The sequence below is a fragment of the Nocardia mangyaensis genome (assembly GCF_001886715.1).
Classification (GTDB): domain Bacteria; phylum Actinomycetota; class Actinomycetes; order Mycobacteriales; family Mycobacteriaceae; genus Nocardia; species Nocardia mangyaensis.
The window spans coordinates 1,149,059-1,263,317 of the sequence record NZ_CP018082.1 but is presented as its reverse complement, the minus strand read 5'-3'; the positions used below and the strand labels follow the sequence as shown (position 1 = coordinate 1,263,317).

Below are 114,259 nucleotides of genomic sequence, written 5' to 3'. Positions count from 1 at the left end.
CTCAGTGGCTCAAAGACCGATCCGGCAAACCAGGAGGTTCGACTCCGGTCGACCGGTGAGGCCGGGGCCGTCCCGGTCAGCAGTGACGGCGTTCCGGGCGATCCAGTCTCACCACCGCGGCGCCGTCGGCGAGGTCGACCCGCACGCCGCTCACGCGGTCTGCAATTCGAGGACCAGGTCCCTGATGTGCGCGGTGTCGACGGCGTAGCCCGGGAAGTAGCAGCAGATCCGGTCGGCGACCGCGCCGAAGCGCGCCACGATGGCCGCGGCGCATTCTTCCGGTGTGCCGTGGACGGCGATCGTCTCGAGCATCCGCTGATCGATCAGCTCGGTCATGGCGGTGACCTGGCCGCGTTTGGACAGCGCGTTCAGTTCCGGTTGCAGATCACCCCAGCCCTCGACGTCGAGGACCGGCCGGTAGGCGGGCGTCGATCCGTAGAAGGCGAGCAACCGCCGAGCGCCGACGGCGGCAGCCTCCAGTTCACTCGGGGTCCGGCCCATCGCGACGATCACCTGCGGATAGATCGCCAACTGCGCGGCATCGCGACCGGCGCGGGCGAGTCCTTCCTCGATGGCGGGCCGGGTGCGCTCGGCGAAATGCCGGGCACTGTTGAACGGCATGACCAGCAGCCCGTCGGCGACCTCGGCCGCGGTCCTGGTCATGATCGGACCCAGTGCGCCGAGGCAGACTTCCGGCACCCCATAGGGATTGGGGCCGGGAACGAAGGTCGGCGGCATCAGGGTGTGTCGGGTGAATTCGCCCTCGAAGCGCAGCGGGGTGCCGGTCTGCCAGGACCCGAGGACCGCCTTGACCGCCAGCACCACTTCCCGCATCCGCGCCGCGGGCCGCGACCACGCACCGCCGTAGCGCTTCTCGATGTGCACACGGGTCTGCGAACCGAGCCCCAGCCGGAACCGGCCACGGCTGAGCAGGTGCAGATCGTAGGCCGCGTGCGCGAGGTGCATCGGACTGCGGGGCAGGGCGATGGCGACATTGGTCATCAGGTCGACGGGTTCGGCACCGGTCGACACCACGGTCAGCGGCGTGAAGACATCATGGGGGCCCTCGAAGGTGAACAGGCCGTCGGCGCCGCAGGCGATCAATTCGGCTGCGCGCGAAGCGGCTTCGTCGGGGCGGCCGTCGAGCTGGAGGTCGACCTTCATCGATCCGCTCCCGCCGAGACGAGGACGTGCAGCGCGTCCGCCAGGTTCGAGACGAACCACTCGGGTTCCTCGCCACCACGCGAGAGGGCGTGGAATGTCGTTGTCCCCGCGAGAATTTCGAAGACGACCTCGGGATCGGCACCCGGCGGGATCCGGCCGTCGTCGACCGCGCCCCCGAGCAGCTCGGCGAACGCCTTGCGGATCGGCGCCCCGATCGCGAGCAGTCGCCGACGCGCCTCCTCGGTCTGCGAATCGGCCAGCAGTCCGGGCACCCCGGCCCGCGCCGCGGGACTGTCCGCACGCGCGAGGAAGATGCGCACCCAGGTCGCCAGGTCGGCGCGGAGGTCGCCGGTCGGCTCCGGGGGCGCGTACGCGCCGGGGCCGTGGATGGCCTCCTCCAGCAGCGCTTGCCGGGTGGGCCAGCGGCGATAGATCGCCGGCGAGTTCACCCCGGCGCGCTTGGCGATCGCCACGATCGTGGTCTGCGGGTATCCCACTTCGGCCAGCAATTGCCGTGCCGCGATGAGCACGGCGAGGTCCTTGTCGGCATCACGCGGCCGACCGGGGCGCGGCGACGTCTCCGAGGTCATCATTACATAGTAGTCTGTAATGTTATTCGGTCGCGACCCCCACCGCCGTGGTTCTCGCGGTCGCGGCGCGGATTCGAGCGGGACCAGTGCTGATCATGACGCGGAGACACGGTGTCGGCGGCGGGCGAAGTAGATCGCCGCACCGATCAGGACGACGGCTGATCCGGCGAGCACCGACGTCATCGGGAGCGTGCAGGCGAGGACGAGGCATCCGAACAGCCCGAAGGCCGGGATTACCCGTGCGGGTCGACCTTCGGCCGGGGTGAGAGTCCAGGCGGAGGCGTTGGCGACGGCGTAATAGAGCAGCACGCCGAAGGAGGAGAATCCGATCGCGGCCCGGAGGTCGGCGACCGCGGCGGCAACGGCGACGATGACGCCAACCGTGATCTCGGCACGGTGCGGTACCGCGAATCGGGGGTGGACCGCCGCCAGGGCATGGGGTAAATGGCGGTCGCGGGCCATCGCCAAGGTCGTGCGGGAGACACCGAGAATCAAGGCCAGCAGCGAGCCCACGGCGGCCACGACGGCACCGACGCGCACCGCCGGTTCCAGCCACCCGACACCCGCCGCACGGACAACCTCCGTCAGCGGAGCAGTCGCCTCCGACAATCCCCGCGCCCCGAGCACCATCAGCGCCGCGATCACGACCGCCGCGTACACCAGCACGGTGATGCCGAGCGCCATCGGAATCGCCCGGCGGATGGTGCGCGCCGGGTCGCGCACTTCCTCACCGAGGGTGGCGATGCGCGCGTAACCGGCGAAGGCGAAGAACAACAACCCGGCAGCCTGCAACACACCGGTCACCGTGACATCGGAACCGAACTCCAGTCGAGCGACATCGGCGGTTCCGGAGGTGACCGCCGCGACGACCACCCCGGTGAGCACAGCCAGCACCGTCGCGACGATGACCCGGGTCAGCAACGCCGACTTCTGGATCCCGCGATAGTTCACCGCCGTCAGCGCGACCACCACGGCCACCGCGACCGCGCGGGAATACTCGGGCCACGCGTAAGCGCCGACGGTCAACGCCATCGCCGCGCACGACGCGGTCTTGCCGATCACGAAGCACCATCCCGCCAGATACCCCCAGAACTCGCCGAGGCGTTCTCTGCCGTACACGTACGTGCCGCCCGACGCGGGATACCGGGCGGCCAACCGCGCCGACGACGTGGCATTGCAGTAGGCCACGACGGCCGCCACGGCGAGCCCGATCGACAGTCCCGACCCCGCCGCCTGTGCCGCAGGAGCCAGGGCCGCGAAGATCCCCGCCCCGATCATCGCACCGAGCCCGATCACGACCGCATCGGTGAGCCCCAAGCTTCGACGCAGTTCATCGGGTGTCCCCGGCGGCCGATTCGAGTTCACGTTCGTCTTTCGTTCCACGGGATTCAGGTCATTCCGTCCTGCGGGCCAAGGGTACGACGTTGGGCCGCAGTCGCTGCCCCGGCGACGGTCAGGACCACGGGCCAGGCGATCAACAGCACAGTCACGTCGGGTGCGCTGAGCCAGGCGAGGGGCAGTGCGGATGCTCGTCCGCCGACCAGCAGGAGTGCCGATATGAGCGCTGCTACGCCGAGTACCGGTCCGGTCAGGATGAGCGACAGTGCGAGGGTGCGGCTCGGTGGTCGTCGGGTTCGGGTGCGACGGCGGTAGGACAGGACTGTCCACGCGATCGTGACGATCAGCGCGGCGGCCAGCGCGATGACGAGCGCGGTGGCCACCGTATAGGCGCTGCTCGGCCGGGGCTGACCACCCGCGAGCGCCGGCCGAGCCGCGCTGATCGGGGTGTCGACCATCGACACCGCGCCATTGCGTGCCATCGTCACGACGATCGCGTGGCCGAGATCGGGATAGAGGGCGATGTCGGTGCGATAGCCGAAGTTGTCGCCCTCGTGGTGGAGGACGAGGTGGGACTCGGATTCGCCGGTGTACCAACCCATCGCATAGCCGGTCGAGCCAGGATCGGGATCTCCGGGCAGACGGATTCCGGGCTCGTGCAGGGCTGCCATGGACTCCGGTGACAGGACTCCCCGACCGTCGCTCAGATGGAATTTCGCGTACGTCAGCAGGTCTCGGGCTGTCGAGATGATGTAGCCGTCGGCCAGGGCGCCGGGAAATTCGCTCTCCGGTCGTGGCATCGCGAAGCCGAAGAACGGGACGGTGCCGGGAATCAGATCGCGTGCGGTCTCGGCGTCGAGGATCGTGCGCGAAAGGCCGAGGGGAATGACCACTTCCTCACGGAGGTAGTCGGCGAAGGTCTTTCCCGAGACCTGCTCGAGCAGCAATCCGAGGATCGCGTAGTTGATGTTGGAGTACTGGAATCTCTCCCCCGGCGGTGCCGTCGGTGCGAAGTCGCGGGCCAGCGCGACCCGCTGGGCGAGGGTTCGCTCCGGCTCGAGCAGGTCTCTGATTCCGTCCGCGGTGCTCAGGCCGCTGGTGTGATGCAGCAGCTGGGCGACGGTGATCTCGGAGCTCGAGGCGGTGGTGAACTCGGGCAGGTACGTCGTGACCGGCCCGTCCAGATCGACGAGTCCGGCGTCCACAGCGCGCATCACCCCCACCGCGGTGAACGACTTGCTCAGCGAACCGATGACGAAAGGCGTGTCCTGATCGGCGTCACCCGATGCGCCGGTGACGACCGTGTCGCCGTCGAGCACCGCATAGGCGGCGGCCGGACTTCCGATCCGGTGCAGTTGCGCTCGCAAGGCCGCCACGGCCGCGCGTGCCGGGTCGTCGGCGTCGGCGTTCGCGACAGCGGCAGGCGCGCCCCAGCACAGCAGGACTACCACGACCACTCCGAGGGCTCGGAGAACACCCCTCCCGTCAGCTCTCGCCATCATTTCTCCCTCGCCGTGACCACATCGGACTCGAAGTCTGCGGGTGACCCCTGCCCGCTGTCATCACCCCAAGGAGTGAACCGCATCTGCACAGACCGACAACACACAGTTGCGGATCCACGGAAAAGCGGTCGGACCGAACTACTTTTTCCCCATGAGGCTTTCACGAATCCGCAGACCTGCGGTGTGGGCCGCCGTTTCCCTCGCCCTGACCGTGGGCGCCGCGACCGGCACGGTGCTCGGTGCCGGAACCGCGTCCGCGGCGGGATGCGCCGATGTCCAGGTGGTTTCGGCTCGCGGTACCGACGAACCCGACGGTTGGCTGGGCGGACGCAACCTCGGCGCCCTCGTCGGGAACCCGGTGTACGCGGTGCTCGACGCGGTGCTGCCGGGGCCGACGGACGCGTACCGGGTGAACTATCCCGCGAGCCGGAACCAGCCCGCGTCGGTACAGGCGGGTAACCGAGACCTGGTCGAACACCTCGTGCGCCAAGCGCAGGCCTGCCCGCACCAGCGCTTCGTCCTGGTCGGGTACTCCCAGGGCGCCAACGTGGTGGCCAATGCCCTCGGCGTCAGCAGCGAGGGCGCCCGGGTCGGCGGACCGATCACCGCGACACTGCCGGCACACCTGCAGCCGCGGATCACCGCGGTGTTGTTGTTCGGCAACCCGATTCGCGGCATCGGCAAGACGATCACCGGCCCCTATGCCGATCGCACCTACGATGTCTGCAACACCAACGATCCCGTGTGCGACCCCGGTGGCACCGACTGGAACGTCCACCTCCACTACGCCTGGCACGCCGTCGCCGCGGCCCAGTTCGTCGCCGGTCGACTCTGACTTCCCTGCTCGGAAGGGGGGAGCGATCCGGCCAGTTCGACGAGCCGGCGACCCCCGCGGCGACGCCACCCGCTGACGACGAAAGGCTGCCTTCTTCATGGACGACCACATCGAGCGACTCCTCGCCCAGCTGGATCTGGACGGCAAGCTGCGGCTGATCTCCGGCGCGAGCCTGTTCCGGATGGCCGGTGACCCCGGGATCGGGCTCGCCGAGATGCCGGTCTCGGACGGCCCCTCCGGCGTGCGTGGCGAGAACTGGGACGAGCGCGATCCGTCGGTGAGCCTGCCCTCGGGCACCGCGGTCGCCGCGACCTGGAACCCGGAACTGCTCACCGAGATCGGCGCGCTGATCGCCGCCGAGGCCCGCCGCAAGGACGTCTACGCGGTGCTCGGCCCGACGATCAACCTGCACCGATCCCCACTCGGCGGCAGGCATTTCGAGTGCTTCTCCGAGGATCCGCTGCTCACCGCCGAAATGGCCGATGCTTACGTGCGGGCCGTGCAGGCGCACGGGGTCAGCGCGTGCCCGAAGCACTACGTGGCCAATGATTCCGAGACCGACCGCTTCACCGTCGACGTCCGCGTGGACGAGCGCGCGTTGCGCGAGCTCTACCTCTACCCGTTCGAACGGACCGTCGAGGCGGGCGCCTGGATGATCATGGATGCCTACAACGCGGTCAACGGCACCACCATGACCGAGAACCCGCTGCTCGACGAACCGCTCAAGGGCACTTGGGGATTCGACGGCGTCGTGGTCTCGGACTGGACCGCCGTGCGGACCACCGCGAGCGCGGCCGAGGGCACCGACCTGTGCATGCCCGGTCCGCCGTATCTGTGGGGTGAGCCGCTGGCCACCGCCATCCGCGCGGGCGAGATCCCCGAGTCGGCCATCGACGACAAGGTGCGCCGGATCCTGCGCTTCGCCCAGCGCGTCGGCGCGCTGGACGGCAAGCCCCAGCCCACCCCGACTTTCAGCGATGAGCAGGCTCAGGATCTGGTCCGCCGGGTCGCCGCGCAGGCGATGGTGCTCGTCCGCAACGACGGTGTCCTGCCCCTCGCGCCGGACACGACCATCGCCTTGCTCGGCCCGTCGGCGGGCGATCCCCGCTTTCTCGGCGGCGGCAGCGCGACCGTGATCCCCGGCCACACCACCACCCCGGTGGCAGGTCTGACCGGTCGGCTCCCGCTGACCCACACCGCCGGGGTCCACCTGTCCGAGGACCTGATCCCGGCCCCGCTGTCGCTCATGACCGATCCCGAGACCGGCGAACCGGGACTGTCGGCGCGGTACCTGAAAGACGACGCCGTGCTCGGCACCCAGCACCGCGCCACGAGCCGCCTCGTGCTGCTCGGCGAACCGCTTGCCGCACAGTCGAACACCATCGAGATGCACACCCGCTTGCGGGCCGACACGGCCGGTGAGTGGCAGATCGGGTTCGGCGGCGTCGGCCACATCCGCCTCGACATCGACGGCGAGAACGCCCTCGACGAGAACGTCGCCCTCGATTCCGGCGATCCGGCGGCGGCGCTGCTCAACCCGCCCCAGCGTCACGTCACCCGCACGCTCGCTGTCGGCGAGGAGGTCGACGTGCGACTGGTGACCGGCATCGGGGAGGCCATGCCCGGCCTCGGCATCATTCTCGGCGCGACCCTGGGCATCCGCCGTCCGCAACGCGACGACGACGAGGAATTCACCGCCGCGGTCGAGCTGGCGCGCGCGGCGGAGGTCGCCGTGGTCGTGGTCGGCACCACCGAGCAGATCGAGAGCGAGGGTGTCGACCGCACGTCCCTGCGCCTGCCCGGCCGTCAGGACCAGCTCGTCGCCGCGGTCGCTGCGGTGAACCCGCGCACCGTCGTGGTGGTGAATTCCGGCGCGCCGGTGGAGATGCCGTGGCGCGACGAGGTCGCCGCGGTGCTGCTGGCCTGGTTCCCCGGCCAGGAGTTCGGCGCGGCCCTGGCCGACGTGCTCACCGGCACCGCCGAACCCGGCGGCCGCCTGCCGACCACCTGGCCCAAGACCATGGCCGAGGTACCGGTCCTGAACACCACTCCGGTCGACGGCGCCCTCGACTACACCGAAGGCATCCACATCGGCTACCGCGCGTGGCTGCGGGCAGGCACCGAACCCGCCTATCCCTTCGGCCACGGCCTCGGCTACACGACCTGGTCCACCGACGATCTCGTCATCGACGACCGCGCCGCCTCGATCACGGTCACCAACACCGGCGATCGCGAAGGCAAGCAGGTCATCCAGGTCTACCTGTCCCGGCCCGACAGCGCGGTGGATCGCCCGGTCCGCTGGCTGGCTGGATTCACCACCGTCACCCTGGCCCCCGGCGACACCGCCACCGTCTCGATCCCCCTGCTCGACCGCGCCTTCCAGCACTGGGGGCCCACCGGCTGGGAAACCGAACCTGGCGAGTTCACCGTGCACGTGGGCACCTCGGTCACCGATCTCCCCCACACCGCGCACATCTCACGCTGATCGGCCCCGCTCCGCACCACCCGAGTGTGGAGCGGAGCTCGGACGGCCTACCTGGTCGGCCAGCCGCCGTTGCGGCGGCGCTGATCGATCTTGTCGTCGTCATCGCCGGCGAGGTGTTCGATGCCCAGCCGCTCGGCGAACAGGTGACGCTGGGTGATCCAGCCGAGGACCGACAGTCCGATCCAGGCCAGGGTGGCCGTGACCTGCTGCCACCCGGGTTCGGGCGAGCGCAGGAAGGTGAGGGAGTCGTTCATCCCGGCAACACCGGTGAGGACCATGCTGGCGCCGCCGATCGAGGTGAGCCACAGCAGCGCGCGGGCACGGAACTTCTGGGCGAGGAACGCGCCCGCCACGCAGACGGCGAGGGCGACGATCATGCTCAGCGCCCAGTTCTTGTCGCCGGGCTGGAGCACGGTGGCCAGTTTCGTGCCGATCATCGCGCCGGTGAGCCCGCCGATGAAGTAGGACGCGAACCGGAAGATCAGCGAGGTCACCACCCACGAGGACACCGCGCCGATCAGCGCGATCAGCAGCAGCCACCAGAACGAGGCGTTGAACAGGTCGGCGATCAGCCAGCCCAGACCGAAGCCGATCGCCAGGATCCCCAGGTGCACCGACCGCACACCGTAGAAACACAGCAGCGCCCCGACCAGGGCCACGATGATGCCGTTCATGTGCGCTCCTTTCGGCCCAGCCCGGTGAGCTGGGTGAGATCTGTCATCGGCCCTGTTGCAGCCGCGCGCCGACGGTGTGGACGATGACGACGTTCGGGTTCCACGGCACGAGGTCGTCCACCGCCCGCTGGAGCTCGTCGACCGGTGGGAGTTGTTCGGGGCCCAGGATCGAGACGGTCGCGGTATCGCTGTGCAGCGTGACGCCGACGACCTGAGCGCCCGGCGCGTCACCCAGCCAGTCGCGGGTCGCGTCGGCGATCTGTCCGGCCCACAGCGTCGACAGCGAGTTGATCACCATCGGCACGGCGACCAGCACCAGCGCCGCCCCCAGCACGAGGTAGGCCTTGCCCCGACGCCCGGACGGCGCTTCGGCGTCGACGGCGTAGCCCGCGACGACCAGCACGATCGTGGCGGTGAGGATCATCGCCACGACATTGCAGGCGAACAGGACGAACGCACCGAGCGCGAGCGCGGGCGCCTGCGAACCCAGGCACACGCCGACCACCCCCAACGGTGGCACCAGCGAGATCGCGATCGCCACGCCGGGCAGCACGTCACCGACATCGCGGCGGGTGATCGCGACCGCCGCGACCAGGCCGGTCGCCAGCGCGGCGGTCAGGTCCATCAGCTTCGGCGAGGTGCGACCGAGCACCTGCGCGTTCGACAGCACGTTGACCGGATTGGGGAGCAGCTGCGCGAAGAGGAATCCCAGCGCGACGACCACCAGGACGCTGCACCCCACCAGCAGCAGACTGCGCGCCACCAGCGCTCCCCGGCCGGTCACCACACCCAGCGCGACCCCGAGGATCGGCACCGAGAGCGGCGCCACGATCATCGCGCCGATCACCGTGGCGGTGGAGTCACCGATCACGCCGGAGATCGCGATCACGGCCGAGAGCACCAACATGATCCAGAACGCCGACCGTTTCGAGGTGACCGAACCAACCGAGAGATCCAGCTTGTCGGTGAGCTCGTCGAGCGTTCGCCGCTGGTCGGCGGGCACCAGATACGCGGTCATGGGTGCAAACTAGCCGCGAAAACGGACGGGTGGATCATCCGTTGCAGGTGAATTCGGCACGCTGTCCCTTCCCCACCGCGGCCCGCCGAAGAACTGCCCGGCCGTCCTCGCGTCCATGCCCTGCATCGGACTGACACCGGCGGCAGCCCGGAGGCGGGGCTACCGCTACGCATGCCGAACTCCTTCGCCGCGCGGCAAACCAGGACTCAGGGGGCACGATGGCGAAGTCCGGGTGCGTGTCGCTGAGTTGCGAAATACTTGGCCGCGGGTATTGACAGATCGCAAATCCGGAGAAGACTGGATGGACACCGGAACACCGAAAAAGTGCCACGCTGTCGACCGAGACGTCGATCGCCTCCCGTGACATTTCTTCAGGATCTGGCCAAGCCCCCGGCAAGCCAGTCGAATACCGGAGTACTCAGCGACGACTGAGGCTCATGGAGTCGATGGAGACTACCGGGGACTGTTCTGTGTGGGCCCTTCTTCGGCGCACCCGATGGAGCCGCGTCGGGGATCACAGGTCGAGGGTGAGTCGACCGCCCGCGCATCGTGAGACGCACGCCAGCATCGTCCCGGCCGCGTGTTCCTCGGGTGTCAGCACAGTCTCCCGGTGCTCGGGTGTCCCGTCGAGCACGCGGACCACACAGGTGCGGCAGAACCCCTGACGACACGAGTAGGGCTGGTCGGGGCGCACCGCGAGCAGTGCGTCGAGCATGGTCTGGTCGGCGTCGACGGCGATGATCTCACCGGTGCCCGCCAACGCCACCTCGAAGGCCGTGCCGTCGATGACCGGCGCGGGCGAGAACCGCTCGGAATGGAACTCGACACCGGGCATCGTGCGCACGGCCGCGGCGATGGTGGCCGTCATCGGGGTCGGCCCGCAACAGTAGATCGCCGTGTCTTGGTCGACGCCGTCGAGAAGATCTGCCGCACCGGGTATTCCGTGCTCGTCGTCGGTTCGGACGAGCACGCGTCCGGTGAGTTCGTCGAGTTCGTCGAGGAACGGCAGGGTGTCGCGGCTGCGCCCGCAATAGACCAGGGTCCAGGCGATACCGAGGCGATCGGCGGCGCGGGCCATCGCGAGAATCGGGGTGACGCCGATTCCGCCCGCGACGAAGTGCAGGCGTTTCGCCGGTGAGCCGTGTCCGGGCGGGGCGAACGGGAAGGCGTTGCGTGGTCCGCGCAACACCACTTCGGTGCCGACCGGCAGCTCGTCATGGACCTCGATGGACCCGCCGCCCCCGTGCGGGATGCGGCGCACCGCGATGCGGTACTCCGCGACCTGGGCCGGGTCCCCGCACAGCGAGTACTGCCGCAAGCGACCCGAGGGAAGTTCGATGTCGACGTGCGCGCCCGGTGCCCAGCGGGGCAACGGACGGCCATCGGGGGCGCGCAGCCCCAGGGTGATCACGGCCTGGTCCTCGGCCACCAGCGCCCGGTCGGTGACGACCACCGGGAACCGGGCATCGTCGGACCTGGTCGCGATCGGACGGCGGTTGATCAAGGTCGACCAGCGCACCCGCAGGTTGGCGACAGCGTCGAGCACCCGGGTGGTCGGGTCGTGGTCGTGCTTGCCGTACAGGTCCGGCGGGATCACCGTGGGGACCAGGTGCCTGCTCACTGCCCCGCCGCCCTGGCTGCCGGCGACTTGGCCAGGTAGGCGATCGCCTGTTCGGTCGAACCGACCCTGGCCGGGTCGTAGCGCGGGTTGAAGGTGGACAACGCACTCACCAGCAGGGCTGGGATACCCGGTAGCGCGCCACGCCACATCGCGCCCAGGATCTTGCGGATCAGCGTGGGGTAGCCCATGGTCGGCAACGCCGGGTCCTGGTTGACCAGGAATTTGGTGCCGCGCAAGATCAGGCTCACCAGAATCGGAATGACCATGAGCATCATTCCCGCGCGCCGCACATAGCCCGCACCGAAATAGACCGCCACATCATGGGCGACGCTGCGATGTTCGACCTCTTCGGCGCCGTGCCAGCGGAACAGATCGAGCACCCGTGGTTCGGCAGCGTGTCTTTCCAGATCGGCGTTGAGAATCCAGTCACCGAGCCAGGCGAAGAAGTGCTCGAGGCTGGCGATGAAGGTCAACCGTTCGACCAGGCGCGTCTGCGTTTCGCGTGGGCCCAGTTCGCGCGCACCGAGGGAGTTGCGGAAGACGTACTCCATCTGGCGGGTGTAGGGCGCGGTGTCGATGTGGTGCGCCGCCAAGACCTGGTCGAGCACCTTGGCATGGGTTTCGGCGTGCATCGATTCCTGGCCGATGAAGCCGAGCATGGCCTCGCGGACCTTCGCGTCCCGCACGTAGGGCAGGGCGTCCCGATAGGCGGCGCAGAACATCCGCTCACCTTCTGGCAGCAGGAGATTCAGCGAATTGACGACATGGGAGGCGATCGGTTCCGACGGCATCCAGTGCAGCGGCGCGTCGGTCCAGTCGAACGCCACATTGCGCGCTTGCAGGGCGACATCGGGCGCCGGGGCGACTGCCCGGCGGAACGGGCGCTTCATCGTGCCTCCCGCGCGAGGCGAGCGCGGCGGTTGCGCCCCGCGCGCAAGAACCGGCCACTCCCCCAGCGCGCCCCGACACCCGGGGTGACTTCACCGGCACCGAACACCCGGCGACCATTGACCACGGTGGCGACGACCGCCCGGTCGTTGCGGTTGACCATCCGGTCGAGCCCGAATTCCGGCAGCGGCGCTTCCCGCAGCCGGTGCACCTCGTCGTCGAGTCCGGCGGGATCGATGACCACCAGGTCGGCACGGTCCCCTTCGCGCAGGTGGCCCGCGTCGAGTTGGTACCAGTCGGCGAGTTCCCCGGTGAGGCGATGGATCGCGCGCTCGACGCTCAGGAACGGTGTGCCGGCTTCCTGCGCGCGCAGCACACGTTCGAGTAGGCGCAGCCCGAAGTTGTAGAAGGCCATGTTGCGCAGGTGCGCGCCCGCGTCCCCGAATCCCATCTGCACACCCGGGTTGGCGGCGAGCTTGTTCAGGTAGCCGGGCCGGTCGTTGGCGATGGTGGTGCGCCAGCGCAGCGCGGCGCCGTACTCGACGACCAGGTCGAGGTAGGCGTCGACGGGATGCAGGCCCCTGTCCTTGCCGACCTGCCCGATGGACTTCCCGACGACCGATTCGTCAGGGCAGGCGACGATCTCGGCATCGAAGAAATCGCGGTGCCAGATGCGCGGGGTGAACTTGTTGTCGTACTGCTTGCGGAACCAGCGGCGATAGTCCTCGCTCCGCAGCAGCTCATTGCGTTCGACCTGGTCTTTGAGGTGCAATGCCGCCGCCCCGGCGCCGAACTCCTCGAACACGACCAGATCGATGCCGTCGGCGTACACGGTGAACGGCACCGGCAGATGCTGCCAGCGGAAATCGGTGCGGGCGAACCGATTCAGCAGCGGGGCGGCGTAGAGCATGAACCACACCAGGGGCGGGTACGCCTTGGAGTCGGCGGCCGACAGCAGCGACGTGCGCAGTGCGCGACGGCCGATCCCGGAGCTGGCGAGGAAGAATTTGGCGATGTTGGGCCGCAGGCTCACCGTCGGCGCGCTCTGCAGAATGCGGCCCCGCCTGCGCAGCACTCGGTTGAGCGCGCGCACTTCCTTGCCGCGGGTGTAGGTCGAGGGCAGTGAGCGCGACCGGTATTCGGTGCCATCGATCTTGTCGAGCGGGTTCGACATCGACGACAGCCCGAGGAAGCCCTCGTCGATCGCCTCGTCGAGCAGCGTGGTCATCTGCGTGATCTCGGCCGCGGTCGGTGTGGTGTCGCGGGTGACCGCGCGCCCGAGCCCCAGGACATGGGTCCGCAGATCGGAGTGGCCGAGGAAGGCGGCGACATTGGGGCCCAGCGGCAACGCGTCGAGCGCCTTGGCGTACTCGCCGGGGCTCGACCAGGTGCGTCGTGCGTCGAGGGCATCGTGCACCGCCGCACGGGGCACGGCTTCGACCCGGCTGAACAGATCAGCGCAATCGGCGTTGGAGGCCAGGACCGTCGACAGGGAGCAGTTGCCGACGACGACCGTGGTCACGCCGTGGCGCAGCGACTCGGAGAGCTCCGGTTTGACCAGCAGCTCGGCGTCGTAGTGGGTGTGCACGTCGACGAAGCCGGGCAGCACCCATTTGCCCGCCGCGTCGATCACCTCGGTGTCGGGACCGATGGGCAGTGCGGCGGTGGTGACGGCTTCGACGATGCCGTCACGAATCCCGATATGGCGTTGGGCGGGTGCGGCGCCGGTGCCGTCGAACCAGGTGCCGCCGGTGACGACGAGGTCGAAGTCGAGCATGGGTTCGTCTCTCATTCTTCGTTACTTCGGCTGGGCCTGGATGAACGCGTCGGCGTGCTCGGCGATCGCGGCGGGATCGGAGTAGGGCAGCCAGTGCCCGCGTGGCAGGTCGTGGCGCACGACCCGCTCGGCCCACCGCGCGGTGTCGTCGTAACCGGCCGGGCGCACGGCGATGTCCCGGGTGTTGACCAGCAACTGCACCGGCACGGTGGTGAACCGTTCCCGAGGGCCGAACATGCGCGCGAGGATGTTGGCCTTGTAGAAGCGCAGCCCCGAGATCATGTCCTGTTTGATGGTGGGCGCCAGCGAGATCTGCTCGGCGGGAATGCCCTCGACCAGTCGCAGGAACAGTTTCCACACCCGTTCAGTGCCGACGAGGCGGAAGAACAGGCCGGGCAGGACCGGCAGCATGAAAAAGGTGGTGTAGGCCGAGGACAGGCACTGGCTGAGCGTCCCCCACAGCCCGCGCGGGGTCCCCGACCGCACGCCGCGGCGCATCCAGGTGCTCAGGTGGTCCAGATTCGGGCCCGAGATCGAGGTGAACGACGCGACGTACTGGCTCGCACCGGGTTCACACACCGCTTCCCAGACCTGGACCGACCCCCAGTCGTGGGCCACGACGTGTACGGGTTCGGTGGGGCTGACGGCCTCGACCACGGCGAAGAAGTCGGTCGCGAGGCGGCTGAGCTGGTAGGCCGACACCGGAGTCGGCGCGCTGGATTCTCCGTACCCGCGGGTGTCGTAGGCGATCACCCGGTACCGATCCGAGAGCAGCGGGACGACGCCGTCCCAGAGGTGGTGGGTGTCGGGCCAGCCGTGCACCAGTACCACCGGTACACCGTCTTCGGGACCGAATTCGTATACCGCGAGCGAGATATCGCCGTTGTGCACCCGGTGCGTTCGGTCAGGCACTGACCGAGGGGCGACCTGACCGGTTTCGCGCGTCATCGAGATTCCTTCCAGCACGGCGCGCCGATGCGCCGTCCACCTTCGACAGTACCGGCAGTACTATTTACTGATACCGGTAGTACTGCGAATATCTTCGTGATCGACCGCACCGCTGTCAACCACGCAGGCCCGATTCCTCGACGCCCTCCGGCACACGCCCGCCGGGCCTGCGCGCGGCGCCGTTATCCTGGCTCTACGCGCCATCGCGGGATCAGGGAGAACAGTGACCACATCGTCTGGGCGGACCCGCCGGTCCCCCGCGCGCACGCTGACTCGCGAACAGGTCGTCGCGGGCGCGGTGCGATGCATCGACCGCGACGGACCGCAGATGAGCATGGGCGCGGTGGCCGGTGAGATGGGCGTGGCCAAGCCACGCCTGTACCGCATGTTCACCGACAAATCCGACCTCGACGGTGCCGTGTCGGACTGGCTGGTGGCGCAGATCTACACCGCGGTCGCGCCGGACCTGTCGCTGATCATGCAGCCGCCGCAGGCGACCATTCACCGGTTCCTCAGCGCCTACGCCGAGGTGATCGCCGCGCATCCGAACGTATTCCGGTTTCTCGTGCTCACCCAGAGCTCATCGGGTGCGGACCCCTCGGCCCGGCCCCTCGACATCGGCCGACGCCTCTCGCACGACCTCGCCGAGCGCAGTCGCAGCGTCCTGTCCTCGGTCGCCATCGATACCGACGGTATCGATCACCTGCTCCGCGGCATCGTCGGTTTCGTCGTCGCCGTCACCGACCTGTGGCTCGACACCGACCCCGTGCCCCGACCGCAGCCGACGAAGATCTTCGTCGACCGCACGACGAATGCCGTCTGCCAGCTGGTCGACGGCTTCCTGCGCGAGAAGGGCGTCGTCACCAAGCCCGACATGTCCGTGGCCGCGACCCTCGCCACCATCACCGCCGCGTCCACGACCCACGAGTAGCGGGCCGGCGCACGGGTCGGTCCGCTCAGATTCAGGGCCTCGCCGCGGTGATCTGGGTCAGCAGGCATTGCCATCGGCCGTCGATCCGGGTGAAGGCGTCGGTGGTCCATTCGTCGGCGTCGAAGCGAGTGCCCTGGTAGTGGGCGGTGTTGGTGGCCCGCGTGGTCAGCAGGACGACTTCGCCGTGTCGGCGGATTCTGGGGTCGCCGACCCGTTGCATGTCCGAGTGGGTGAGGTCGCCCGAGCGGACGAATCCAAGGAATCGCTCGGCGGTGGTGAGGCCGTTCTCGGAGACCATGACCCACTCGTCGGCCATGAACGCGCCGATCCGGTCGGCGTCGTTGGCGACGATCGCGGCCATCCACTCGTCGAGCACCGTCACGAGCTGGTCGTCGACCGATCGATCGGCAGTGGGGCGTGTTGTCATGAATCCGACGGTAGGCCGGATCGAGCCGTCTGGTCTTGGACGAATGGAACGGCGGCCGGACACGCGCGTGTCCGGCCGCCGTCCACTCGGCTCACTCGGAACGGTCTCGGATCGCGGTGATGATCGCGGAGAAATCCTTGCCCGTATCGGTCTGGTTGAACTGCTGGTAGATCGCCGCGGCGAGTTCGCCGAGCCGGCCGTCGATACCGTTGGCACGCAGGGCGTTCGCGGCCAGGGTCAGGTCCTTCGACATCAGCGCGGTGGCGAAACCGGGCTGATAGTCGTTGTTGGCCGGGCTGGCGGGGACCGGTCCGGGAACCGGGCAGTAGCTGGTCAGCGCCCAGCTCTGGCCCGAGGCGGTGGAAACCACGTCGAAGAACGACTGGTGACTCAACCCGAGTCGTTCACCGAGCACCAGCGCTTCCGACAGGCCGATCATCGAGATGCCGAGCAGCATGTTGTTGCAGATCTTGGCGGCCTGTCCCACACCGGCACCACCGCAGTGGACGACCTTGCCGCCCAAAACGTTCAGGATCTCCGCGGCATCGGCGAAGTCGTCTTCGGCACCACCGACCATGAAGGTGAGGGTGCCCGCCGTGGCTCCGGCGACACCACCGGAGACCGGCGCGTCCAACGGGCGATGACCGGCTGAGACCGCCAGTGCGGCAGCGGCTTTGGCATCGGCGACGTCGATGGTGGAACTGTCGATGAACAGCGTGCCCGGCGCCGCCGCGGGCAGCAGCTCGGCGTAGACGTCGAGCACGAGTTTGCCGTTGGGCAGCATCGTGATCACCACGTCGCGGCCGACGGCGGCCTCGGCCGCGGTGGCCACCACGGTCGCACCGTCGGCCCGCGCCTGCTCTTGCGCGGCGGGCACGGGATCGAAGGCGAGCACGTCATAGCCCGCCTCGACCAGGTTGGCCGCCATGGGTGCGCCCATGTGACCCAGACCGAGGAAACCGATCTTCTTCGTCATCGCCGTACCTCCGGTGTGGTCGAACCCAGTTCCTTCGCGCCCAGCTCGGTGAAGTACGCCGCGACCTGCTCGTCGGTGACCTCGGCGAGGGTGGCGGGCCGCCACTGGGGATTGCGGTCCTTGTCGATCACCTGGGCGCGGATACCCTCGACCAGGTCGTGCGAGGCCAGGGTGGCGATCGAGACCCGGTACTCCTGATCGAGCACCGCCGCCAGACTCGGCAGCTCACGCGCGGCGCGCAGCGCCCGCAGGGTGACCTTCAGCGAGACAGGCGATTTCGCGAGCAGGTCACCGGCGGCGTCGGCGGCCTTCGAAGCGCTGTCGGCCTGCAGCCGGGCGGCGATCTCCTCGACGGTGTCCGCGCTGTAGCAGGCGTCGATCCAGCTCTGCTGGGCGAGCAGGTCCGAGGCGGGTGCGGCCTGGGCGAACTTCGCGATGGCCTCGTCTACGTCGGCGGTGCGCAATGCGTCGAGCAACTCGGGAATGGCGTCGCTGGGCACGTAGTAGTCGGCGAAGCCTGCGGCGATGGCGTCGCCCGCGCTCATCCGCGCGGTGGTCAGCGCGACGTGGGTGCCGAGTTCACCCGGCGCGCGCGAGAGCAGATACGTGCCACCGACATCGGGCACGAATCCGATACCGACCTCGGGCATTCCGATCTTGGACCGCTCGGTCACGATGCGATGGCTGCCGTGCGCGGACAGCCCGACTCCGCCGCCCATCACGATGCCGTCCATGATCACCACATACGGCTTCGGGTAGTTCCCGATCAGCGCGTTGAGCAGGTACTCGTCCCGCCAGAACCGTCCGGTCGGCGAATCAGCGCCCGCGGTGCCGGTTTTCGCGTCGGCGTGGATGGCCACGATGTCTCCACCAGCGCACAGCCCCCGCTCCCCCGCGCCGGCGACCACCACGGCGCGTACCGCATCGTCCTCGGCCCAGGACCGCAGCGCGTCGGTGATGGCCAGTGTCATCGAATGATTCAGCGCGTTGATCGCCTTGGGCCGATTCAAGGTGATCGAGCCCAGCCCGTCGCGCAGCTCGATCAACACCTCGGGTTCGTCGGTCATGCCGCTCCTGTCAGCGCGCGGGCGACAACCACCCGCATGATTTCATTGGTGCCCTCGAGAATCTGGTGCACCCGTAGATCACGCACGATCTTCTCCAGACCGTACTCGTGCAGATAGCCGTAACCACCGTGCAATTGCAGTGCCTTGTTGGCCACCTCGAAACCCACGTCGGTGGCGAATCGCTTGGCCATCGCGCACAAGGCCACCTTGTCCGGCGCCCCCTCGTCCAGCGCCGCGGCGGCCCGCCACAGCAGTGTCCTGGCCGCTTCCAGTTCGGTGGCCATGTCCGCGAGGTCGAACCGCAGCGCGTCGTTGCGGATCAAGGATTGACCGAAAGCGTGGCGTTCGGAGAGGTAGGCGACCGTCTTCTCCAGAGCCGCCTGCGCACCGCCGATCGAGCACGCCGCGATGTTGAGACGGCCACTGTTGAGGCCGTTCATCGCGATCGAGAAGCCGTCGCCCTCCGCACCGAGGCGGTTGGCCACCGGGACGCGCGCGTCCTCCAGGATCACCTGACGGGTCGGCTGCGCGTTCCAGCCCATCTTCTTCTCGTTCGGCCCCACCGACAGACCCGGTGTGTCGGCCGGCACGATCAGCGCCGAAATGCCGCGTGGCCCTTCGCCACCGGTGCGCACCATCATCACGTAGAGGTCGTTGGCACCCGCACCGGAGATGAACTGCTTGGCACCGGTCAGCACGTAGTCGTCGCCGTCGCGCACGGCCTTGGTGGTCAAGGCCGCCGCATCCGAACCGACGCCGGGCTCGGTGAGCGCGTAACTGCCGAGCAGTTCCATCGACGCCATCCCGGGCACCCACCGACGGCGTTGCCATTCGGTGCCGTACTCGTCGATCATCCACGTCGCCATGTTGTGGATGGAGATGTAGGCCGCGACCGAGGGGCAGCCCGTGGCGAGCTGCTCGAAGATCCGGACCGCGTCGAGTCTGCGCAGGTCGGAGCCGCCGACATCGTCACCGACGCAGATACCGCCGAACCCGACCGGTCCCGCCTTGCGCAGGACGTCGACCGGAAAGTGTTTGCGCTCATCCCATTCCAACGCGTTCGGCGCGAGGAATTCGTCGGCGAACTGGCGCGCGGTCGCACCGATCGCGCGCTCGTCGTCGTTGAGGGTGAACATCGGGTCAGTCCATCGTCGGGATGACGAAGGCGTTGGTCTCCTTCAGCCCCGCGGGCCAACGCTGCGTCACCGTCTTGGTCTTGGTGTAGAAGCGAATCGAATCCGGGCCGTGCTGATTGAGATCGCCGAAGCCCGAACGCTTCCACCCACCGAAGGTGTAGTAGGCGATCGGCACCGGGATCGGGACATTGATGCCGACCATGCCGACCTGCACCCTGGCCGCGAAATCGCGCGCGGTGTCACCGTCGCGGGTGAAGATGGCGACACCATTGCCGTACTCGTGTTCATCGGCCAACCGCAGCGCCGCTTCGTAATCGGCGGCGCGGACCACGGTCACCACGGGGCCGAAGATCTCTTCCTTGTAGACGCGCATGTCGGCGGTGACCCGGTCGAACAAGGTCGCACCGACGAAGTAGCCGTCCTCGGCACCATCGACGGTCAATCCGCGACCGTCGACAACCAGTTCGGCGCCCTCATCGATACCGATCTGGACGTAGTCGGTAACCCGGTCCACGCCATCACGCCCGACCAGCGGACCGAAGTCGGCGCCGGGATCATCGGAACGACCCACATTGAGCTTGTGGACGCGTTCGGTCAGCTTGGCGACCAACCGATCAGCGGTCTCCTCCCCCACCGGCACCGCCACCGAGATCGCCATGCATCGCTCACCCGCGGACCCGTAGCCCGCGCCGATGAGCTGATCGGCGACATCATCGAGATCGGCGTCGGGCATCACGATCGCGTGGTTCTTCGCGCCACCGAAACACTGCGCCCGCTTACCGTTGGCGGTCGCGGTCTCATAGATGTACTGCGCGATCGGGGTCGACCCGACGAACCCGACGGCCTTGATCCGCGGATCGTGCAGGATCGCGTCCACCGCTTCCTTGCCACCGTTGACCACGTTGAACACCCCCGGCGGCAACCCCGCCTCGAGGAACAGCTCAGCCAACCGCAGCGGCACCGACGGGTCACGCTCGGAGGGCTTGAGCACGAACGCGTTGCCACACGCCAGCGCGGGGCCCGCCTTCCACAGCGGGATCATCGCCGGGAAGTTGAACGGCGTGATACCGGCGACCACGCCGAGCGGCTGGCGCATCGAGTACACGTCGATGCCGGCACCAGCGCTCTCGCTGTATTCGCCCTTGAGCAGATGCGGGATACCGATCGCGAACTCGATCACCTCGAGCCCTCGCTGAATGTCGCCCTTGGCGTCAGCGATCGTCTTGCCGTGCTCCGAGGACAGCAGGGCAGCCAGGCTGTCCATCTCGTCGTTGACCAAGCTCAGGAACTTCATCAGCACCCGAGCCCGCTTCTGCGGATTGAACGCCGCCCACACCAGCTGAGCTTCGGCCGCGTTGGCGATCACGGCCTCGACCTCGGCGGTGTTCGCCAACGGCACCCGGGCCTGGACCTGCCCGATGTTGGGATCGAAGACATCACCGAACGCGCCCGAAGCGCCCTTGACGTGCTGACCACCGATGAAGTGAGTGAGTTCGCGAACCATGCCAGTCCTACTCCGTTGCTGTCGGTACGCCGAGCGCACAGGTGACAGGGAGACCAATAGTTGGATGTCCTATCAATTGGACATCGCAGACCGCCACTTGTCAATGCCCGACCGGCGTCATAGCCGACACGTCGGCGAGCGAGGCCGATCACAAGCCGTAGCACTCGACGCGCCGGCCGCGATGAGCCGTGCGACGGACTGGACTCGGGAAGGACATCTCAGATGGCAGGACGACACAGGGCAGTGAGCAAGCGTCGCAAGGCATTGCAGGGACTTCCCGTCGCGGTGGCACTGCCCGCGGCGATCGCCTTCGGCGTGGGCCCCGGTGCCGCGCAGGCCGCGCAGGTGCAGACCGTCACGCACACGCCCGACGCGCAGGAGCCCACGGCCGCCGTGCCGGAGCACGCGCACATCGCGCCGGACCACGCGGTCATCCCGCCGGAGCGCGCGATCGCCGCGACGGCCGCTCCGATCGCTGACGACTTCACCGAAGACTCAGCCGAATACCTTGCGGCACAGCCGATCTCCAGCGCATGGCAGCCCGCCGTCACGGCGCCCGTCGCGCGGCCGGCAGCTGCGGTCGCCCCCTTGGCCGCCCAGCCGGTGGCCGCCGCGGCGCCGATCGCCAGCCCGGAGGAGAACGCCACCTACCTCGGCTCGACCGCGGGCCAGGTGATCGGCGGCATCACCGGCGTCGCCCTCGGTGTGGCGGGCGGCACCGCCCTGGCCACCCCGCTGGCCCTGCCCACCGGAGGTCTGAGCGTGCCGGTCGGCGCGGTCGCCGGTGGCGTCATCGGCGGCGTGGTCGGCACCTACGCCGGGTACTACACGGGCGCCTACCTCGGGACGCTGGTCGCCCAGCAGGCACCGCACCTCATTCCCCACGTGCTGCCCTGACCTCAGCGTTCGAACTGAGCGCGCTTGTGGTCCCCGAAGGGCTCGTCGCGCTCCCGCACCGCCTCGCGGAAACCGACCGTCGCGGCGCGCGTCTGGAAGGCGTACCCCTCGCGGGTGTGGCGCGAGACGCCGTCGAAGGCGGTGCTGATCATGGCCGAGTTGGCGACGCCCTGGGCGTTGAGCGCGGCGTTGAGCGCCAGCTTGGTCATCATCAACTGGTTCACCGGCATCCGGGCGATCCGCGCGACCAAAGCCTCGGTGCGTTCGTCGAGTTCGGCGGCCGGGCAGGACTCGACCGCCAGACCCCATTCGGCCGCCTGCGCGCCGCTGATGCAGTCGCCGGTGAACAGCAGTCGCTTGGCACGCTGATCGCCCAGTCGATGCGCCCACAGGCCCGCGGCCGGAACGCCCCAGGTCCGGGTGGGCGGGTAGCCGATCTTGGTGTCGTCGGCGCAGATGATCTGGTCGGCGTGCAGGGCGATGTCGGTGCCGCCGGCGATGGCGAAGCCGTGCAGTTTGGCGACGGTCGGCTTGTTCGCGTGCAGGAGGCTGGCGAATCCCTTGGTGAACCGGCTCATCATCGCGTAGTCGATCATCGGATCCCAGACACCGTGCGGATTGTGGTTGACCGCGTTGACGACCGGATCGAGCACCGTGCCGGCGACCTCGTCCGGCCCGTCGACACCGCCGAAACCCTGCTCGGCGAACAGGTCGAGGTCGTAGCCGCCACAGAATCCCTTGCCGCGCCCGGAGACCAGGATGACGTGCACGCGCGGATCGAGATCGGCGCGTTCGACCGCGTGCGCGAGGTCGCGCGGAGTGTGCGGGGTGATCGCGTTGCCCCGCTCCGGCCGGTTGAAGGTGATCCGGGCGATCCGACCGTCACGCTCGTAGGTCAGCGTGGAGTACTCGTGGTCGAAGTCGGGTTCCGGACGGTGCCGCCACGGCGAGTCGGGCCCTTCGGTCCAGTTCTCGTACCACGCCGCGGGGCGGTCGCCGGGGTTGCTGCTGTTCGACACGATGGGTCCCTTCGGATCGGCCGGGAATGGACCGAGCATGACGGACCGGACGATTGACAGTCAATAGTGACTGTGAAATTCTCGGCCGCACGGTCGACCAACCAGAGAGGCCGCCAGTGACATCGCGCGAAGCACAGCGGCAGGCCACCAGGGCCCGCATCCTCGACACGGCGATCGATCTGCTGATCCGCCGCGGCTACCCGGCGCTGACCACCGTCGCGGTACAGGACGCCGCCGACCTCAGCCGCGGCGCGCTGCTCCACCACTTCCCCACGGTCGCCGCCCTGACGAAAGCACTGGTCGAGACCCTCGTGCACCGCAACGAACTAGCCGCCCGCGCCGCCGCCGACCGCCTCGGCCCCGACACCGACCCGCTGGACCGCGCCCTCGCGGCCCTCTACGAATCCATGACCCGCCCCTCGGCCCAGGCCGAACTCGAACTCTGGGCCGCCGCCCGCACCGATCCCGAACTGGCCGCCGCCCTCGAACAAGCCGAACGCGCCGCGGGCCGCGACCTGTACCGCGTGGTCGACGACCTGTTCGGCCCCGACATCGTCGCCCACCCCCGCTACCCCACCATCCGCAACCTGACGATCACCGTCCTGCGCGGCACGGTCGCCTCCCGCGTCCTGCGCACCTCCGACACCTCGGTCCGCACCACCCTGCGCGAATGGGCCGACATCATCCGCCTGCTGCTCACCGAGGAATCGACGTCCAGCGGCGACGCGCCCGAATCGGCAGGGCGAACCGCGGATTCGTGAACTCACCAGCCGAACCGAGCATCGGCGGCGGGTCGCGCCCTCTCGCGCCGGACCAGCTCCGCGATCCAGGTCGGGGCGAACGGCAAAGGTTCAGTCCGGGTGGCGACGGGTCTCAGACGAGGGCGGCGCGACGGCGGACGTAGTCGATGACCTCCTCGGCGTAGGTCGATTCGTCCAGTTCCGCGAGGGCGGTGTGCAGTGCGGCGATCGCCTCGTCGAGCTGAGCGGTCGGGCCGTGGTCGGCGAGCAGGACGACGATGGCCTCCCTGGTGCCGAGAGTGGGGTTCGAGTCGGCGAGCAGTTCGTGGAGGTAGCCGTCGGGTTCGAGCAGGCGCAGCGCTCGGCGGGCGTAGGCGTGGACACGGCGGGGCAGGTCGGCGCGAATGGTGTCGACGTCGGCTTGCAGGGCGGGGTTGCCCGCACGGGTCGGGTCGACGCGGAGAGACCACGGGTCGGTGAGGTCGGCGGGCAGGGCGCGTTCGTCGATCAGGCCGGGCCCGATGGCCTGTTCGAGTGGGGTCGGTGGCAGGCCGAGCGTGGTGTTGCGCCAGGTGGCGAATTCCCACCAGGCGGTGGGGGTGGCGGCCAGACCGAGGCCGAAGCGCAGGATCTGGTGGCCGTCGGTCCAGGTGCGCACGATCCTGGTGCGCCGGACCGAGGCGACACCACCCGGCGCGACCCGCACCCACGTGGCCTCGCTGCCGTCGAATCCGTAGGGCTGCAGGAGTTTTCCCACATCACGCGTCAAGCGGCGTAGCGCCGAGTCCGGTCCGACCATGTCGACAGACTAGAGACACCTACCGACATGACTCCGCCGTCTACGTGGAACCCACTGTCTGGATCCGCCATGCGACCCGCTGACCGAGTCAGCTCGTGGCCGCCGCGGTGATGACGGTGGCGACGGCCTCGGGCTGGGAGACCAGGGAGGCGTGGGAGGCGGGGATCTCGGTGGTGGTGGCGCCGATCCGGTCGGCCATGAAGCGCTGGGATGCGGGCGGGATCACCTGGTCGGCGCCGGAGACGAGGTACCAGCTGGGCAGTCGGGTCCACGCGGCCGGACCGGAGGGCTCGATGTTGGCCGCGACGGCGATGGAGCGCTGGTGGGCGATCATGTCGGCGGCGGTGGCATCGCTGACGTCCGGCGCGAACACTTCGTGGAAGTACGCGGGGTCGACGTAGCCGTCGAGGTTCTTGCCGTCGATACCCTGCGGGTCCTCGACGACGGCCAGCTGCAGGACCGGTGGCAGCAGACGGCTACCGGGGAACCTGATCGGGTCGAGCAACAACTGGGCGGGTTCGCCCTGTTCGGGGGCGAAGCCGGCGATATAGACCAGCGCGGTCACATCGGGGTCCTCGACATTGGTGATCACCGCGCCGCCATAGGAGTGCCCGACCAGCACGATCGGCCCGTCGATCCCGGCGATCGCGCGTTCGACGGCAGCGGCGTCATTGGCCGGGCCGCGCAGTGGATTGTCCGGCACGACAACGTGATAGCCGTCCGCGCGCAGGTTCGCCGCGACGCCGTCCCAGCTGGTGGTGTCGGCGAAGGCGCCGTGCACCAGCACCACGGTAGGGGTCTCGGCGGCCGAGGCGGGCGCGGCCGCGCTCAGCGCCCCCGCGCCGAGTCCGACGGCGACGAGCACCGCCATGATCGATCGGATCCCGTTCATGTGAGTTCCTCTCCTACCGCGTGAAACGCACCGTCCGAGTCGAACGACTGCGGTGATCAGGTCGAGCCGGAGTCTGCACGATGGCGATGCCGACGACCGCCGCGTACCAGTATCGTCGGCACACGATTCGGGGTGTCAGCAGACCCCGTGTCACACTCCGCGCTCGTGTTTCGTCTCCTCGGCAGATCCTTCACCAACACCAGGAGAGTCACATGTCTGTCGAAATCAGCAACCCGGCCGAGCTGCACGATCCGACCGGATTCGGATACAGCCACCTCGCCCGGGTGTCCGGCGAGCTCGTGCTCATCGCCGGCCAGTACGACTCCGATGCCGACGGGCACACCACCACCGAGGACTTCGCGGGCCAGGTCGCGCGGGCCTTCGAGAATCTGGGCACCGCCTTGCGCTCGGCGGGACTCGGGTACGCCGATGTCGCTCAGTTGCGCACGTTCATCGTCGACCACGATCTGGACAAACTGACGGTGCTCGGCGCGAAGATCGCCGAGATCTGGGGTGACACTCCGCCGGTCCAGACCCTGCTCGGCGTCGCCTCGCTCGCCCTGCCCGGAATGCTGTTCGAGGTGGACGCGGTGGCGGTGCGCGACTGATCGGTCGAGGCGGCACCGCGAGTGTGTTCCGCGGATTCATTCGGCGGTCACCTGGCCGCTACCCGGCTCGGCCAGGATCGCCGAGTTCCCCACCTGTGGGGCGGAGTGCGTTCGCTAGGAGTTGAGTTTTGGCCGGAATGGGAAAATGGCGTCTCGGTGCGGCGGTCGCGACGGTGGCAGTGCTCGCCGTCGCCTGCGGGTCGGAGGAGTCCAACAGTGGTCCGGCAGCGGCGGCGGGGTGGGAGCGTGACGCGGCGACCAGCTATCACCGGCTCACCACCTACCCGGTCTACGAGAACCGGCCCGCCGGCGCCGACGCCGCGGCGCCGACCTCCGCGGAGATCTCGGCGGTCACCGAGGACGGCGAGACCCTGATCTACACCGACGCGATGGGTCAGCGGATCGGCTTCCTCGACCTGAGTGATCCGAAGAACCCGCAGGGCACGGGCACACTGTCGCTGGCCCAGCCCGGCCACGCCGACGACCAGCCGACCTCGGTGGCTGTCGTCGGCGAACACCTCCTGGTGGTCGTCGACAGCAGCGGCGGCGATTTCGTCGCCCCGTCCGGGCGCGTCGACGTGGTGCGGATCAGTGATCGCACCACGGTGCACAGCATCGATCTAGGCGGTCAGCCCGACTCGATCGCGGTCAGTGCCGACGGCAAGTACGCGGCCATCGCGATGGAGAACCAGCGCGACGAGTCCTTCACCCCGGCCGGCGGCGCCGAAGGCGACCTGCCGCAACCGCCGACGGGCTTCGTGCAGCTGATCGACCTGTCCGGCGCGGTGCCGCAGTGGGCCGCCACGCCGGTCCGCCTCGACGAGGCCGCCGCCCGCGCGGCCGGCCTGACCGCACCCGAAGACCTCGAGCCCGAGTACGTCAGCTTCAACTCCCGCGGTGAGGTCGCCCTCACCCTGCAGGAGAACAACGGCATCGCGATCATCGACGCCGCGACCGCCACGGTGCGCACGATCTTCTCCGCGGGCACCGCCTCCGTCGAGGGCATCGACACCGAGAAGGACGGCCTGATCGATCCGAGCGGTTCGATCGAGGATCTGCCGCGCGAGCCGGACACGATCGGCTGGATCGGTGACGACCACGTGGTGACCGCGAACGAGGGCGACTGGCGGGGCGGCACGCGCGGCTGGACCATCTTCGACGCGAAGACGGGCACGGTCGTCTGGGACGCGGGCAACTCCTTCGAACACCTCGCGCTGCGGGTCGGCCTGTTCAACGACGGTCGCGCCGACAAGAAAGGCACCGAGCCGGAGGGCCTCGCCGTGACCGAACTGGACGGCAAGCCGGTCGTGCTGGTCGGTTCCGAGCGCAGCAATTTCGTCGCGGTGTACGACGTGTCCGAGGTGACCGCGCCGGTGTTCCGCCAGGTGCTGGCGACCGGGGTCGGCCCGGAGGGCATCCTGCCGATCCCGGGGCGCGATCTGCTGGCCGTGTCCTCGGAGGCCGACGACGCCGAGGCCGGTGTGCGCGGCACCATCTCGATGTTCGGCTTCGGCGCCGACTTCGCCGAGTCCGCGACGCCGGAGTTCCCGTCGATCGTCTCCGCCGACGCCGACGGCACGCCGATCGGCTGGGGAGCGCTCGGGGCGCTCAGCGCCGACCCGGCCGATGCCGATCGGCTGTTCACCGCCTCCGACAACGCCTACGGCCCGGCCCGTATCCTCGGGCTCGATGTCTCGGTCGTTCCCGCGGTGATCGACAGCCAGATTCCGGTGACCGAGAACGGCAAGCCGGTGACCCTCGACGTCGAGGGCCTCGCCGCACGCGCCGATGGCGGCTTCTACCTCGCCGTCGAGGGCAAGGACGGCCCCGGCAACGCGCTGATCCGGGTCTCCGGTGACGGCGCGATCGAGCAGCGGATCACGCTGCCCGCCGAAATCGCCGCCGGCCTCGGCTCGCAGGGGCTGGAAGGCGTCGCGGTGCAGGGGTCCGGTGACGCCGAAGTCGTGTGGGTGGCGCTGCAACGTGAGCTGAAGGGCGATCCGAAGGGCGTCACGCGGATCGGCAGGTACGAGCCCGCGACGGGCCAGTGGCAGTGGTACGGCTATCAGCTCGAGACCACCGATGCCGCCGGTGACTGGATCGGCGTCTCCGAAATCGCGGTCCACGGTGATTCGCTGCTGCTGATCGAACGCGACAAGCGCAGCGGTCCCGACGCCGTGCTGAAATCGGTCACCAGCGTGCGGATCCCGACGGATGCGGGCGTCACCGACACCGCCGCGCCGAGCGTGCTCGCCAAGACAGAGGTCCGCGACCTGCTGCCCGAGCTGCGCGCGACCAATGGCTGGGTGCAGGAGAAGGTCGAGGGCCTGACGGTCGCGGGCAATGGTGAGCTCTACGCCGTCACCGACAACGACGGTCTCGACGACGCCACGGGTGAGACGGTGTTCTTGCGCCTCGGCACCCTGAACTGATCCCACGCGCAGTGACGGTGCGGCACAACGAGTTCCGCACCGTCACTGCCCGCTGATCGACGGGCCGGTGACGGCGCGCAACCGGGCGGTGAGGAAGTCGAGCGCGGCCCGGTCGAGGTGGTTGGTCGGCTCGTCGAGCAGCAGGAAGTCGTCCCCGGCGGCCAGCAGCACCGCCAGTCGCACCCGGTAGCGCTGCCCCACCGACAGGGTGGACAGCGGCCGGTCGCGGTCAGTGACGGCGCCGAGCGCGTCGAGGGCGATGTCGACACGACGATCGGCGTCCCAGGCGTCGAGCAGCTGGGCGAGGTCGAGCGCGTCACTGTAGTCCTGATCGGCGCCAGGGCGGCCGTCGGCGAGGGCCGCGGTGGCTTCGTCGAGCCGCCGCACCGCGGCGCGGGCGGCGGCCAGATGCACCCGGCCTGGTGAGCAACGGTCCAGGTAGGGCTAGGCGACGGCAGTGGCCGTGGTGTGGGCGCCGTAGCCGAGGTTGGTGAGGACTTCGCTGGTGGCCTTGGCGAAGTTGAGGGTGATGAAGTGCAGGCAGGGAGCGCCCTCGTCGATGAGGCGCTGGGCCATCTCGGTGGCGATCTGGATGCCTTCGGCACGGACTGCCGCGCGGTCTTCTTCCGGGGCGGTGCCCGCGGCCCGCTGGAGGCGGGCCATGACGGCGGGCGGCAGGGTGCGCCCGCAGAGTTCCTCGGCGCGCTGGACGGTGCGCAGGGAGGTGATGGGCATGAGTTCGGGGATGATCGGCTTGGCCCCCTCGACGGGATCCATGGCGACGACGCGATCCCGCAGGCGCAGGTAGTGCTCGACGTCGAAGAACATCTGGGTGATCGAATACTCCGCGCCCGCACGCAGTTTCGCGGCGAGGTGGCGGGTGTCGTGGTCGAGGTCGGGTGAGCGGTGGTGGCCCTGGGGGAACGAGGCCACGCCGACATGGAAATCGCCTAGGTCACGCACGATCCGCACCAACTCGTCCGCGTATTCGACACCACTCGGGTGCTTGTGCCACTCGCCGAGGGGGTCGCCCGGCGGGTCGCCGCGCAGGACCAGCAGGTTACGGATCCCGGAGTCGGCGTAGGAGCCGACCAGGGAACGCAGTTCGGCGATGCTGTGGCCGACCGCGGTGAGGTGGGCAACCGGGAGCAAGGTGGTCTCGGTCGCCAACTCACCGGTGATCCGGACGGTGCGGTCCTTGGTCGAGCCACCCGCGCCATAGGTCATGGACACGAACGCCGGGTGCATCCGTTCGAACTGGCGCACCGCGCGCCACAATCTGGCCTCGCCGGCCGCGTCGCGGGGCGGGTTGAATTCGACCGAGAACGGCACCTCGTGTCCCGTGCGGTCACGCAGGCTCTGCGCGACCGAGGGGGTGCGGGAGATGAACGATGTCGGCCGCCGGCCGCTCGTTTCGGGTCGTCGTTCACCGGTCATCGGCTCTCCCCCAATTCCACGAGTAGGTCGCCGCCCCCGACCTGCTGCACCTTCGCCGTGGCGACCCGTACGACGATACCGGCGCGCGGCGCGGTGATGGCCGCTTCCCTCTTCATTGCCTCGATCGTGCCCACCGCGTCACCCGCCCGGACCGAAACTCCTTCGGTGACTGCGAGAGTCACGAAAACTAGGTCACGACCACGCGCTTCGGCGAGACCTCGAACGCCATACCAGTCCCCGCGGGGGAATGGTGCCGAAGCGCATGTTCAGGAAGCGAGGGCCAGTAGGTCGGCCCGTCCGCGCCGACCGCGCTGGTCAGTCCGCCAGGGGCAGTTGATGCCTGGTGCGCCCCACCGCGTGCAACAGCTGGGCGTCGGCCACGTCGGCCGGGGTGTCGGCCGCGATGACGAGCAGGGTGAGGTGCACACCGTCGACACCGACGAGATGCATGGCATCGGGCTGCTGGCCGACATCGGGGACATGCAGGTCGACACCGTCGCCGTGGTCGATGCCGCGCTGGTGACGGCTGGTGGTGTTCCAGTCGAAGCTGATCCGCGCGGTCTTGCCGAGGCGCGGGGTGAGCGCGCTGATCAAGTCGTGCAATTCCGCGGTGAGGTTCGCGGTGCGCGGCCACCACGCGCCGTCGAACTGCTCGGCGTGACTGGCGGTGCCGCGCAACAGCAGTCGCGGCGTGCGGGTAGGCGCACCGAACGGCTGCCGGTCGTGTTCGAGCGTTTCCGTCGCCGTGCTCATCGCGAGGTGGTTGGTGATCGGCCGCAGCTCGGCGGGGGTGTCGGCGACCGACTCGGCGGCGGTCATCATGGCCGCGTGGGCGGTCGGCTCGTCGGTGTCGGCGGGGATCACCTGGAGTACGAGCATGCCCGCGTCGCGACCGAACACATACATCGTGTTCCACAGTTCGAAGTGATAGGAATCCATACGCACGGTCGCACCGCCGACGACGGTCGAGGCAGGCGCGCTCGACCAGCACCGCGGGTCGTACACGACCCGCCAGATCGGGCCGAGCCGCACCGCGAGCACAGCGAGCAGGTCGGGCAGCTCGGTGACGAGTTCGCTCGACCTCGGCCACCAGGCACCGTCGAGGTAGCTGTCGGCGGACGCACGCGACCGCAGGCGCAGGCGTGGGGTGTACAGCGGCGGGCTCGGATGACGGGCGGGCGCGCGGGGCGCGTGGTCTTCGTGAATGCGCATGATCGATCCTCTCGGCCGGGATCCGAGGAATCGGCAGCAGCTCCGGGGACCGGTGTTCCTCCAGTACACGCCCGAACGACCGTATTGTCAACGGTGTAGGTCTACACTGATCAAGTAGTCGACGCAGACGGAGGTGCCACCATGGCCGAGGGTTCGACAGACGGGGCGGGGCCGCGCACCGGCCGCCCCAGCGGACCGGTGACCAGGGAGTCGGTGCTGTCCGCCGCGCTCACGATCATCGATCGCGACGGGATCGACGCGCTGTCGATGCGCAGGCTGGCCGAGGCGGTCGGGCGCGATCCGATGGTGATCTACCGGCACCTGCCGAACAAGGCCGCCGTACTGGACGGCGTGGCCGAGCTCGTCTTCGATCAGCTGAGCGTGGACTCGGGAGATCCGGACTGGACCGCCCAGCTGCGTGAGGTCGCCCGCGCGTTTCGCGCCCTGGCGCTAGCGCACCCGAAAGTCGTTCCGCTGCTGGTGACCCGGCCGCTGTCGACCCCGCTCGGCATGCGCCCGCCCGCGGCGGTCCGCCCCCTGGAGGCCGTGCTGCGACTGCTCACCGAAGCGGGCTTCAGCGGCGCCGACGCGCTGCATGTCTATCGCGCACTGTTCGGTTTCCTCTACGGCCACGTGCTCAACGAACTCCAGGAGATCGTCGAGCGCCCGGACGAATCCGACGAGGTCCTTCGCCTCGGCCTGCACCGTCTGCCGATCGGGGAGTTCCCGCTGGTACGTGAACTGGCCCCGATCCTGGCCGACTACGACGGCGGCGCCGAACTCGAACGCGGCCTCGACATCCTGATCACCGGCCTCACGGCCACGCTGCCGGAACCGACGCACTAGTTCACGCGCAGCTCGGCGCCGCCCTCGGATTCCCAGCGCTGTTCGGCGGATTCGGTGCCGGCCGGGTCGGTGAGCAGGCACCTGCGCCGGTGGTCGCCGTCGACACCGCCGAGATCCACGGTCAGCCAGGTCTTCTCTTGATTCGCCACGATCCGATGCTCCTGTCCCGGCTCACGCCGATTCCGCCATACGGCGATTCCGCAGACGTCTATGCCGTAAGTCTACGCTGTAGACTGACGGCGTAGAAGCACGTAGGATCGGTAAGACGACCAGCTGAGGATTTGACGCATGGCCATAACCGAAGTCGCGGTATACGCGCACCTCACCGACGCCGATATCGAAGCACTCGGCGACGAACTCGACGCGATCCGCCGGGAGATCGAGGAACGTCGCGGCAGTGCCGACGCCGCCTACATCCGGCGCACGATCGCCTTCCAACGACTGCTCGACGCCGGCGCCCGGCTGGTGCTCGCAGGCACCCGGTCGCGCCTGGGCTGGCTGGCCGGGACCACCGCACTGGCCGCGGCCAAGAGCATCGAGAACATGGAAATCGGACACAACGTGTCGCACGGTCAGTGGGATTGGATGAACGATCCCGAAATCCATTCGCGCACCTGGGAATGGGACATGGCCGGGGTCTCGTCGCAATGGCGCTATTCGCACAACTATCGCCATCATGTGTTCACCAATGTGGTCGGCATGGACGACGACGTCGGGTTCGGCGTGCTGCGGGTGACCCGTGATCAGCGATGGACTCCGCGTCAGCTCATCCAGCCGTTGCAGAACCTGCTGCTCGCGGCCACCTTCGAATGGGGCATCGCCCTGCACGGCCTGTATTCCGAACAGGAGCGCGCGACGACACCGGCCGGGAAGAAGGCCCACACCAGGGCGTTGCTCCGCAAGATCGGCAGGCAGACCGCCAAGGACTATCTGTTCTTCCCGCTACTCAGCGGCCGCCGCTGGCGCCGCACGCTGACCGGCACCATCACGGCCAACACCGTGCGCAACCTGTGGGCGTACGTGGTGATCTTCTGCGGCCACTTCCCCGACGGCGCGGAGAAGTTCACCCCGGAGGCGATCGAGGACGAGACGCACGCGCAGTGGTACCTGCGCCAGATGCTCGGCACCGCGAACTTCGACGCCGGGCCGGTGCTCGGGTTCCTCAGCGGTCACCTCTCGCACCAGATCGAACATCACCTGTTCCCCGATCTGCCCAGCAATCGCTACGCCGAGATCGCGGTCCGCGTGCGCGCGCTCTGCGACAAGTACGACCTGCCGTACACCACCGGCCCGCTCCCCCGCCAATACCTGCTGACCCTGCGCACCATCCACAAGCTCGCTCTGCCCGACTCCTTTCTCACCGCCACCAGCGACGACGCGCCCGAGACTGCGTCGGAGCGCAAATTCGCCCGCGGCGCCGAATCCGGCAACCGTCGAGGTGGACTCCGCACCGCACGAGCAGCACACGACTCCGAACGAGCAGCCGGCTCCCGCAAACGGCGGTAATTGATGTCACATGTCTGTGATCGCGCACACCATCCGGTCTGATTTCGAGCGCATCCGCGCAGGTTGTCGGGTATCCTGCAGCTGAATTCACTTGTACGACCCGGACTTCCGGTCGGCAATCAACGAATTCATTGATTTCGGGGTCGTCAGACGTGGGGAGACTTGTCGTGCAATTCATGGGGCGCATTCGCGATGCCATTCACCGTTCGCGAAAAAGCGGCCGGCACGGCGGATCTCGCACGGCCGGATCGTCGGTGACGACCTCGCCGCCGCGTGGGTGAGTTCCTCGCCGCCGTCGTGTCCTTTCCGACGGCCCTGTTCAGCTTCGCCTTGCTCGTCGTCATCGGATACTGGCTGCTGGTGCTCGTGGGGGGCACCGAGGTCGACACGTTCGACGGCGGCGAATCCGGTTCGGCGGTAGGCGGTTTCGATGCGCTCGGCTTGGGCGGTGTGCCCGTCACGGTCGCGGTGACCGGACTGGTCACCCTGTCCTGGTTCGCCAGCCTGGTCGGCACCGTCGTGATCGGCGCGACCGGCCTGGCCGGCATCGCCGCGATCGCCGCCGGGTGCGCGGTGTTGCTCGTGGCCGTCCTCGCCGCCGTAGCAGGCACCCGGCTCGTGGTGATCCCGCTGCGGCGCTTCTTCCGGCACGGTCCCGCGCCCTCACTCCAAGACTTCGTCGGCCGGATGTGCGTGGTGCGCACCGGTCGCGTCGACGAGCAGTTCGGTCAGGCCGAACTCACCGCCGACGACGGCTCCTCGGCCGTCATCCAGGTCCGGCAGAGCGCCCTGCATGCCGCGACCGCTCCCCTGGCACAAGGGGATTCCGCTGTCGTCTACGACTACGACCCGGCCACCGCAACATTCTGGGTGGCCGCTCTGGAGGGGAACTGATGTCCACCATCGCCATCGGATTCGGCGTGCTCGTCGCCGTGGTCCTGCTCGCCGTACTCGCCATCCTGTTCCTGGTGAGCCGACTGTTCAAGAAGGTCAGCCAAGGTCGCGCGCTGATCATCTCGAAGATGCGCAAGGTCGATGTGACCTTCACCGGCGCCGTCGTGCTCCCGGTGCTGCACAAGGCCGAGTTCATGGACATCTCGGTGAAGACCATCGAGATCGCCCGCGTCGGCCGCGACGGGTTGATCTGCCGCGACAACATCCGCGCCGACATCAGGATCACCTTCTTCGTGCGGGTCAACAAGACCGTCGAGGACGTGATCAAGGTGGCCCAGGCCATCGGCACCGAACGCGCCAGCGACCAGAGCACGCTGCAGGAACTGTTCAACGCCAAGTTCTCCGAGGCGCTCAAGACCGTCGGCAAGCACCTGGACTTCGTTGATCTCTACACCCACCGCAACGAGTTCCGCGACCGGATCATGGCCGTCATCGGCACCGACCTCAACGGTTACAGCCTCGAAGACGCCGCCATCGACTACCTCGAGCAGACCCCGCTGATCCAGCTCGACGCTCAGAACATCCTCGACGCGCAGGGCATCCGCAAGATCACCGAGCTCACCGCCATCGAGCACGTGCGCACCAACGAGTTCCGCCGCCACGAGGAGAAGGAGATCACCCGCCAGAACGTGGAGGCCCGCGAGGCCGTGCTCGAGCTCGAGCGCCAGCAGGCCGACGCCGAGAACCGGCAGCGCCGCGAGGTCGAGACCCTGCGCGCCCGGGAGGAAGCCGAGATCCTGCGGGTGCAGGCCGAGGAGCGACTCAAGGCGCAGACCGCCTTCCTGCGCACCGAGGAAGCGCTCGGCATCCAGGCGCAGAACAAGGATCGCGAGATCGCCGTCGCGGAGAAGAACCGCGAGCGGGTGATCGCGATCGAGTCCGAGCGCATCGAGAAGGACCGGCTGCTCGAGGTGGCCGACCGGGACCGGGCGGTCTCGCTGGCGCACATGTCCAACGAGCGCGAGGTCGAGACCGAGCGCCGCACCGTGGCCGAGGTGGTACGCGAGCGGATCGCGGTCGACAAGACCGTCGCCGAGCAGGAAGAACAGATCAACCGGCTGCGCGCGACCGAGGCCGCCGAGCGCGACCGCCAGGCCATCATCATCCGCGCCGAAGCCGAGGCCCAGGAGCACCTGGTCAAGGACATCAAGGCCGCCGAGGCGGCCGAGGCGGCCTCGAAGTTCCTCGCCAAGGAGTCGATCACGCTGGCCGAGGCCGAGGTCGAGGCCGCGGAACTGAAGGCCAAGGCCAAGATCCGGCTCGCCGAGGCCACCCAGGCCGAGTCGGCCGCCGAAGGCCTCGGCCAGGCACAGGTGCGCGAACGCGAGGCCGACGCGATCGAGAAGGTCGGCCGGGCCGAGGCCGCGGTGCTGCGCGAGAAGAACCTCGCCGAAGCCGACGGCCTGCGCGACAAGCTCAAGGGCGAGGCCGAGGGCCTGACCGAGAAGGCCGCCGCCATGGCCGTGCTCGACGACGCGACCCGCGAGCACGAGGAATTCCGGCTGCGCCTGGAACTGCAGAAGGAGATCGAGCTGGCCACCGTGCAGGCCCACCGCGACGTGGCCCAGGCCCAGGCCGAGGTGCTGGCCACCGGGCTCGGCAACGCCAAGATCGACATCGTCGGCGGGGAGTCGATGTTCCTCGACCGCCTGGTCGGCTCGATCGGGCTCGGCAAGGGCCTGGACAAGCTGCTGCACTCCGACACCGGCACCGCGGCCACCGCGGTCGTCGGCTCGCTGCTGGCCCGCAACGGGTCCGCCACCGACACGACCGACAAGGCAGGCGAGGCCGCCGCGCTCGACCTGCTGCTGGACAAGTGAGCGCGCCGCGGACGCGGCACCAGGACACGACAGCCGGGGCTGACACGTCAGCCCCGGCCCCGGGTGCCGTCCTCGACGGCGGCACCTACGAGGTGCTGCGCACTCGCCTGCACGAGCAGGCGAACGAGTTGGCCGAACGCTGTGAGGATCTCAACGATCGACGAGTCGCCGACTTCGGCGGAATCGAACTCTCGCTGATCGGCACCGAACACATCCGCACCGAGCACAACTGCGTGCCCCGCGACATCGTCGCCATCGACGACGGGCGAATGCTGTTCGGCTACAACGTCTTCCTCGGCCTGAAGCCGGAGACCGAGATCGGCGACGTGTTCGCCACGCACCGGTTCCACCGCGACGGCGACGAATTCGGCTTCACCGCCGCCGAACCGACCGGACTGCTCGACGATCCGCGATTCCAGCGCGACTTCGCCGAGCTCTACCGGTACTACACCCAGACCCAGCTGCTGCAGTTGCGCAGGCTCGACGGGCGGATGCTCGCGATCTTCCAGACCGGCCGGCGCACCGACGACATCAAGGTGTTGCGCTGGGGCATCGATTCGGCGGGCGCGGTCGACTATCTCGACAGCCGCGGCGAGCGCGACCATGTGTTCCCGTCTCCACACGAGTTCGCCTGGATCGAGACCACCCGCGACGACCAGGTAGCGGGCCGTCATCCGCATCTGTCGATCCTGGGCAAGGTGTTCGTCGAGACCCTCGGCGGCACGCTCACGGTGAAGGTGGAGAACAACACCGAGACCGGGACCGGTGTCTACGCCGAACCGGTCGCCGAGCCGCTGCAGAGCCTGGCCGACGCCGATGTGCACTACGCCGAGGCGGGCGCGCTGATCCTGCTGCGCATCCGGCCCTACAACGAAACCGATTGGCGGCACCTGGTCTTCAACACCAGGACGAGAACCGTGGTGCGCATGGACGGCATCGGTCTGTCGTGCCGTCTGCTTCCCGAGGACCAGGGCATCGTCTTCCCCGGTGGCTACTACCTCGAGACGGGGGTGCACAAGACCTTCGACACCGCCGTCGACGATCTGGAATACGAGCGCACCGTGCGCGCGCCCAACGGCGAGGACGTGCTCTACGTCTTCCACGCCCGCGCCGACGGTCGCTCGCTGCTGCTGCCCTACAACATGATTCGCAAGCAGGTGGCCACGCCGATCGCCTGCCACGGGTACTCGCTGTTCGACGACGGCACGATGGTGGTGTTCCGCGCGCTGTCGGCGGAACCGACACGGGTGCACACCATGCAGGTGTGGCAGACACCCTTCGTCTCCGACACCCACGCGGCCCGGCAGCAGCTGAATACCGGACCGCTGGCGCGGATCGGCAACGCTGAACTGGTCCGCGCGCTGGCGGACTGTCTGTCGGTGACGCGCATGGTCGAGGACATGGCCGAGACCACCGACGTGTTCGAGGCGATCATCGCCGCCTGCGTGCGCGCCGCTGACCTGCACCACTGGCTCGGCGAGGCCGAATTCGGTGGACTCGCCGAGTCGCTGACGGCGGTGCGCGACACCGCCGAACAGGTCGTCGAGGAGTTCGAGAAGGTCACCGCCCGCACCGAGGAGGCGCTGGCCGCGGTCACGGCGGCGGCCGAACACATCGCCGGACTCGTCCGGGCCAGGACCACGCACACCACCGCTCGCGGCTGGGTCGAGGAACTCACCGCGCTGCACCGGGCCGCGGGCCGGGTCGAGACCCTGCGCGAGATGCGCTACACCGACGCCGACCGGCTCGACGAACTCGCGGCCACGGTCGCCGAGGCGCTGACCGACACCGGTCGCCGGTGCGTCGAATTCCTCGCCGCACCCGATGCTTTCGACGACTACCTCACCGAGATCGAGCAGGTGTTCGAGCGCGCGCAGGCGATCGCGACGGTGGCCGATGCCGAACCGATCCGCGCGAATCTCACCGCGCAGACCGACGACCTGCAGACCGTCATCGAGGTCGTCACGGGGCTCGATGTCGGCGACGCGACCCTGCGCACCGGCATCCTGGAGCGCATCGCCACCGTGCTGGCCGCGGTCAACCGCGCCCGCGCGACTCTCGAGGCCCGCCGCACCGAGCTGGCGTCCGCCGAGGGCCGCGACGAGTTCACCGCCGAATACGCCCTGCTCGGGCAGGCCGTCACCAGCGCGCTGGCGATGTCCGACACCCCGGCGGCCTGCGACGACCACGTGGCCAAGCTGCTGCTGACCGTGGAGAGCCTGGAAACCCGGTTCGGCGCGTTCGACGACTTCGCCGAGCGCATCGCCGCCACCCGCGACGACATCTACGAGGCCTTCGCCACCCGCAGGCAGACCCTGCTCGACGAACGGTCCCAACGTGCCCGGCGACTGCTCGATTCCGCGCAACGCATGCTGTCGAGCGTCGAGCGGCGCAGCAGCGCGCTGACCTCGCTCGAGGAGATCAACGCCTATTTCGCCGCCGATCCGATGGTGGTGCGGCTGCGGGCGACCGCCGCCGAGCTGCGCGCGGCGGGCGAAGTGGTCTCGGCCGAGGAACTCGACGGCCGGATCAAGGTGGTCCGCCAGGAAGCGGGCCGGGTCCTGCGCGATCGCCGCGACCTCTACGCCGACGGCGGCGAGACGATCCGGCTCGGCCGGCACCGGTTCGCGGTCACCACCGCCGAGTGGGACCTGGCGCTGGTGCCGCACGAGGGGTCGCTGGTCTACAGCATCAGCGGCACCGACTACCGGGCACCGCTACCCGCGGGCGAGTTCGACGCCGACAGCGCGGCACTGTGGTCGCAGCTGCTGGTGTCGGAGACCCCGCGGATGTACCGGGCCGAGCACCTGGCCACCTCGATCCTGGCCGACGCCGAGGCCACGGCCGGGCTGACCCGGCTGCACGAGGCCGTGGCGGCGGACGAGCTCGACGCGCAGGTGCGCGCGATCGCCCGGCAGCGCTATGACGAGGGCTATCAGCTCGGAGTGCACGACCACGACGCCACCGCGATCCTCACCGCGCTGCTGACCCTGCGCCAGGGCGCGGGCCTGCTGCGCTACCGTCCCGTCGACCGTGCGGCCGCTCAGCTGTGGTGGCATTTCGGCGCGGCAGGCCGGCAGCAACACGAGCCGACGCAGCGCGTGCGATGGACCACCCGGATCACCTCGACGGCCCGCGCCGCGAACATCTTCGGTGACCCCACCGCGCGGACGGCGGTGATCGACGAGCTCACCGCCGCGATCGACGCCTTCGCCGTCCACCTCGGACTCGCCGACGTCGATCCACAGCTCGCCGGGGCATACCTGTTCCACGAGATCGCCACCGAGCCCGCCGGTTTCACCACGGCCGCGGGCGCGCGCGCCCTGCTCGACGCGTTCCGGCGCCAACTCGACGCCGCCGATCCCGACGCCTACACCGCGTTCACCCGGGACGTCGGAGCACTCGACGCCGACCTACCCCAGCGCAACGAACTCGTCACCACCTGGCTGCGCTCCTTCGTCGACACCACCGGCGACAGCGCGCGACTGGAATACCTGCCCGAGGCCGTGGCGATCGAGCTGTGCGGCCCCGAGGCGGACCGGTACGAGTGCGCCGCGGAGCTCACCGCCGCCGTCGACGGACTGCTCGGCGAACACCAGCGGATCACCGGCGGCCAGTTGACGATCGCACTGGCCGAGACCACCGCGCGCGGGCACCGCTTCCGCACCGACGAGGTACCCGCCTTCCGCGCGCACCTGCGCCGGCGCAACGAGCTGCTCACCACCCAACGCGCGCGGTTGCGCCTGGACGACTTCAAGCCCTCGGTGATGAGCGGGTTCGTGCGCAATCGGCTGCTCGACGAGGTCTACCTGCCGCTGATCGGTGACAACCTGGCCCGCCAGCTCGGCACGCCGGGGGAATCCGACAATGCCGTCCAGTCCGGTCTGCTGTTGCTCATCTCACCGCCGGGTTACGGCAAGACGACGCTGATGGAGTACGTGGCCGCCCGGCTTGGACTGATCTTCGTCAAGGTCGACGGGCCCGCGCTGGGCAATGCCGTGCATTCGCTGGACCCGGCCGCGGCCCCGAACGCCACTGCGCGGCAAGAGGTCGAGAAGATCAACTTCGCGCTGGAACTGGGCAACAATGTGCTGCTCTATCTCGACGACATCCAGCACACCTCGCCGGAGTTGCTGCAGAAGTTCATCTCGCTGTGTGACGCCCAGCGCCGAATCGAGGGCGTCTGGGAGGAGCGTTCTCGCACATATGATTTGCGAGGCAAACGTTTCGCGGTCTGCATGGCGGGTAATCCCTACACCGAGCAAGGCAAACGCTTCCGCATTCCGGACATGCTCGCCAACCGCGCCGATGTGTGGAACCTCGGTGACGTGCTGTCCGGTCGCGAGGAGCTGTTCGGGCTCAGCTATATCGAGAACGCCCTGACCACGAACCCCGTACTCGCGCCACTGTCGGCGCGTGAGCGGGGCGACCTGGAAATATTGCTGCGCTTGGCGCGCGGTGAGGAGTCCGTCCAGTCCGATCAGCTCACCCATCCCTACTCGGCCGCCGAGTTGTCCGACATCACCGCGGTCCTGCGCATGGTGTTGCGTGTGCGCGGTGTCGTCCTCGCGGTGAACAAGGCCTACATCGCCTCGGCCGCCACGGCGGACAACTCCCGGACGAAGCCACCGTTCCAGCTCCAGGGTTCCTATCGCGACATGAACGCCCTCACCGGGCGCCTCGTGTCGGTGTTGAACGACGACGAGCTGGAAGCGTTGATCGACGATCACTATCGTGGCGAGGCGCAAACCCTCGCCGCCGGGGCGGAAGCGAACCTGCTCGCCCTCGCCGAACTACGCGACCGGCTCACCCCGGAGCAGGCCCGACGATGGGCCGACGTCAAGGCCGCCTACCTACGCGAACAAGCGCTCGGCGGCCGCGACGACGATCCACTGATTCGCGCGGTGGGCGGCCTCGGGCTGCTCGCTGATCGAGTCGGTGGCGTCGAGGCGGCGATCAGGGCCGCCGAGACGAAAGCCCTACCGAATACCGCCGAATGGACCGCGGAGTCCACCCCGTGATAGGAGAGTTGTCATGTCGTCGACACCTCCTGTATGCCGGAACTCCGGTTCACTTCCGTCCGGTGTACTCGGAGGGGCGTCGTGTCCGAGCCGTTGAACTACACGCTCCAGGATCCACCACGCACCACCCCGCTCTTCGAACGCGGACCGCGGACCGCGCCGGTCTACCGCACTGACCTCGACGGACTACGCGGACTCGCGATCGGACTCGTCGTGGTCTTCCACGTCTGGTTCGGTCGGGTGTCCGGCGGAGTCGACGTCTTCCTCGTCCTGTCCGGCTTCTTCTTCACCGGGTTGCTGTTGCGCCGGGCCGAGGGGCAGCGAACACCGTGGGCTGCGTCGGTGGGACGCCGGACGGTGCGGCGGCTGGTTCCCGCGATGGCGGTGGTCGCGGCGGCCGTGGTCGTCTGCTCGATCATCTGGCTGCCCTACACACAGTGGGGCTCGATCTCCGCGCAGACCCTGGCTTCGCTGTTCTACCTGCAGAACTGGGAACTCGCGCTGACCTGGTCGGACTATCTGGCCGCCGATCCCTCGGTGAGCCCGCTGCAGCACCTGTGGTCGATGTCGGTGCAGGGTCAGTTCTATCTGGTGGCACTGTTGGCGATCGCCGCGCTGGCCTGGCTGTGCGGCAAGACCGCGCAACCCACACTCGTGCGCCCGCTCGTCGGCGCGGTGGTGGTCGGATTCGCGGTCGTGTCGTTCCTCTACGCCGCCAACGGCACTGCGACCCAGCAGGGTTGGAACTACTACGACAGCTTCGCGCGCGGGTGGGAACTGCTGGCCGGCGCCGCACTGGCCGTCGTGGCGCCCTACCTGCGCACGCCCCGGCTGCTGCGCGCGCCGCTGGCGGCGCTCGGGATCATCGGCGTCGTCGCCTGCGGCTGGCTGATCGTCGACGGCGCCAACCTGTTTCCCGGGCCGTGGGCCCTGGTCCCCGTCTGCGCCACCGCGGCGGTGATCCTGTCGGCCACCGGGGTCTCCCCCGAGGACTGGTCGCAGCCCAACCGACTGCTCGCTCACCCGGTGATGCGCTGGCTCGGCGACATCGCCTACCCGCTGTACCTGTGGCACTGGCCCATCCTGATCTTCTTCCTCGCCGAACGCGGGAATCCGCACGCCGGCCTGGTCGGCGGCACCGCGGTGATCGCGCTCTCGCTCGTGCTGGCGTGGCTGACCCACCGCTGGATCGAGGAGCCGCTGCGGGTACGCGCCCGCACCTCCGGTGACAGCACCCGCCGCACCGCCGTGCTGCCGCGTCGCCTGGCCGGCACCACGGTGGCGCTGCTGCTGGTGTCGGTGGTCGGGGTGACCGCGGCCTGGCAGTTCGCCGTGACACGGGTGAATCCACCGCAGGCGCTCAACACCGTCGACGCCGACCGCTACCCCGGCGCCGAGGCGCTGGCCTCCGGCCTCGCCACGCCCCCCGCACCGTTGCGCCCCAGTGTCTTCGAGGCCGGCTCGGACAAACCGCCACCGACCGGGGACGGCTGTATCGCCGACTGGGACACCGCCGAGGTCATCACCTGCACCTACGGAGATGCCGAAAGCGACCGGACCCTCGCCTTGGTCGGCAGCTCACACGCCGAGCACTGGCTGCCCGCGCTCGAGGTTCTCGCCGACCAGCACTCCTTCCGCATCGAGGTGTACCTCAAGATGGGCTGCCCGCTGACGCTGGCCACCGACAGCAGGTACAAGGGCGAGTCGATCCCGGACTGCCGGGACTGGTCGGCCCAGGTGATCGAGCGGCTCGGGGTCGACCGGCCCGACTGGGTGTTCACCACCGGCACCCGCCCTCGCGACGACGGCGGCGACGAGACCCCCGACGAGTACCTCGCCGTCTGGTCGGCCCTGTCGGCGCGCGGCCTCAATGTGATCGCGATCCGGGACACCCCGTGGCTGCGGCGCGGCACGGTGCGTTACAACGCCCCGGACTGTCTGGCCGCGGGCGGCAACCGGCTCAGCTGCGGGATGCGCAGGGAGGACGCGCTGAATCCGATCAACCCGCAGCTGGAACCGGCCGCGCGATTCCCGAGCGTTTTTCCGGTCGACATGACCGACGCGGTGTGCGAGCCTTCCGTGTGTTCGGTGGCCGAGGGCAATATCCTCATTTATCACGACGAGCACCACCTCACCGCCAGCTACTCCCGCTCACTGGCCGGACCGCTCGGACGCGAGCTCCAGCCACTGCTCGGATGGTGGTGATCTCGATCACCTGAGCCGAGAGAAGGGCCGCGACGTGACCGCTCGACGACGCTGTGCGATCGTGGCCGTTCTCGTCGCCGCCATGGTGACACTCGGCGCCAGGGTCACCGATCTGGCCACCCCGGCGGAGCTGACCGCGGTGACCGACCCCTCGATCCAGGAATCGCCCCTGCGCATCCCCTACGGTGACACCTCCGACACCTTCGGCGACCTCTACCTGCCGTCCACCTCGAGTACTCGACTGCCGGTGGTCGTGCTGATCCACGGCGGTGGCTGGACACAGAGCCGCACCCTGGCCCAGTTCGACGCGCACGCGCGCGGGCTCGCGGCCGAAGGAATCGCGGTGTGGAACATCGAGTACCGCCGGGTGCACGGCCAGGGCGGCTGGCCGACGACCCTCACCGATGTCGCGGACGCCATCGACGCGCTGAGCGTGGTGGCGCCCCTGGTGGGCAATCTGCTCGACCTGCAGCGGGTGCACGTGGCAGGGCATTCGGCCGGTGGTCAGCTGGCCGCGTGGGCGGCCGGTCATCGGCCGCCGCCGGACCACCACCAGCACAGTGGGGTACGGATCCGCAGCCTCACACTCATGGCGGCCGTGCTCGATCTGGACTACGCCGTCACCAACGGGCGCGATCGGTTCGTCACCGATCTGCTCGGCGGCCGTCCCGACCAGGTGCCGGAGCGCTATCACTACGCCTCCCCGATCCACCATCTGCCGGTCGAGACCGAGATCACCGCGCTGCACGGCGACCAGGACCGGGTGGTCGCCCCGGCACAGAGCCGCCGCTACGTCGAGGCGGTGCACGCCGCGGGCGCCCCCGCCGAGCTGCGGATACTGCCCGGCACCGGACACGGCGAATTCGCCGACGCGCGATCGGCCGCCTGGCAGGCCGCCCGCGGCACCATCCTCGACCACGTCCACAGCATCAACTGATTCCGAATACCGCGATCCACAGGCACTCTCGCCACCGGTTCCGTGAATCCCGCTGTTGGGCAACACACTCCGCGCAACAGGTAGCCTGAAACGGTGATTACTCTCAAAAAGGACGACGACGCCGCCGATCTGACCGGGATCACCAAAATGAGCGTCGGGGTGAGCTGGGACCCCTCTGCCGGGGCCAGCGGCGGACTGCTGGGGATCGCGCGTCGCCAGAAGGGCGTCGACCTGGACCTGATCGCGATCCTGGTGCAGGGTGGCGATCCGGTGCGCTTCGCCGGACTGGACTCCCTCGACCCCCTCGGCAACGGCTCGGTGCTGCACACCGGCGACGAGCAAACCGGCGCGGCCACCGGCGATGACGAGACCGTCCACGTCACCTTCGCCGACGTGCCCGCCGGCATCGACTCGATCGTCTTCGTCGCCGCGGCGTTCAAGAAGGGCTCGTCGTTCATCAAGGCCAACAACGTCTCGTTCAAGATCTACGACGCCACCGGTGGTGACACCCAGCCGGTCGCCGACATCTGGCCCTCGCTGCTGGGCGCCGAGAACGCCAACGCCATCGCCAGGGCTTTCCGCAACGGCGGATCGTGGCAGCTCGAGGTGCTCGACCGCAAGGGCAAGGTCAAGCAGGGCGACATGCAGGCACTGCTGCGGTTCGCGATCCAGTAGCCCGGACGAGCCCGTGGGCGAAGTTCGTCAAGGGCACGCGATTTCGGTGTTCCCTGAATAGTTGCTGCGCTACCGTTTCCAGCATGGACGACATCGAGTTGGATTTGCCGAGCGTCGCTTCTTCCCACAACGCCGGACGGATCCTCGACATCGGCGCGGTCGGACTGCGCAACCCACTACCCGTCGACGGCGAACAGACCCACGCCTACGTCTCCTGCGTCGACGGCACCACCCTGCGGCTGCCGGATTCGCTGCAGAACTGGGCGATGCAGACCCTCGCGGCGAACTTCGACCTCCGCGCCACCGGCCTGCCCTCCCTGTTCCCCTGCCGCTTCGAATTCGGCATCCGCGACGGGGTGGCCTACGCGGTCCCGGTCACCGACCGGGACTCACATCGCACCCAGGCGGCCGGTCAACCCGCCGCCTGATCCGGATGCGCACCGTGTCCCGCCGAGGAGGAAGCGCGTCGTCAGCGCGTCACCCGATCACGGGTAGGTGCACGACCTGGCCCGCGTAGGCCAATCCCGCGCCGAAGCCGAGCAGCAGAGCGGTGTCGCCGGGCCGGGCCGCGCCAGAGCGCAGCAGCTGTTCCATCGCCATCGGGATCGAGGCGGCACTGGTGTTGCCGGTGTCGACGATGTCGCGCGCGATGGCAACCCGCTCGGGCAGATGCAGGGTGCGCACGAGCGCGTCGGTGATGCGGATGTTGGCCTGGTGCGGGACGAAGGCGTCCAGCTCGGCGGCGCTGACGCCCGCGCGATCGAGCGCGTCGCGACACGCCTTCTCCAGGAACGTGACGGCCCAACGGAAGACCTCGGTGCCGTTCATCCTGATGTAGGGGCGCACCGAGGTGCCGCCACTGGCCTCCGCGGCGGCGACCTCGGCGAAGTACTCCAGAAAGTCCTTGTCCTGCTTGATCGCCGAGGTGCGGCTGCCGTCCGAGCCCCAGGCGACCGGGCCGATCCCCTCCTGCTCGGCCGCGCCGACCACCACCGCGCCCGCGCCGTCGGCGAAGATGAACGCGCAGCTGCGGTCGCTGGTGTCGAGCAGATCCGACAGCCGCTCCACGCCGATCACCAGCACGTGCCGCGCCTGTCCCGCGCGCACCAGATTCGCCGCGTCGGCCAGCGCGTAGCAGAAGCCGGCGCAGCCCGCGGAGATGTCGTAGGCGGCGGTGTCGCGCATGCCGAGTTCGGTGGCCACCACCGCACCCGCCGACGGACCCAGCACCATCTGCGAGGACGTCGCGAGCACCACGGCGTCGACCTGCTCGGCGCCCACCGCCGCCGCGGCCAGCGCGTCGCGGGCGGCGGCCACGCTCATCGAGACGATGGTCTCGTCGGGTTCGGCCCAGTGCCGGGCCGCGATGCCCGAGCGGGTCCGGATCCACTCGTCCGAGGAGTCGATCCGGTCGACGATCTCGGCATTGGGCACGACACGACGCGGACGGTAGACACCTAGACCGAGAATTCCCGTGTGAGTGACCGGAACTGCGGTGGCGATAGGGGTGGGCATGGCATCCTCTCCACATGAACCGATCGGTTCATCCAGGAATAGGTCTAGCATGGACCGATCGGTTCAATCAAGGGTTTGGAGGAGATCGCATGGCAGCCGGACCACGCGCCCGACTGATCGAACACACCATCAGTACCGTCCAGCAGCACGGCGTGCACGCAGCCGCGCTGAGTGAACTGCTCAGACGCAGCAACACCTCACGCAATTCGCTGTACCAACACTTCCCTTCCGGCAAGGGCGAACTGGTGCAGACGGCCGCGCGAATCGTCTCGCGGCTGGTGTACTCACACGTCAGCGCCATGGCCGATTCGCTGCAGACGGCACCGTCGGTGCGACAGTGGCTCACCGACCTGCTCGCCTTCTGGCGCGTCCCGTTGGAGAAGTCCGACTACAGCGCGGGCTCGTTCATGATGGCCGCGGCGCTGGACGAGCTCGACCCCGCGGTGCAGTCGATCGCGGGTCAGGCCTTCGCCGAATGGACCGCGCGCCTGGCCGACGGGATCGTCGCGACCGGTATCGAACGGGCCACCGCCGTCTCGCTGGCGGGGTTCCTGCTCACCACCATCGAGGGCACCATCGTGCACAGCCGGGCACTCAAGTCGCCGCATCCGTTCGATCAGGCGGTCACCCAGCTGACCATCCTGCTCGACCACCACCTCTCCCAGCGCTGAGCTACAGGTGTGCGCGCAGGGTCGAGATGATCGTGCGACGGGCGGATGCGCCCTCTCGGCTCGGAGTCAGCGGGTAGACGTGGACCAGACCCGCGCGTTCTTCGTAGTCGACCTCGACGCCGGCGGCGCGCGCCTTGTCCACCAGCAGGCGGGTGTCCGGGTTGAGGATGTCGTAGGTCCCACTGAACACGGTGATCGGGCCGAGGCCGGTGAAGTCACCGAACAGCGGACTCACCATCGGGTTCTTCATGGGCAGCTCGCCGCTCCACAGCTCGCCGAAGACCAGGCCGCCCGCGCGACCGAGCCACGGGTCCAGCGGCAGCACGTCGTCGATCTGAGGGTTCTCCAGGGTGAGGTCGAGCGCTGGCGAGATCAGCACTGTGCGTGGCACTTTCAGCTGTGCGGTGTCGCGCAGGTGCAGGGCGGTCGACAGGGCGATCTGTCCGCCCGCGGAGTCACCGGCCAGGAAGGTGGTGCCATGCCGTTCGGCGCTGTCGGCGACAATCTCGGCGAAGCGCGGAATCACCTGCGCGGCAGTGCCGTTCGGCAGCAGCGGGTAGATCGGCACCGTCACCACCAGCTCCAGCTCGGCGGCCAGTCGAGCCGCCAGATGCCAGTGCTGCGAGGCGATTTCGCCCACCCAGCCGCCGCCGTGCGCGTACACCAGACCGCCGCGCGATGATCCGCTCTTCGGTGTGAGGGTGTAGATCGGCCAGCCACGCTCGTGCGTCACTGCGATCTCGACACCGCGCAGCGCGCGCGGCGGACCGTAGGGCAACGGCCGCAGGCCGCGCTCACGCACGTGCGCCCTGGCGCGGTCGGCGTCGACGTAGTTCCGGTTGCGCCGGGTGAGCCGCAGAAATCCCGGAATCACGTATCTGCTCATCACACCGGGCATCGCGACCTCCTCGACAGCGCGACCGACCGACGCTGTCGGCCGCAGGCCCAAAGGTACCCCGGTCCGGTCGCGCCGGGATCAGGCCAGCGGTTGTTCGGTGATGTCGGTGCGCAGCGAGGTGCCGTTGAGGTCGAGGTAGACCACGCCCTCGGTGATCGACAGGGTCGCGGTGTTGCGGCGGTCGATCAGGGCCGCGGCCTCGTCGATGAACGCGCGGTCGAAGCTGTAGAGCGGGATCGATGCGGCGTTGTGGATCTTCTTGCCCGCGTAGTTGGCGAGCACCTTGGCGGGGTCGCGATGGGTGTAGACCGCGGCGCGACCGGCGAGTTTGCTGCCGCGATGGATGCGGTCGGCATCGGGTGCGCCCACCTCGATCCAGGCGGTGGTGCGGCCGGTCAGATCGCGGATCTGCACGGCGGGTTCGTCGGTGGCGGAAATGCCGCCGTCACTGAACACGATGCCCTCCTCGTACTGCAGGCAGTAGGCGAGGATGCGGGTGAGCATGTATTCGAGGGTTTCGGAGGGGTGGCGAGCGACCCGCAGCTCGAGATCCTCATAGACGCCGCGGTCGACATCGGCCAACTGAACGGCGAAATGGTGCAGGGTTGCGCTGAGTGCCATAGGACTGCCGAGCCTACCGGGCAGTACCACCGCGATCTCGCGCGCACCGCTTGCGCTCCCCCGCCCGGACGGTCAGCATCTCCCCATGCGAATCACCCACGTTTCAGCTCTGGCGGCCGTCTTCCTCACCCTGGGCACGGCATCCGCTGCGGCAGAACCGAATCCGGCCGACACCCCGCGCCAGGCCATCGCCCGCGCCTACCTCGACGCCCTGGTCTCCCACGACGCCAGCGCGGTCCCCTTCGCGCCCGACGCCACCCGCGTCGAAGTCGGCTTCCAAACCGGCTACTCCGGCCCCCAGCTCACCGCCGATCTCGAACACGGCCTCCAGTACCGCGTCATCCAGGGCTACCGCGAACTCACCATGACCGAATCCGGCGACACCGTCACCACCACCTACCTCCTCGACACCGGCATCGCAGGCCACCGCCTCACCACCGTCGAGATCGTCGAGACCTTCGTCATCCCGGACAACGAGATCCAAACAATCGAGGCCACCATCACCCCGGTCCTGTAACTGACTGACAGCCAATTGATTCGACCGGCGCGCCTACTGTGCCCGCGTGGTCTACAGCCCCTCTCCCGCGCTGATCAGTCGGTCTTTTCGAGCAAGGCGCGGGGCGCGGCCAGCCGCCAGGAGTCGGTGATGATGGCCGTGAGCTCCTCCCGGTCGTCGAGCGCGGCGAGGCGGACCCGCACCCACGGATTGCCCGCCTCGTGGGTGGCGATCCAGAATTTGGCGGGTTCGGCGAGGACCAGTTCGTCGCGGTCGACGATCGGGCAGCGCACCGCCATCGAGGTCTCGTCTTCGGGCAGGGTGAGGAACAGCTTGCCCGCCACCTTGAAAACGGGCATGCCCCAGGCGAATTGCTCGGTGGTCTCCGGCAGCGAAGCGACGACGGTACGGACGTCGTCACCGGTGGCTTTCATAGCGCGGATCATGCCAAACGCCGCCGACAACTAGCTCGCGGCCTTCGCCGTCGCGGCGCGAGCGCGGGCGGTGGTGATCCGGCGGCCGATGATGCCGTGACGGGGGGCGAACAGGTAGACCAGGGTGAAGGCGACGCCCTGGGCGACCACGACCATGCCGCCCGCGGCGGTGTCGAGGTGGTAGCTGACGTAGAGACCGGTGACCGCGCACACGACCGAGATGGTGGGGGCGATCAGCAGCATGCGGGAGAAACGGTCGGTGAGCAGGTAGGCGGTGGCACCGGGAATGATCAGCATCGCCACGACCAGCACAACGCCGACCGCCTGCAGGGCGACCACCGAGGTGAGGGCGAGCAGGGCCAGCAGCGCCGTGCCGAGGACGCGGGGATTGAGGCCGATGGCGTGGGCGTGGGTGGCGTCGAAGGCGTAGAGGGTGAAGTCGCGACGCTTGAGGACGAGCGCCGCCAACACGATCGCGGCCAGGATCATGATCTGGACCATCTCACCCCGGCTCACCCCGAGCAGATTGCCGAAAACGATGTGGTTCAAGTCGGTTTGGCTCGGCGTCACCGACACCAGCACCAGACCGAACGCGAACAACGTGGTGAACACGATGCCGATCGCGGCGTCCTCCTTCACCCGGCTGGTGTCGCGAACCACCCCGATCAGCGCGACGGCGAGGAAGCCGAAGAGCACCGCCCCGACCGCGAACGGCCAGCCCACGATGTAGGCGATCACCACACCCGGCAGCACCGCGTGCGAGACGGCGTCCCCCATCAGCGACCAGCCGATCAGCACCAGCCAGCACGACAGCACCGCGCACACCACCGCCGCGGTCACCGTGGTCGCCAGCGCCCGCACCATGAATTCGTAGCGCAGCGGGTCGAGGAAGAACTCTGCGAGGCTCATCGCTGTTCGTCCACGTCGAGCCCGAAGGCCTTGGCCAGATTCTCGGGCCGCAACACCACTTCGGGGTCACCGTGCTCGAGCACCCTGCGGTTCAACAGCACGGCCTCGTCGGCCAACTGCGGCAGCGCGTGCAGATCGTGGGTGGAGACCAGGATGGTGGCACCATCGGCGGCGAGTTCGCGCAGCAGCGCGGTGATGGTGGCCTCGGAGCGCTTGTCGACCCCGGCGAACGGCTCGTCGAACAGCAGGATCGTGGCCTCCTGCGCGATGCCGCGTGCCACGAAGGCCCGCTTCTTCTGACCACCGGAGAGCTGTCCGATCTGGCGATCGGCGAGGTCGGTGAGCTCGACCCTGGCCAGCGCCGCGTCAACCGCGGCGCGGTCGGCCCTGCTGGCGCGGCGAGTGAAGCCCATCTTTCCGTAGCGCCCGGTGAGCACCACATCACGAACCGAGAGCGGGAAACTCCAGTCCACGTCCTCGGATTGGGGCACGTAGCCCAGACTGCCCGCCTTGCGCGCCGCGGTCGGGCCACGCCCGTTGATCAGCACGCGACCGCGATCGGGCGTGACCAGCCCCATGACGGTCTTGAACAGCGTCGACTTGCCCGAGCCGTTCATCCCGATCAGCCCGCACACCCGCCCCGACTTCAAGGTCAGCTCGACCTTGTCGAGCGCGAGCACCTCGCCGTAATGGACTGTCACGTCCTGGATCTCGACGACCGGCGCGGTCATCGGGAAGCTCCGGCGAGCGCGGTGGCGATGGTGGTGGCGTCGTGGCGGATCAGGTCGAGGTAGGTGGGAACGGGGCCGTCGGCCTCCGACAGCGAGTCGACATAGAGCACCCCGCCGAACCGGGCGCTGGTGGCCTCGACCACCCGCTGCATGGGCGCGTCGGAGACCGTCGATTCGCAGAACACGGCGGGCACGCCCCGCTGGCGCACGAAGTCGATGACCGAGCCGATCTGCTGCGGGGTGGCCTGCTGTTCGGCGTTGACCGGCCAGATGTACTTCTCGGTGAGCCCGGCGTCACGCGCGAGGTAGGAGAACGCGCCTTCGCAGGTCACCAGGGCGCGCTGATCGGCGGGCAGCGCGCTGACCGCCGAGACCAGGTCGTCGCGGACGGCGCCGAGCTGGGTCTTGTAGGCCTCGGCGTTGGCGCGGTACGCCTCGGCGTTGCCGGGGTCGAGGTCGCTGAACGCGCGGGCCGTGTTGTCGACGTAGATCTGCGCGTTCACCGGCGACATCCAGGCGTGCGGGTTCGGCTTGCCCCGGTAGGCGTCCTCGCCGATGTCCATCGGGGTGATGCCCTCGGACACCACGACATGCGGCACATCCAGATCGGCGACGAACTGGGCGAACCAGGCCTCCAGGTTCAACCCGTTGTCCAGGATCAGATCGGCCTTGGCGGCCTTCTTGATATCGCCCGGGGTCGGCTCGTAGCCGTGGATCTCGGCGCCGACCTTGGTGATCGATTCGACCCGTAGATGCTCGCCTGCGACATTGCGGGCCATATCGGCGAGCACGGTGAAGGTGGTGAGCACCACCTTGCGATCATCGTCGCGCGCCGCGACCCCACCGCAAGCGGTGAGCGCGAACGCCAGGACACTCAGAACACACGCCGCGAACACCCGGCGCCGACCCGACGCGGATGACCGATGGAACCCAACCTTCATCCCGGAATTATATTGTTAGGCGAGCCGAACTTACAAGTTCAGTCCCCGGAAAAAGGGGGCGAGACGGCTCAGGATGCCCAGGGCGGAACGAAAGTGGTCCCATCGGGCAGTTCGGCGACGAATCCGGCACGAACGGCGACGAGCAGGACCGCGGGCTCGGCAGCCGCGTTGGTGAGCGCGATCATCGAATCCGCCGGGGCCACTGCCGCATCGCCCGGCCGCAGGACCGCGAACTCGCCGTCGATGGTGATCGTCACTTCGCCCGAGAGCAACACGAAAGCCTCCTCCCCGCGGATGCGATGTGGCACCCCGGCCCCGGCCGTGACCTCCGTCTGCCACAAGCACAGCTGCGCGCTGCCCGTGGCCGGACGGATCAGCGAGGTGAACCGCGCGTTGTGCACCTGATGCACCTGCGCGTCGGCGGAACGGAGGCCCGCGCACGGATTCGCCTTCGTGCGCATGGCCCCCGAGGGCGCCACCATCGGCGAGATCGCCGAGCATCTGGGTGTCACCAAACAGGCGGCCAGCCAATTGGTCGACGACCTGGTCACCAGGGGCTACGCCGACCGCAATCCCCATCCACGCGACGCCCGCGCCCGCCTGATCACCCTCACTGGCCGCGGCTGGGCGTGCACGCGCGCCGCGGATGCCGCGCTGGCGGAGTTCGCGCAGCACTGGACCGACACTCTCGGCGCCGCCGCCGTCACCGAACTCGGCCGCTCCCTGGCCCAGGTCGTCGTCCCCGGTCGGGTCCGCCCGAACTGGTGACCGTAACCATTCGGTCCGGCTGCACGATGCGATGAACAGGTAGCCGTTAATCCGAAGAATCGGATTTTCAAAACCTGCGCGAGGTATCGCGGTGCACGGCATACTCGGAATCGAGCGGTGACGCGCCACCGCAGCGCCCCGGGCCCGGCCCGGTCAGCGCCCTCGTCACGCCGCCGTTCCCACGATCTCCGGAGGTCAACCACCCATGCCTTCCCTCGCCACCGTCGCCACGGTCGAGACCATCACCCGCCACAAGTACGAGCGGTTGCAGTACACCGGATCGGCCGGTGTGGTCACCTCGCTCGAGGACGCGCGCCTGGTCGACCGCTGGCAGGTCGACTTTCCCGGCTGGCGGGGCGAGCATTGGGCGTTCGAGGCCGGAACCACCAGCCCCGGACGGCTACGCCCGATCAACGTCGCGACGCGTCAGAACTGATCAGGCGGCGCCCGCGGCGGCCGGTCGGTCAACGATCCGCGGGAACGGGCTCGCCCCTTCCAGCTGGTAGGCCAGGTCGAGCAGGGTCCGTTCATCGCCCCGGCGTGCCGCGAGCTGCACCGAACCGGGCAGCCCGGCCGGCAGCAGACCGTGCGGCACCGAGATGCCCGGTCCACCGCCGACATTGTTGAGCGGCGTGAAGCCCACGTAGTCGACCAGCTTCGCGAACAGCGCGTCGAAGGGCTGGCCCGGCGCCAGTTCGCCGATGCGCGGCGCCGGATGTGAGAGCACCGGGGTCAACAGCACGTCGAACTCGGCGAAATGCTTGTCGTAGGTGGCGGTGCCGCCGCGCAGGCGCCAGGCGGCCGCGGCCGAACCGAACGGATTGCGCTTGGCCAGCCCGATCAGGCCGGTGGTGAACGGGTCGAGCTTGCGTGCGTCGAAGTGTTCGCGATGCCCCAGCCGGAACGACAGCGTCATCGCCGCGGCCATCACCGCCCAGTACAGCTTGAAATCCTCGATGAAGCGCGGGTCCACATCCAGGCGCGTCTCGATGATCTCGTGCCCGAAGCCGCCGAGCACAGTGGCGGCGGAGTCGAGGATCGCGGCATTGTCCGGATGCACCGGGCGTCCGAGGACATCGGCGGTGATCAGCCCGATCCGCAACCGCCGCGCGCTCGGTCCTTCGACCAGACCGACCGGCGCGAGCGTCGGATTCGCCCCGAATCGTTCGACGGCGGCCAGATAGTGCGCGGTGTCGCGCACCGACCGGGTGAGCACGCCCTCGGCGACCAGGTGCACCGGCAGCTTGCGCGCGCCGGGCTGATCGAGCAGGCGGTTGCGGGTGGTCTTCAGCCCGACCAGACCGTTGGCCGCGGCCGGGATCCGGATCGACCCCCCACCGTCGTTGGCGTGCGCGATCGGCACGGCACCGGCCGCGACGAGCGCCGCCGAGCCCCCCGAGGACGCACCCGCCGAGTACTCCGGATTCCACGGATTGCGGGTCGGCGGGCGATGGGTGAACTCGGTGCTCGCGGTGAGCCCGAACTCCGGCAACGTCGACTTGCCGAGCACGATCACGCCCGAGTACAGGAATTGCGCGCCGGGACCACTGGTGACGGTGGCCGCGTGCGGGGTGAACGCGGCCGAGCCGTGACAGCTGGGCAGTCCGGCGATATCGGTGTTGTCCTTGACGAACGCGGGCACCCCGGCGAACACCCCCGCGGTCTCCGGCGCCGAGGTCGCGCGGTCGAAACAGCTGAGCTGGACCGCGTCCAGACTCGGGTCGACCCGGCGGGTACGCGCGATCGCGGCCGCGAGCACCTCGGCGCGGCTCACCTCCCCCGCTCGTAGTGCGGCGGCGACGCCGACGGCGTCGAGCGTGCCGAGTGCGTCGTCGGTGAATCCATGGACCGCGGAGCTCATACCCGCAGGGTAATCCGAGCACGGGGCCCTTCGCAGCGGTAACGAACATCCACACCGACCACTAGGTCTATCGCCGAGTGGGACGAGCTCCGCTGCGGGCAAGCGAACTCGGCTAGACCGGCCCGGCCCGTCATCGATCCCGACACCGCCTATCTGCGCCACCCGCGCAATCGGCTCTGGGTCGCCGAACAGGACGGTGTGATCGTGGCGACCACCGCGATCCGGGCACAAGGACCCGCGCACCCACCGCACCCCGCCGAACTGGCCCAGCGCTATCCCGATGGCACCACCGAACAGGTGCGCTGAGGGGTGCCGCTGGCGCGGTGACGACGTACACGGCACTATCGAGTCCGTGGAACGCATGCACCTCGGACGAACCACCCGATCCGCGGGTGGCACGTCGTGACCGCGCTGGCTCCCGGCGAGAACCGGCCCGCGCCCGGCGACCAGTTGACCGTCACCGTCACCAGTTCGGTGCCGGTCGATGTGTCGGCGCTGCTGCTCAACGCCGCGGGCGTGGTCCGGTCCGACGCCGACTTCGTGTTCTTCAACCAGCCCGTCGGTCCCGGCGTCGTCTACCGGCACGGCAACGGCGGACCCGATGTGGTGCAGGTGCAGACCTCGGCCCTGCCCGCCGATGTCGACCGGGTGGCGGTCACCGCCAGCCTCGACGGCCGCGGACCGGCCACCTTCGCCGGCGTCGGCCGGCTCACCGCGTCCATCGGATCCGGTTCGGCGGCACTGACTTTCCCCATCGCCGGACTCACGACCGAGAGCGCGGTGGTCTGCGTGGAGATCTACCGCCGCGGGGCGGCCTGGAAGGTCCGCGCCATCGGCCAGGGCTACGACGACGGTCTGGCCGGCATCGCCTCGGCCTTCGGCGTGAACCTCGACGACGAACCCGACGCCGCGCCACCTCCGCCTCCACCGCCGCCGCCACCGCCGCTTCCGGCCGATACCCCCGCGCAGCACTCTTCGTTCTCTTCTCAGCAAGGAGCTCCGCCCGTGCACAGCGACCTGTTCGACCCCAAGCACGCCGAGGTCAACGGCCTCGGGATCATGAAGCAGGGCAGCAAGATGATCCGGGTCGGGCTCAACGGCGAGGTGATGGCCCGCGCGGGCTCGATGGTCGCCTACCAGGGTGAGCTGCAGTTCAAGGCCCAGGGCTCCGGCGGAATCGGCCGCGCCATCCGCCAGCAGCTCACCGGCGAGGGTGTGCCGCTGATGAAGGTGAGCGGCACCGGCGATCTGTTCCTGGCCAACAGCGCCGCCGAGGTGCACCTGATCGACCTCGACGGCACCGACGGGCTCACCATCAACGGCGCCAACGTCCTCGCCTTCGACCCGACGTTGCAGTACACCGTCGCCCGCGTCCAGGGCGCCGCCGCCTACGCCTCCAGCTCAGGCCTGTTCAACTGTGTCTTCACCGGCCGCGGCCGCATCGCCATCACCACCCACGGCGTCCCCGTCGTGCTCACCGTCGACCAGGCCACCTACGCCGACCCCAACGCCGCCGTCGCCTGGTCGTCGAGCCTGCAAACAGGCATCAAACGCAACGACTCCTTCGGCCTCGGCCGCTTGATCGGCCGCAGCACCGGCGAAGCGAGCACCCTGTCCTTCTCCGGCCGCGGCTTCGTCATCGTCCAGCCCTCCGAAATGCCCCCGGGCGGCTTCATCGGCGGCACGGGCGGCGGCCAGCAAGCAGGCCACTCCGGCGGCATCTTCGGCTGAGACGCTCAGCCTGTTCGGTCGGCCCTGGTCCGACGCCATGCGGCGATCGTCGGGCCGACCCGGTGTGGTGCGGCGGTGAAGACGTCTTCGACGACCAATCGGCCAGCCCGGCCCCGAGCGGCAGCCCGACACCGAGCGCCACACCGCGCCGCGACACCTCGTTCCCGACCCGTTCGGACCGCAACAGCCATGCCGATACCACCAGACCGACAGTGGTCACCAGCAGGAGAAGCCAGGTCACCGTGACGTCGGCGGTCTCTGCGCGGCCGCCTCGAACGACATGAACCCGATCCGTCGCAGCAGGTTGTCCAGGCGTGCACCGAACACCACCGCGACAATCGCCCCGACCGGATATCGCGAATTCCCGCGCGCCAGCACCGCCAAGACCACCACCGCGACGACAGCCGCTTCCACGACAGCGGTCGCGACCGGTTGCCCCGTCCACGTCGTCTCGACCCAGGACCCGACCCCCGCGTGAGCGAGGTACCAGCCCACCACCAACCCGGCGAACAGCCCGAGCCCGCCCACCGGCACCGAACGCGCGTTCACCGAATCTCCTCTCCCCGCGTTTCTGGGAGCACCTGGCCACCGCCTACGACGACAACTGCGCGGGACGAGTCGTCGACGTCGTCAGCGCCCCACACTGTGGACCAGTGGGTCCGCGACAGGTTGGCGCCGCCAGCGCACCAGTGCCGCACAGCCAAGGGCTGTCACCGTCGCCGCGAGGAAGGCCGACGCCGGACCGGGCGCCACGGTGTAGGCGTCGGCCTCCACCGCCGGCCAGCCGAACTCGGGGTCACCGTAGCCGGCCACCAGGACTCGGCGCTCGAACGAATGGGCGAGCACCGGCACCACCGACAGCCCGATCACGGTCGCCGACGCGGCAGGCAGGCTCGCGCCGACAACGAAACCGATCGCCGTCGGCGCGGCGAACCGGAACGCGAACTCGGCGACCGCGCCGCTGTCGAGCAGTGCGGGCGCCAGCCCACTCACCGTGACCATCGCACACAGCACGATTCCGGCCACGGGTGCTCGGTACATCGCCCCGACGAACGCGCCGAGCGCCATCAACCCGATCTGAACCGACACACCGACCCGGTCGGGCCCGTCACCGACCGAAGGGTCGACCGCGATCACCGCCGCGACGGCGAGCATCGCCAGCACGTACACCCCATCCGGCCTCGGCAGCCACCAGCCGAGTGCGGTCAGCCCCACCACCGCGACAACGGCCACCGTCACCGACGGATTGCCGGGCAACTCACCCATGGCGAGCACCAACGCACCCGCGCCCAAGGGCACGCCGGCGCCTACCGCCAGCGCACGCCGCGACGGCACCGGTTCGACCCGCTCCTGTCCGATGACGAACCCCGCCGCGAGCAACGCGAGCACAGCGGCGACGAGCAACGGCCAACTGTCCGGCAGGTCGGGAACGGTGCGCGTAGACAGGTAATCGCCGTAGCGACGCGGTATTTCGACACTCTGATCGATCCGGAACCCGTACAGCACCGCGATCATCGCCCCGACCACGAACCAGCGCTGCCCCTCCGGCCGGATCACCGCGGTCGCGATGAGCAGCCCGGCACCGACACCACCCAGGATCGATTGCACCGACGACGTCCCCGCGGCCTGCGTCGCCGCCACCGCGACGACCATCGCGAGCCCGGCGATCCCGACCGCCACCACGACCAGATACCGCGCCCGCAACCGACTGAGCACCACCACAATGGCCACCGCGACCAGCGCCGCCGCCACCGCCGACAACGCGGGCCCGGAGCCGAACCAGCTCGCCCGCCCGCCGCTGCTGACGACAGCGAAGTTCGTCCGCGTGTGCCCGATGACGTAACCACTGAGATACCCGCACAGCGCACCGACCGAAGCTACCGCGATCGCACGCCCGTTCATTCGCAGCACAATAGCCGCCGATCGGTGCTCGATGAGCACGAATCTCCCAGCTCAGCGGGGTTGTGGCCGCTCGGGGCTAGGAACCGGCGCGCTCCTTGCGGGCCTGGCGGCGCGCCTCACGCATCTCGGCGAGCTCCTGCTCGAGGCTCTCGGCGATACGGAACTGGCCGGTGTCGTAGATGTTGACCGGCTCGACGGCCTCGTAGCCGAAGTTGGCTTCGGCGAAGGCCTTTTCGACTCGCGCCTCGATGTCGGAGATGGTGCTCTTGCGCGCGGCCGGGACCGAATCGGCGGGCTTGGTCGCCTCGGCGGGCTCGGCCGGAGCCTTGGGCGCCTCGGCCGCGGGCGTGGGCGCGGGCGTCTGGACGGCGACCTTCTTGGCGGCCTTCTCCCCCGACGGCTTGCCGATGCCGAAGCGCCTGCGCTTCTCGGTCGGTCGACCGTTGCCGTTGCCGTTGGCGGCCGGTTCGGTCGGCGTCCACACGGGTTCCCTGGTCACCGGCACGGTGGGCGCGGTCTCGGCGGCAGCGGCCTCCGTGGCGGCGGCGAACGCCTCGGCTCGCGCCGCCCCCGACATCGGCGGTTGATACGTCAGCCGCACGCCCTCGACGGCCTGCCGGTTGATGATGTTCTCGGCCGGATCGGGCATGTCCCTGACCTGGCTGGTGGCACGGGTGATGGCCAGGCCGTAGCGCGCGCTCACCGCGTCGTGGATGAGCAGCGCGACACCGATCATCACCGGCGCCACCGCGTGCACCGCCGCGTCGTACCAACGGCCGTCGCGCACATAGGGATAGGTGTTGAGGGTGACAGTGAGCCCGAGCAGCGCGAGCTCGGCGAGCGCGACTTGGCGCCGGTTGTCGATGACACCCCACTCGGCGACCTTGTTGGTGCCGACCATAATGATGATCAGACACACGCTGATCATCGCCTCGAGCAGGTAGCTGAACCAGAACAGCGGATCACTCGGCCCGCCGGGCGCGATGTTCTGCTGGACGTTCACCGCCGACCAGAGCATGCCGGCGCCGACGACGCCCGCCAACGCCTTCAGCGACCACGACCGGTGCCGATAGAGCGAAGCCAGCTTCGCGTGCGGGCTCGATTCGCGCCGCTGGGCGGCCATCGCCTTTCTGGCGAGCAGCAGATCTCGCATGTCGGCCTTCTCGATTGCTTCGGTGGTCTGTCGGGACCGGTCGGAGGCCGAGGCCATCGCCTGGGTGTGCTTCCAGCGCTGTTCGCGATCCTGTTCCCGGATGCGTTCGGCCAGTTCGCGTTCAGCGCGCAGCTCGTCTTCGGACAGGGCGTCGGTGAGGGCTGGATCGAACTGGTAGGCGAGGCGCCCGCGCGCCCGTTCGACGCGCTGGGCGAGCTGACTGACGTCGTCCTCGAGCGGAGACTCGACGGTCATGCCAGACCACCGCCCCGGAATCGCGAAGGCAGACAGATGAGCACACGTGTGAACGGCACACGCCATTCTTAGTCCATACACCCGCAGGTGTGAAACCGATGCTCCGACACCGCACCCCATACACGGCGCGCCGTGGGCGACACGCGCATCCGGCACGACCCCTGCCGCGTCCACCATTCTTCCCCATCGGTGCGCAAACGTTGCCGAAACACCCACTATTGCCACCTCGCCAATAGTGGTCCACACTGTATCCGTAACCACCGGTCACGTCTGGGCCGGTGCTGTGCCGAGCCGTAAGGAGACTCGATGGCCGCCATTCGGTCCAGTTGGATGAACGAGGACCTGGACGCGCTGCGCGACCTCGCGCGCGCCTTCATGGCCAAGGAACTCGCGCCCAACATCGACAAGTACCGCGAGCAGCACCACGTCGACCGCGACCTGTGGAACAAGGCAGGCGAAGTGGGCCTGCTGTGCCTGTCGATCCCGGAGGAGTACGGCGGCGGTGGTGGCACCTTCGCCCACGAGGCCGTGCTCATGGAGGAGCAGGCCCGCGTGGTCGACACCTCCTGGGGCGTCAGCCTGCACAACGGCATCGTGGCGCACTACCTGCTCGCCTACGGCACCGAGGAGCAGAAGCAGCACTGGCTGCCCCAGATGGCCAGTGGCGAGGTCGTCGGCGCGATCGCGATGACCGAGCCCGGCACCGGCTCCGACCTGCAAGCCGTCAAGGCCAAGGCCATCCGCGACGGCGACGAGTACGTCATCAACGGCTCCAAGACCTTCATCACCAACGGTGCGCAGGCCGACCTGATCATCCTGGTCGCCAAGACCGACCCCACCCAGGGTGCCTCGGGCGTCTCGCTGGTGCTGGTCGAGGCCGATCGCGCCGGGTTCCGGCGCGGCCGGGTGCTGGACAAGATCGGTCAGAAGGGCCAGGACACCTCCGAGCTGTTCTTCGAGGACGTGCGCGTTCCGGTGACCAACCTGCTCGGCGCCACCGAGGGCCAGGGCTTCGTCCAGCTCATGCAGCAGCTCCCACAGGAGCGGCTGATCGTGTCGCTGGGCGCGGTCGCGGGTATGGAGGTCGCCCTCGACCACACCCTGCGCTACACCAAGGAACGCGAAGCATTCGGTCGCCCGGTGTTCGGTTTCCAGAACACCAAGTTCAAGCTGGCCGAGGTCGCCACCGAATCCCGCATCGCGCGCGTGTTCATCGACGACTGCGTCGAGAAGCACATCCGCGGCGAGCTCGACATCCCGACCGTCGCGATGGCCAAGTGGTGGACCACCGACCGCGCGATGCAGATCGCCGACACCTGCCTGCAGCTGTTCGGCGGCTACGGCTACATGAACGAGTACCCGATCGCGCGGATGTGGGTCGACAACCGCGTCCAGCTCATCTACGCGGGCACCAACGAGATCATGAAGGAGATCATCGCCCGCAGCCTGTGACGACCGGCGCGCCGAGACGATCTTCTCCGGCCGTGCACAGCCATCGCTCAATGCGCTGTTCACGGCCGGTTTTCGCGTCGACCCTATCCGGCGCCGCCGCCGACACGAATGCCCTTCGGAAGCGGTGGGCAACGCGGGCGACGAGGACGGTGCGGCGACAGTGGACACGGATGGCGACGCGCCATCGGGCTCCGGCCCGAACCCCGCACTACCGGCCCGCGCGCAGATGATGCAGGCGGTGTGCGGCTGCACCGGCGACGGCGACCCCGTGCTGCTGGCCGCGCACGAACTGGCCACCCTGCACGAACGGCGTGAACAGCTCCTTCCCGGCGACACCAGCGAGATCGACTGGGAGCGCGCCCGTCTGGTGTGCGAGATCGACCGATGGGTGGTCATCCGCTCGCCCCGACCAGCCACCACGGCCCCCATGCACACCGAGAGCATCGGCGCCGTCATCGACCGCATGGCCCACTTCGCCGCCCTCACCTACCGCGCCCTGGCCTGCGGCGCCGAACCCCAACTCCACGCCGCCCAGCTCCGCCTTCACGAATTGGCCTGCGGTTACGACGATCTCGTCAACGAGGTGGCCACCGGCACCCGCCGCCTCCCCGACGCCGCCGATTAGTCGGCGCGCTGGTCGCCCTCGAGTTCCCTGATCCGTTTCGCGGCCGCCGCGAGCCGCTTCTTCCGGGCCTTGGTCTCGGACTCCTTCAGCTCCTCGTACAATTCCTCGTCGGAATCACTGAACCGCAAGACCATTCGCGGAACACTCAACGTGATGATCAGGGAAGGCCACACGATCCAGGCGTAGTCCCACCCGACGATCACCTGCAACACGAGAAAACTGATCAGCGTGGTGCCGACGATGATCCAGTCGATCGATTCGATCGTATGGCCCCTGGCACGCAGCGCCGAGAGTTCAGCGGCCGCGGACGAGGTCGTCGAGTCGCCCCCCACGGCCACGGCGCCCTCCCCGAACGGCACCTTCGCCAATTGCCCGCTCACCCGTGTGAGCGGCACCCCACCCGGCAGGCCCCGAAACGGCTCATCGAGCGCCCCGACCGTCCTGGCCGCGGCAACCGCCCCCGAGCGCTCATAGAACTCCGCACTGTCCAATCGCCCATCCGCGAAATGCTTCCCGAGCGCATCCAACGCGTGCATCCGCTCGCTGTCGCTCAACAGCAGCCCGTCAGGATCAGGAGTCGCGGTCATGGGATCGACCTTTCTCACTGGCACTCGACATCGCCCCCAAGTCTAGCGAATCATCGGCGGCGACCACCCACCAAGCCGCAACCGCCCCTGGAACCGAATAACACACGGTGCGCTGCCCGATACGGCCACGGAACCCAGCGCACCGGCTCCACCGCGCCCGGTAGTCAACACCCACCCTCCCCCAGGTCCGGGCCGCGGCACACGGTCCCCGCTGATCGGGCAGCGGGGGCCGTTTCTCCGGTGCGGGTGGTCAACCCAGTCGCACCGCGACCAATCGCCAACTGTCCCTGGCTCGTTCGATCCTGCCCGCCACCGCGAAGGTCTGGGTGCCGCGCTGGTAGGAGGCGAAGATCTCGGCCGCGTGCGGCTCGGCGGCACTGACATGCACGCGCACCAGCGTCGCCGTGCCAAGACTGCGGCCGGGCGCCAGATCCTGGCTCAGCACCGTCCGCATCGCACTGAGCACCTTCGGATCGACGACGGTGCGCAGTTGACTCACCGAGCGGCGCCGGTCCACTACCTCGAGCACGAGCCGCAGGGCGTACTCGGCGAATTTCCTTGCCCCCGTGTCGGAATCCGGCCGGACCGGCGGCGTGGCCGCAACGCACGACCCGTGTACCGCCCGCCGGACACCCGCCGGTGCGCCCCCACCCGGCCTTCGATACGCCGATCCGGCGTGCCCGTCGGTTCGACGCAGCGGTGGTCGCTGCGTGCGATCTCCGCCCGTGACGGCCCGACTCTCGAGCTGCGGCTCGCAGTGCGGCGCGGGCCGCAACGTCATGTGATCCGTAGACATGGCTCGTCCCCTTCGAGTGTGCCCACCCACTCCCCAGTGGTGGCGCACAGCATGCCATGAGCCTGTGACAACCGTCCGGGGAATCGATGCAGGGGACCGCACGGTGTCCGGCTCAGAACAGAGTCATCGGTTCGTCGGGGGCGGGAGTGGGTTGAGGCGGGAGTGCGGGGAGAAGCGCCCGGACCTCGTCGTGGAAGCGGCGAGCCAAGGGCCGGGCGGCGGCATTGTCGGGGGTGTGAACGAAGACGGTGGGTGAGCGGCCTTCGCGGAGCCAATCGGCGACCGTCTCGACCCAGGGCCGCCAGCCGTCGATGGTGCGTTGTTCGTCGGCGCGGCCGTGATAGCGCACGATCGGGTACTCGGTCAGGGCGCGCGTTCGGCGGGGAACGCGGGGCTTCTTCGCGCGGGCCTCGTACTCGGAGGGGTCGCCGGGCGGGCCGTCGAACAGGACGGTGGTGTCGAAGGGCACCCACTCGCCGCCGATCCGGCCGAGCACCCGTTCCAGCTGCACCGCGGCCCGCTCGTCGGTGAAGAACGCGGGATGGCGCACCTCCACCGCACACCGCAGCCCACTCGGCAACGACCGCTGGAAACGCGCGAGCGCACCGAGCTCACCCGGCCCGAAGGAAGCGGGCAGTTGAATCCACAGCGCGTGCACCCGTGACCCGAGCGGCGCCATCACCTCGAGGAAGGCCGCGAGCTCACCCTCGGCGTCGACCAGCCTGCGCTCGTGCGTGACGGCCCTCGGCGGCTTGAGCACGAACCGGAAATCCGGCGCGGTCTGCTCGACCCACGACCGCACGGTCGACGCGGACGGCGTCGCGTAGAAGGTGGTGTTGCCCTCCACGGCACCGCAGTGCCCGGCGTAAGCCCGCAGTCGCTCGCTGGGTGCGGGCAACCGCTGCTGCCACTGCGGATGCGTCCACATGGCACACCCCATCCGCAGCTCCCGCACAGGCCGACGGTAGTACAGCAAGCGGCCGCGCCTAAAATGAGACCGGTTGCCACCATTTCGCCCCGTGAGCGTGCCCCGGTGCGCGCACCACGGAAAGGGCCTGTGATGGCGATTCTCACCACCGAGCGGCCCCGTGCCGCCCTCGGAACCCGCGCCTGGCTCGCCGTGTCCGCCGCCATGGTCGCCATCGCGTGGGGCGGCAACGAGTTCACCCCGCTGCTGGTCATGTACAAAGCCAACGGCCTGCCGCTCACCGCGGTCGACCTGCTGCTCTTCTACTACGTCCTCGGCATCGTGCCCGCGCTGCTCATCGGCGGCCCGCTCTCGGACCGCTTCGGGCGCCGCCCACTCATGCTGCCCGCCCCGCTGATCGCCGCGGCCGGCTCGCTGCTGCTGGCGGCGGGCGCGGCCTCGGTCCCGACGCTGGCCGCGGGCCGGATGCTGTGCGGCGTCGCGCTCGGACTCGCGATGGCGGTCGGTGGCAGCTGGCTCAAGGAACTGTCCCAACCTCCGTTCGCCGCGAACGTCACCATCGGGGCGGGCGCGCGCCGCTCGGCGATGAGCCTGACCGCGGGTTTCGCGCTCGGTGCCGGCGTGGCGGGGACGCTCGCCCAGTGGGGCCCGCTGCCCGATTCCACCGCCTATCTCGTCAACGCGATGCTGTGCCTCGCGACGGCGTTCTGGTTGGCCAGGACACCGGAAACGGTGACCCGTCAGCCGAAGCCGGGCCGCCTGCGCGACGACATGAAGATCCCCGCCGCGGGGCACCGCCGGTTCCTGCGCGTCGCGGTGCCGATCGCGCTGTGGCTGTTCACCGCCAACGCCACCGCCTACGCCGTGCTGCCGACCCTCATGCTCGAGCGCGTGCAACAGGCCCCGATCGCCTTCTCCGCACTGGTCACCATGGTGACGCTGGGCTGCGGTTTCACCATCCAGTCGGTGGCCCGCCGCATCGACCGGCCCGGCACCGCGCGCGCCGGGGTGATCGCCCTGGTCCTGTTGACGATCGGCATGGTGCTCGCCGCGTGGACGGCGGCCACCCTGAGCATCTGGGTGACACTGCTGACCGCCGTCGTCCTCGGCAGCGGCTACGGCATCGGTCTGGTGGCCGGCCTGCAGCAGATCGAACGCATCGCCGGTCCGGGCGATCTGGCCGGGCTCAACGCGGTGTTCTACTCGGTGAGCTACCTCGGCTTCGGTGTCCCCGCGGTGCTGTCCTCACTGCACGGCGCCTTCGGCTTCGGCTATCCCGTCATGTATCTGGTGACCGCGCTGATCGCCGCGAGCTGCCTGGCCCTGGTCGCGGCGAACTACCGTGAACGACTGTGAGTACCGACCCGGTCGACACCCTGCGCCGCTGGCAGCACTCCGGCGCGCTCTGGCGGGTGCTGTGGCGTCGCGGCGACGCGGTCACGATCGGACTGTTCGAATGCACGGGTGGTCAGGAGGTCGACCAATTCACCTCGACCGATCCGGCCCTGCTGCGATCCCTGGGCGAACGCACCAGCAGCGAGGACTGATTGTCGGGCCGAGGCTGGTTTAGGCTGGTCGACGTCATCGCTTCACACCCGTCGGCCGTCACCGGCCGATTCGCTCAGTGAGGAGAGATCATGTCGGCACCTGCCAAGGGCCTGTCCGCGGGCACCTGGGTCATCGACCCCACCCATTCCACGCTGCAGTTCTCCGTGCGACACCTGATGGTGAGCAAAGTGCGCGGTCGCTTCACCGATTTCACCGGCGCACTCGTCGTGCGCCCCGACGGCTCGGCCGATGCCGATGTGCAGATCAAGGTCGATTCGGTCACCACAGACAACGAGCAGCGCGACGGGCACTTGCGCACCGCCGACTTCTTCGACGCCGAGAACCATCCCGTCGCCACCTTCCGAGCCACCGGATTCCGCCCGCTGAGCAACGAGTTCAGCCTGACCGGCGATTTCACCATCCGCGGCAACACCTACCCGGTCACCCTCGACGTCGAATTCCTCGGTTCCGGCCCCGGCATGGATGCCCCGGTCGCCGGTTTCAGTGCCACCGCCACCATCAATCGCCGCGATTTCGGCATCACCACCGAGATCCCGATGGCCGACGGCGGCGCCGTGGTCGGCGACAAGATCACCCTCTCCCTCGAGGTCGAGGTCGGCCTGCAGAGCTGACCCGCACCCGATGCCCGGACCACAACGCGTCGGCCGGCCGATCACGCCGGACCGGCGTCGCCGCCACGGCGCGCTCCTGCGCCGTGGCGGGTTGATTCTGATCAGGATGTTGGTGGCGACGATCGCGCTGGCCGTCCTCTCGGGCACCGGTCTGGCCTGGTCTGCCATCCAGGGCTTCGATGCCGGCATCACCCACTCCACGGCGCTCGAGATCGACGCGCCGCGCTCGCGCGGTGGTGACGTCAACATCCTGTTGATCGGCCTCGACACCCGTAAGGATCTCGACGGCAACGACCTACCCGCGCACATCCTCGACCAACTACACGCGGGCGACGGCACCGAGGGCGGCTACAACGCCAATACCCTGATCCTGCTGCACATTCCGGCCGAGCTGGACAAGATCGTCGCGTTCTCCATCCCCCGCGACAACTACGTGCGGGCAGTCGGTGTCCCTGGCTACGAGCAGATCAAGATCAAAGAGGCATACGGGCTGAAGAAGGCGGCGGTGCAGGCGGCATTGATCGGCCGGGGCGAGACCGATCCGGTGGCGCTGGAACGCCGCGGCCGCGAGGCGGGGCGCGCCGCCATCGTCACCACCGTGCGCGATCTCGTCGGAGTGCCGATCGATCGGTTCGCCGAGATCTCCCTCGCCGGCTTCTACGATCTGGCGACCGCGGTCGGTGGGGTCGACGTGTGTCTCGAGAACGCGGTGGACGACAGGGAGTACTCCGGCGCCGTCTTCCCCGCAGGACCACAGCATCTCGACGGCGCCCAGGCGCTGGCCTTCGTGCGGCAACGCCACGGCCTGCGCGAAGGCGACCTCGACCGCACCCGTCGCCAGCAAGCCTTCCTCGCCTCGGTCGCCAAGTCGCTCGACGAGTCCGGCACACTCACCAACCTGAGCAAGCTCTCGGCACTGATGGACGCGGCGCATCGCAATGTGGTGCTGTCCGACGGCTGGAATCTGTTCGACTTCGTCCGCGATCTCGGCGCCGCCGGATCGGTACCGGTCGAGTTCCGCACCTTGCCGGTGGTGCGTTTCGACGTGATCGACGGCCAGGACGTCAACATCATCGATCCCGCCGCGATCCGGCAGGAAGTCCGCACGGCCTTCGGCCAGAACCTCGCGCCCACAACCGAACCCGTGATTCCGGCCGAGCAACAACCGCTCCCCGACACACGCCGGCCGCTGTCGACGTCCCTCGACAGCCCGGTCCCCTGCGTGCACTGACGAGAACGGTTCGGCCACCCCGAATAGTCGATGGCCGAACCGTTTTCACCCCACTCAGCCCTCCGGCGCGTCCGGGTAGTCCTGCTGGCGGTGGCCACCGCGCAGCGTGCCGTCCAGATACGCGGCCTTGCAGGCCCGCCGGGCGATCTTGCCGCTCGACGTGCGCGGAATGGACCCGGCGGGCACGAGCAGCAGATCGCGCACCGTGACACCGTGCCGCCGCGCGATCGCCGCCCGCACCGTGTCCACGATCGGCCCCGGCTCGAGTTTCGCCGCGCCCGTCCCCCGCTCGGCCACCACCACCAACTGCTCGGCCATGTCGTCGGTACAGCCGCTGGCCGCCAGCACCGGGGCGGGCAACTGCCCCGCCTGTACCGAGAACGCCGCGACGAACCCGGGCCGCAGCGCGGTGCTCGCCTCCTGCGCGGAGTACTCGAGATCCTGCGGGTAGTGGTTGCGTCCGTCGACGATCACCAGGTCCTTGACCCGGCCGGTGATGAACAGCTCGCCGTCGTGATAGGCGCCGAAATCGCCGGTGCGCATCCACTTCGCGTCATCGGGTGCGCCCTCGGCACGACTGCCCACCGGATTACGGGCGCTCACCCGGTTGTGGAAGGTCTCCGCGGTCTCCGCCGCGCGCCCCCAGTAACCGATGCCCATGTTGTCACCGTGTAGCCAGATCTCGCCGACCTCGCCCTCACGACGTTCGACGCCGGTCTCCGGATCGACAACGACAGCCCACTGCGAGCGCGCCACATACCCACAGGAGACCTGTGCGACCGCGTTCGCCGCGTGCTCGTCGACCTCGACCATCCGGCCCTCGTTGAGCTGCCCGCGGTCGACATAGACCACCCGCGCCTCGTCATCGCGCCTGGTCGCGGAGACGAACAGCGTCGCCTCGGCCATCCCGTAGCAGGGCTTGATCGCGGTCTTCGACAACCCGTACGGCGCGAACGCCTCGTTGAACTTGCGCATCGAGGCCACCGACACCGGCTCGCTGCCGTTGATCAGGCCGATCACATTCGACAGATCCAGCGACTCGTCCCGCTTGGGCAGCCCGCGCACCGCGGCATGCTCGAACGCGAAGTTCGGTGCCGCCGAATAGATCTCGGCGCCGTCGGCCTGCGCGGCCAGTTCCTTGATCCAGCGCGACGGCCTGCGCACGAACGCGCTCGGCGACATGATGGTGATGAACTTGCCGCCGATGGTCGGCAGGATCACCGTGAGCAGGCCCATGTCGTGGAACAGCGGCAGCCAGGTGACCCCGCGCGCGTTCTCGGTGATACCGATGGCGTCGATCATCTGCAGCAGATTGGTGCCGACGGAACGGTGGGTGATCTCCACGCCGGCCGGCACCCTGGTCGATCCCGAGGTGTACTGCAGATAGGCCACGCTGTCGACATTGATGTCGGGCCTGCGCCAGCGCGTCCCGACCGCATCCGGAATCGCTTCGACGGCAATGATTCTCGGCCGCTGCCCGGCAGGCTGCTCGCGGAAGAAGTTGCGCACACCCGCGGCCGCGCTGCCGACGGTGAGCACCGCCGCCGGATCGCAGTCGCCGAGCACCGCGTGCAGCCGGTCACTGTGGCCCTGCTCCTCCGGATCGAACAGTGGCACAGCCACATTGCCCGCATATACCGCCGCGAACAGCGCGACGACGTAGTCGAGGCCCTGGGGCGCGAGCACCGCGACCCGGTCGCCGGGCTTGGTCACCTGCTGCAGGCGCGCGGCCACCGCACGCAGCCTGACCCCGAATTCGCGCCAGGTCAGTTCCTGGTATTCCCCCTCACGTTCCCGCGAATAGTCGATGAAGCGATAGGCCAGGTCGTCGCCGTTGGCCTCGCTGTGTTTGTCGACGAAGTCGATCAAGGTCTGGTCACCGGGAATCCGGATCGCGCCCTGTTCGTCCACATAGTCGTCGAAAGTCTCGCCGATCATTCCCTATCCTTTTCAACGCACAATGCCTCGCCGAGAGGCTGATCTCGTGCAATGACCTAGTAGGCGCCGCCGAAGGCGATCGTGGTCAATACCGACCGAAGGCGATGGCCACGTTGTGCCCGCCGAATCCGAAGGAGTTGTTCACCGCGTAGTCGATCTGGCCGCGGCGAGCCTGCCCGGAGACGACATCGAGATCGATCTCGGGGTCCTGGTTTTCCAGGTTCAGGGTGGGCGGGACGATGCTGTCGCGCACGCTGAGCACCGTCAGCACCGACTCGAGCGCACCCACCGCGCCGATCGAATGCCCGAGCGCCGATTTCGGCGCGTACACCGAGGCATGCGAACCGATCGCCTTGGCGATGGCGTTGGCCTCGGCGGTGTCGCCGATCGGGGTCGCGGTGGCGTGGGCGTTGATGTGGGTGACGTCGGCACGGCTGATCCCACCGGTCTGGATCGCCCGCGTCATGGCCCGTGCCGCGCCGGTGCCCTCAGGGTCCGGTGCGACGAGGTGGAATCCATCGGAGGTGACGCCCGCGCCGAGCAGCCGCGCGTGGATCGTGGCGCCACGCGCCTTGGCGTGCTCCTCGGTCTCGATCACCATCATCGCCCCCGCCTCGCCGAAGACGAAGCCATCGCGGTCGGCGTCGAACGGCCGTGAAGCCGCCTTGGGATCGGAGTTGCGGGTGCTCATGGCACGCATCTGGGTGAACGCGGCGATCGGCACCGCCTGGATCGACCCCTCGACCCCGCCGGTCACCACCATGTCGGCATCACCCATCACGATCATCCGCCAGGCGTTGGCGATCGCCTCCGAGCCCGACGAACAGGCCGACACCGGCGTGGAAACCCCCGCGCGCGCACGCAATTCGATCCCAACGCAGGCGGCGGGACCATTGGGCATGATGGCTTGCACGGTCAGCGGCGACACCTTGCGATATCCGCCGTTGCTGAGCTTGTCGCGGGCGTAGATCAGCGATTCGGCGCCGCCGAGTCCCGTGCCGATCGAGACGCCGAGCCGGTCGCGATCGACCTCGGGACTGCCCGCGTTGCGCCAGACCTCGCGGCCGAGAGCCACGGCCATCTGCTCGACATAAGACAGCCTGCGCGCCTCTTCGCGGGTGAGCGACGCTGCCGGGGAAACCTTCAGGTGCCCACCGATCCGCACCGGCAGGTCGAAATCATCGATGAAGGAATCCTCCAGAACGTCGATCCCGCTCTCGCCGTTGAGCAGACCCTTCCAGGTCGAGTCGACGTCGCCCGCGATCGACGTGGTCGCCGCCAGGCTCGTGACCACGATGTCCGTCATAAATTTCGCTCACTCTCTCTAGCTATGCCACGACTGGATCGGGAACCGCTGATGGAGCTGAACTGGTGGAGCGTATATGCACTCGGCGCGAGACGCGCAATGCGCCGGGGCTATTGTCGGTGGGTCGCGATCGACCTGAGCACCGGCGACGACGGGCAACACTACCGGACCGACGCAACTCTCGCTTTTCACCGACAGGAAAGGGCAACGAGCGTGGCCAGGAACCTGACCCAACTGGAACTGCTCATCGAGCTCGAGGGCATCGCCGCGAGCAACGTCGATCGTCATCTGGCGATGGCCAAGGACTGGCATCCGCACGACTACATACCGTGGGAGCAGGGCCGCAATTTCGCCGCTATGGGCGGAATCGATTGGGACCCTGAGCAATCCGCACTCAGCGAACTCGCAAAGGCGGCGATGATCACCAACCTGCTCACCGAGGACAACCTGCCCTCCTATCACCGCGAGATCTCCGAGAACTTCTCCAAGGACGGCGCCTGGGGAACCTGGGTAGGCCGCTGGACCGCCGAGGAGAACCGCCATGGCATCGTCATGCGCGACTACCTCGTCGTCACCCGCGGCGTCGATCCCGTCGCGCTGGAACAGGCGCGGATGATCCACATGACCAACGGCTACTCGGCGATGGCGGTCGTGGACGAGAAATCGCGCGGCCGCGAGATCGAGATCGCCTCCGGCGCCGGTTTCCTGTTCTCCGTCGCGTATGTGACCTTCCAGGAGCTGGCCACCCGGGTCAGCCACCGCAACACCGGCCGGGTCTGCGACGACCCGATCGCCGACCGCATGCTGGCCCGCATCGCCGCCGACGAGAACCTGCACATGATCTTCTACCGCAATCTGTGCGCGGCGGCGCTCGAGCTCGCGCCCGATCAGACCATCGAGGCGATCAGCACGATCGTGCAGGGCTTCCAGATGCCCGGCGCCGGGATGCCGGGCTGGCGGCGCAACGGGGTGCTGATGGCCAAGCACGGCATCTACGACCTGCGCCAGCACCTCGAGGAAGTCCTGCTGCCGGTGCTGCGCAAGTGGAACATCTTCGAGCGCAACGACTTCACCGCGCGGGGCGAGCGGGCACGCGAGGATCTGGCGGCCTTCCTCGACCGACTCCGCGAAGACGTCCTGCGTTTCGAGGAGCAGCGCGACCGGTCACTGGCGCGCGCGGCTGCTCGCGAACACCAGCCGGTCTGAGCGCGGTTCGCGTTCCGGCCGCATCGTCACCGGGCCGGATCGCGACGCGCGTCGTTCTTCTTCCGGTACATCGCCGCGTCGGCAGCATGCACCAATTCGTCTGTGTCAGTGGGCAATTCCTCGAAGAAGGCCACCCCGATGCTCACCCCCACCGCGAGCATGTGCCCGTCCATTTCGAGCGGTGCGGTGAGCGCGGCCAGCAGCTCGTCGGCCAGGTCCACCAATTGCGTTTCCCCTGAACAGTTCTCGATCAGGACAAGGAACTCGTCCCCACCGATTCGGGCGGCCAGCGCGCCGGTGGGCCGCAACGCCTCGCGCATCCGGTCGGCGACCACCCGCAAAACCCGGTCACCGACCGAATGCCCCCACAGGTCGTTGATCTCCTTGAAACCGTCCAGATCCAGGTAGCAGACCCCGATCGGCGGCCCGGCGCACGTGAGCCGGCTGAACAGGTGCGGGCGGTTCGGCAGTCCGGTGAGCGCGTCGTGGTTGGCCTCGTGCCACAGCCGGTCGGCGAGCTGTTTGCGCTCGGTGACATCGACCGCGACGCCGATCAGGAACTGGATGCTGCCCTCGGTATCACGCACCGCCGACATCGACAGGTCGATCGCGGTGGTCCGGCCGTCGGTGCGCACATGTTCGGTCTCGGTCCGGAAGCTGTCGGACTCCCCGGCGACCATCAGCTGCAACTGCTCGAACGCGTAGTTGAGGTTGTCCGGTCCGAGAATATCGGCCACGGTACGGCCCGGCATCGTTTCCGGGGTCTGACCGAGCATCTCGGCCATGATGGCATTGCAGTTCACCACCCGGCCGGTCATGTCGACGGTGCCGATACCGACCAGTGCTCCGTCGAACACCGCTTCGAACCGAGCCTCCGACAGTGCCCGGCGGCTCTCGGCTTCGCGCGCCGCGGCGAGCGTGGCGGCCAACGTCGCCTCATGCTCGGCCAGCGCGGCCGAGCGGAGCGCAGCGGTGAAACCGGCGGCGAAGTCGGCGGCCAGCCCGACGGCTCGGCCCCTGATCTCCGGTAGCGCCGGGTCGGCCGGTCCATCGGCGGCCGCGACGACCAGATCTTCGCAGATCACCCGCACCGAGCGACTCACTGCCGCGGGGTCACGGTAGTTGACCGCCACCAGCATCCGGGCGGCCTGGCGCGCGACGTCGGGATCGTCACCGCCACGAGCGGCATCGATCAGGCCCGTGCACAGCGCGGCGAGCATCTCCTCGATCTGGGTGCGGGTGAGCGTGGGAGCTACGACGCCGTCGAGGGCTCCGGCCCACCGCTGCGCCAACTCCCACGACCCCACTGCTCATCCACCCTGTCCTCGATCGCACCGCCGTGCCGCGGCTCAGCCCTTACGACCGACCCCGGCCAGACCGAGTGAACGGCCCGGCTGCTCGTGTTGATCCCGATCGGACTCCGGCCGCCACAGCGGCAGCTCGACGACGCCGGGAGTGATCACATCCCATCCTTGGAACAACTCGACGATCGCGTCCTTGGGCCGGAACTGGATGCCGATCCTGGTCTCTTTCGCGGAGTGCGCCCCCAGCTTACCGGCGTCCTCCGGCCGCAGCTCGGAGGTCAGATGTGAAATGGCTACGAAACTGCCCGGAGCGACGGCGTCACGCAGCGCGGCCACCTTGCCGACCGGATCATCGGCATCGGCGACCAGGTGCAGCACCGCGATCAACAGCAGCCCGACCGGCTCGTCGAGATCGATCAGCCCGGTCGCGCGCACCGCATCGAGCAGATCGTCGGACTCGCGCAGATCGGCCTCGATCGCGCCTGCCCGCTCCCGACCGAGCAGGATGGTCCGGGAATGGGCAACGGCGACCGGATCGATGTCGACGTAGAGCACGCGCGCCGTCGGTTCGATCTCGTGCACGATCTCGTGCACATTGCCCGCGGTGGGGATGCCCGACCCGATGTCAAGGAACTGCCGGATTCCGGCGTCGAGCATGAAACGCACCGCCCGCCGCAGGAAGGCCCGGTTGCTCAGGGCAAGTCGCGGCAAGTCGGGGACCATCGTGATCGCCGCCTCGGCCGCCAGTCGATCGACCGCGAAATTGTGCGAGCCGCCCAGCAACGCGTCATACATCCGAGCGGGGCTCGGTTGCTCCATATCGACGCCATCCGGTGCCCACGCAGGCCTGTTCATCGTATTCCCCTGTCCATCGATTCCACCGGTGCCGTCCGTACCCACGGCGGCGCCAGGGGAATCGTAGACGGCCCGAGCGACATCGGCGCGGCTACCGACTATCCGTGCGCGCCGAACGGTTTGGCCCACAGCGGAGCGACATCCGGTGTCATGGTCGCCACCACCGGGACACCCGCGTCGAGGAAGTTCTCCAGCGCCCGGCGCATGTGATCGGCCGAGGTGATGAGCACGGCCTTGTGCGCGCCGAGCGCCTCCATCATCCGCGCCGAGAACTTCGCGTTCTGCACGGTCGAGCCGGCCTCGGTCTCCGCGTGAATCCGGTCCCTCGCCAGCCCGCGGACCACCAGCCAGTCGGTCATCACCTGCGCCTCGGTGATCCCGTTGCGTGGGTTCCCGCCGGTGACGATCACCGGGGAGGCCGGCGACATGAACGCCTGAATCAGTGCCGCATGGAGACGGTTGCTCAGCTCCGCGCGCATGGTGCCGTCGGGCAGCAACCCGTAGCCGAGCACGACGATCGCCGTCTCGGGTCCGTAGGTGTCGGGAAGATCGACACCGGCCATGCCCGCAACGGATTCCGCCGCGCCGAGCAGTCCGGTGGTGACCTGGTCGGAGACTCCGGCCAGCGGCTCAGGTGCCGGGGCCGCGGCGGCCGGGCCGCCGGAGGCGATCGCACCGATCAGAGCGGCGGGCAGCACCAGTGCCACCGCGCCACGACGCAGAGTGTTGTGAGTGAAGAGCCAGTCCATGATGACCTCCCGAAGCGACGTGGCATCATGGTGACGGAAACCGACCCCAGCCACCCGGGTTTTGTGAAATGTCGTAAGTTCTGTTCCGCCCTGCGGGCGTGCCGCCGGACGGAGGCGCGCGAGACCTCGACCAGCGCACCAGCGACACACAGCCGGCTCGGGACGAACGCACCCGGCAAGCTACCCATACACCCGAAAATCAGCTACCCGGAAACGCAAAAAGGCCCTCCAGCAATGCTGGAGGGCCTTTCGCAACGATGTTCCGGCGGTGTCCTACTCTCCCACACCCTGTCGAGTGCAGTACCATCGGCGCAGGTGGCCTTAGCTTCCGGGTTCGGAATGGGACCGGGCGTTTCCCCACCGCTATAACCGCCGTAACACTATGAAACCAACCACAACAGCGCTCCCCAAACGGGTTTGCTGCCATGTCGTGTGTTGTTTCAGAAACCGCACAGTGGACGCGTAACACCTTCGATAATAAGCCCTCGGCCTATTAGTACCAGTCACCTACACCAGTTACCTGGCTTCCAGTTCCGGCCTATCAACCCCATGGTCTGTAGGGGGCCTTAACCACTCAAGGTGGAGAGAAACCTCATCTTGGAACAGGCTTCCCGCTTAGATGCTTTCAGCGGTTATCCCTTCCGAACGTAGCCAACCAGCAGTGCTCCTGGCGGAACAACTGGCACACCAGAGGTTCGTCCGTCCCGGTCCTCTCGTACTAGGGACAGCCTTCCTCAAGTTTCTAACGCGCGCGGCGGATAGAGACCGAACTGTCTCACGACGTTCTAAACCCAGCTCGCGTGCCGCTTTAATGGGCGAACAGCCCAACCCTTGGGACCTACTCCAGCCCCAGGATGCGACGAGCCGACATCGAGGTGCCAAACCATCCCGTCGATATGGACTCTTGGGGAAGATCAGCCTGTTATCCCCGGGGTACCTTTTATCCGTTGAGCGACACCGCTTCCACTTGCCGGTGCCGGATCACTAGTCCCGACTTTCGTCCCTGCTCGACCTGTCAGTCTCACAGTCAAGCTCCCTTGTGCACTTGCACTCAACACCTGATTGCCAACCAGGCTGAGGGAACCTTTGGGCGCCTCCGTTACATTTTAGGAGGCAACCGCCCCAGTTAAACTACCCACCAGGCACTGTCCCTGAACCAGATCATGGTCCGAGGTTAGAAGTCCAATACGATCAGAGTGGTATTTCAACGACGACTCCACAAACACTAGCGTGCCCGCTTCACAGTCTCCCACCTATCCTACACAAACCGTACCGAACACCAATACCAAGCTATAGTGAAGGTCCCGGGGTCTTTTCGTCCTGCCGCGCGTAACGAGCATCTTTACTCGTAATGCAATTTCGCCGAGTCTGTGGTTGAGACAGCAGAGAAGTCGTTACGCCATTCGTGCAGGTCGGAACTTACCCGACAAGGAATTTCGCTACCTTAGGATGGTTATAGTTACCACCGCCGTTTACCGGGGCTTAAATTCTCAGCTTCGCCACAAGTGGCTAACCGGTCCTCTTAACCTTCCGGCACCGGGCAGGCGTCAGTCCGTATACATCGTCTTACGACTTCGCACGGACCTGTGTTTTTAGTAAACAGTCGCTTCTCTCTGGTCTCTGCGACCCCACCCAGCTCAGACCGTAAAGATCATCACCAGATGTGGTCCCCCTTCTCCCGAAGTTACGGGGGCATTTTGCCGAGTTCCTTAACCACAGTTCTCTCGATCGCCTTAGTATTCTCTACCTGACCACCTGTGTCGGTTTGGGGTACGGGCCATGTACCAGCTCGCTAGAGGCTTTTCTCGGCAGCATAGGATCACTGAATTCCCCTCAACGGGTACGCATCACGTCTCAGGACACATGTGTGACGGATTTGCCTATCACACTCCCTACACGCTTACACCAGGTATTCCATCACCTGGCCCAGCTACCTTCCTGCGTCACCCCATCGCTTACCTACTACAGTCAGGGTCATATGCAGCCATCATCCCCCTCACCCGAAGGCTCGGTAAGACAACATTTGGATACTTAGCACAACTGATTCAGCATTGGGCGCGGATACACGGGTACGGGAATATCAACCCGTTGTCCATCGACTACGCCTGTCGGCCTCGCCTTAGGTCCCGACTCACCCTGGGCGGATTAACCTGGCCCAGGAACCCTTGGTCATTCGGCGGACGAGTTTCTCACTCGTCTTTCGCTACTCATGCCTGCATTCTCACTCCCATGGCCTCCACAGCTAGTTCACACTGCTGCTTCCACGGCCACAGGACGCTCCCCTACCCATCCACACACCTGGCCCCAACCACTACAGCTGGGACGGGCTATTGCGTGAATGCCGCGGCTTCGGCGGTGTACTTGAGCCCCGCTACATTGTCGGCGCAGGATCACTTGACCAGTGAGCTATTACGCACTCTTTCAAGGGTGGCTGCTTCTAAGCCAACCTCCTGGTTGTCTAAGCGACCCCACATCCTTTTCCACTTAGTACACGCTTAGGGGCCTTAGCCGGCGATCTGGGCTGTTTCCCTCTCGACTACGAAGCTTATCCCCCGCAGTCTCACTGCCACGCTCTCACACACCGGCATTCGGAGTTTGGCTGACTTCGGTAAGCTTGTAGGCCCCCTAGGCCATCCAGTAGCTCTACCTCCGGCGTGAAACACGTGACGCTGCACCTAAATGCATTTCGGGGAGAACCAGCTATCACGGAGTTTGATTGGCCTTTCACCCCTACCCACAGCTCATCCCCTCAGTTTTCAACCTAAGTGGGTTCGGGCCTCCACGACGTCTTACCGTCGCTTCACCCTGGCCATGGGTAGATCACTCCGCTTCGGGTCCATAATGTGCGACTATTGGGCGCCCTATTCGGACTCGCTTTCGCTACGGCTACCCCACACGGGTTAACCTCGCCACACACCGATGACTCGCAGGCTCATTCTTCAAAAGGCACGCCATCACCCCACACACTCGAAAGTACGAAGGCTTTGACGGATTGTAAGCGCACGGTTTCAGGTACTATTTCACTCCCCTCCCGGGGTACTTTTCACCTTTCCCTCACGGTACTAGTCCGCTATCGGTCACCAGGGAGTATTCAGGCTTACCGGGTGGTCCCGGCAGATTCACAGCAGATTTCACGGGCCCGCTGCTACTCGGGAGACATCCACAACAGCCAAGAAGTTTTCGTTTACCGGACTATCACCGTCTATGGCAGGCCGTTCCAGACCACTTCAACTAACCACTTGGTTTCTTACTGTTGCTCAACTCGGCAGAGTTGAGAAGAATGATCCCACTACCCCAGCTAGACAACGACTGCCGTCTATCACATCTAACTGGTTTAGCCTCATCCGCTTTCGCTCGCCACTACTCACGGAATCACTGTTGTTTTCTCTTCCTGTGGGTACTGAGATGTTTCACTTCCCCACGTTCCCTCCACACCACCTATATATTCAGTGGCGGGTAACACGACATCACTCGTGCTGGGTTTCCCCATTCGGAAATCCTCGGATCTCAGCTCGGTTGACAGCTCCCCGAGGCTTATCGCAGCCTCCTACGTCCTTCATCGGCTCCTGGTGCCAAGGCATCCACCGTACGCTCTTAAACACTTACTAACAAAGATGCTCGCGTCCACTGTGCAGTTCTCAAACAACACACCCGAGAAAGTTCCGTACCCAGACCTACCCAGCGGTCACCCGCCAGCGGTTTCGAGGAAAACTCTCCCAGATCGTTTGTTTTGCCGTGAAAAAACACATTCGCGTGTTCTTTCAGGACCCAATAGCGTGTCGGTATATCACCGCAGTGAAAGACATTGCTTCCACCGAGTGCGATGAGTTCGTCAGCGTTCCACCCATGAGCGTCCGCAGTTCCACGAATGGGAACTAAACGGTCTCTGACGCGCCCTCATTCGACTCTTCGAAGAGTTCACGTAGAAGTGCTCCTTAGAAAGGAGGTGATCCAGCCGCACCTTCCGGTACGGCTACCTTGTTACGACTTCGTCCCAATCGCCGATCCCACCTTCGACGGCTCCCTCCACAAGGGTTAGGCCACCGGCTTCGGGTGTTACCGACTTTCATGACGTGACGGGCGGTGTGTACAAGGCCCGGGAACGTATTCACCGCAGCGTTGCTGATCTGCGATTACTAGCGACTCCAACTTCACGGGGTCGAGTTGCAGACCCCGATCCGAACTGAGACCGGCTTTAAGGGATTCGCTCCACCTCACGGTATCGCAGCCCTCTGTACCGGCCATTGTAGCATGTGTGAAGCCCTGGACATAAGGGGCATGATGACTTGACGTCGTCCCCACCTTCCTCCGAGTTGACCCCGGCAGTCTCTCACGAGTCCCCGCCATTACGCGCTGGCAACATAAGATAAGGGTTGCGCTCGTTGCGGGACTTAACCCAACATCTCACGACACGAGCTGACGACAGCCATGCACCACCTGTACACCGACCACAAGGGGGCCTACATCTCTGCAGGTTTCCGGTGTATGTCAAACCCAGGTAAGGTTCTTCGCGTTGCATCGAATTAATCCACATGCTCCGCCGCTTGTGCGGGCCCCCGTCAATTTCTTTGAGTTTTAGCCTTGCGGCCGTACTCCCCAGGCGGGGTACTTAATGCGTTAGCTACGGCACGGAGTCCGTGGAAGGAGCCCCACACCTAGTACCCACCGTTTACGGCGTGGACTACCAGGGTATCTAATCCTGTTCGCTACCCACGCTTTCGCTTCTCAGCGTCAGTTACTTCCCAGAGACCCGCCTTCGCCACCGGTGTTCCTCCTGATATCTGCGCATTTCACCGCTACACCAGGAATTCCAGTCTCCCCTGAAGTACTCTAGTCCGCCCGTATCGCCTGCAAGCTTAAGGTTGAGCCCCAAGTTTTCACAAACGACGCGACGAACCGCCTACAAGCTCTTTACGCCCAGTAATTCCGGACAACGCTCGGACCCTACGTATTACCGCGGCTGCTGGCACGTAGTTGGCCGGTCCTTATTCTACAGGTACAGTCACTTTCGCTTCGTCCCTGTCAAAAGCGGTTTACAACCCGAAGGCCGTCATCCCGCACGCGGCGTCGCTGCATCAGGCTTTCGCCCATTGTGCAATATTCCCCACTGCTGCCTCCCGTAGGAGTCTGGGCCGTGTCTCAGTCCCAGTGTGGCCGGTCACCCTCTCAGGTCGGCTACCCGTCGTCGCCTTGGTAGGCCATTACCCCACCAACAAGCTGATAGGCCGCGGGCCCATCTCGCACCGATAAATCTTTCCACCACAGAACATGCATCCCATGGTCATATCCGGTATTAGACCCAGTTTCCCAGGCTTATCCCGAAGTGCAAGGCAGATCACCCACGTGTTACTCACCCGTTCGCCGCTCGTGTACCCCGAAGGGCCTTACCGCTCGACTTGCATGTGTTAAGCACGCCGCTAGCGTTCGTCCTGAGCCAGAATCAAACTCTCCGTTGAAGACTCTCAACCACACCCCGAAAGGTGTAATCAGAAATATCTAACTAGAGTCCGAAAACCTAGCAAAGTCAAACACCAGCAAATAAGATTCGCTGTTGTTTTCAATGTCCAACCTCCCACGACCGGGGGGTACGCGAAGGCTGGAACCAATAATCATTATTGGCACTGACATTCATCGACACACTATTGAGTTCTCAAAGAACACACGCACACACTTCCACCCACAACATGTTGATCGCGGGTTTCGGTGAGGCAAGGGTCCGTACTGTAGCCCAGAACATCGACCAGAAGCAAATCCCAGCCAGATGACCCTGAACACATGATCAGTCAGGCGCTCATCGTCCTACCTCGTTTCCCCGCCACTCTGTGGCCGGGTCGGTGTCCGTGTCGCTCTGACTGGAATAAAGTTACGTGCCGCCAAATGCAATGTCAAATCGCCTGGTCAAGAGCCTATTTCGGCGTATCGACCCGCTCGACACGTCCACCGAGCGCCTGCATCTGCTCGACGAACTTCGGGTAGCCACGGTCGATGTGGAAGACGTCGTGCACTTCGGTGACGCCATCGGCGACGAGGCCGGCCAGTACGAGGCCCGCGCCGGCCCGAATGTCGGAGGACCAGACCGGCGCACTCGACAGTCTCGGGATCCCACGGACTACGGCATGGTGACCGTCGGTGCGGGCATCGGCGCCGAGGCGGATCATCTCCTCCACGAAACGGAACCGCGCCTCGAAGACGTTCTCGGTGATCATCGAGGTGCCGTCGGCGATGGCGGCCAGGCCGATCGCCATCGGCTGCAGGTCGGTGGGGAAACCGGGGAACGGCAGGGTCGCGAAGTTCACCGCGCGCGGGCGCTCGGGCTGCACGACGCGGAAGCCGTTGGGCTCGTAGGAGATTCGCGCACCTGCGGAGCGCAGCTTGTCCAGTACAAGGGCCAGGTGCTTGGGGTTCACCCCGGTGACGCGGATGTCCCCGGTGGTCATCGCCGCGGCGATCCCCCAGGTGGCGGCGACGATACGGTCACCGATCACCTGGTGGGTGGTGGGCGAGAGGCTCTTCACGCCCTGCACGGTGAGCACCGAGGAACCGGCACCGTCGATCCGCGCACCCATGTGCACGAGCATGGTGCACAGGTCGACGATGTCGGGCTCGCGCGCCGCATTGTCGATGACCGTCTCCCCCTCGGCGAGGACCGCGGCCATCAGGATGTTCTCGGTGGCGCCGACCGACGGGAAGTCCAGCCGGATCCGGGCGCCGCGGAGCTCGTCGGCACGGGCTACCACGCACCCGTGCTCGATCTCGCTGGTCGCGCCGAGCAGGCGAAGGCCCGCCTGGTGCATGTCCAGTGGACGGGAGCCGATCGCATCGCCGCCGGGCAGGGCCACGACCGCGCGCTTGCACCGGGCCATCAGTGGACCGAGCACGCACACCGAGGCCCGGAACTGGGTCACCGCGGGGAAGTCCGCGTGGTATTTGGGCTCCGGCGGGGTCACGATCGTCACCACTGAACGGTCGCCACTCGCGTCGTCGGTGATCGTCACATCGCAGCCGAGACCGCGCAGCACCTCTGCCATCAGCGGCACATCGAGGATGTCCGGGCAGTTGGTGATGGTGGTCGTACCCTCGGCCAGCAACGCGGCGGCCATCAGCTTCAGCACACTGTTCTTCGCGCCGCCGACCGCGACCTCGCCGACGAGCTGATTACCGCCGGAGACCAGAAACCGTTCGCTCACCCCGCCAGCTTATCGACCGATGCGCGATGACACGCCCCCTGCCACCAATAAGGCAGTTCGAACCGATTCTGGCGGTACCGAGTCGCTTTCAGCGCTCGCGTCCGCCGCCGGGCTGCCACAGCACATCCCCATCCGGATTGGTGGCCCTGCTGAGGATGAACAGCAGGTCCGACAAGCGATTGAGGTATTTCGCCGGGAGCACACTGGTGTCTTCGGGGTGCGCCTCGACCGCGGCCCAGGCGGATCGCTCGGCGCGCCGGACCACGGTGCGGGCGGTGTGCAACAGCGCGGCAATCGGCGTGCCGCCGGGCAAGATGAACGAATTCAGCGGGGCCAGGCCCTCGTTGAACTCGTCGCACCACTGCTCCAGCCGGTCGATGTAGGGCTGGGTGATGCGCAAGGGCGGGTACTTCGGATCTTCGACCACCGGGGTCGACAGGTCGGCGCCCGCGTCGAACAGGTCGTTCTGGATCTGGCGCAGCACGGCGAGCACCTCTGGCTCGGGCGCGCCGAGCGCCACCGCGACGCCGAGCGCGGCATTGGCCTCGTCGCAGTCCGCGTAGGCGACCAGCCGGGCGTCGGTCTTGGTCACCCGCGAGAAATCGCTCAGACCGGTCGTACCGTCGTCGCCGGTGCGGGTGTAGATCCTGGTCAGATGCACGCCCGTCCGCCGTCCCGCGCTTTTCGCCGACCGTCCCGGCTCCACGGCCTCGTCCCCGGACTGACTGTCGGTGCCGTCATGGGGCGTTTCCGGTGAGTTGGTCATGTTCCTACCTCGCTCCGCCCTTGCGTCTTGCGCGGTCGGAGGGCCGTGACTCCACCCAAGACAAGAATGCCGCCATCGATCCGCGGTCGAGAGCCAGCTCGAAGCCGGCGTGCGGATCGCTGACGGCCACCACCACTATGCCTTCGCTCATGATGTCGAATTCGTCGCCCTGGGGCGCCCTTCGCTCGACTATCTCCAGGCCCTGCCGGTGCACTGTGCTGTCCGGGCCGAGCTTGAGGCTGGTCAATTTGAAGAAGACCAGGCGGTCCTCCTCGTAGCGGATGAGACCGTGCCGCCAGCCGTGGCCACCGCGCGCGGGCAGAACCCGTAGCAGCGCCGCCGTGCCGCCGCGGCGCAGCATCACCAGCCGGTAGGTCGAAGCACCGGCAACGAACACGAGCGTCAGCACCAGAATGATCAGGAGAACCATCCCGGTCTGCAATGCCGTACGCCCTTTCGCTCTGCCGGTGTCGAAGACACCCCCGCTCCGACATTCAATCACGCCCGGTCGGGCCCACATCGCCGGGATCGGTCATCGGCCCACGAACACGACTGTAGGCGGCGAACCGGAGTTCGCCGCCTACAGTGTCGTACTACCCGCGATCAGGCGGAGATTGCCGCCTCGACCGCGCGGACCTGGGCCTGCGCGGCACGCAGCTCCACCTCGCTGGCCTCGCCGTCGGCGAGCACCTTGCGGGCCGCCTCGACGTCGACCTCGCCCGCGAGCTGGGCCGACTCGGCCAGCACGCGCACGGTGTCGGCGGTGACCGAGAAGAAACCGCCGTGCACCGCGGCGACGATCCGCTCGCCCTCGGTCGGCACGATGGACACCGTGCCGCCTTCGACGAGCTGACCGAGCAGCGGCTCGTGGCCCGCCATGATGCCGATCTGACCCTCGGTGGTCTGCGCGCTGACGAACGTGGCCTGGCCGGACCAGATCTCACGCTCGACCGCGACCAGATCGACCGTGATGGTCCTCTGATTGGACTCAGTCGCCATGGGTGACTACTTTCCGGCGATCTTCTTCGCGGCTGCCTCGACGTCGTCGAGACCACCGCAGGAGTTGAACGCCTGCTCCGGGAAGTGGTCGAACTCGCCCTTGCAGACCCGATCGAAGTCGTCGATGGTCTGCTCCAGCGGCACGACCGAGCCCGGCTGACCGGTGAACTTCTCGGCCACGATGAAGTTCTGACCGAGGAACTTCTCCAGGCGACGGGCACGACCGACGAGGACCTTGTCCTCCTCGGAGAGCTCGTCCATGCCGAGGATGGCGATGATGTCCTGCAGTTCCTTGTACTTCTGCAGGATCCGCTTGACCTCGTTGGCCACGGCGAAGTGCCGGTCGCCGACGATCGACGCCTCGAGGATACGAGAGGTCGAGGTCAGCGGGTCGACGGCCGGGTAGATACCCTTCTGCGAGATCGGGCGCGAAAGCTCGGTCGTCGCATCCAGGTGGGCGAAGGTGGTCGCCGGCGCCGGGTCGGTGTAGTCGTCGGCGGGGACGTAGATCGCCTGCAGCGAGGTGATCGAGCGACCACGGGTCGAGGTGATGCGCTCCTGGAGCTCACCCATCTCGTCCGCCAGCGTCGGCTGGTAACCCACGGCGGAAGGCATACGACCCAGCAGGGTCGAGACCTCGGAGCCGGCCTGGGTGAAGCGGAAGATGTTGTCGATGAACAGCAGCACGTCCTGGTGCTGGACATCGCGGAAGTACTCCGCCATGGTCAGCGCGGACAGGGCCACGCGCATACGCGTGCCCGGCGGCTCGTCCATCTGGCCGAAGACGAGGGCGGTGTCCTGGAGGACGCCCATCTCTTCCATTTCCAGGCGGAGGTCGGTGCCCTCACGGGTACGCTCACCGACACCCGCGAACACCGAGGTGCCGGAGAACTCGCGAGCGATACGGGTGATCATCTCCTGGATGAGCACGGTCTTGCCGACACCGGCACCACCGAACAGACCGATCTTGCCGCCCTTGACGTACGGGGTCAGCAGGTCGATGACCTTGACGCCGGTCTCGAGGATCTCGGTCTTGCCCTCGAGCTGGTCGAAGCTCGGGGGCTTGCGGTGGATGCCCCAGTTCTCGCCGTCGCGGCCGAGGCCGGGGGTATCGAGGCAGTCGCCGAGGGCGTTGAACACATGGCCCTTGACGATGTCACCGACGGGCACCGAGATCGGCTTGCCGGTGTCGGTGACGCTCGCGCCACGGACCAGGCCGTCGGTCGGCTGCATCGAGATGGTGCGCACGATGTTGTCGCCGAGGTGCTGAGCGACCTCGAGCGTCAGCGTCTTGGCCACCGAGGCGAGAGCGATCTCGGCATGCAGAGCGTTGAACAGAGCGGGGATGGCGCCGCGCGGGAACTCGATGTCCACCACGGGGCCGATGACACGGACGACGCGGCCTACGGCGGCGCCGGTCTTCGCGTCTTGTGTGACAGCTGCGGTCATTTCGTTGGTTCTCTCTGTGCTAGTCGGGCGGCCTTCGGGGCCCTACGTGGTTACGCAAGCTTCCGCCTACGGGCCCTGACCTCAGGCCGCAGCGCTTCTAGTCGCGGTCCGAGCTCGACGCCAGCGCGTTGACGCCGCCGACGATTTCGCTGATTTCCTGCGTGATCTGGGCCTGACGCACCGAGTTCGCCTCGCGCTGGAGCCCGCTGGCGAGCTCGTTGGCGTTGTCGGTGGCCGCCTTCATTGCGGTGCGCCGAGCCGCGGACTCGGATGCCGCTGCCTCGAGCAACGATGCGTAGATCCGGGTGTTGACGTACTTGGGGAGCAGAGCCCCCAGCAGCACGTCGGCGTCCGGCTCGAACTCGTACTGCGCCGTGACGACCACATCCGGGGTGTCCTCGAGCATGCCGTCGCCGAGCTTCAGGCTCTCGTCGACGAAGCTGACCTGGATCGGCGCCAGGCGGCGCACCTCCGGGGTCTGGGTCAGCATCGAGACGAACCGGGTGTACACGATGTGCAACTCGTCGACGCCCTGCACGGTGGCGGAACCATCGGGCGAGGAGACCTCGCCCTCGGAACCGGCCATGAAGGCCTCGACCAGGTGGTTACACGCCGCCGAGGCATCGACGTAGGTCGGCTGCTGGGAGAAGCCGGTCCACGACGCCACGAACGGACGGCTGCGGAACTTGTAGTACCCGAGTCCCTTGTTGCCCATCACGTACAGCACCGGCTCTTTGCCGTCGCCGCGCAGGGTGGTCATGAGCTCCTCGGCGCGCTTGAGCACGTTCGAGTTGTAGCCACCGCACATACCGCTGTCACTGGTGATGACCAGGACGGCGGCCCGCCGGGCGTCGGGACGCTCGGTCAGCAGCGGGTGCGACAGGTTCTTCGACGCGCTCGCCAGTTCGCCGAGGACCTTGGTGATCTCCTCCGCGTACGGCTTGGCAGCCGCAACTCTGGCCTGGGCCTTGGAAATTCGCGAGGTCGCGATCAGTTCCTGGGCCTTGGTGATCTTCTTGATCGAATTCACACCACGAATGCGGGAGCGCAATTCACGCAAGCTTGCCATCAGCGGTTCACACTCCCCTCATTCGCTTGATCGGAAAATGCCGACATGGTTTCTGCCCGGCTTACTTCTCGACGTGCTTGCGGGTGACCGACAGCGACTCGACCTCTTCGTGGGCCAGCTCGCCCGCGGCGGCCTCGTTCACGATGCGGCTGCCGTCGGAAGCCAGGAAGCCCTGCTTGAAGTTGTCGGTCTCGGACTTGATCGCCTCGGCGGCCTCACCGGCGAGCGGCTTGGCGCCGCCCTCGAGGGCGTCGAAGGAGCTCTGCGTGGCACCGTGCAGGTACTCGAGCAGCTCGGCGGTGAAGCGACGCACGTCGGCGACCGGGACGGTGTCGTAGTAGCCGGAGTCGACCAGGAAGATCGAGACGACCTGATCCTCGACCGAGACCGGGGTGTACTGGTTCTGCTTGAGCAACTCGACCCAGCGGGCACCGCGCTCGAGCTGCGCCAGCGAGGCGGCGTCGAGGTCGGAGGCGAAGGCGGAGAACGCCTCCAGCTCGCGGTACTGCGCCATTTCCAGACGCAGCGAACCGGCGACCTTCTTCATGGCCTTGGTCTGGGCGGCGCCACCGACACGAGAGACCGAGGTACCGACGTTGATCGCCGGGCGGACGCCCTTGTTGAACAGGTCGGACTCGAGGAAGACCTGGCCGTCGGTGATCGAGATGACGTTGGTCGGGATGAACGCCGAGACGTCGTTGGCCTTGGTCTCGATGATCGGCAGACCTGTCATCGAGCCCGCGCCCATCTCGTCGGACAGCTTCGCGCAACGCTCCAGCAGACGGGAGTGCAGGTAGAAGACGTCACCGGGGTACGCCTCGCGGCCCGGCGGACGACGCAGCAGCAGCGAGATGGCGCGGTACGCCTCGGCCTGCTTGGTCAGGTCGTCGAACACGATGAGGACGTGCTTGCCCTGGTACATCCAGTGCTGGCCGATGGCCGAACCGGTGTAGGGGGCCAGCCACTTGAAGCCGGCGGAATCGGAGGCCGGGGCCGCGACGATGGTGGTGTACTCCAGCGCGCCGTGCTCCTCCAGGGCGGACTTGACGCCCGCGATGGTGGAACCCTTCTGGCCGATGGCGACGTAGATGCAGCGGACCTGCTTGTCCGGGTCGCCGGTCTCCCAGTTCGCCTTCTGGTTCAGGATCGCGTCGATCGCGACGGCGGTCTTGCCGGTCTTGCGGTCGCCGATGATCAGCTGACGCTGGCCGCGGCCGATGGCGGTCAACGCGTCGATCGCGGTGATGCCGGTGGCCAGCGGCTCCTCGACCGGCTGGCGCTCCAGCACGGACGCGGCCTGCAGCTCCAGCACGCGGCGCTCTTCGGACTCGATCTCGCCCAGGCCGTCGATCGGCTGGCCGAGCGGGTTGACGACGCGACCGAGGAACTTGTCACCGACGGGAACCGACAGCACGTCGCCGGTGCGGCGGACCTGCTGGCCCTCCTCGAGCGAGGCGTACTCGCCGAGGATGACGGCACCGATCTCGGTGTCCTCGAGGTTCAGCGCGACGCCCAGGACGCCGCCCGGGAACTCGAGCAGCTCGTTGGCCATCGCCGAGGGCAGGCCGCTGATGTGCGCGATACCGTCGCCGGTATCGGTCACGACGCCGACCTCTTCGATGGAGGTTTCCGGGGTGTAGCTCTGGGTGTAGCTCTCGATCGCGCTACGGATCTCGTCGGAGGAGATCGTCAGCTCCGCCATGTTGTTCCTGCTCTCGCTGTGGTCTCGAATGTCGGGGGTGAGAAAGTTCTGCGACGGACTGTCCTTTTCAGGACAGCGCCCGGCGCAGCTTCTCCAGTCGGCCGGTGGCGCTGCCGTCGATCACGTCGTCTCCGACGCGCACGACGACGCCGCTCAGCAGCGTCGGGTCGACCTGCACGTGCACGGTGACCGCCTTGCCGTAGATCCGCTGCAGGGAAGCCGAGAGCTTCTCCTTCTGCGGGCCGGTCAGCTCGACCGCGGCGTGCACATGGGCGACGATCTGGTCACGACGGGCCGCCGCCAGATCGGACAGGGCGCCGAAGGCGACGCCGATGTTGTTGGTCCGTTGCCGGGCCACCGCCTGCTCGGCCAGCGCCGTGGTGATCGGTTCGGCTTTGCCGTTGAGCAGCCGTTCGATCAGCTCGCGCCGCGCCGAGGTCGGCTTGCCCTGGTCGGACAGCGCCTGCTCGAGCTGCGGGTTGTCGGCGATGATCCGGCCGAGCCGGAACAGCTCGTCCTCCACCGCGTCCAGCCGGCCACCGTCGGCGGCCGACTCCAGCAGAGCCTCCTGCCCGAGCAGTACCAGGGTGTCGACCAGATCACGGGTGCGCGACCAGTTCTGGGCCACCGCGGTGGTCAGCACTGCCTGCGTGGCAGCGCTGACCTGGCCGCCGAAGATCCGCTCACTGAGTTCAGCGCGTACCGAACCCGGCACCGACACGTCCGCGAGCGCCACACGCAGCGAACGCTGGTCGTCCAGCACGGCGACAACGGCGAACAGTTCCGACCCCGTTGTGGCCGCAACAGTTTCGCTTCCGGTCAGAGCGGCCCGAAGCGCCTCCCGCGACCGGGAGCTGGCCTCACGGCTCGCTGCGTACATGCTTCTCACTTTCGCGTCGCTACCTTCCGACCCCGATGGCATCGGTGTCGTCGAGTTCGCTGAGGAACTTGTCGATCGACGCCGCCTGCTTGGCCTCGTCCGAGACAGACTGGCCGATGATCTTCTCGGCCAGGTCGACGGCCGTGCGGCCGACCTCGGTACGCAGCTCGGTCAGGATCTGCTGGCGCTGGGCTTCCAGCTGGGAATGACCGGCGGCGATGATTCGATCGCTTTCGGCCTGGGCATCCGTGCGCATCTGCGCGAGGATCTGCTGACCCTGGGTGCGCGCATCCTCGCGGATACGAGCGGCCTCGAGCCGTGCGTCGGCCAGCTGCTGCTGGTACTGCTGCAGCGTCTGCTGTGCCTCGGCCTGGGCGGCTTCGGCCCTGGCGATACCGCCTTCGATCTTGTCGGTGCGCTCTTCGAGTGTCTTGGTCACACGTGGGATCACGTATTTCCAGAAGAGCACGCCGATGATGGCGACACAGACGATCGACCAGACGATGTCGTACGTTGCGGGGAGGAGGGGATTCACATCCTCTCCCTCTGCGGCGAGCGTGATGAATTCGCGCATCGGAATCAGAAGATGAAGCCGGCGACGAGGCCGATCAGCGCCAGGGCCTCGGTGAACGCGATACCGAGGAACATGGTGGTACGGATCTGGCCGGACAGCTCGGGCTGACGCGCGATGCCCTCGATGGCCTTACCGACGACGATGCCGACGCCGATGCCGGGGCCGATCGCAGCGAGGCCGTAGCCGATGGCGCCGAAACCGGTGAAGGTGCTCTCGGTGGTCGCGGCTTCCTGGGCCAGGTAAGCGAGGCTCATGAGTCTTGTTTCCCTTTCTGTTGCTCACCCGCCGGTCGGCGCGTGTAGCAGGTTTCCGGTAGGTGTGGCTTCGGTTGGATCAGTGGTCGGCGGCGTGCTGCGACTGGCCGATGTACACGGCCGTCAGCAGCGCGAAGACGTAGGCCTGCAGGCAGATGACCAGCAGCTCGAACAGCGTGAAGGCGATGCCGGCGAGCAGCGAGAAGGGCGAGAAGATCTTCATCCACGCCGTGGCGTCGAACAGGAAGAACCAGGTCGCGCTGAAGAACAGCACCAGCATGATGTGGCCGGCCAGCATGTTCGCCATGAGTCGGACGGTCAGCGTGAACGGGCGCAGGATGAACGTCGAGATGAACTCGATCGGGATCAGCAGCACGTGCAGCGCGACCGGCACGTCGGGAACGACGATGCTGTGGCGGATGTAGGGGAAGAACCCGTACTTCCGGATGCCGACGTAGTTGTAGGCGATGTAGACGATCGCGGCCAGGACGATCGGCATACCGATGCGTGCGTTCGACGAGATGTTCAATCCCGGAATCACACCGGAGAAGTTCAGAAAGAGAACCGTGAAGAAGATCGTCGCGATCAGCGGCAGGAACTTCTTGCCCATTTCCTTACCGAGGACCTCCTCGGCAATCTGCTCCTTGACGAAAACCACACCGGCTTCCATCACGTTCTGCAGGCCGCGAGGCACGATCTTCGGTGCGCGGAAAGCCAGCACGAAGACGATCACCAGAACGGCAGTCATCAGGAGCCGGACCAGCATCAGGCGATCGAGTTCGAACGGCGTACCCTCGAACAGCACTGCTGGAGGGAAGAAGTCGGACAGCGATGGCGCGTGGAACTCGCCCGCCGCCAAAGTGATGACGCTCAGCGTTCTCTCCCGTGTTCGGGCCGCGGGTACGACGGTCATTCCCGCGGTTCGATCGGACATTGACGATCAATGGGGTCGACTCTGGTCGGCTCGAAATTCGACAGCTGCTCGTACGGTGTAACCCGTGACGACTGCTGTTCGGGCGTCGGCGACATCGTCGACATGCTTCAACCGGGCACATTCCACCCGGATCGGCAGTAAGCATAGCGGCACTGGGTGGGATCTTGGTGATCCCCCCTGGTAACCCGAGGCATAGCCCTGAGTTGTCGGACCGCGCCCCTAGCTTGGGTGCTTGCTTACCAAGACTTTACCAAGCTATCTACGACAGTGCGTAGCTGGGTGGGGTTATTCCTGCTCGGAAGCCGTTTCATCGTCCCCCGCGCGTGTCGTGACGTACGGAACCTTCTGGCTCACAACGCCGTAGGTCTCGGCGCCGAGGACGATCAGCAGGGCCCCCACCACGGTGAAGAACAGCGCGGGCCTGCTGTAGAAGTCGAACTGGTTGAGCACGGCGACGATCACCAGTACCACCAGCAACTTCGCGACCCAGCTGACCAGCAGGATCATCCCTGCCATCTGCGGCGGCAGCTTGGCGCCGAACAGCACCGACACGACGGTCGTGAGGATGAATCCGCCGCCGATGGCGGCGCCGAGCAGCGCACCCCACAGGCCCGGCATCCCTGCCACGAGGGTGGCGATCGCCACCGAGGCGACCACGAGCACGCCGAGGCCGATCAGGCCGTAGCGCAACGCGGCGCGCAACGGGGCGTCAGAACCTGGAACGGTTTCGGGTGTAGAGCTCACGGGCCGCACTTTACCTTGCGGCCGATCCTCAGCGGTTAGCCGACTCCGGCCTGCGCATGGATGGGATCGCGGTCACTACCAGCGCGAACACCAATCCACCCGCGACCAGCAACACGACGATCCGGCGATCCATCAGCGAAGTTCCCACCGCGCCGAAGGCGAGTACGCCGACCCACAAATAGATCAGCAGAACCACGCGGCGCTGCGAATGTCCGATCTGCAGCAAACGATGGTGCAGGTGCATTTTGTCAGGTGTGGAGAAACTCACGCCGGCGCGTACGCGGCGCACGATCGCGAGCAACAGATCGAGCACCGGAATGAACATCACCGCTCCCACCAGCAACAGCGGTGAGAGCAAACCGACAATGTCGCGCGGGCCGTAGCCCTGCAGCGGAATTCGGCCGGAGGCGCCGGTGGAAATCGCGGCCAGCATCAAACCGATCATCATCGAGCCGGTATCGCCCATGAAGATTCGGGCGGGCGAGAAATTGTGCGGCAGAAATCCGAGACAGGCGCCGGCCAGCGCGGCGGCCAGCAGCGCGGGCGGATAGGTGTCCACCGAGCCGCCCTGGTCGTAGAGCAAACCCACGGAGAACACGAAAACGGCGACGGCGCAGATCAATCCGAGGCCGGCCGCGAGGCCGTCCAGACCGTCGACGAAGTTCATCGCGTTCACCAGGGTGACGGTGATGCCCACCGTCACCAGACCGCCCTGCAGCGCGTCGAGCACCACGGTGGTGTCGTTGAACGGGTCGTAGATCACGTACCAGGCCAGGCCCATCACGGCCATGACACCCGCGGCGGTGACCTGTCCGGCGAATTTGGTGAGCGCGTCGAGGCCCCACCGGTCGTCGACGATGCCGACCAGCACGATGATCGTCGCCGCCACCAGGACGGCCGGGATATCGGGCGCGTAGTCGAAACCGCGGCGCAGCGCGGGCAATTGATGCGCGAACAGGATCGCGGCCACGACGCCGACATACATGCCGACACCGCCCATCCGCGGGATCGGCTTCACGTGCACATCGCGTTCGCGGGGGACGGCGACGGCACCGAAGCCGATGGCGAGTATCCGGACACCACCGGTGGCCAGGAAGGTCACCGTGGCCGAGACGAGCAGCACGAGCACTAGCTCGCGCAGAGGGACGACCGTGCTCATCGGATGCGTGCGATCACCGCTGGGCGGAGCTGAGCAAGGCTTCGGGCACCATGCCGAGGACCTCCGCGATATCGGCCACCGGCACCGCGCCCTCCCGCAGCACCCGCGGCTGGTCCGCGGTCAGATCGACGATGGTCGAGGCCACCGCGTGCTCGGCCGGTCCGCCGTCGAGATACACACTCGCCAGCGAACCCAGCTGCTCGCGTGCCTGCTCGGCGGTGCTGGCGGGCGGCTGACCCGACACATTGGCGCTCGACACGGCCAGCGGGCCCACCTCACGCAGCAATTCCAGCGCCACCGGGTGCAACGGCATCCGCAGCATGACGGTGCCGCGGGTGTCACCGAGATCCCAGGCCAGCGAGGGCGCGGCCTGCACGACGAGGCTCAACGCACCCGGCCAGAACGCGCGGATCAGCTCGCGCGCCTGCGGGCGCACCGAGAACACCAGCCCGTCGATAGTGTGCCACGAACCGACCAGGACCGGCACCGGCATGTCGCGACCGCGCCGCTTGGCGGCCAGCAGATCGCTCACCGCGGAGGAGTCGAAGGCGTCGGCGGCCAGACCGTACAGCGTGTCGGTCGGCATGACGACCAGCCGACCCGACTTCAGCGCACTGGTCGCCGCGGTGATCCCCGCAGCACGTGACGCCGGTTCCGCACAGTCGTAGACGGTACTCACAGCGTTGTTCCGCCTCTCCGCGATTCTTTGCCTGGCTTGTCCGCCACCCCACACGACTCCTGCGGGATGTCGGGTTGCGGCAAGAGTCTAGCTCTCGAGCCCGTGGCCGATTCTGGGGGGACTTTTGGGCGTCCCGGCGGGGTTGTCCCGGCGCGCTCGAGATCGGGATATCGGTCGGATGCTCGAGGTGTGCTGGGTGATCGAGGTGTTGTCCAGGCCGCCGGGTCCACGATGTTCGCGCGGTGGCCCGGGTTTGCCAGGACCGAGGGGCGAGGCGGCGGCTGGTGCGCGGACGTCGTGGGTTCGTGTCCCCATCGGCATCGCGAGTCGACGCCGGCGCCGCACGGTGGTCAGCGTTCGCTGGGACTGTGCGCCGTGACGAAACGTGGTCTGCCCGCGAGGTCGGGGTGTTCGGTGACCTCGGCCAGCCCCGCGGCGGTCACGATGGCCGCCACTCCCGCGCCGTTGGTGTCGTCGTGTTCGACGGCCGTGGCGCCGCCGGGACGAAGCAGACGGGCGATGTTCGGGGTCATGGCGCGGATGACGTCGAGGCCGTCCGGGCCGCCGAAGAGGGCTCGATGGGGATCGTGGTCGGCGACTTCGGGATCGAGGACGGCGGCCTCGGGGATGTAGGGCGGGTTCGCGACGACCAGGTCGACGCGGCCGGTCAACTCGGTGAGCAGGGCCGAATCGGTGACGTCGGCGGTGTGCAGGGTGACGGGGGTGTCGCCGTCGGCGGCGCGGGCCTCGGTATTGCGGCGGGTCCAGATCATGGCGTCGGGATCGAGCTCCACGGCGTGGACGACGGCATCGGGGCGGGCGTGGGCGATGGCCAAAGCCAGAGCGCCCGTGCCGGTGCACAGGTCGACGACGATCGGCGCGTGCGCGTGGCCGAGGGTCTCCAGGTAGGCCAGCGCCCACGCGAAGAGCAGTTCGGTCTCCGGGCGGGGCACGAACACCCCGGGGCCCACAGCGAGGTCTATCTCACCCATCACGGCGATTCCGGTCAAGTGCTGCAACGGAATTCGCGTGGCGCGGCGTTCGACGAGCTGGCCGAACCTCGCCGCCTCGTCCGCCTCGATCATCGGGTGCAGGGCCAGCCGCATCCGGTCGACACCGAGGACGTGGGCGGCCAGGTTCTCCGCGTCGGGCAGCGGCGAGGCCACCCCGGACTCGGCAAGGCGCACCGCGGCCGCGGTGATCAGCGGCCGCAGGCGCAGTCGCCCGGTCACGTCATCGGGCACGGGCGCCGCGCCTTCGTGGTCGGGCGGGCTGCCCCGCTGGATGCTGTCCGGTCATGCCCTTTACTCGGCCGCCATCCGGGCTTCGCGGTCGGCCTTGCCGAGTGCGTCGAGCAGTGCGTCCATGTCACCGGCGAGGACGGCGTCGAGATTGTGCGACTTGAAGCCGATGCGGTGATCGGCGATCCGGTTCTCCGGGAAGTTGTAGGTGCGGATGCGCTCGGAGCGGTCCACCGTGCGGATTTGACTGGCGCGCCCCGCCGCGGCTTCCTGCTCGGCCTGTTCCTCGGCGAGTGCCTGCAGCCGGGCCGCGAGCACCTGCATCGCGCGGGCCTTGTTCTGCAGCTGGGAGCGTTCGTTCTGGCAGGTCACCACGATGCCCGAGGGCAAGTGAGTGAGGCGGACGGCGGAGTCGGTGGTGTTGACGCCCTGGCCACCCTTGCCGGAGGACCGGTAGACGTCGATACGCAGGTCGGTCTCGTCGATCTGCACCTGCTCGACCTCGTCGGGCTCGGGGTAGATCAGCACGCCCGCCGCGGAGGTGTGGATGCGGCCCTGCGACTCGGTCACCGGCACGCGCTGCACCCGGTGCACGCCGCCTTCGAACTTGAATCGCGACCACACCCCGTCGCGAGCGGCGTCCTTGCTCTTGATCGACAGCGTCGCGTCCTTGTATCCGCCCAGGTCGGAGTAGGTGACGTCGAGCGTCTCCACCTTCCAGCCATGCCGCTCGGCATACCGGATGTACATGCGCGCCAGATCCGCCGCGAACAGCGCCGACTCCTCGCCACCCTCGCCGGACTTCACCTCGAGCACCACGTCGTCGCCGTCGTGCGGGTCGCGCGGGGCGAGCAGATCGGCCAGCGCCTGTTCGAGCTGGAGCGACTGCGCCTCCAGCTCGGGCACCTCGGCGGCGAACGCGGCATCGTCGGCGGCCAGCTCGCGGGCGGCCTCGAGATCGTCGCGCACCGCCTCCAGCTTCCGGTAGGTGCTCATCACCGGGGCCAGCTCGGCGAACCGCTTTCCCACCCGTCGCGCCGCACCCGCGTCGTTGTGCAGCGACGGATCGGCCAGCTGCGATTCGAGGCCCGCGTACTCGGCGAGAATGTCGTCGATCGCGGACGGGGCCGTCGGATCGGCCATGAGTTGAACTCCTACTGAGTGGTCGAGACTGCGGTGTCTTGCCAGTGCCTTACCAAGATGCCTTACCAAGATGCCTTACCAGGCCGAAGGCCGGTTCTCGGCCGCCTCGATCTGGACTGAGCGGAGGGTGCGACGAAGGAGTACCCGGAGGGAGGGAAGATCGAGGCGGCCGAGAACCCGCGGCGCCCGCGCCGCAGAAAACACCGAGAACCCGCGGCGCAGAAAATACCGACGCCCGGCCTGCGAAAGCAGAACCGGGCGTCGGGGGAGGCAACTAGCTGTCGGCGTCGGCCTTCTTGCCGGCACGCCTGCCGTAACGGGCCTCGAAGCGAGCGACGCGGCCGCCGGTGTCGAGGATCTTCTGCTTGCCGGTGTAGAACGGGTGGCACTGCGAGCAGACCTCGACGGTGATCTGGCCGGACTCCTTGGTGGAGCGAGTCTGGAAGGTGTTGCCGCAACCACACACAACGGTGGTGTCGACATACGTGGGGTGGATTCCTGCCTTCATGGGCGTCCTCTCGATAATGGTCGCCGGGTCGCATCCGCGCGCGAGCGTGGAATGCGTGAACCGGAACCGACTAGGCGGGATGTCTGCGAACTCGCAGACACACAGCGGTCCAGTATGCCAGATCCGACCGCACCCCTGAGAACACCCCCTACCCCGCGATTGTTCCCCGTAAACAGAAAGGGCCCCGCCGGAGCGGAGCCCTTCGCTGTCGATCCGAAGATCAGTCCTCGATCGCGCCCGGCGCGGTCTTGGAGACCGTCATCAGGAACTCCAGATTGTTCTTGGACTTGCGCAGGCGATCCATCAGCAGATCGATCGCCTGGTGCGAATCCAGCCCGGACAGCACGCGCCGCAGCTTGTGCACGACCGCCATCTCGTCGGGCGAGAGCAGCAGCTCGTCGTGGCGGGTGCTCGACGGGTTGATGTCCACCGCGGGGAACACGCGGCGCTCGGCGATCTTGCGATCGAGCTTGAGCTCGGCGTTGCCAGTGCCCTTGAACTCCTCGAAGATCACCGTGTCGCCGGTGGAACCGGTCTCCACCATCGCCGTGGCGATGATGGTGAGCGAGCCACCGTTCTCGATGTTGCGCGCCGCGCCGAGGAACCGCTTGGGCGGGTACAGCGCGGTCGAGTCGACACCACCGGAGAGGATGCGGCCCGAAGCGGGCGAGGAGTTGTTGTACGCACGGCCCAATCGGGTGATCGAGTCGAGCAGCACCACAACGTCTTTGCCCATCTCCACCAGTCGCTTGGCGCGCTCGATGGCGAGCTCGGCGACGGAGGTGTGGTCGCCCGGCGGCCGGTCGAAGGTGGAGGCGATGACCTCACCCTTCACCGAACGCTGCATGTCGGTGACCTCTTCAGGGCGTTCGTCGACCAGGACGACCATGAGATAGCACTCAGGGTTGTTGATCGCGATCGCGTTGGCGATGTCCTGCATGATCGTGGTCTTGCCCGCCTTGGGCGGGGACACGATCAGCGCGCGCTGGCCCTTGCCGATCGGCATGATCAGGTCGATCACGCGCGTTGTCAGCTTGTTCTGCGTCGTTTCCAGACGCAGACGCTGATTCGGGTAGAGCGGGGTCAGCTTCTGGAAGTCGGGACGACGCTTGGCCGCGTCGACCTCGCCACCGTTGACGGTGTCCAGGCGAACCAGCGGGTCGAACTTCTGGCGCTGGTTGCTCTGCTCGCCGTCCCGTGGCGCGCGGACGGCACCGGTGATGGCGTCACCGCGGCGCAGGCCGTTCTTGCGGACCAGGTTCATCGACACGTACACATCGTTCGGGCCGGCCAGGTAGCCGGAGGTCCGCACGAACGCGTAGTTGTCGAGCACGTCGAGGATGCCGGCGACCGGCTGCAGGACATCGTCCTCGCGGATCTCGAAGTCGCGGGCCTCGTTGCCACCGCCCCCGGTGCCACCGTCGCGGTCGCGACCACGACGACGCTCACGGAACCGACGACCCCGGCGACCGCGGCCGCCTTCCTCGTCGTCACCACCGCGATCGTCGCGGGGACCGCGATTCCCGCTGCCGTTCTGGTTCTGGTTGCGCTCGTTCTGATTGCGGTCGCCGCCCGAGCGCTCACCGCGCTCACCACCGGATCGGTCACCACCGGCGCGTTCGCCACGGTCACCGCTGTTGCGGTCACCGCGCTCGCGTCGGCGCTCACCCTGCTCGCCACCCTCGGACTTGTCGGACCGGTCGGCCTGCTTGGTCTCCTCGCCACGATTCTCGGCGGAGGCGTTCTCGCCACCACCGGAACGGGCCTGGTCACGACCACGGCGCTGCCTGCCACGGCCACGCTGGCCGCTCTCGCGTCCGGAATCCTCGCCGGATTCGGCGGGGGCATCGGTCTTGACCTGCTCGGTCTTGACCTCGGTTTTGGCCTGTTCGGCCGGAGCCTGCGCGGGCTCGGTCGCCGCGTTCCCGACCTCTGCGGCCTGCTTCTCGGCGGGCGCGGTCTTCTCGGCCTTGGCCGGCTTGTCGGCCTTGACCGGCGCTTCCGTCTTCGCGGGCGCTTGCGTCTTCGCGGGCGCTTCGGCCTTGGCGGGCGCTTCGGCCGTCACGGCGGCGGCCTCGGCGGGCTTGTCCGCCTTGGCGGGCGCACCGGCCTGATTCTCCTTGATAGCGGCGATGAGATCGCCCTTACGCATCCCGGAGGTGCCTCGGATACCGAGCTCCCCCGCCAATGCGCGCAACTGCGGCAACAGCATTCCAGTCAGCCCCGATCGTGCGACGTCGGTTTTTTCGCTCATTTTCGAAATCTGTCCGGATTCACTTTCGCGGCCGCCCGAGTTCGTAGGGTTGGTTTCCACCCCGGGTGTCGCGAGCAGGTCCGTATCTGTCACGGAAGTCCTTTCCTTCCCTCGAATGCCGTGTGCTGATTCGAGGGTTCGTTCCGCAGACCCGGCAACGTGTGCCGAGCTCGGATTATGCGCCCAACAGGACGCCTGTGCCGTACTACCCGCCGCGGGCGGGCCGGAGGCTTCGCCACCAGAAGCCAGTGGTGAGGAAAGATCATTCCAGTTGCGCGGCTTCACGGCGTCGCAGCACCTCCATGGCCTGGAGGCTCGAGCCTGGAACCTGCTGGAGCGATTGCCCTGATGAAGCACCGGCGTCTGATGCGCACGATGTACGGACTTGCCCAGAATAGCTGCCCATTGTGAACAACGGCAAGGCAGGCACGCCGTCAGTCGATCGCCACGCCGTCGGCAATGCCGGGTTCGATGACGCGCAGACCATCTTCTTCGGCCTGTTTACGCAGGTCATCGGGGAATTCCGCAGTCGTCAGGGCGAGAATGGTCGGACCGGCGCCCGAGACCGTCGCCGCGATGCCGGCCGACCGCAGCCGCTCGATCCACGCCGTGGTGAGCGGTAGCGCGGGAGCACGCTGGGTCTGGTGCAGCCGATCGGCGGTGGCGGGCATCAGCAGATCGGGGCGCTCGGTCAGCGCGACGACGGCCAGCGCCGCCCGGCTGACGTTGAACGCCGCGTCGCCGTGCGGCACCTGATCGGGCAGCAGCCCGCGGGTGTGCGCGGTGGACGAGCGCTCCTGTGGAATCAGCACCACCGGGCGCAGGTCCTGGGCCGGGGCCAGCCGCACGGCCCGGTAGAGGCGATTCTGGTCGGCGTCGTTCTCGGTCCACGACACGACGATTCCGCCGAGCACGCTGGCGGCGGCATTGTCGGGATGACCCTCGAACTCCGAGGCCAGCTGCACGAGGCGATCGCTGTCCAGGCACAGGGCCGGGTCGAACTTCGCGGCCAGCCCGGCACCAGCGGCCAGGCCGCCGACCACCGCGGACGCACTGGAACCCAGTCCGCGCGAATGCGGAATCACGTTGCGGCACACCACGTCGAGGCCGTCGGCCCAGACGCCGAGCGATTCGAGCCCGCGCTCGATCGCCCGGACGACCAGATGCGTTGGGCCCCACGGCACATCGTCGGCGCCCTCGCCCTCGACCCGGATGTCGAGGCCCGATTCGGTGGTGCGCACCACGATCTCGTCGTAGAGGCCCAATGCCATTCCCAGGCAATCGAATCCGGGGCCGAGGTTGGCCGTGGAGGCCGGAACGCGCACGGTCACTTCGAGACCGGCGGGCAGGGTGGCAGTCATCAGCCTGCTCTCGCGTGCGCTCAACTCAGGCCAGCTCGAGTTCGTGGGCGATGGCCACCGGGTCGACAGCGATCGGCTTGACCTCGGGCATGCCGGCCAGGGCGTTGTCGGGGTCCTTGAGACCGTTGCCGGTCACCGTGCAGACCACGGTCAGGCCCGAATCCAGCCAGCCTTCCTTGCGCGCGGCCAGCAGACCGGCCACGCTCGCGGCCGAGGCGGGCTCGACGAACACGCCCTCGGTGGCGGCGACCAGGCGGTACGCGGCCAGGATCTCGTCGTCGGTGGCCGCGCGGAAGGCGCCACCGGACTGCTCCTTGGCCTCCATCGCCCCGTTCCACGACGCGGGCGCGCCGATCCGGATGGCGGTGGCGATGGTCTCGGGGTCCTTCACCGGAGCACCGTTGACCAGCGGGGCCGCACCGGCGGCCTGCACACCGAGCATGCGCGGCAGCACCGAGGTGACGCCGTCGGCGTAGTACTCGCGGTAGCCACGCCAGTAGGCGGTGATGTTGCCCGCGTTGCCCACCGGCAGCACGTGCACATCGGGCGCCTTGCCCAGGACGTCGCAGATCTCGAACGACGCCGTCTTCTGGCCCTCGATGCGCGCCGGGTTCACCGAGTTCACCAGGCCGACCTCGGGGAAATCGGAGGTGACCTTGCGGGCCAGCTCCAGGCAGTCGTCGAAGTTGCCCTCGACCTGGATGATCTTTGCGCCGAGCATGACGGCCTGGGCCAGCTTGCCCATGGCGATCTTGCCCTGCGGGATCAGCACCGCGCACTCCATGCCCGCGCGGGTGGCGTAGGCCGCGGCCGAGGCCGAGGTGTTGCCGGTGGAGGCGCACAGCACGGCCTTCTGACCGCGGTACTTGGCATCGGTCATGGCCATGGTCATGCCACGGTCCTTGAACGAACCGGTCGGGTTGGCACCCTCGACCTTGAGGTACACCTCGCACCCGGTGAGCTCGGACAGGTGCGTCGCGGGGACCAGCGGGGTACCGCCCTCGAAGAGGGTCACCGGCTCCCAGTCGGCCGCGCCTTCGAGCCGATCGCGGTAGGCCGCGATCAGACCGGGCCAGCGGGAATGCACACCGTGCTGAGGGGCAACGCCGAGGGTGCTCATGCCACCGCTCCTTCGGTCACGACGCAACCATGTGCGCACGGACGGCCGGTATACCCATCGGCGCGAATGTCGGCGAGGCCGCGCACATTCGTACTCATGATTCTTCTGTGCCTTCCAGTCTGAGAACGCTGGTCACGGAGGTGACGGAGTCCATTTCCGCCAGTGCCGCGACAGTATCGGCCAGCGACGACTCCACCGCATGGTGGGTGACGACGACCAGCCGGGCGCCGTCGCCATGACCCTGCTGACGCACGGTGGAGATGCTCACGCCGTGCTGGGCGAACTCCCCCGCCACCGCGGCGAGCACGCCGGGGCGGTCCTCCACCTGCAGGTTCACGTGGTAGCGGGTGGGGGTGTCGCCGATCGGCGCGATCGGCAGTTCAGCATAAACCGATTCGCCCGGTGCCCGGCCACCGTAGAACTTGTTGCGCGCGGCCATCACCAGGTCGCCGAGCACTGCCGACGCGGTGGGCGCGCCACCGGCGCCCTGCCCGTAGAACATCAGGCGACCGGCATTGTCGGCCTCGACCACGACGGCGTTGAACGCGCCGTTCACCGAGGCCAGCGGGTGCTTGCGCGGGATGAGCGCGGGGTAGACGCGTACCGAGACGCGATCCTTGCCGCCCTCGGCGGAGCTGGGCTCACCCGGACCGGACGGGACGCGCTCGCAGATGGCGAGCAGTTTGACCGTGCAGCCCACAGCCGAGGCGGTCTCCAGGTCCTCGGCGGTGATCTTGGAGATGCCCTCGCGGTACACATCCGCCGCGGTCACCCGGGTGTGGAAGGCCAGCGAGGCCAGGATGGCGGCCTTGGCGGCAGCGTCGTAGCCCTCGACGTCGGCGGTCGGGTCGGCCTCGGCGTAACCCAGGTCGGTCGCCTCGGCGAGCACGTCGTCGTAGGCGGCGCCGGTCTCGTCCATCGCGGAGAGGATGAAGTTGGTGGTGCCGTTGACGATGCCGACGACCTTGTTCACCCGGTCACCCGACAGCGACTGGATCAGCGGGCGCACCACCGGGATGGCACCGGCGACGGCGGCCTCGAAGTACAGGTCGGCGCGGCTGCGCTCGGCGGCGGCGGCCAGTTCGCCGGTGTAGTCGGCCAGCAGCGCCTTGTTGGCGGTGACGACGGACTTGCCCGCGGTGAGCGCCGCCCCGATCAGCCCGCGAGCCGGGTCGATTCCGCCCATGACCTCGACGACCAGGTCGACATCGTCGCGGGCGACGAGCGCCTCGGCGTCGGTGGTGAGCAGTTCGGCGGGCAGGCCGCGGTCCTTGCTCAGGTCACGCACGGCGACGCCGCGCAGCACCAGCGGCGCACCGACGCGCGAGCGCAGGTCCTCGGTGTGCTCGCGCAGCACCCGGACCACCTCGGTGCCGACGGTGCCCATCCCGAGCACGGCGACGCCGAGCGGGCGCCCCGTGTCTCTGGTGCCGTTGTTGACGGCAGCAGCCGTTTCGGTCATTCTTCCACCTCCAGGCTGAGCAGGTCCGCCACCGTTTCCCGGCGCAGAATCAATCGCGACGCACCGTCGCGCACCGCGACCACGGCGGGCCGGGTGAGCTGGTTGTAGCGGCTCGACATCGAATAGCAGTACGCGCCGGTCGCGGCGACGGCGACCAGGTCACCGGGGCCGGCATCGGCGGGCATCCAGGTATCACGGATGACGATGTCGCCACTCTCGCAATGCTTTCCGACCACGCGCGCGACCACGGCGTGCGCGCCGGAAGTCCGCGAGACCAGACGGCAATCGTAGTCGGCCTGGTACAGGGCGGGGCGGATGTTGTCGCTCATCCCGCCGTCGACGCTGACGTAGCGACGGCGCGCGCCACCGTCGAGCTCGACATCCTTGATGGTGCCGACCTCATAGAGCGTCACGGTGCCGGGACCGGCGATGGCGCGACCCGGTTCGACGGCGATGGTCGGCTCGGGCAGCCCGGCGCGGGCGGCCTCGGCGGCGACCAGGCCGCGCAGCTTGGCGGCGAACTCGTCGAGCGGGGGCGGGTTGTCGCTGGGCAGGTAGGAGATGCCGAGGCCGCCACCCAGATCCAAAGTGGAGATCTGCGCGGTGCGCTCGATGCCGAACTTGTCGATGGCCTCGCGCAGCAGGGCGAGCATGCGGCGCGCGGCGATCTCGAAGCCGTCGATCTCGAAGATCTGTGAGCCGATGTGGCTGTGCAGGCCGACCAGGCGCAGGTTGTCGGCTTCGAAGACCCGGGCCAGCGCCTCCATCGCGTCGCCACCGGCGATCGAGAAGCCGAACTTCTGGTCCTCGTGGGCGGTGGAGATGTACTCGTGGGTGTGCGCCTCGACGCCGACGGTCACCCGGACCAGCACGTCCTGGACGACCCCCGCGGCACCGGCGACGGCTTCGAGCCGCTCGATCTCGTAGAGCGAGTCGACGACCACGTGCCCGACACCGGCCGCGACGGACGCCTCGAGCTCGGGCACCGACTTGTTGTTGCCGTGCAGGGCGATGCGCTCGGCCGGGAAACCGGCGTGCAGCGCGACGGCCAGCTCGCCACCGGAGCACACGTCCAGCGAGAGGCCCTCGTCGCGGATCCAGCGCGCGATCTCGCCGCACAGGAACGCCTTGGACGCGTAGTGCACGCGGGCGTTCGGCCCGAACGCGCGCACCATGTCGCGGCAGCGGGAGCGGAAATCGTCCTCGTCGATCACGAACAGCGGGGTGCCGTATCGCGCCGCCAGCTCGGTGACCGGCACGCCTGCCAGCGCGACCACACCGTCGTCATCGCGGGTGGCGTTGCGCGGCCACACGTGGGCGGGCAGGTCGATCATCTCGGCGGGATCGGTCGGGCGCTCGGCCAAGCTCGGCGCGTGCGGGATCTCCGCGTGCCGGGGACCGGCCGGGTGTGCACTCATTCGGGTGCGTCCTTCCTGGAAAGTTCGTGGGCGCTCACATGCGCTCCGGTGCGCTCACGCCGAGCAGGCCGAGGCCGTTGGCCAGCACCTGGCGGGTGGCCCGCACCAGTTCGAGCCGGGCCGAGTTGAGCGGGGTGACGACGTCGTCGCCCTTGGGCAGCACGCGCATGTCGTCGTCGGACTGGAACGGGTGGTAGACCCCGGCCAGTTCCTCGAGGTAGCGGGCGATGCGGTGCGGTTCACGGGTGTCGGCGGCGGTGGCGACCACGCGCGGGAAATCACCGAGGGTGCGGATCAGATCGCCTTCGCGATCGGAGTTCAGCAGCGCGAAATCCGGTGCGACAGCGTCGAATCCGAAGGCTTTGGCGTTGTCGATGATCCGGCAGGTGCGCGCGTGCGCGTACTGGACGTAGTAGACCGGGTTCTCGCTGCTGGCCTTGGTCCACAGGTCGAGGTCGATGTCGATGCTCGAGTTCACCGACGAGCGCACCAGCACGTAGCGTGCGGCGTCGACGCCGATGGCCTCGACCAGGTCGTTGAGGGTGACCACGGTGCCCGCCCGCTTGCTCATCTTCACGGCCTTGCCGTCGCGCACCAGGTTCACCATCTGCCCGATCAGCACCTCGACGGTGTCGGGGTCGTCGCCGAACGCGGCCGCGGCGGCCTTCAACCGGCCGATGTAGCCGTGGTGGTCGGCGCCGAGCATGTAGATGGCCAGGTCGAACCCGCGCGAACGCTTGTTCTGGAAGTAGGCGATGTCACCGGCGATGTAGGCGGCGTTGCCATCGCTCTTGAGGACGACGCGGTCCTTGTCGTCGCCGAACTCGGTGGACGCGATCCACCAGGCGCCGTCCTTCTCGTACAGGTTGCCCGAGTTCTTCAGCTGCTCGACGGCCTGCTCGACGGCGCCGGAGGTGAACAGCGAGCTCTCGTTGAAGTACACGTCGAAATCGGTGCCGAAGTCGTGCAGATCCTGCTTGATCTGGGCGAACATCTGCTCGACGCCCTCGCGACGGAACAGTTCGTGTCGCTGCTCGGCGGGCAGGCTCAACGCGTCGGGGTGCGCGGCGAGGATGCTCGCGCTGATCTCGCGGATGTACTCGCCCGCGTAACCGTCGGCCGGGGTCGGCTCGCCGAGGGCGGCCGCGACCAGCGACTTGGCGAAGCGGTCGATCTGCGCGCCGTTGTCGTTGAAGTAGTACTCGCGGGTGACCTCGGCGCCCTGGGCGGCCAGGATGCGGCCCAGCGCGTCGCCTGCCGCGGCCCAGCGGGTGCCACCGAGATGGACCGGGCCGGTCGGGTTGGCGGAGACGAACTCCAGATTGATCTTCGTGCCGGTCAGCGTGGCGCCGGTGCCGTAGGTGTCGGCGGCGGCCAGGATCTGGGCGAGGATCGCGCCCTGCGCCGCGGCGGCCAGGCGGATGTTGAGGAAGCCGGGGCCCGCGACATCGGCGGCGTCGATCCCGTCGGTGGCGGCGAGCGCCTCGGCCAGCCAGCCCGCCAGCTCACGGGGATTGGTTCCGGCTCGCTTGGCCACCTGCATGGCCACATTCGTGGCATAGTCGCCGTGTTCGGGGTTGCGCGGACGCTCCACTGTGACCTGCTCCGGCAGGACCGACGAGTCCAGTCCACGTTCGACAAGCACCTTCGCCGCAGTGGTGCGAAGGAGATCTGCAAGGTCAGCTGGAGTCACGAGTCTCTATCCTATTGGCTGGGCCCCTCGCAACCACGACCGCCCGCCACGAACACCACCGATCCACACGTCGAAAGAGCACATCGAGCGATGCCGAGCAGGACAAGCGCCACATCAGCCAAGGCCGTCCGGGCCGCGGGAAAGTCGTCTCCGTCCCGCAAACCCGGCAAGGGCAAACTTCCGGGTAAGAAGCGCGAGACCCCGTGGGCCCTGATCGGCGCCGGTGTCGCGATCGTCGCGCTGATCGGCCTGCTGGCCTACAGCCTGGTACCCAAGTACCTGGACCAGGCGGCCATCAGGGAAGCCCAGACCGATCTGAAGGAATGGGTGCCGACCGCGGAGAACCAGGACCCGTCGGAGAAGATCGACGGGGTCGTCAAACAGGAGTACCCAGCAGGTCTGCACGTGACCGCGGAGCAGCGGGTGGCCTATGACAAGTCCCCGGCCTTCGGTGGTCCGCACGATTCGGCCTGGGCCAACTGCACGGGCACCGTATACGCCAAGCCGATCCGGATGGAGAACGCGGTGCACTCCCTCGAGCACGGCGCGGTCTGGGTCACCTACGACCCGGACAAGGTCGACGCGGCCGGTGTCGAGACGCTGTCGAACTACGTCAAGGGCCGCCAGTACTCGATGATGTCGCCCTACCCGGGTCTCGATTCGCCGATCTCGCTGCAGACGTGGGGCCATCAGCTCGCACTCGACTCCGCCGACGACGTCCGGATCAAGCAGTTCATCTCGGCCCTGCGCGAGAACCCCTACGCCTACCCCGAGGTCGGCGCGAGCTGCTCGAACCCGATCTTCGACGCGAACAACCCGCCGCCGTTCGACGGCTCGCCCTACGGTCCCGAAGCGGTGCCGATGGACGGCGCGGGCCTGACGCAGGACCCGTCCGAGCTCGGTGGCGGTTCGGGCATCCCCGGCCTGCCGAACATCCCGGTGCCGGGCGGCCTGCCGGCGGGTCAGTAGTGAGCACGATCGAACCCGGCGACACCGCACCGGACGCGGGCAACCGGCGCCCGGCCGGGGCGGTGCTCGTCCTCGGCGCGATCGGCCTGTTGCTGCTCGGCGCGGTGGCCGGCGTGCTGCTGCGGCTGCCGCTGGACAAGACCGACGAGCCCGCACCCGGCCCGGTCGACGTGGGCTTCAACCAGGACATGTCGGCCCATCACGCGCAGGCCGTCGACATGGCGGGCGTCGCGCTGATCGCCTCGACCGACAACGACGTGCGCAGGCTCGCCTACGACATCCTGACCACCCAGCAGAACCAGATCGGCCGGATGCAGGGCTGGCTCCAGTTGTGGGGCGAGCCGAATCAGGACATCGACGGGTACATGGGCTGGATGACCGGGCCCGGCAGCGGCGGGCACGGGCATTCCGGCGCCGCGGACGGGCAGGCGATGCCGGGTCCGGTGCAGTCCATGCCGGGGATGGCCACGCAGGAGGAGATGACCGCGCTGCGGCAGTCCACCGGCCCCGCCCTCGACACGATGTTCCTGCAGCTGATGCTGCGCCACCATCAGGGCGGTGTGCCGATGCTCGACTACGCCGCCGAGTACGCCGACACCACCGCGGTGCGCACCCTGGCGGCCACCATGTCCAAGACCCAGGCCGGTGAGTCCCAGCTGATGACCACGATGCTGGCCGACCGCGGCGCCGACCCGCTGCCGCTGAGCTGATCCGACGGTGCCGCACCGGGTCAACCGCCCGGTCCGGCACCGTTTTTGGTGCACCGCACTCGATGCGATACGCTGTCGCTGCCCGATCGGTCACCACCGACCGGCATCTATCCCGCCCTCGTAGCTCAGGGGATAGAGCGTCTGCCTCCGGAGCAGAAGGCCGCAGGTTCGAATCCTGCCGAGGGCACACACGAGAAAGGCCCCTGACCAGCGTTCAAGCGGTCGGGGGCCTTTCTCGTCTGCACGCTCAGCCAGCCTCGATGTCACGAGTTGTCACAACCTCACCCAAAGTCTTGGACGCCTCGGCCAGAGCTTCGGCCTGCGAGTGGGTGTAGATCCTCGCTGTCACGCTGGCATCCGCGTGGCCGAGCCAAGCAGCAATCACCGCCATCGGCACCTTCCGCAGATGCATGATGGTCCCGCAGGTGTGACGAGCATCATGCAGGCGAATGTGGCGAACCCCGGCCACCTTGACCGCTTTTGCCCACTTGTGCGTCAGCGTGTCCGGGTGGTAGGGAGTGCCATCCTCATTGCAGGCAACGTAGTCGAGGTTCTGGTACGCCTTCCCGAGTTGCAGTTTGTCCGCAGCCTGCCGACGACGAGCCTTCCGCAGCACCGCCACCATCTCGTCGTCCATCGGCAGCGTCCGTTCCGACGCCTCGGTCTTCGGATCGTCCTCCACCGCCTTGCCCCCAGCGGCTGCACGACCGATGTGCACGGTGATCGTCTTCGCCTTGAAGTCCACACCGGACCACCGCAGGCCCCCGAGCTCACCACGCCGCAAGCCGGACAGCGCCAGGAACCACAGGTGCCCGTTACGGTCTGCCTCCAAGCTGGTCAGGAACTTCGAGACCTCGGCCGGAGTGTAAGTCTGAGGCTTGCGCTTCTTCCCAGCTTTCGGCTTGATGGCACGAGACACATTGTGCGACAAGAACTTTCGCTCAATTCCGTAGTCCAGCACCCACGAAGTAGTCTCGACTGCGCGCTTGAGTGACCGATTCGACCACGGCCGCCGCGTGTTGCCCTTCTCGGTCTTGCTGCCGCCCTTCTTCAACGCGGCGACCATGTCATCCAAGTGCTTGCGGGTGAGCTTCTGAACAGGCAAGGGACCGTGCATCTCGCGCAGCGGCGCGAGGTTGTACTCGTACCCCGACAGCGTGGTTGCCCGAGCCCAGTGCATACTGGCGAGCCAATCGGCACATGCCTCCTCCACCGTCACATCCTTGCGCGGCACGAAACTGCCCGAGGCAGCGTCAGCGAGGAACTTGGCCAGCGCCTCCTTGGCTTCCTTCTCCGTGCGGAAGCGTCGACGCACCTGGTGTCGCTTGCCGGTCTCAGGATCACGGCCAGCATCGGCAACGACCTCATACCGGATGCCAGGCTTCCCAGTTCGCCGCTCCGTCACCTCGATCTTGGTGATCTGAGGTGGAAGTTGCTGACGACTCATGCCGCAACCTGATCGAGAGCCGAGATGTAGTCGGTGACAGCCTGTTCGGTGACGAACCTACGCCGACCGATCTTGACCGAGCGCAGCGCACCCGAGCTGATCAACTCGTAGTACTTGCTCCGGCCGATCGGGATCAGCTTGCGAACTTCGGCCTCGTTGAGAAGCTTGGACATGACGGTTCCTCCCTATGCTGCTGCGGATTGCTGAACGAAAGTCGGTGGGTCTGGCCGGTCATCGATGGCCAGGCGGGCGGTGGTGTACTCGGCGCGTTGATTGATCCGAGCCGCTACCAGCGCCATCACCAGATGCGAGCGAGGCGGTGCGTCCTTGTCGCCGGGGCGTACCGGCGTGATCCGCAGGTGCGAGGTATCCGGCTTGACGATGCCGACACGAGCCAGCTCCGCGCGCACGAAGTCGAGGCGGTCGGCCTTGTGATCGGGGATCGTCTTGCCCGACCACTTGCCGGAGTTGAGGCAACGCCGACCAGGCAGACCGAGAGTGTCGCGGCGGTGCGCTCGCCCCTTGCAGCGGCCGGGAATGGTCTTCTCGCTGGCGCCTTTGGGGACGATGCCGTAGCGCAGCCAGACCCCGCACCGAGGCGAGCACGGGGTGTCCTGCAACTCGGCGTGCAGCCGGTCGTAGTGTTCGGCGACGCGGCGTGAGCCGGGGTCGAGGACTTCGCCGATGGACTTGGTCAGATACTTGGTCAGATACCGGACCTTGGTATCCATTTCCTCAGTGCCACCGAGGATCTGCACCGCCTTGGACTGCCCGCCGAACTTCATCGTGTGGGCCGGTTCGAGGTCGTCCACTTCATCCATGACCGTCAGCGCGTCATCCCAGTACGTCAACGGCTTGTGCGTGCGCGGGTCGACGAAGGTGGCGGCCGAATAGTCCCAGACCGGCATGTTCGACCCGGTGTAGACGGGCCGGTCATGATGGGGCCACCAGACGTTGACGTAGGTCGCCGCGGTGACCTGGTAGAGCAACTGGGTAGGGATCGAGCCACGAATAGCGATGTGCAGGTGAGGGGCGCCGCGCTTCTGGGGTTCGACCGAGGCCCAGTACTGCACGTTCCAACCGACCGCACGGCGAAGGTTCTGCATCCACCGGTCGAACAGCTTCGCGAGGTGGATCGTGTCGCGGGCCTGGCGGGTGTAGTCGTAGGACTCCGGGTCACGCGGGGAACCGTCCGAGACCATCTGCCCGGTCGCAGCGTCGCGGTAGCGGTTGATCGACCCGTAGGAAGGCAGGGTGAGGGTGAAGAACGTCGAGGGCCGATATTTGCCATCGGCGTAGGCGGTGCCAACTGTCACAGTCTTGTTCACTTTCTTTCGGGGCAGGTCGGGCACGTCGTCACGGCGACGAGTCGACTTGGCCTTGCGGCGGGGCGTGTCATCGAGGGCGGGGAGTCGACCACGCACACCCAACTCACGGAGTTCGGTGTCGAGGTCGGCCACCAGAGCCTTGATCGCCTCAGCCAGTTCGGTATCGGCGGCACGGCGCGCGTCGTGGTAGTCGGTGAACAGCAGCGCCCGCGCCGAGAGGACCTGTTGCTGTGCCTCGGTGACCACGGTGTCGGGGTCGACGGGTTCGGCCTCGGCGCACCAGCCTTCGCGCAGCTGGGTCATGCGCAGGTAGCGGTTGGCCTTCGCACAGGCCGGGCAGGTCTGTTCATGGGTGGACTTGCACGGTGCGCCGACATACGAGGTTCGGGAGGTGACCGGGTCGAAGGCCCGCATGGGCACCACCCGGGCGCAGACGCCTTCTTTCGCGGCGGCGGCTTCGGCGATGTCGGTGATGTCGGGCATCGCGCGGCGGTCGGCGGCGGTGAGCCGGTCGGCGCGGATACCGAGGGAGGCCACGGGTGTGGAGTTGGTGGTGTTCGCGTCCATGGTGTGGCCTCCCTCAGCTAGGTGGGTGTCGGTAGTGGTGGTCATGCGGCCTTGGTGTCGGGCAAGGTTCTGAATCCGGCCACCGATTCGAACGGCACGACCACCGGGTCAGCGAGTGAGTCGCACCGGCGGAACATGATCTGGACCAGTCCCGGACCGGCGATCTTCACCTGGGCTTGCTGAGCGCCGAAACCGTGGGCGAGGTGGTCACGGCGGTTGAACCAGCTCTCCGGGCAGTGACCGGGCAGCATCCTCGCGTGGATCATGTCGAGGGTCTCGCCGATGTCGACCGAGACCAGCCGAGGCACATACACCCGATCGTTGTCACGGGTGGCCAGGTCGCAGGCGGTCAGGATCGTGGTCCAGCGGCGCCGGTAGCGGAACCAGGTCAGGAACCGGGTCCGGGCACGGCCGGTGATCACGCGCTCGAAGGTCTGCGGGCTCGATACTCGCCACAGCACCATCCCCGCGACACTCACACCGGCCACCCCGACCCCGAACGGCCAACCCAGCCACCACCCGGCAGCAACCGCCAGCCCGAGGGGAACCGAGATCATCGGGAACAGGACCGCCCACCAGACCAGCACCGCAGCACCGGCCAGAATTCGGCCGGCAAAGGTGAGCAAGCCGTCGAAGACCTCGGTGACCGGATCGGTTGTGGCGGTGGTGGTGGTGGTGGTGTTCATCGGTTGGCCTTTCCGGTCACGGTGTTCAGGGGGAACAGTTCGAGCTGCACCGGAGCGGAACCCTTGCGCCTCGAGGTCTTCTCAGCAGCGGCCTTGACGACCGGATTCACCTGGGGCACAGCCTTTTTCACTGGTTTGCGGGTAGTCATGCGGCGTCGTCCCAACCATCGGTGCTGTAGTCGGTCCAGGCCGGAGCCGACCCGGTTTCGGCCAGCATCGTCACCGCGACAGCGAGCGGGTCGAGGCCGCGTGCTTCGGAGCGGCAGCGGGCACGGGCGGCGAAGTCGATCACGTCGGCCACACCGGTGTCGGCACGGAAGTTCTTGCGGGTCATGGTCAGTTCTCCTGTTCGAGGTCGGGAAGCCCACACACGCTGCATTCACGCGGCGCGGGAGAAGGGACAGGCCACACAGTCGGCCAACCGATGTCGATGAACCGGTGACCCTGCTCGACACACTCAGCCGCAGCCACACAGCCGTCACAGCGGATGGTGTCGCCGTCATAGGCCCAGCCGGTCGTCTTGTCGGCGGTCAGGTACTCGGCGGCCTGGTTGGTGGTGGTGAAACAGATCGACTCACCGTCGCGGTCGGTGAAGATGTCGCCGCAGCCGTCGCAGTAGATGACGATGTGGATCTCGGTGTGGAACCCGCGTTTCATGCCGCACGCCCCAACTCGTCGTTGTCGTCTTCGCCGGGGATGTAGTCCGGGTCGAAGGTGGACGGGTCGAAATCGTCGTTGTCGACCACGGTCACGACCGGGGTCGGGGCGTAGGCATCAACGATCGCGTCGGCGTGGTTGTCGGAGATCCAGAACGCCCGCACCCGCACGAACTCGCTGGTGCCGTCCTCGCCGACGTAGCCGACACCCGGTGTCGTGTCCGGGATCTCGTGACACAACGCGCCACGGTCCTTGGAACCCTGCCCGTGAATCATGGAGGTCTGCGTCGGTTCGTCCAGGCGCAGACCGATCCGGACCGGGAACAACTGCCGGAACGGCATCGTCTCCTTCGACGGGTCCTGCAACGCCGCGATCACCGACACCCCGACCGCGCGCCCTTGCGAGAGCAACAGCCCGAGCAGGCGTTCGAAGTCCTGACGCTGTTCCCGGGTGGCGTACGCCGACAGGGCAGCGGCTTCATCGATGATGATCAGGATCAGTGGTGCGTCTGTGGTCGGAACGTGCTTGCGGATACCGGCCGAACGCAGCGAGGCGGCGCGGTTCTGCATGACCTCGACGGCTTCGGTGAGCATGGCCAGGATGCCGTCAGCGGTCCACTGGAACCGCACCCACATCCGTTCGCCGCGACCGAATTCCATGCCGCCCTTGGGATCTGCCATCCACACGTCCACGAACCCCGCCTGGATTGCGGGACCGATGCCCCGGATGATCGACCACAGCACCGAGCCCTTACCCGATCCGGTGGCACCGGCGAGCAGGATGTGGGCGTAGAGGACCCGCAGCAACCAGGTGCGTCCGTCCTCCCGGATGCCGACGGGCACCGATTCCAGATCGACCCCGATCGAGGCGAGATCCGGTGCGGGAACCGAAGTGGCGAGGGTGTCCACGGTCCGCAACTCGACCCGCACGAACCCCGGACCAGCCTGGGAGACAAGGACTTTCGCGACACCGAGGTACTGGGCGAGCTTGTCGCGGGTCTCCTCACTGGTCCAATCCGAGAGTTTCTGGCCGCCGACGACCTGCACATCAAACTCCGCGCCAGCGGGGATCAGGTCGACCCCGCCGACGATGTGGGGCCAGTTCCCGGCCGAGCCGAGACCGATGGACTGCCACATCACCGTGAGCTGATACGGGTCGGTCAAGACCAGTTCAGCGGTGCGCAGATCAGCCGGAATCGTGGTGGTTTCGGTGGTGTCGCGGCGCGACTGCGGCCGGTCGAGGTGACGCCACCACAGCAGGACACCGGTCCCGAGGATGGTCGACAGTGCGACGATGGTCGTTCCCATCACGCCACCGCCTTCAACGTCGCGGCGTAGACATCGAGCGCGGCTGTGAGTTGGTCGACCAGCTTGGCCGCATCAACCGGCGCCAGGTAGAAAGCACCGGAACCGAGCCGGAAGATGACCAGGTCGGACCGCTCGCAGTAGTCGACCTTGAACGAGTAATCACGCATTTCAGTTGCCCCCTGTAGGGATCGGGACCGCGACAGGCAGCAACGGCGCAGCCGCACGCGGAGGTGTATGGAAGGTGCGCACCGGCAACGAAGCCGGGGCCGGAGTGGGTGCCTCGGCCAAGGGCACGAGGTCAGGCGAGTTGGTATCAGCGGTCGCTGCGGGTGCGGGTCCGACCACGGCAGCGGGAGCCGGGTCGTGATGTGCCGCACGGCGAAGCAGAACAAGGCCATGTGTGTCGATCAGCAGGGCCAGCGGGGGAATCGCGGCCAACAGGGCACCGCCGTAGCCGTGGCCAGTCAGGTAGGCATGGGCAGAGTTGCTCGACACCGAGACCACGGCCCCACCGACCAGAATCCAGGAAAACCACCTGTGCTCAGCCGATCTCGGCGGCAAAGCAATCACGGCCATGGTGGCCTGGATGATGGTGCCGTCCACGATCACCGGGAACAGCCACGCCAAACCGGGTGGGGTGCCGCCCATGATCGCGAGGTCCTGCAACGCCGCGAACGACAACACGAACGCCGCAGAACCGATACCGATCAAAACCAGCACGGCGGACCAGCGAGCCCACCGCATCCCCGAGGACTGCTGATCCGCCGTGCCCATGACTACGCCGCCTCAGCGATCGCGGCAGCCTGCTCCCTGGCGGCATGCTCGGCAGCATCGTGAGCCATCAGCAGTCCGGGCAGCTGCTCAGCCAGAACCCGCGCATCCTCCATCGTCAGATGGAGAGTGGCCGAACCGTAGTCGGTCACGAACTCGACCCTGATGTAGGCGGGAACAATCGTCGTGGGGTCGTGCCTGGTCGGGCGAGACTCGGAATAGGTGGCATCGATCCCGTGGGACAGGCCAGTGTGTGTGGTGATGAAGGACATGACGATCACGCGGCCTTGCGGGCGG

Annotated in this window: 106 protein-coding genes, 1 tRNA gene, 3 rRNA genes and 2 pseudogenes (2 of these 112 cut by a window edge); 32 read left to right on the top strand and 80 right to left on the bottom strand. The window is 67.7% G+C overall.

Going from position 1 to position 114,259, the window contains the following annotated elements:
• Window positions 1-59, top strand: partial view of a hypothetical protein gene (locus BOX37_RS05800; protein ID WP_071926737.1) — the end only. The gene continues 418 nt to the left of window position 1, outside the view; the window shows 59 of its 477 coding nt (coding positions 419-477); its start codon lies beyond the left edge, outside the window; the stop codon is at window positions 57-59.
• Between the two features lie 91 nt (window positions 60-150).
• Here the strand turns inward: BOX37_RS05800 and BOX37_RS05795 are convergent, their stop codons facing one another.
• The 4 genes from BOX37_RS05795 to BOX37_RS05780 form a co-directional block, all read right to left on the bottom strand.
• Window positions 151-1,164, bottom strand: a complete 1,014-nt coding sequence (locus BOX37_RS05795) for a TIGR03617 family F420-dependent LLM class oxidoreductase (protein ID WP_071926736.1) — start codon at window positions 1,162-1,164, stop codon at window positions 151-153.
• Window positions 1,161-1,754 (bottom strand): TetR/AcrR family transcriptional regulator, encoded by a 594-nt coding sequence (locus tag BOX37_RS05790; RefSeq protein WP_071931216.1) that lies wholly within the window; start codon window positions 1,752-1,754, stop codon window positions 1,161-1,163. Before BOX37_RS05790 ends, BOX37_RS05795 begins: the two co-directional genes overlap by 4 nt.
• Before the next feature lie 93 nt (window positions 1,755-1,847).
• A complete protein-coding gene (locus BOX37_RS05785; RefSeq protein ID WP_071931215.1) occupies window positions 1,848-3,119 on the bottom strand; it encodes an APC family permease in 1,272 nt (423 codons plus the stop codon).
• Window positions 3,120-3,142: 23 nt separating this feature from the next.
• Window positions 3,143-4,543 carry a serine hydrolase domain-containing protein gene (locus tag BOX37_RS05780; protein WP_167659899.1) on the bottom strand — a complete coding sequence of 467 codons (1,401 nt, stop codon included), beginning with the start codon at window positions 4,541-4,543 and terminating at the stop codon, window positions 3,143-3,145.
• Between the two features lie 202 nt (window positions 4,544-4,745).
• Here BOX37_RS05780 and BOX37_RS05775 point away from each other — a divergent pair, with 202 nt between their 5' ends.
• Window positions 4,746-5,429, top strand: a complete 684-nt coding sequence (locus tag BOX37_RS05775; protein WP_071926734.1) for a cutinase family protein — start codon at window positions 4,746-4,748, stop codon at window positions 5,427-5,429.
• A gap of 97 nt (window positions 5,430-5,526) precedes the next feature.
• Window positions 5,527-7,914, top strand: coding sequence for a beta-glucosidase family protein (locus BOX37_RS05770; protein WP_071926733.1), 2,388 nt, complete (start codon window positions 5,527-5,529; stop codon window positions 7,912-7,914).
• Between the two features lie 47 nt (window positions 7,915-7,961).
• Here the strand turns inward: BOX37_RS05770 and BOX37_RS05765 are convergent, their stop codons facing one another.
• The 6 genes from BOX37_RS05765 to BOX37_RS05740 form a co-directional block, all read right to left on the bottom strand.
• Window positions 7,962-8,588: an ABC-2 transporter permease gene (locus BOX37_RS05765; protein ID WP_071926732.1), complete on the bottom strand. Its 627-nt coding sequence runs from the start codon at window positions 8,586-8,588 to the stop codon at window positions 7,962-7,964.
• A 43-nt stretch (window positions 8,589-8,631) separates the two neighbouring features.
• Window positions 8,632-9,606, bottom strand: a complete 975-nt coding sequence (locus BOX37_RS05760) for a DUF389 domain-containing protein (RefSeq protein WP_071926731.1) — start codon at window positions 9,604-9,606, stop codon at window positions 8,632-8,634.
• A gap of 514 nt (window positions 9,607-10,120) precedes the next feature.
• Entirely contained in the window at window positions 10,121-11,227 is a 1,107-nt protein-coding gene (locus BOX37_RS05755; protein ID WP_071926730.1) for a PDR/VanB family oxidoreductase, read from the bottom strand.
• Complete coding sequence (locus BOX37_RS05750) at window positions 11,224-12,117, bottom strand: metal-dependent hydrolase (RefSeq protein ID WP_071926729.1); 894 nt, start codon at window positions 12,115-12,117, stop codon at window positions 11,224-11,226. The genes BOX37_RS05755 and BOX37_RS05750 overlap by 4 nt, the downstream gene beginning before the upstream one ends.
• The gene (locus BOX37_RS05745) at window positions 12,114-13,892 is read right to left on the bottom strand and encodes an N-acyl-D-amino-acid deacylase family protein (protein WP_071926728.1); all 1,779 of its coding nucleotides are present in this window, start codon (window positions 13,890-13,892) and stop codon (window positions 12,114-12,116) included. The genes BOX37_RS05750 and BOX37_RS05745 overlap by 4 nt, the downstream gene beginning before the upstream one ends.
• Window positions 13,893-13,913: 21 nt before the next feature.
• Window positions 13,914-14,840 (bottom strand): alpha/beta fold hydrolase, encoded by a 927-nt coding sequence (locus BOX37_RS05740; protein WP_071931214.1) that lies wholly within the window; start codon window positions 14,838-14,840, stop codon window positions 13,914-13,916.
• A 223-nt stretch (window positions 14,841-15,063) separates the two neighbouring features.
• Here BOX37_RS05740 and BOX37_RS05735 point away from each other — a divergent pair, with 223 nt between their 5' ends.
• Window positions 15,064-15,771 (top strand): TetR/AcrR family transcriptional regulator, encoded by a 708-nt coding sequence (locus BOX37_RS05735; protein ID WP_071926727.1) that lies wholly within the window; start codon window positions 15,064-15,066, stop codon window positions 15,769-15,771.
• 31 nt (window positions 15,772-15,802) lie between these two features.
• On the opposite strand, the gene BOX37_RS05730 is transcribed toward BOX37_RS05735, so the two are convergent.
• From BOX37_RS05730 to BOX37_RS05710, 5 genes are all read right to left on the bottom strand, one after another.
• Complete coding sequence (locus tag BOX37_RS05730; protein ID WP_071926726.1) at window positions 15,803-16,198, bottom strand: nuclear transport factor 2 family protein; 396 nt, start codon at window positions 16,196-16,198, stop codon at window positions 15,803-15,805.
• 91 nt (window positions 16,199-16,289) lie between these two features.
• The gene (gene mmsB, locus BOX37_RS05725; protein WP_071926725.1) at window positions 16,290-17,174 is read right to left on the bottom strand and encodes a 3-hydroxyisobutyrate dehydrogenase; all 885 of its coding nucleotides are present in this window, start codon (window positions 17,172-17,174) and stop codon (window positions 16,290-16,292) included.
• Entirely contained in the window at window positions 17,171-18,241 is a 1,071-nt protein-coding gene (locus BOX37_RS05720) for an enoyl-CoA hydratase/isomerase family protein (RefSeq protein WP_071926724.1), read from the bottom strand. Before BOX37_RS05720 ends, mmsB begins: the two co-directional genes overlap by 4 nt.
• Window positions 18,238-19,377 carry an acyl-CoA dehydrogenase family protein gene (locus tag BOX37_RS05715; protein WP_071926723.1) on the bottom strand — a complete coding sequence of 380 codons (1,140 nt, stop codon included), beginning with the start codon at window positions 19,375-19,377 and terminating at the stop codon, window positions 18,238-18,240. Before BOX37_RS05715 ends, BOX37_RS05720 begins: the two co-directional genes overlap by 4 nt.
• Before the next feature lie 4 nt (window positions 19,378-19,381).
• A complete protein-coding gene (locus tag BOX37_RS05710; RefSeq protein WP_071926722.1) occupies window positions 19,382-20,881 on the bottom strand; it encodes a CoA-acylating methylmalonate-semialdehyde dehydrogenase in 1,500 nt (499 codons plus the stop codon).
• 222 nt (window positions 20,882-21,103) lie between these two features.
• Here BOX37_RS05710 and BOX37_RS05705 point away from each other — a divergent pair, with 222 nt between their 5' ends.
• Window positions 21,104-21,778 carry a hypothetical protein gene (locus tag BOX37_RS05705; protein ID WP_156910275.1) on the top strand — a complete coding sequence of 225 codons (675 nt, stop codon included), beginning with the start codon at window positions 21,104-21,106 and terminating at the stop codon, window positions 21,776-21,778.
• Between the two features lie 2 nt (window positions 21,779-21,780).
• Here BOX37_RS05705 and BOX37_RS05700 read toward each other — a convergent pair whose 3' ends face one another.
• A complete protein-coding gene (locus tag BOX37_RS05700; protein ID WP_240505217.1) occupies window positions 21,781-22,797 on the bottom strand; it encodes a crotonase/enoyl-CoA hydratase family protein in 1,017 nt (338 codons plus the stop codon).
• A gap of 116 nt (window positions 22,798-22,913) precedes the next feature.
• On the opposite strand from BOX37_RS05700, the gene BOX37_RS05695 reads away from it, so the two are divergent.
• The gene (locus tag BOX37_RS05695; protein ID WP_071926719.1) at window positions 22,914-23,558 is read left to right on the top strand and encodes a TetR/AcrR family transcriptional regulator; all 645 of its coding nucleotides are present in this window, start codon (window positions 22,914-22,916) and stop codon (window positions 23,556-23,558) included.
• Between the two features lie 112 nt (window positions 23,559-23,670).
• On the opposite strand, the gene BOX37_RS33700 is transcribed toward BOX37_RS05695, so the two are convergent.
• The gene (locus BOX37_RS33700; RefSeq protein WP_071926718.1) at window positions 23,671-24,336 is read right to left on the bottom strand and encodes a hypothetical protein; all 666 of its coding nucleotides are present in this window, start codon (window positions 24,334-24,336) and stop codon (window positions 23,671-23,673) included.
• 88 nt (window positions 24,337-24,424) lie between these two features.
• Complete coding sequence (locus BOX37_RS05685; RefSeq protein WP_071926717.1) at window positions 24,425-25,228, bottom strand: alpha/beta fold hydrolase; 804 nt, start codon at window positions 25,226-25,228, stop codon at window positions 24,425-24,427.
• Between the two features lie 212 nt (window positions 25,229-25,440).
• On the opposite strand from BOX37_RS05685, the gene BOX37_RS05680 reads away from it, so the two are divergent.
• A complete protein-coding gene (locus tag BOX37_RS05680; RefSeq protein WP_071926716.1) occupies window positions 25,441-25,836 on the top strand; it encodes a RidA family protein in 396 nt (131 codons plus the stop codon).
• Between the two features lie 137 nt (window positions 25,837-25,973).
• Entirely contained in the window at window positions 25,974-28,268 is a 2,295-nt protein-coding gene (locus tag BOX37_RS05675) for an esterase-like activity of phytase family protein (protein ID WP_071926715.1), read from the top strand.
• Between the two features lie 63 nt (window positions 28,269-28,331).
• Here the strand turns inward: BOX37_RS05675 and BOX37_RS05670 are convergent.
• From BOX37_RS05670 to BOX37_RS34830, 4 genes and pseudogenes are all read right to left on the bottom strand, one after another.
• Window positions 28,332-28,676, bottom strand: a pseudogene (locus BOX37_RS05670) (ATP-binding cassette domain-containing protein); the annotation flags it as partial.
• Between the two features lie 36 nt (window positions 28,677-28,712).
• Window positions 28,713-29,705: a methylenetetrahydrofolate reductase gene (locus tag BOX37_RS05665; protein WP_071926714.1), complete on the bottom strand. Its 993-nt coding sequence runs from the start codon at window positions 29,703-29,705 to the stop codon at window positions 28,713-28,715.
• Window positions 29,702-29,920 (bottom strand): annotated as a pseudogene (locus tag BOX37_RS05660) (biotin/lipoyl-containing protein); the annotation flags it as partial. The gene BOX37_RS05665 and the pseudogene BOX37_RS05660, both read right to left, overlap by 4 nt.
• Window positions 29,921-30,020: 100 nt before the next feature.
• On the bottom strand, window positions 30,021-30,917 hold the full coding sequence (locus BOX37_RS34830; protein WP_071926713.1) for a DUF5994 family protein: 897 nt from the start codon (window positions 30,915-30,917) through the stop codon (window positions 30,021-30,023).
• A 141-nt stretch (window positions 30,918-31,058) separates the two neighbouring features.
• Between BOX37_RS34830 and BOX37_RS05650 the strand changes: the two genes are divergently transcribed.
• The gene (locus tag BOX37_RS05650) at window positions 31,059-31,763 is read left to right on the top strand and encodes a TetR/AcrR family transcriptional regulator C-terminal domain-containing protein (protein WP_071926712.1); all 705 of its coding nucleotides are present in this window, start codon (window positions 31,059-31,061) and stop codon (window positions 31,761-31,763) included.
• Here BOX37_RS05650 and BOX37_RS33695 read toward each other — a convergent pair.
• Entirely contained in the window at window positions 31,760-31,912 is a 153-nt protein-coding gene (locus tag BOX37_RS33695; protein ID WP_156910274.1) for a hypothetical protein, read from the bottom strand. The two genes, BOX37_RS05650 and BOX37_RS33695, sit on opposite strands and share 4 nt — an antisense overlap.
• A 139-nt stretch (window positions 31,913-32,051) precedes the next feature.
• Between BOX37_RS33695 and BOX37_RS05645 the strand changes: the two genes are divergently transcribed.
• The 8 genes from BOX37_RS05645 to BOX37_RS05610 all read left to right on the top strand — a co-directional run bounded on the left by BOX37_RS05645 (window position 32,052) and on the right by BOX37_RS05610 (window position 45,309).
• Window positions 32,052-33,269, top strand: a complete 1,218-nt coding sequence (locus tag BOX37_RS05645; RefSeq protein ID WP_071926711.1) for a fatty acid desaturase family protein — start codon at window positions 32,052-32,054, stop codon at window positions 33,267-33,269.
• A gap of 273 nt (window positions 33,270-33,542) precedes the next feature.
• On the top strand, window positions 33,543-34,163 hold the full coding sequence (locus BOX37_RS05640) for a hypothetical protein (protein ID WP_071926710.1): 621 nt from the start codon (window positions 33,543-33,545) through the stop codon (window positions 34,161-34,163).
• Window positions 34,163-36,043 carry an SPFH domain-containing protein gene (locus tag BOX37_RS05635; RefSeq protein ID WP_071926709.1) on the top strand — a complete coding sequence of 627 codons (1,881 nt, stop codon included), beginning with the start codon at window positions 34,163-34,165 and terminating at the stop codon, window positions 36,041-36,043. Before BOX37_RS05640 ends, BOX37_RS05635 begins: the two co-directional genes overlap by 1 nt.
• Complete coding sequence (locus tag BOX37_RS05630) at window positions 36,040-41,064, top strand: DNA repair ATPase (protein WP_071926708.1); 5,025 nt, start codon at window positions 36,040-36,042, stop codon at window positions 41,062-41,064. Before BOX37_RS05635 ends, BOX37_RS05630 begins: the two co-directional genes overlap by 4 nt.
• 81 nt (window positions 41,065-41,145) lie before the next feature.
• Window positions 41,146-43,269 carry an acyltransferase family protein gene (locus tag BOX37_RS05625; protein WP_276207235.1) on the top strand — a complete coding sequence of 708 codons (2,124 nt, stop codon included), beginning with the start codon at window positions 41,146-41,148 and terminating at the stop codon, window positions 43,267-43,269.
• Between the two features lie 61 nt (window positions 43,270-43,330).
• Complete coding sequence (locus BOX37_RS05620) at window positions 43,331-44,206, top strand: alpha/beta hydrolase family protein (protein ID WP_240505216.1); 876 nt, start codon at window positions 43,331-43,333, stop codon at window positions 44,204-44,206.
• 93 nt (window positions 44,207-44,299) lie between these two features.
• The gene (locus tag BOX37_RS05615; RefSeq protein WP_071926707.1) at window positions 44,300-44,881 is read left to right on the top strand and encodes a TerD family protein; all 582 of its coding nucleotides are present in this window, start codon (window positions 44,300-44,302) and stop codon (window positions 44,879-44,881) included.
• An 83-nt stretch (window positions 44,882-44,964) separates the two neighbouring features.
• Window positions 44,965-45,309, top strand: coding sequence for a hypothetical protein (locus tag BOX37_RS05610; protein ID WP_071926706.1), 345 nt, complete (start codon window positions 44,965-44,967; stop codon window positions 45,307-45,309).
• 49 nt (window positions 45,310-45,358) lie between these two features.
• On the opposite strand, the gene BOX37_RS05605 is transcribed toward BOX37_RS05610, so the two are convergent.
• Window positions 45,359-46,396 (bottom strand): beta-ketoacyl-ACP synthase 3, encoded by a 1,038-nt coding sequence (locus BOX37_RS05605; protein ID WP_071926705.1) that lies wholly within the window; start codon window positions 46,394-46,396, stop codon window positions 45,359-45,361.
• An 89-nt stretch (window positions 46,397-46,485) separates the two neighbouring features.
• Between BOX37_RS05605 and BOX37_RS05600 the strand changes: the two genes are divergently transcribed.
• Window positions 46,486-47,067 (top strand): TetR/AcrR family transcriptional regulator, encoded by a 582-nt coding sequence (locus BOX37_RS05600; protein WP_071926704.1) that lies wholly within the window; start codon window positions 46,486-46,488, stop codon window positions 47,065-47,067.
• A gap of 1 nt (window position 47,068) precedes the next feature.
• Here BOX37_RS05600 and BOX37_RS05595 read toward each other — a convergent pair whose 3' ends face one another.
• Both BOX37_RS05595 and BOX37_RS05590 read right to left on the bottom strand, forming a co-directional pair.
• A complete protein-coding gene (locus tag BOX37_RS05595) occupies window positions 47,069-47,965 on the bottom strand; it encodes an alpha/beta hydrolase fold domain-containing protein (RefSeq protein ID WP_071931211.1) in 897 nt (298 codons plus the stop codon).
• Between the two features lie 78 nt (window positions 47,966-48,043).
• The gene (locus tag BOX37_RS05590) at window positions 48,044-48,586 is read right to left on the bottom strand and encodes a YaeQ family protein (RefSeq protein ID WP_071926703.1); all 543 of its coding nucleotides are present in this window, start codon (window positions 48,584-48,586) and stop codon (window positions 48,044-48,046) included.
• 85 nt (window positions 48,587-48,671) lie between these two features.
• Between BOX37_RS05590 and BOX37_RS05585 the strand changes: the two genes are divergently transcribed.
• Complete coding sequence (locus BOX37_RS05585; RefSeq protein ID WP_071926702.1) at window positions 48,672-49,103, top strand: DUF8021 domain-containing protein; 432 nt, start codon at window positions 48,672-48,674, stop codon at window positions 49,101-49,103.
• Window positions 49,104-49,177: 74 nt separating this feature from the next.
• On the opposite strand, the gene BOX37_RS05580 is transcribed toward BOX37_RS05585, so the two are convergent.
• From BOX37_RS05580 to BOX37_RS05560, 5 genes are all read right to left on the bottom strand, one after another.
• Window positions 49,178-49,516 (bottom strand): MmcQ/YjbR family DNA-binding protein, encoded by a 339-nt coding sequence (locus BOX37_RS05580; protein ID WP_071926701.1) that lies wholly within the window; start codon window positions 49,514-49,516, stop codon window positions 49,178-49,180.
• A gap of 30 nt (window positions 49,517-49,546) precedes the next feature.
• The gene (locus BOX37_RS05575; RefSeq protein WP_071926700.1) at window positions 49,547-50,425 is read right to left on the bottom strand and encodes a metal ABC transporter permease; all 879 of its coding nucleotides are present in this window, start codon (window positions 50,423-50,425) and stop codon (window positions 49,547-49,549) included.
• On the bottom strand, window positions 50,422-51,156 hold the full coding sequence (locus tag BOX37_RS05570; protein ID WP_071926699.1) for a metal ABC transporter ATP-binding protein: 735 nt from the start codon (window positions 51,154-51,156) through the stop codon (window positions 50,422-50,424). The genes BOX37_RS05575 and BOX37_RS05570 overlap by 4 nt, the downstream gene beginning before the upstream one ends.
• Window positions 51,153-52,097, bottom strand: a complete 945-nt coding sequence (locus BOX37_RS05565; RefSeq protein WP_071926698.1) for a metal ABC transporter substrate-binding protein — start codon at window positions 52,095-52,097, stop codon at window positions 51,153-51,155. Before BOX37_RS05565 ends, BOX37_RS05570 begins: the two co-directional genes overlap by 4 nt.
• 68 nt (window positions 52,098-52,165) lie before the next feature.
• The gene (locus BOX37_RS05560; protein WP_071931210.1) at window positions 52,166-52,558 is read right to left on the bottom strand and encodes a cupin domain-containing protein; all 393 of its coding nucleotides are present in this window, start codon (window positions 52,556-52,558) and stop codon (window positions 52,166-52,168) included.
• On the opposite strand from BOX37_RS05560, the gene BOX37_RS05555 reads away from it, so the two are divergent.
• Window positions 52,557-52,865, top strand: coding sequence for a MarR family winged helix-turn-helix transcriptional regulator (locus tag BOX37_RS05555; protein ID WP_071926697.1), 309 nt, complete (start codon window positions 52,557-52,559; stop codon window positions 52,863-52,865). The two genes, BOX37_RS05560 and BOX37_RS05555, sit on opposite strands and share 2 nt — an antisense overlap.
• A 205-nt stretch (window positions 52,866-53,070) precedes the next feature.
• Window positions 53,071-53,301, top strand: a complete 231-nt coding sequence (locus tag BOX37_RS05550; protein WP_071926696.1) for a hypothetical protein — start codon at window positions 53,071-53,073, stop codon at window positions 53,299-53,301.
• Here BOX37_RS05550 and BOX37_RS05545 read toward each other — a convergent pair whose 3' ends face one another.
• The gene (locus BOX37_RS05545) at window positions 53,302-54,726 is read right to left on the bottom strand and encodes an amidase (RefSeq protein WP_071926695.1); all 1,425 of its coding nucleotides are present in this window, start codon (window positions 54,724-54,726) and stop codon (window positions 53,302-53,304) included.
• A 402-nt stretch (window positions 54,727-55,128) separates the two neighbouring features.
• Here BOX37_RS05545 and BOX37_RS05535 point away from each other — a divergent pair, with 402 nt between their 5' ends.
• Window positions 55,129-56,457, top strand: a complete 1,329-nt coding sequence (locus tag BOX37_RS05535) for an AIM24 family protein (RefSeq protein ID WP_071926694.1) — start codon at window positions 55,129-55,131, stop codon at window positions 56,455-56,457.
• A gap of 237 nt (window positions 56,458-56,694) precedes the next feature.
• Here BOX37_RS05535 and BOX37_RS05530 read toward each other — a convergent pair whose 3' ends face one another.
• The 3 genes from BOX37_RS05530 to BOX37_RS05520 form a co-directional block, all read right to left on the bottom strand.
• Window positions 56,695-57,006, bottom strand: a complete 312-nt coding sequence (locus BOX37_RS05530) for a hypothetical protein (protein WP_156910273.1) — start codon at window positions 57,004-57,006, stop codon at window positions 56,695-56,697.
• A gap of 81 nt (window positions 57,007-57,087) precedes the next feature.
• Window positions 57,088-58,359, bottom strand: a complete 1,272-nt coding sequence (locus BOX37_RS05525; protein WP_156910272.1) for a hypothetical protein — start codon at window positions 58,357-58,359, stop codon at window positions 57,088-57,090.
• 76 nt (window positions 58,360-58,435) lie between these two features.
• Complete coding sequence (locus BOX37_RS05520) at window positions 58,436-59,767, bottom strand: hypothetical protein (RefSeq protein WP_071926691.1); 1,332 nt, start codon at window positions 59,765-59,767, stop codon at window positions 58,436-58,438.
• Between the two features lie 306 nt (window positions 59,768-60,073).
• Between BOX37_RS05520 and BOX37_RS05515 the strand changes: the two genes are divergently transcribed.
• Window positions 60,074-61,219: an acyl-CoA dehydrogenase family protein gene (locus tag BOX37_RS05515; RefSeq protein WP_071926690.1), complete on the top strand. Its 1,146-nt coding sequence runs from the start codon at window positions 60,074-60,076 to the stop codon at window positions 61,217-61,219.
• Between the two features lie 160 nt (window positions 61,220-61,379).
• Window positions 61,380-61,844: a DUF4254 domain-containing protein gene (locus tag BOX37_RS05510; RefSeq protein WP_240505215.1), complete on the top strand. Its 465-nt coding sequence runs from the start codon at window positions 61,380-61,382 to the stop codon at window positions 61,842-61,844.
• Here the strand turns inward: BOX37_RS05510 and BOX37_RS05505 are convergent.
• From BOX37_RS05505 to BOX37_RS05495, 3 genes are all read right to left on the bottom strand, one after another.
• Complete coding sequence (locus tag BOX37_RS05505) at window positions 61,841-62,431, bottom strand: DUF1707 SHOCT-like domain-containing protein (RefSeq protein WP_071926689.1); 591 nt, start codon at window positions 62,429-62,431, stop codon at window positions 61,841-61,843. The two genes, BOX37_RS05510 and BOX37_RS05505, sit on opposite strands and share 4 nt — an antisense overlap.
• 250 nt (window positions 62,432-62,681) lie before the next feature.
• A complete protein-coding gene (locus BOX37_RS34825) occupies window positions 62,682-63,227 on the bottom strand; it encodes an Rv3235 family protein (protein ID WP_206045769.1) in 546 nt (181 codons plus the stop codon).
• Between the two features lie 112 nt (window positions 63,228-63,339).
• Window positions 63,340-64,182, bottom strand: a complete 843-nt coding sequence (locus BOX37_RS05495; protein ID WP_240505214.1) for a DUF72 domain-containing protein — start codon at window positions 64,180-64,182, stop codon at window positions 63,340-63,342.
• A gap of 105 nt (window positions 64,183-64,287) precedes the next feature.
• Between BOX37_RS05495 and BOX37_RS05490 the strand changes: the two genes are divergently transcribed.
• From BOX37_RS05490 to BOX37_RS05475, 4 genes are all read left to right on the top strand, one after another.
• Window positions 64,288-65,511, top strand: coding sequence for an MFS transporter (locus tag BOX37_RS05490; RefSeq protein WP_071926685.1), 1,224 nt, complete (start codon window positions 64,288-64,290; stop codon window positions 65,509-65,511).
• The gene (locus BOX37_RS05485) at window positions 65,508-65,702 is read left to right on the top strand and encodes a hypothetical protein (protein ID WP_071926684.1); all 195 of its coding nucleotides are present in this window, start codon (window positions 65,508-65,510) and stop codon (window positions 65,700-65,702) included. Before BOX37_RS05490 ends, BOX37_RS05485 begins: the two co-directional genes overlap by 4 nt.
• A gap of 90 nt (window positions 65,703-65,792) precedes the next feature.
• Complete coding sequence (locus BOX37_RS05480) at window positions 65,793-66,335, top strand: YceI family protein (protein ID WP_156910271.1); 543 nt, start codon at window positions 65,793-65,795, stop codon at window positions 66,333-66,335.
• 10 nt (window positions 66,336-66,345) lie between these two features.
• Window positions 66,346-67,566 carry an LCP family protein gene (locus BOX37_RS05475; RefSeq protein WP_156910270.1) on the top strand — a complete coding sequence of 407 codons (1,221 nt, stop codon included), beginning with the start codon at window positions 66,346-66,348 and terminating at the stop codon, window positions 67,564-67,566.
• Window positions 67,567-67,620: 54 nt separating this feature from the next.
• Here the strand turns inward: BOX37_RS05475 and fadD32 are convergent, their stop codons facing one another.
• Complete coding sequence (gene fadD32, locus BOX37_RS05470) at window positions 67,621-69,504, bottom strand: long-chain-fatty-acid--AMP ligase FadD32 (RefSeq protein ID WP_071926682.1); 1,884 nt, start codon at window positions 69,502-69,504, stop codon at window positions 67,621-67,623.
• An 85-nt stretch (window positions 69,505-69,589) separates the two neighbouring features.
• A complete protein-coding gene (locus BOX37_RS05465) occupies window positions 69,590-70,810 on the bottom strand; it encodes a KasA/KasB family beta-ketoacyl-ACP synthase (RefSeq protein WP_071926681.1) in 1,221 nt (406 codons plus the stop codon).
• A gap of 213 nt (window positions 70,811-71,023) precedes the next feature.
• Here BOX37_RS05465 and BOX37_RS05460 point away from each other — a divergent pair, with 213 nt between their 5' ends.
• The gene (locus BOX37_RS05460) at window positions 71,024-72,016 is read left to right on the top strand and encodes an acyl-ACP desaturase (protein ID WP_071926680.1); all 993 of its coding nucleotides are present in this window, start codon (window positions 71,024-71,026) and stop codon (window positions 72,014-72,016) included.
• Between the two features lie 26 nt (window positions 72,017-72,042).
• Here the strand turns inward: BOX37_RS05460 and BOX37_RS05455 are convergent, their stop codons facing one another.
• The 29 genes from BOX37_RS05455 to argS form a co-directional block, all read right to left on the bottom strand.
• A complete protein-coding gene (locus BOX37_RS05455) occupies window positions 72,043-73,323 on the bottom strand; it encodes a sensor domain-containing diguanylate cyclase (protein WP_071926679.1) in 1,281 nt (426 codons plus the stop codon).
• A 42-nt stretch (window positions 73,324-73,365) separates the two neighbouring features.
• Window positions 73,366-74,175: an SAM-dependent methyltransferase gene (locus tag BOX37_RS05450; protein ID WP_071926678.1), complete on the bottom strand. Its 810-nt coding sequence runs from the start codon at window positions 74,173-74,175 to the stop codon at window positions 73,366-73,368.
• A gap of 98 nt (window positions 74,176-74,273) precedes the next feature.
• On the bottom strand, window positions 74,274-74,924 hold the full coding sequence (locus BOX37_RS05445) for a YdcF family protein (RefSeq protein ID WP_071926677.1): 651 nt from the start codon (window positions 74,922-74,924) through the stop codon (window positions 74,274-74,276).
• Between the two features lie 260 nt (window positions 74,925-75,184).
• Window positions 75,185-75,301 (bottom strand): 5S ribosomal RNA (rrf, locus tag BOX37_RS05440).
• A 96-nt stretch (window positions 75,302-75,397) separates the two neighbouring features.
• Window positions 75,398-78,532 (bottom strand): 23S ribosomal RNA (locus tag BOX37_RS05435).
• Between the two features lie 331 nt (window positions 78,533-78,863).
• Window positions 78,864-80,380: ribosomal RNA gene (locus tag BOX37_RS05430) — 16S ribosomal RNA — on the bottom strand.
• Together the 16S, 23S and 5S rRNA genes form the textbook arrangement of a ribosomal RNA operon.
• A 450-nt stretch (window positions 80,381-80,830) precedes the next feature.
• On the bottom strand, window positions 80,831-82,111 hold the full coding sequence (gene murA, locus BOX37_RS05425) for a UDP-N-acetylglucosamine 1-carboxyvinyltransferase (RefSeq protein ID WP_071926676.1): 1,281 nt from the start codon (window positions 82,109-82,111) through the stop codon (window positions 80,831-80,833).
• Window positions 82,112-82,199: 88 nt separating this feature from the next.
• Window positions 82,200-82,772 carry a cob(I)yrinic acid a,c-diamide adenosyltransferase gene (locus BOX37_RS05420; protein WP_071926675.1) on the bottom strand — a complete coding sequence of 191 codons (573 nt, stop codon included), beginning with the start codon at window positions 82,770-82,772 and terminating at the stop codon, window positions 82,200-82,202.
• Window positions 82,773-82,881: 109 nt separating this feature from the next.
• Window positions 82,882-83,307 (bottom strand): DUF2550 domain-containing protein, encoded by a 426-nt coding sequence (locus tag BOX37_RS05415; protein ID WP_071931208.1) that lies wholly within the window; start codon window positions 83,305-83,307, stop codon window positions 82,882-82,884.
• A gap of 173 nt (window positions 83,308-83,480) precedes the next feature.
• Entirely contained in the window at window positions 83,481-83,876 is a 396-nt protein-coding gene (locus BOX37_RS05410; protein ID WP_071926674.1) for a F0F1 ATP synthase subunit epsilon, read from the bottom strand.
• 6 nt (window positions 83,877-83,882) lie between these two features.
• Window positions 83,883-85,325, bottom strand: a complete 1,443-nt coding sequence (gene atpD / locus BOX37_RS05405; protein ID WP_071926673.1) for a F0F1 ATP synthase subunit beta — start codon at window positions 85,323-85,325, stop codon at window positions 83,883-83,885.
• A gap of 97 nt (window positions 85,326-85,422) precedes the next feature.
• A complete protein-coding gene (locus tag BOX37_RS05400) occupies window positions 85,423-86,394 on the bottom strand; it encodes a F0F1 ATP synthase subunit gamma (protein ID WP_071926672.1) in 972 nt (323 codons plus the stop codon).
• A gap of 61 nt (window positions 86,395-86,455) precedes the next feature.
• On the bottom strand, window positions 86,456-88,096 hold the full coding sequence (gene atpA, locus BOX37_RS05395; RefSeq protein WP_071926671.1) for a F0F1 ATP synthase subunit alpha: 1,641 nt from the start codon (window positions 88,094-88,096) through the stop codon (window positions 86,456-86,458).
• A gap of 67 nt (window positions 88,097-88,163) precedes the next feature.
• Window positions 88,164-88,976, bottom strand: coding sequence for a F0F1 ATP synthase subunit delta (locus BOX37_RS05390; protein ID WP_071926670.1), 813 nt, complete (start codon window positions 88,974-88,976; stop codon window positions 88,164-88,166).
• Between the two features lie 19 nt (window positions 88,977-88,995).
• Window positions 88,996-89,550 (bottom strand): F0F1 ATP synthase subunit B, encoded by a 555-nt coding sequence (locus BOX37_RS05385; protein ID WP_071926669.1) that lies wholly within the window; start codon window positions 89,548-89,550, stop codon window positions 88,996-88,998.
• A gap of 5 nt (window positions 89,551-89,555) precedes the next feature.
• Window positions 89,556-89,804, bottom strand: a complete 249-nt coding sequence (locus tag BOX37_RS05380; protein WP_071926668.1) for an ATP synthase F0 subunit C — start codon at window positions 89,802-89,804, stop codon at window positions 89,556-89,558.
• A gap of 79 nt (window positions 89,805-89,883) precedes the next feature.
• Complete coding sequence (atpB, locus tag BOX37_RS05375) at window positions 89,884-90,738, bottom strand: F0F1 ATP synthase subunit A (RefSeq protein WP_084759428.1); 855 nt, start codon at window positions 90,736-90,738, stop codon at window positions 89,884-89,886.
• A gap of 285 nt (window positions 90,739-91,023) precedes the next feature.
• Window positions 91,024-91,491, bottom strand: coding sequence for a Cg1360 family ATP-synthase-associated protein (locus tag BOX37_RS05365; RefSeq protein WP_156910269.1), 468 nt, complete (start codon window positions 91,489-91,491; stop codon window positions 91,024-91,026).
• Window positions 91,492-91,510: 19 nt separating this feature from the next.
• Window positions 91,511-92,641, bottom strand: coding sequence for an MraY family glycosyltransferase (locus BOX37_RS05360; RefSeq protein ID WP_071926666.1), 1,131 nt, complete (start codon window positions 92,639-92,641; stop codon window positions 91,511-91,513).
• A 13-nt stretch (window positions 92,642-92,654) separates the two neighbouring features.
• Window positions 92,655-93,320: an L-threonylcarbamoyladenylate synthase gene (locus tag BOX37_RS05355; RefSeq protein WP_071926665.1), complete on the bottom strand. Its 666-nt coding sequence runs from the start codon at window positions 93,318-93,320 to the stop codon at window positions 92,655-92,657.
• A 350-nt stretch (window positions 93,321-93,670) separates the two neighbouring features.
• Window positions 93,671-94,564, bottom strand: coding sequence for a peptide chain release factor N(5)-glutamine methyltransferase (prmC, locus tag BOX37_RS05350; protein ID WP_420811586.1), 894 nt, complete (start codon window positions 94,562-94,564; stop codon window positions 93,671-93,673).
• A 60-nt stretch (window positions 94,565-94,624) separates the two neighbouring features.
• Window positions 94,625-95,704, bottom strand: coding sequence for a peptide chain release factor 1 (gene prfA / locus BOX37_RS05345; RefSeq protein WP_071926664.1), 1,080 nt, complete (start codon window positions 95,702-95,704; stop codon window positions 94,625-94,627).
• A 274-nt stretch (window positions 95,705-95,978) separates the two neighbouring features.
• On the bottom strand, window positions 95,979-96,212 hold the full coding sequence (gene rpmE, locus BOX37_RS05340) for a 50S ribosomal protein L31 (protein ID WP_071926663.1): 234 nt from the start codon (window positions 96,210-96,212) through the stop codon (window positions 95,979-95,981).
• A gap of 220 nt (window positions 96,213-96,432) precedes the next feature.
• Window positions 96,433-98,559, bottom strand: a complete 2,127-nt coding sequence (gene rho, locus BOX37_RS05335) for a transcription termination factor Rho (protein ID WP_071926662.1) — start codon at window positions 98,557-98,559, stop codon at window positions 96,433-96,435.
• Window positions 98,560-98,900: 341 nt separating this feature from the next.
• Window positions 98,901-99,827: a homoserine kinase gene (gene thrB, locus BOX37_RS05330; RefSeq protein WP_071926661.1), complete on the bottom strand. Its 927-nt coding sequence runs from the start codon at window positions 99,825-99,827 to the stop codon at window positions 98,901-98,903.
• Window positions 99,828-99,852: 25 nt separating this feature from the next.
• Window positions 99,853-100,947: a threonine synthase gene (thrC, locus tag BOX37_RS05325; RefSeq protein ID WP_071926660.1), complete on the bottom strand. Its 1,095-nt coding sequence runs from the start codon at window positions 100,945-100,947 to the stop codon at window positions 99,853-99,855.
• A gap of 94 nt (window positions 100,948-101,041) precedes the next feature.
• Window positions 101,042-102,409, bottom strand: coding sequence for a homoserine dehydrogenase (locus BOX37_RS05320; RefSeq protein WP_071926659.1), 1,368 nt, complete (start codon window positions 102,407-102,409; stop codon window positions 101,042-101,044).
• The gene (gene lysA / locus BOX37_RS05315) at window positions 102,406-103,827 is read right to left on the bottom strand and encodes a diaminopimelate decarboxylase (protein ID WP_071926658.1); all 1,422 of its coding nucleotides are present in this window, start codon (window positions 103,825-103,827) and stop codon (window positions 102,406-102,408) included. Before lysA ends, BOX37_RS05320 begins: the two co-directional genes overlap by 4 nt.
• A 34-nt stretch (window positions 103,828-103,861) precedes the next feature.
• Complete coding sequence (gene argS / locus BOX37_RS05310) at window positions 103,862-105,520, bottom strand: arginine--tRNA ligase (RefSeq protein WP_071926657.1); 1,659 nt, start codon at window positions 105,518-105,520, stop codon at window positions 103,862-103,864.
• A 90-nt stretch (window positions 105,521-105,610) separates the two neighbouring features.
• On the opposite strand from argS, the gene BOX37_RS05305 reads away from it, so the two are divergent.
• The 3 genes from BOX37_RS05305 (at window position 105,611) to BOX37_RS05295 (ending at window position 107,386) form a co-directional block, all read left to right on the top strand.
• Window positions 105,611-106,489, top strand: coding sequence for a DUF3105 domain-containing protein (locus BOX37_RS05305; RefSeq protein WP_071926656.1), 879 nt, complete (start codon window positions 105,611-105,613; stop codon window positions 106,487-106,489).
• Window positions 106,489-107,199 (top strand): DUF305 domain-containing protein, encoded by a 711-nt coding sequence (locus BOX37_RS05300; protein ID WP_071926655.1) that lies wholly within the window; start codon window positions 106,489-106,491, stop codon window positions 107,197-107,199. The genes BOX37_RS05305 and BOX37_RS05300 overlap by 1 nt, the downstream gene beginning before the upstream one ends.
• A gap of 114 nt (window positions 107,200-107,313) precedes the next feature.
• A tRNA-Arg gene (locus tag BOX37_RS05295) sits at window positions 107,314-107,386 on the top strand.
• Between the two features lie 60 nt (window positions 107,387-107,446).
• Here the strand turns inward: BOX37_RS05295 and BOX37_RS05290 are convergent.
• The 11 genes from BOX37_RS05290 to BOX37_RS05245 form a co-directional block, all read right to left on the bottom strand.
• On the bottom strand, window positions 107,447-108,646 hold the full coding sequence (locus tag BOX37_RS05290; protein ID WP_071926654.1) for a site-specific integrase: 1,200 nt from the start codon (window positions 108,644-108,646) through the stop codon (window positions 107,447-107,449).
• Window positions 108,643-108,819 (bottom strand): helix-turn-helix domain-containing protein, encoded by a 177-nt coding sequence (locus BOX37_RS05285; protein WP_071926653.1) that lies wholly within the window; start codon window positions 108,817-108,819, stop codon window positions 108,643-108,645. The genes BOX37_RS05290 and BOX37_RS05285 overlap by 4 nt, the downstream gene beginning before the upstream one ends.
• Window positions 108,820-108,831: 12 nt before the next feature.
• On the bottom strand, window positions 108,832-110,541 hold the full coding sequence (locus tag BOX37_RS05280) for a replication initiator (protein WP_206045768.1): 1,710 nt from the start codon (window positions 110,539-110,541) through the stop codon (window positions 108,832-108,834).
• Window positions 110,542-110,582: 41 nt separating this feature from the next.
• A complete protein-coding gene (locus BOX37_RS05275; RefSeq protein WP_071926652.1) occupies window positions 110,583-111,227 on the bottom strand; it encodes a hypothetical protein in 645 nt (214 codons plus the stop codon).
• 145 nt (window positions 111,228-111,372) lie between these two features.
• A complete protein-coding gene (locus BOX37_RS05270; RefSeq protein WP_071926651.1) occupies window positions 111,373-111,561 on the bottom strand; it encodes a hypothetical protein in 189 nt (62 codons plus the stop codon).
• A 2-nt stretch (window positions 111,562-111,563) separates the two neighbouring features.
• On the bottom strand, window positions 111,564-111,884 hold the full coding sequence (locus tag BOX37_RS05265) for a hypothetical protein (RefSeq protein WP_071926650.1): 321 nt from the start codon (window positions 111,882-111,884) through the stop codon (window positions 111,564-111,566).
• Window positions 111,881-113,191: an FtsK/SpoIIIE domain-containing protein gene (locus tag BOX37_RS05260; RefSeq protein WP_071926649.1), complete on the bottom strand. Its 1,311-nt coding sequence runs from the start codon at window positions 113,189-113,191 to the stop codon at window positions 111,881-111,883. Before BOX37_RS05260 ends, BOX37_RS05265 begins: the two co-directional genes overlap by 4 nt.
• Window positions 113,191-113,358, bottom strand: coding sequence for a hypothetical protein (locus BOX37_RS33690; RefSeq protein ID WP_156910268.1), 168 nt, complete (start codon window positions 113,356-113,358; stop codon window positions 113,191-113,193). The genes BOX37_RS05260 and BOX37_RS33690 overlap by 1 nt, the downstream gene beginning before the upstream one ends.
• Before the next feature lies 1 nt (window position 113,359).
• Window positions 113,360-113,965, bottom strand: a complete 606-nt coding sequence (locus tag BOX37_RS05255) for a DUF2637 domain-containing protein (RefSeq protein ID WP_071926648.1) — start codon at window positions 113,963-113,965, stop codon at window positions 113,360-113,362.
• Between the two features lie 2 nt (window positions 113,966-113,967).
• Window positions 113,968-114,234 carry a hypothetical protein gene (locus tag BOX37_RS05250; protein ID WP_156910267.1) on the bottom strand — a complete coding sequence of 89 codons (267 nt, stop codon included), beginning with the start codon at window positions 114,232-114,234 and terminating at the stop codon, window positions 113,968-113,970.
• A gap of 5 nt (window positions 114,235-114,239) precedes the next feature.
• Window positions 114,240-114,259 carry the 3' portion of a hypothetical protein gene (locus BOX37_RS05245; RefSeq protein ID WP_071926646.1) on the bottom strand. It continues 427 nt past the right edge of the window, so the window shows 20 of its 447 coding nt (coding positions 428-447); its start codon lies off the right edge, out of view — the gene reads right to left on this strand; the stop codon is at window positions 114,240-114,242.

What these genes read in the sequence shown, in the direction of transcription:
- BOX37_RS05795 (WP_071926736.1), bottom strand. Translation starts at nt 1,164, where the DNA reads ATGAAGGTCGACCTCCAGCTCGACGGCCGCCCCGACGAAGCCGCTTCG.
- BOX37_RS05790 (WP_071931216.1), bottom strand. Translation starts at nt 1,754, where the DNA reads ATGACCTCGGAGACGTCGCCGCGCCCCGGTCGGCCGCGTGATGCCGAC.
- BOX37_RS05775 (WP_071926734.1), top strand. Translation starts at nt 4,746, where the DNA reads ATGAGGCTTTCACGAATCCGCAGACCTGCGGTGTGGGCCGCCGTTTCC.
- BOX37_RS05770 (WP_071926733.1), top strand. Translation starts at nt 5,527, where the DNA reads ATGGACGACCACATCGAGCGACTCCTCGCCCAGCTGGATCTGGACGGC.
- BOX37_RS05765 (WP_071926732.1), bottom strand. Translation starts at nt 8,588, where the DNA reads ATGAACGGCATCATCGTGGCCCTGGTCGGGGCGCTGCTGTGTTTCTAC.
- BOX37_RS05760 (WP_071926731.1), bottom strand. Translation starts at nt 9,606, where the DNA reads ATGACCGCGTATCTGGTGCCCGCCGACCAGCGGCGAACGCTCGACGAG.
- BOX37_RS05750 (WP_071926729.1), bottom strand. Translation starts at nt 12,117, where the DNA reads ATGAAGCGCCCGTTCCGCCGGGCAGTCGCCCCGGCGCCCGATGTCGCC.
- BOX37_RS05745 (WP_071926728.1), bottom strand. Translation starts at nt 13,892, where the DNA reads ATGCTCGACTTCGACCTCGTCGTCACCGGCGGCACCTGGTTCGACGGC.
- BOX37_RS05740 (WP_071931214.1), bottom strand. Translation starts at nt 14,840, where the DNA reads ATGACGCGCGAAACCGGTCAGGTCGCCCCTCGGTCAGTGCCTGACCGA.
- BOX37_RS05730 (WP_071926726.1), bottom strand. Translation starts at nt 16,198, where the DNA reads ATGACAACACGCCCCACTGCCGATCGATCGGTCGACGACCAGCTCGTG.
- mmsB (WP_071926725.1), bottom strand. Translation starts at nt 17,174, where the DNA reads ATGACGAAGAAGATCGGTTTCCTCGGTCTGGGTCACATGGGCGCACCC.
- BOX37_RS05720 (WP_071926724.1), bottom strand. Translation starts at nt 18,241, where the DNA reads ATGACCGACGAACCCGAGGTGTTGATCGAGCTGCGCGACGGGCTGGGC.
- BOX37_RS05715 (WP_071926723.1), bottom strand. Translation starts at nt 19,377, where the DNA reads ATGTTCACCCTCAACGACGACGAGCGCGCGATCGGTGCGACCGCGCGC.
- BOX37_RS05710 (WP_071926722.1), bottom strand. Translation starts at nt 20,881, where the DNA reads ATGGTTCGCGAACTCACTCACTTCATCGGTGGTCAGCACGTCAAGGGC.
- BOX37_RS05705 (WP_156910275.1), top strand. Translation starts at nt 21,104, where the DNA reads ATGGCAGGACGACACAGGGCAGTGAGCAAGCGTCGCAAGGCATTGCAG.
- BOX37_RS33700 (WP_071926718.1), bottom strand. Translation starts at nt 24,336, where the DNA reads ATGGTCGGACCGGACTCGGCGCTACGCCGCTTGACGCGTGATGTGGGA.
- BOX37_RS05685 (WP_071926717.1), bottom strand. Translation starts at nt 25,228, where the DNA reads ATGAACGGGATCCGATCGATCATGGCGGTGCTCGTCGCCGTCGGACTC.
- BOX37_RS05680 (WP_071926716.1), top strand. Translation starts at nt 25,441, where the DNA reads ATGTCTGTCGAAATCAGCAACCCGGCCGAGCTGCACGATCCGACCGGA.
- BOX37_RS05675 (WP_071926715.1), top strand. Translation starts at nt 25,974, where the DNA reads ATGGGAAAATGGCGTCTCGGTGCGGCGGTCGCGACGGTGGCAGTGCTC.
- BOX37_RS05665 (WP_071926714.1), bottom strand. Translation starts at nt 29,705, where the DNA reads ATGACCGGTGAACGACGACCCGAAACGAGCGGCCGGCGGCCGACATCG.
- BOX37_RS34830 (WP_071926713.1), bottom strand. Translation starts at nt 30,917, where the DNA reads ATGCGCATTCACGAAGACCACGCGCCCCGCGCGCCCGCCCGTCATCCG.
- BOX37_RS05650 (WP_071926712.1), top strand. Translation starts at nt 31,059, where the DNA reads ATGGCCGAGGGTTCGACAGACGGGGCGGGGCCGCGCACCGGCCGCCCC.
- BOX37_RS05645 (WP_071926711.1), top strand. Translation starts at nt 32,052, where the DNA reads ATGGCCATAACCGAAGTCGCGGTATACGCGCACCTCACCGACGCCGAT.
- BOX37_RS05635 (WP_071926709.1), top strand. Translation starts at nt 34,163, where the DNA reads ATGTCCACCATCGCCATCGGATTCGGCGTGCTCGTCGCCGTGGTCCTG.
- BOX37_RS05610 (WP_071926706.1), top strand. Translation starts at nt 44,965, where the DNA reads ATGGACGACATCGAGTTGGATTTGCCGAGCGTCGCTTCTTCCCACAAC.
- BOX37_RS05605 (WP_071926705.1), bottom strand. Translation starts at nt 46,396, where the DNA reads ATGCCCACCCCTATCGCCACCGCAGTTCCGGTCACTCACACGGGAATT.
- BOX37_RS05600 (WP_071926704.1), top strand. Translation starts at nt 46,486, where the DNA reads ATGGCAGCCGGACCACGCGCCCGACTGATCGAACACACCATCAGTACC.
- BOX37_RS05595 (WP_071931211.1), bottom strand. Translation starts at nt 47,965, where the DNA reads ATGCCCGGTGTGATGAGCAGATACGTGATTCCGGGATTTCTGCGGCTC.
- BOX37_RS05590 (WP_071926703.1), bottom strand. Translation starts at nt 48,586, where the DNA reads ATGGCACTCAGCGCAACCCTGCACCATTTCGCCGTTCAGTTGGCCGAT.
- BOX37_RS05585 (WP_071926702.1), top strand. Translation starts at nt 48,672, where the DNA reads ATGCGAATCACCCACGTTTCAGCTCTGGCGGCCGTCTTCCTCACCCTG.
- BOX37_RS05580 (WP_071926701.1), bottom strand. Translation starts at nt 49,516, where the DNA reads ATGAAAGCCACCGGTGACGACGTCCGTACCGTCGTCGCTTCGCTGCCG.
- BOX37_RS05575 (WP_071926700.1), bottom strand. Translation starts at nt 50,425, where the DNA reads ATGAGCCTCGCAGAGTTCTTCCTCGACCCGCTGCGCTACGAATTCATG.
- BOX37_RS05570 (WP_071926699.1), bottom strand. Translation starts at nt 51,156, where the DNA reads ATGACCGCGCCGGTCGTCGAGATCCAGGACGTGACAGTCCATTACGGC.
- BOX37_RS05565 (WP_071926698.1), bottom strand. Translation starts at nt 52,097, where the DNA reads ATGAAGGTTGGGTTCCATCGGTCATCCGCGTCGGGTCGGCGCCGGGTG.
- BOX37_RS05555 (WP_071926697.1), top strand. Translation starts at nt 52,557, where the DNA reads ATGGCCCCCGAGGGCGCCACCATCGGCGAGATCGCCGAGCATCTGGGT.
- BOX37_RS05560 (WP_071931210.1), bottom strand. Translation starts at nt 52,558, where the DNA reads ATGCGCACGAAGGCGAATCCGTGCGCGGGCCTCCGTTCCGCCGACGCG.
- BOX37_RS05550 (WP_071926696.1), top strand. Translation starts at nt 53,071, where the DNA reads ATGCCTTCCCTCGCCACCGTCGCCACGGTCGAGACCATCACCCGCCAC.
- BOX37_RS05545 (WP_071926695.1), bottom strand. Translation starts at nt 54,726, where the DNA reads ATGAGCTCCGCGGTCCATGGATTCACCGACGACGCACTCGGCACGCTC.
- BOX37_RS05525 (WP_156910272.1), bottom strand. Translation starts at nt 58,359, where the DNA reads ATGAACGGGCGTGCGATCGCGGTAGCTTCGGTCGGTGCGCTGTGCGGG.
- BOX37_RS05520 (WP_071926691.1), bottom strand. Translation starts at nt 59,767, where the DNA reads ATGACCGTCGAGTCTCCGCTCGAGGACGACGTCAGTCAGCTCGCCCAG.
- BOX37_RS05515 (WP_071926690.1), top strand. Translation starts at nt 60,074, where the DNA reads ATGGCCGCCATTCGGTCCAGTTGGATGAACGAGGACCTGGACGCGCTG.
- BOX37_RS05505 (WP_071926689.1), bottom strand. Translation starts at nt 62,431, where the DNA reads ATGACCGCGACTCCTGATCCTGACGGGCTGCTGTTGAGCGACAGCGAG.
- BOX37_RS34825 (WP_206045769.1), bottom strand. Translation starts at nt 63,227, where the DNA reads ATGTCTACGGATCACATGACGTTGCGGCCCGCGCCGCACTGCGAGCCG.
- BOX37_RS05490 (WP_071926685.1), top strand. Translation starts at nt 64,288, where the DNA reads ATGGCGATTCTCACCACCGAGCGGCCCCGTGCCGCCCTCGGAACCCGC.
- BOX37_RS05480 (WP_156910271.1), top strand. Translation starts at nt 65,793, where the DNA reads ATGTCGGCACCTGCCAAGGGCCTGTCCGCGGGCACCTGGGTCATCGAC.
- BOX37_RS05475 (WP_156910270.1), top strand. Translation starts at nt 66,346, where the DNA reads ATGCCCGGACCACAACGCGTCGGCCGGCCGATCACGCCGGACCGGCGT.
- fadD32 (WP_071926682.1), bottom strand. Translation starts at nt 69,504, where the DNA reads ATGATCGGCGAGACTTTCGACGACTATGTGGACGAACAGGGCGCGATC.
- BOX37_RS05465 (WP_071926681.1), bottom strand. Translation starts at nt 70,810, where the DNA reads ATGACGGACATCGTGGTCACGAGCCTGGCGGCGACCACGTCGATCGCG.
- BOX37_RS05450 (WP_071926678.1), bottom strand. Translation starts at nt 74,175, where the DNA reads ATGAACAGGCCTGCGTGGGCACCGGATGGCGTCGATATGGAGCAACCG.
- BOX37_RS05445 (WP_071926677.1), bottom strand. Translation starts at nt 74,924, where the DNA reads ATGGACTGGCTCTTCACTCACAACACTCTGCGTCGTGGCGCGGTGGCA.
- BOX37_RS05415 (WP_071931208.1), bottom strand. Translation starts at nt 83,307, where the DNA reads ATGGTTCTCCTGATCATTCTGGTGCTGACGCTCGTGTTCGTTGCCGGT.
- BOX37_RS05410 (WP_071926674.1), bottom strand. Translation starts at nt 83,876, where the DNA reads ATGGCGACTGAGTCCAATCAGAGGACCATCACGGTCGATCTGGTCGCG.
- atpD (WP_071926673.1), bottom strand. Translation starts at nt 85,325, where the DNA reads ATGACCGCAGCTGTCACACAAGACGCGAAGACCGGCGCCGCCGTAGGC.
- BOX37_RS05400 (WP_071926672.1), bottom strand. Translation starts at nt 86,394, where the DNA reads ATGGCAAGCTTGCGTGAATTGCGCTCCCGCATTCGTGGTGTGAATTCG.
- atpA (WP_071926671.1), bottom strand. Translation starts at nt 88,096, where the DNA reads ATGGCGGAGCTGACGATCTCCTCCGACGAGATCCGTAGCGCGATCGAG.
- BOX37_RS05390 (WP_071926670.1), bottom strand. Translation starts at nt 88,976, where the DNA reads ATGTACGCAGCGAGCCGTGAGGCCAGCTCCCGGTCGCGGGAGGCGCTT.
- BOX37_RS05385 (WP_071926669.1), bottom strand. Translation starts at nt 89,550, where the DNA reads ATGCGCGAATTCATCACGCTCGCCGCAGAGGGAGAGGATGTGAATCCC.
- BOX37_RS05380 (WP_071926668.1), bottom strand. Translation starts at nt 89,804, where the DNA reads ATGAGCCTCGCTTACCTGGCCCAGGAAGCCGCGACCACCGAGAGCACC.
- atpB (WP_084759428.1), bottom strand. Translation starts at nt 90,738, where the DNA reads ATGTCCGATCGAACCGCGGGAATGACCGTCGTACCCGCGGCCCGAACA.
- BOX37_RS05360 (WP_071926666.1), bottom strand. Translation starts at nt 92,641, where the DNA reads ATGAGCACGGTCGTCCCTCTGCGCGAGCTAGTGCTCGTGCTGCTCGTC.
- prfA (WP_071926664.1), bottom strand. Translation starts at nt 95,704, where the DNA reads ATGGCCGATCCGACGGCCCCGTCCGCGATCGACGACATTCTCGCCGAG.
- rpmE (WP_071926663.1), bottom strand. Translation starts at nt 96,212, where the DNA reads ATGAAGGCAGGAATCCACCCCACGTATGTCGACACCACCGTTGTGTGT.
- thrB (WP_071926661.1), bottom strand. Translation starts at nt 99,827, where the DNA reads ATGACTGCCACCCTGCCCGCCGGTCTCGAAGTGACCGTGCGCGTTCCG.
- thrC (WP_071926660.1), bottom strand. Translation starts at nt 100,947, where the DNA reads ATGAGCACCCTCGGCGTTGCCCCTCAGCACGGTGTGCATTCCCGCTGG.
- BOX37_RS05320 (WP_071926659.1), bottom strand. Translation starts at nt 102,409, where the DNA reads ATGACCGAAACGGCTGCTGCCGTCAACAACGGCACCAGAGACACGGGG.
- lysA (WP_071926658.1), bottom strand. Translation starts at nt 103,827, where the DNA reads ATGAGTGCACACCCGGCCGGTCCCCGGCACGCGGAGATCCCGCACGCG.
- BOX37_RS05305 (WP_071926656.1), top strand. Translation starts at nt 105,611, where the DNA reads ATGCCGAGCAGGACAAGCGCCACATCAGCCAAGGCCGTCCGGGCCGCG.
- BOX37_RS05290 (WP_071926654.1), bottom strand. Translation starts at nt 108,646, where the DNA reads ATGAGTCGTCAGCAACTTCCACCTCAGATCACCAAGATCGAGGTGACG.
- BOX37_RS05285 (WP_071926653.1), bottom strand. Translation starts at nt 108,819, where the DNA reads ATGTCCAAGCTTCTCAACGAGGCCGAAGTTCGCAAGCTGATCCCGATC.
- BOX37_RS05280 (WP_206045768.1), bottom strand. Translation starts at nt 110,541, where the DNA reads ATGGACGCGAACACCACCAACTCCACACCCGTGGCCTCCCTCGGTATC.
- BOX37_RS05275 (WP_071926652.1), bottom strand. Translation starts at nt 111,227, where the DNA reads ATGAACACCACCACCACCACCACCGCCACAACCGATCCGGTCACCGAG.
- BOX37_RS05270 (WP_071926651.1), bottom strand. Translation starts at nt 111,561, where the DNA reads ATGACCCGCAAGAACTTCCGTGCCGACACCGGTGTGGCCGACGTGATC.
- BOX37_RS05265 (WP_071926650.1), bottom strand. Translation starts at nt 111,884, where the DNA reads ATGAAACGCGGGTTCCACACCGAGATCCACATCGTCATCTACTGCGAC.
- BOX37_RS05260 (WP_071926649.1), bottom strand. Translation starts at nt 113,191, where the DNA reads ATGGGAACGACCATCGTCGCACTGTCGACCATCCTCGGGACCGGTGTC.
- BOX37_RS33690 (WP_156910268.1), bottom strand. Translation starts at nt 113,358, where the DNA reads ATGCGTGATTACTCGTTCAAGGTCGACTACTGCGAGCGGTCCGACCTG.
- BOX37_RS05255 (WP_071926648.1), bottom strand. Translation starts at nt 113,965, where the DNA reads ATGGGCACGGCGGATCAGCAGTCCTCGGGGATGCGGTGGGCTCGCTGG.
- BOX37_RS05250 (WP_156910267.1), bottom strand. Translation starts at nt 114,234, where the DNA reads ATGTCCTTCATCACCACACACACTGGCCTGTCCCACGGGATCGATGCC.